A 110,421-nucleotide genomic window follows, 5' to 3' on the forward strand; every position below is an offset into this window, starting at 1 on the left:
AGAACGACGGCGGACGGATCGCCCCACCACCCAGCGACGGCGGCGCAGCGAGACGGTTGGGCGTGGACAGGCCGCAATCGGGGTCGGCTTCCTTGGCGATCTTGACCAGAACTTCGGTAATCTTGCCCGGGTCGATCTCACCGAAGTTGGGGAATGCACAGGCGTTCGGGTCAGCCGCATAGGCCTGACCCGAGAAGGTCTTGCCGACGATGCGGGGCGTCTGGCCCGAGCCATAAAGCGTGGCGCGGATCTGGTCTTCGAGCAGCGGGCGCTTTTCCTCGACCACGATGATCGAATCCAGCCCTTGGGCGAATTCCGTGATCACCTGCGGATCGAGAGGCCAGACCATGCCGACCTTGAGCCGCCGCACCGGCACGTTGCCGATCTTGCCATCCTGATACCCCAGCCCCGCGAGCGCTTGGCTCAGGTCTTGCCACGCCTTGCCGGCCGCGATGATCCCGATGCGGGCGTCCTCTGGCCCGTCCTGCGTGTTGAGGTTGTTGGCGCGGGCATAGGCCAGCACCTTGCGCAGCTTCACATCCCACAGAAGTTGCTCCTGAACCGGGATTGGCGTAAACGGTTTGATCGAGGTATCGGGGCCATCCATCTCAGGAATGACAATCTCGGGGCTGCCCGGCGAAACATAAACCGACCCGCCGCCTTCGACCACGTCAGTGACCAGCTTCATGCCGGTCAGCGTGCCGCTGTAACGGCTCATGGCGATGCCGTGCAGGCCCATGTCCAGAACATCCTGCACGTTGGCGGGCGCCAAGAGCGGGGCTCCGAGCGAGGCGAAGTTCAGGTCGGAATAGCAGGCCAATGTCGAGGACTTAGCCCCGTGGTCATCGCCCACAAGCAGCAGCGTGCCGCCCATGGGATTGGTGCCTGCCAGATTTGCATGACGCAGCGGGTCCATCGACCGGTCCATTCCCGGCGCCTTGCCGTACCAGATGGAAAACACCCCTTCGACCTTCGCGCCGGGGAATGTGCCCACCAATTGCGCGCCCCAGGTGGCAGTGGCCGCAAGGTCTTCATTCAAGCCCGGCTGGAAATGAATGTTATGCGCCTTCAGCTCCGCCTCGGCCTGCCACAGGTTCATGTCATAGGTGCCGACGGGCGAGCCGCGGTAGCCCGAGATATACCCTCCAGTGTTCAACCCCGCGGCCGCATCACGCTTGCGCTGCTGGATCGGCAACCGTACCAGAGCCTGCATTCCAGTCATGTAGACCCAGCCTTCCTCCTGTCGGAGACGATCATCGAGCGTCATCTCAAGGCGCTTCGTTGGCACGTGCTGGGTCATTGGAACACTCCGTCTTAAAGGGTCAGGCAAGCAGGTCCGAGGTTGCAATCGGGCGCAGATAGCGGGTCATCTGCATATTCGGCGTGGTGGAAAAATACGCGATCACGAGATCGCGGCCGGGCGAGACGTAGAGGCCCTGATCCATGAACCCGCCCTTGTAGAAGTCGCCATCGGGCCAGATGCAATCCCACTGCCGGGCGTTGCCAAGCATGCTATCGTCTCCGAAACGATCGGTGAAAACAGGGCCGTCATAGCCTTTCAGGAAAAAAGACTTGTCGCGGGTTCCGCACTGGATGCGGGCAAGCGTGGCCGCGCTGACCGCCTGTTTTGAGGAGATCATGCGCCAGCTTGGGCAGAACAGCATCCCGAACCGGGCCATATCGCGCAGCCGCGATGACACAAGCCCATGCGCTAGCGCCACCCCGTCGGGCGACTGGTGCACCTGAAGTGGCCCCTCGGCTGCGACATGGGTCCAGACAGTCTGCCGGAAAAGCTCGGCCCAGGGCAGCCCCGAGACGGCTTCGGCAAGGTAGACGAGCACTTGCGTACAAGGCGAGCCATATTCGAATTTCTCGCCCGCCGCACTCACGCGCTTGCTGGATTGAAGCACCTCGAGCAGAGTTTCGACCTTGCCGTTATGCGGCACACCGAACTCGGCCAGAAACGCACGGATGGCGTTTGAATACGGATCGGCACGCGTCTGATCGTTCTCCTCGCAGTCCATGCCCGGCGTCATGTCCATCACGTCGCGCACGGTGACGTCGCTCCAATCGGTATCGCGCAAGGCCGGGATGTAGGCGCCGATGCCTTTGGTCTCGTCGATCTGGCCGGCCTCGATCAGGTGCTCGATCAGCAGCCCGGCCATGGGTTTGGCGCAGGAGGCCCAGAGATGGGATTGTTCTGGGCTCAGGTCAGGATAGCTTTCGGCGACGATCTTGCCGTTCTTGATCACGACAATCGCGCGCGCACCACCCTGCGGGTGGGTCAGGAAATCCCGCAGCGGCAGATTGCCGAATTCGGTTTCGGCCGTGACATCCATGATGCCGGTGATCGGGGCGGCGTCGAGCGTGGCGGGGGTATGCGCGCTGGACACGACCGCGGTCGGCATGGTTTCCGAGATGCGCGTGCACCACCAGTGCGAAACCTCGCCGCATTCCAGCAGCTTCGGCACGCTGACTTGGGACCGCAGGCGATAGGTGCTATCGGCAGAGATGGTACGCATGAGTATTTCCTTTCCAAACAAGCCGGTCGGTCACAGCAATCCCAGCGAAAGCCGGGGGATGGCAGAGATGATGATCAGGCCCAGCAACAGGATCGCGATATAGGGCAGCACCGACATCACCAGCTCGTTGAACTTCTGTTTGAACGTCACCAGCGCGACCATCAGGTTCATGCCGACCGGCGGTGTGAGATAGCCGATTTCGAGATTGACGATCATGATGATCCCGAAATGAACCGGGTGAAAGCCATAGGCCTGCGCCACAGGCATCAGGATCGGGCCAAGGATCAGGATCGCCTCGTTCGTTGTCATGAATGCACCGACCGCCAGAAGCAGCAAGTTGATCACCACGAGGAAGGCGATCGGGTTGTCGATCCAGGCACTCACCAGGTCAACCATCTGGGCCGGAACGCGGTATTCCGTCAGCACGAGGTTGAGTGACAGGGCAACCGCGATCAGCGGGAACAGCGCACCGCCGAGTTTCGCCGTTTCGGTGACCACGTTGAAGTATTTCTTCAGCGTCATCTCGCGGTGGACGAAGAATTCGATCACCAGCGCATAGACCAGCGCGACAGCCGCGCTTTCGGTGGGCGAATAGTAGCCGGAATAGATACCGCCCAGCAGGATCACCGGAAAGAGCGCGGCCCAGATCCCTTCGCGCAACGCGATTCGCAACTCGCCCCAATCCATTTTTTGCGCGGGTTGGTGGCGGTTCGCCCAGATCGCGTAACCGGTCATCAACACGATCAGCACCATGCCCGGCATGATCCCAGCAAGGAACAGATCTACGATCGAGGTCTCGGTCACCAGGCCATAGAGGATCAGCGGGATCGAGGGCGGAATGATTATCCCGAGCGTGCCGCCCGAAACCACCGTTCCCAGCGCGAAGCGGTTCGTATACCCGGCTTCCTTCATGGCGGGATAAAGCACCGATCCCACCGCGATCATCGTCACGATGGAGGAGCCGGAAATCGCCGCGAACACCGCGCAGCTGATGATCGCCGCTACCCCCAGCCCGCCACGTGTCGGCGCGGTCATCGCCCTGACAATACGCACCAGCCGCCGCGCCGCGGTGCCCTCGGTCATGATCGCACCGCACAGCAGGAAGAGCGGGACGGAGAGGATCAGCTCCTTATTGAGCGAGGTCCACATGTCCTCTACGATGTAGTCGAGATAGCCATGCCCCCAGACCATGTGCACATAGGCAATCGCCGCAAGCAGGATAACGGTGAGGGGCTGGCGCACGACCAGCAGGGCCACAACCAAGCCGAGAAGAAGGATCGCGCTCATTCTGGCAACTCCTCGCGCTCAGGGGCGCTCTGCGGCCAGATCGCAAAGGCCAGATACCGCAGCCCGGCGGAGGCAAACCCGATGGGGATAGCGGTCTGGATGATCCAGACGGGCCAGTCGAGGCCGGGCATCACTGTGCCAATGGACCGCGATGAAATTACGAAAAGCGCGCCGTAATAGGCGGTTGCAAAGAACACAGCGGCGCTGACGAGGTTGCCAAGACGGTCAACCACAAGCCCCCAACTGGCCGGAATCCATTTGAACGCGATGCGCGGCACGATCTGCGCGCCGGTCGCAACGCTCACCCCAAGCCCTGCAAAAGCGGCGATGACCAACAGGAAAAGCGCCATCTTGCCCGCGCCGTAAACACCGGTGGCCCCCATCTCCAGTCCGAGCGACCGCCCAACCGGGCCGATAAACTCACGCCCAGCGACATCAGCGAAGATCAGGAGCCCAATCAGGCTGAAGGCGACAACGGCAATCCAGCGCTCCAGCAGGTGCCAGACATGTAGGCAGCGTGTGATATAAGCGGGTGAAGTGGGTCCGGTCATGAGGGGCTCCCGTCAAAAAGCGAGAGGCCGGGCATCACATCGGAAAACCCGGCCCTTTGCGAGGAAGGTTATGGCGCGCAGTTGGCCTTGCCTTCTTCGATTAGCTTCATGATCTGCTCGCCGTCTGCACCGTACTCGGCGGTCATTTCCGCCCAGAAAGGGGGCAGCTTGTCGCGGAAGCTCACGATTTCCTCATCGGTGACTTCGACGACCTGGCCGCCGCTCTCGATGTGCATCTGGCGCAGCACGTCCTCAAAGGCGAACACTTCGTCCATGATCTCCTTGGATGTGAACCGCTCAAGCGCGCGTTTCATCGCGGCCTGATCCTCTTCGCTCATGCGATCCATGACGCGCTGGCTCACCGCCCACATGCCGGGGCCGTTAGAATAGTTATACTCGGTCACAACCGGCGCGACCTTGTTCAGGCCCGACGGGATGTAGAAGGTATAGACGGTCGGGTACATGTCGATCAGGCCAGTGGACAGAGCCGAAGCCGCTTCGCCGGGCGAGACCGGCACTGGGTTGGCGCCCATCGCGCGCCAATAGGCCGAGTTGATCTTGTTAACCGAAATGCCAACCTTGAGCCCTTTAAGCTCGTCCGCGCTGCGCACCGGGCGATCGGCCGTGAACCAGCCATTGCCAACCTCAGCCCAGGAGCCAAAATACACGCCTTTAGAGCCGAGGCGCTCGCGGATTTCGTCCGTCAGGTAGTTGTCCTGCACGCAGGCGCGCTGATCGTTGCTGTCATAGAGGCCGTAAAGCTGCATCAACCCGATTTCCGGGGCTTGCTGCGCGCCGGCACTCACGGTGAAAAGACCCATATCGATCCGCCCACGCGCCAGCTGCGCCAGGGTGTCGTTCTCGGTGCCAAGCTGCGAGTTGAAGTAGGGCTCAACCTTGAGGCGCCCTTCGCTTTCTTCGGCAACCGCCTCGGCCAGCCGCTTGATCTGCGCGCCCCACGGAGTTTTCTCAGGAGCAACGGTCGCAAGCTTGAGAACAGTCTCGGCCTGGGCGCCGGAGGCAGTGGCCATCGCCATCAGCCCAACGACTGCAAGTGTTTTAAAGATTGCCATTTTTCTCCTCCTACTCATGGCAGTTCGTAATTGGACGCAGTATCAGCAGCTTTCACCATTCAGCCCACTTTACTTTTCTAATAATAACATTCAGGCTTTGAATAATTCGGGAATCTCGTTTGAGTACAGGAAGTTGGACCTGTTGTGGGATATTCGGAACGTGACGTCACAAGACGAAGCACTCAGCAGAGTAGTTGGAAAATGCAAAACCTGACGCAGCTCCATTATTTTTGGCTCGTCGCGCGAGAAGGCAGCTTTGCACGGGCTGCAGAACTGGCGCATATTTCTCAACCCGCTCTCAGCAATGCCATCAAAAGCCTTGAACGGCGCGTCGGGTTTGTGCTGTTCGAGCGATCTGAACGTCCGATCCGGCTGACACAAGAGGCGCGATCAATCCTGAGACAGGTCGAAGCGACACTACGCGAAGCGCATAACCTCGATCAAACGCTCGAGAACCTTTCCACCGGCGAATATGGCCATATCCGCGCAGGAATGACTGCGGTCTTTTCCACCGCTCTCGGCGGCCCGATACTGGCGGAGTGGCACAATGCGCACCCGAACGTCACGCTCGAGCTGATCATCGGGGAAACCCCGGAGCTGATCGGCGCGATGCGAGACAATACTCTCGATCTGATCGTCGGGGACACGCGCGATCTCCGGCACGACGTCGATGACCTGGGCATGACGGCGTTGCCTCCGATTCCCGGGGGCGCCTTTTGCCGCGCGGGCCATCCGATCCTGACCCTGCGCCACCCGACCGCCGCAGACCTCGCGCGCTATCGCTTTGCGGGAACGCATTTTCCCGATGCCATCGTTGGCGCACTCGCGCGTTTTCTAGGCCGCAAGGACGGTGATCTCAGTCCGGTCATCTCGATCGACAGTCACAATATCGCGGCCGTGCGCGATGCGGTTGCCGAAAGTGATCTGATCCTGTTGACAACGTCCGGGACGGTCCGCAATGCCTTGGCGCTTGGCGTGTTGCAGCAGATCCCGATCGATTTGGGAATTGATGGCAAATGGGCCGTCGCCAAACGCCGCGGGCGGGTGCTCCATTCGGCAACCGACACGTTGATCAACAAGATCGTCGAGATCGCGCGAAGAGAGCATGATCAGCGCCTCGCCCCCTATGTGCCGCAACTCGTTCCATCCAGACCCGGACCATAGCAGGTTTCGCCCCACGCACGGGCCGGATCGTCAGCGACCGGTTTTCTTGCCGCGTGACAGCATCCCGACCAGTGCGATTGCAGCGAGTTTCACGCTGCGATCACGCGCATCACAAAAGCGTGATGACCGAGTTGGGCTCTTCGCCGCCATCGAAGCGAATGCGGCATCTTCGCTAGGCCAGTAGCACCGCCCTGGCGTTGTCAGGCGGTTTCTAACGAGTCTCTGCAAGGACAGTGAGTGTCCTTTACACCGCACCGAGTTGGCGCCCCTCGGCCAGAGCGACGGCACCCTGCCTCACCCCACATTTCCAATCCGCCCCAGCAGGTTCCGTACACTGGACACATGCCACCGACCACCGCGCCTGGTCATCATGCCCCGCGTGGTCAGCTGCTCGGCGATCGCGCGAAGCGATGTGTACCCCTCCGCCCGGATGGCCTCGATAACCGGCGCAAGGGCCGCGGCATGCGCATCGGCATTTTGCGAGACGGTTTCCCTCAGCGCGCCCCCGCCCTTCCCGGCCCGCCTGAGCGCAGCGGCACCGTTTGGGTTGCCCAGCTTGACGCCCCGCGCCTTCGCAGCTGCCAGCGCCTCCTTCGTCCGCCTGGAGATCGCTTCCCGTTCCTGTTGGGCCACCAGCGCCATGATGCCAACAGTCAGGTCATTGGCCTCCGGCATGTCGCAGGCGACGAAGCGTACGCCGCTCGATTGCAGCGTCAGCAGGAAAGCTGCATTACGGCTCAGCCGATCCAGCTTGGCGATGACCAGCGTGGAGCCGGTCAGGCGAGCCAACGTCAGCGCGCGTTCCAGTTCCGGCCGATCATTCTTGCCACCGCTTTCGATCTCGGTGAAGCGGGCAAGAACCGCGGCGCCTCGTTCCTGTGCGAAGGCATCGATGGCGGCCCGCTGCGCGTCGAGCCCCAACCCCGACCGCCCCTGGCGCGCGGTCGAGACCCGCTCGTAGGTTACCAGTTTCAAGGATGGGGCAGCCTCTCTGACCATGTACAAACCTGCCTGACGTTGGATTGGCAGCTGTGTACATTGCTCAACGCACCTCGATAGGGAAGTCGATTGCGGTCAGAGATCTTCGTTTACGGTGATCGTGACCGGGTTGTCGCTGGGTTTATCTCTTTCCCGCGGCTGACCGCCCAACAGCGGCTTGTCGAACCGGTTGCCATCCTCATCCACGCCGACGATCACAACCTCGATCTTGTCCACCGGCGCGTGCTGCGCCCCAAGCGGCATATCAAGCCGGGTGCGCGCCACCGGCGTCAGACCGAGCTCCGTCATGTAGCGCCCCATGAGTTCCAGCTGCTTGTTGGCGACCGTCAGCCAGGGGGATTGCTGCACATAGCCGCTGGGCGTCTTCAGCAGGGTCGGTGTCCCGGCCAGCTTCTCCTCCGCCTCGACCCAGCGCGCCCAGGCCTGGCAATAGGCTGCCAGCGCAGCCCGATCCGCCAGCGACAGCAACCCGGCACGGTGCAGCGGTGTGGCAAGTCTGCGCCATTCCTTTTTCGCGGCATCGGACAGGTGATCCGGACAGCGCGGCAGGGCGCCGACCGCGGTATTTCTGAGCGTCCCGGCTCGCGGGACCGGCTTGCGGCCCCTACGGCTCATGGTCCACCGCCTCGCCTGCCCGCGCTTCGATCAGTTGGTGATCGGGCAGAAACAGGCGTAGCGGTCGGCATCGAGGCCAGCAAAGGCGATCTCCTCGAAACGGTCGATCACCTCCTGCTCCTGGTCTTCGGTCGGGGCGTCCTCGCGGGCAAAGCTGACGACGCCGGCGCAATAGGTCCATTTGTGCGGGCAGACATCAATCAGGTCGATCATGCTCTGGGGATCGCCGCGCACGACCTCCGGCAGAGGCGCGCGCGTCACGCTCATGGGCTGGCCCGAGGCGTCGCGGATCAGGTCGCGATTGTCGTCATAGGCAAGCACGGTGCGGGCGGTCAGGTATTCGACAGGCCCCGCGCCGCCGCCCTTGCCGTTGGGGAAGAACTTGATCAGCATCCGGGCGGCCTCCGGTGCTGGGCGATGATCTCCGCCAACCGCCGCTCGATGCCGACCAGCGCCGCCGCCACGCGCAGGGCCTCGACCTCGCGGGCCCGGCCCGCGCGGGTCGCCGTGTTGATCCACCGCGCGATCTGGTTGAGGTTCCCGCCGTAGCGGGACACAGCCAGCACGAGCGCGGGATCGACACGGGGCGCAGGCTTGCGCCGCTTCGGAGCCGCACCCGTGGCGAGCTGCCGAAGCATGGCGGACATGGACATCCCGCGATCCGCAGCCGCCTGCCGGATCAGCGCCTTTTCCTCGGAGGAGCAGTAGAAGAACACGGCTTCCTGCTTCTCCGAGGGGACTGCGCCCTGCGCGGTCCGGTTGGGGTTCGAAGGGGAGGCTTGCCGCCCCTCGCAAGGCCCCGGTTCGACGGTCGAAGACCTAGAACCGGGTCGCCTTGCTCTTTGCTCAGACTGCTTGATGTTCGAAGTCACCATGCCACCTCCGCACGGCGAAGCTCCGGTTCCGAAACCAGACCGCGCAACAGCAGCTCACCAGCCTGATTGCGCGAGATGTGCTGGCACATCCAATTGCGCTCGCGGACCCACCCGGCAAGCTGGCGAAAGTGCTTTCCCTCAAGTTCGGCGGCGTCGATCTGCGCTTCACGGGCCTCCTCGACAAATCGTTGCCAGCGGCTTTCCCGAAACCAGTTGTCGGAGAAGCAAACCTTCGAGCGGGTGTAGCCTTCGGTCTCGGTCGCATAGGCATTGACTGCGCAGATAAATTCCTCGGCGGTCGTGCCGTCCTCGATGGCCCGCTCGAATTGCTGCCGGCAGGTGGTCTTGTTCCGACGCCGATCCGGCGGATAGGCGGCCCATGCTTTCTCGAAATCCCGATCCTCCGCCTCGCGCGTGTCCGCGCGCGTAGGTGGTTTCTGGATGGTTTTAGGATGGTTTGGGGTCCGCTCTGGACCCGGTACCCCGTCCGGAGCGGACCCCGTTCCGGGGTCATGAGGAACCCCGTCCGCTGTGGGCCCCGTCGAAAACTCGGGTTCGTCGTCAGGTTCGGAGATCGTTTCCAGGGCGTTCACCACGCCCAGAACTATCCGGTAGATCACCGTATAGCCGTTCTTGCAGGGGCGCCGACCGGTCTCGACCAGAAGGCCCTCGCGCAAGAACTCGGTGATCGTCCGCTTGACGGTCGACTCGCCCAACTCAGTGTGGCGCTGGACGGTCCCCTTCGAACACCAGATCCCCGATCCATCGTCGCTGGCCTTGTCTGCCAGGAACATGATGATCTGCTTACGCACGGGGCTGCCGAACCTCCTCTCGGCGCAGAGGTTCGCTACCTTCCAGCTCATGACGTTCTACCGGGACGGGGCATCACGCTTTGGGCGCTGTCAGACTTTGGAATAGGGCTGTCGTACTCGTTTTTGTTTCTCATTTTGGCAAGCCTCTCCCATCAGCCCGCTTTACGCGCGCTGGCGACACCGTGAACGGTATCAGGTGCAGGGTTGAGTATTGGGGCGGCTTGGGCTTAGACTTCCGGTGCGCAAGAAATCAAAGCAAGGCTCCGCCCGATGCGGGGTTTTGCTTTTCTAGCCTAGGCCATATCGCCTGGAGAAACGCGGCTCTCTTCAACGTACGCGTTCAGATCAGCACCATGATATTTCACGCGCCGACCAAACTTCAGGAAGGGAGGCCCCACGCGACGATGCCTCCACTGCGCCCGTTTTGATCGAGGCGCAATCAGATCAAGTTCATCATCCGCATCGTCATACAGGCGATCTGCTTCAAATAGCTGCAATGACATCTAACCAACTCCGCTTTCTTTCGTTCATAGCTGGATAGTCGCACTGGATTCGTTTGGTTTGTATTGGGGAGCGCAAACCGCACTGTAAGCTATTGAAATATAATACCCAATGGCTGATCTGGCGCACGCATTCGAATGCGGCGCGTTTGCGTGAGTTGCTGCCAAAAATGTTGATTCCAGTGCTCAAAATCTTCGGGAAGAACCACAGGATTCTGCTCTTCCGGAAGGGCATCAGACCACGCATTATAATCTCGGTTTCGAAAATATACGTGCGCATATGGCAGCACACACTCGAAACGCTTAAACCTTTGTCTGAAACTATCATCCGAGAGAAAGCGATAGCCATCTGGCCACTCTGAGAAGTCTGGAATATCTGCTCCATTCGAGCGGCCCAGTTTAATTGCAGCTCGGCTACGTCCCAGGCTAACTCTTGCCTTCGCAATCGCAGCTTGCTTCGAACTCCCCAATACCATGTAGTCCAAAGCTCGTCCGAGCGGTATCAATTCGTTGTTGTGGACCTCTGGCCATTCCCTTCGAGCAGCCAAGTATTCTTGGCGGGCGTCATCAAATGCAACCACCATTCCTTGGTACGCAGCACGAGCCACAAGATTCAGTTTTCTACGGTGCTTCTGATGCCAACGAGTAATTTCTTCGGCTAGCGCGCCCTTATAGAGGCTATAGAAGCTTAGTTGGAACCGACTGGCCATCAGAAGGCACTCCACAGCAAGCCAGCGCGCCTCCGGCTCGAGAATGAACTGCCAGCCGCTAGTCTGTGCCTTTACGAACTTCATGCCGTCGTTCCCTCGCCAACGCAGAACTCCGACCATTGCCCCATCAACTCACGCCTCTTGAGCAACAATTCGCTTCGCGCATAGGCTCGCTCGACCTCTGACCCGACCTTGTGGCCCAAGCTCATTTCCGCGACTTCGCGCGGATGGTTCCCCACCTCGGAAGCCCAATCCCGAAACGCTGACCTGAACCCGTGTACGGTCACGCCCTCGATATTCATGCGCCGCAGCAGCATCAACATCGACATGTTCGAAAGCGGCTTGTGTCGACGCTGCCCCTCAAAGACACACTCCGCCCGAAGCGCCTTCAGTGGTTCGACAATTTCCAGCATCTGATCGGTAAGCGGAACACGGTGCTCGGTCCCCGTCTTGGTCCGATCTTCGGGAATCGTCCAGATCAGTTCATCGAAATCAAACTCCGTCCAGACAGCTTGCAGGACCTCGCTGGTTCGGCACCCGGTCAGGCACGTGAACATCAGAGCCTTTGCTGCCGTCCCGCTTTGTTGCGAGGGCTGCGCGTAGAATGCGGGCACATTCTGCCAGCGCATCGCGTTGTGGTGCTTCACCTTGGCCTTCACGCGCGGCAGCACACGGGCGTCCATCACGACCGTCACAGGGTTTTCACCCTCGCGGTAGCCACGAGACCGGGCCACATCCAGGACCGCCTTCATTCGCTGCGCCACCCTGCGCGCTGTTTCGTGCTTCTCGGTCCAGATCGGGGACAGCACCTGCAAGATTTCCGGCTGGTCGATGTCCGAGACGGGCATTCGGCCGATCTTGGGGAAAGCATAATCTGCAAGCGTATTGATCCACTGCTGACCGTGCTTCGGGTTCTTTCATGTCGGCAGGCGCTCGATGTGGACCTGTCGGGCAACCTCTTCGAAACAAGGCACGTCCTGGTCCTTGTGAAATTTTGGGTTGAGGCCCTGCTTGGCGAGGCGGCGATACTCCAGGGCGCGTTCGCGCGCCACGTTGAGCGTCACCACGTCAGCACCGCCGAGGCCAAAATCGGTGCGGAGCGGCTTTCCCTGCCGATTCCGCTGCCCCTTCACCGTGACGCGGACGATCCAGCGCCGCGCGCCGGATGGATCGACCACCAGATACAGCCCGTGGCCGTCGCCATGTCGGCCAGGGCCTAGCGTCCGGAGCAGATTCTTCGTCAGCTTTCCCGAGGTATAGGCCATAGAAAATACCACAGTTCGTACCACCAAATGAACAGAACCGAGCGCAATCGAAACGAAGCCAGTGAGAACAACGAACGAGAATAAGCACATAAGTCCATAGACTTAAACGCTACCAAGCGCCCCAAGGCCATTCAATGAAAATGGTAGGTGGCGGAGACGATGGGATTCGAACCCACGAGACCCTTCCGGGCCTACTCCCTTAGCAGGGGAGCGCCTTCGACCACTCGGCCACGTCTCCGCCGACGGGTTTATCCATCGTGCCCCGCAGGGACAAGCGGAAAATCGGAAATTTTGCAGCCCGTGTTGCGGGTCGCCCTGCGGCAGCCCGGCAGGGGCCGTTTCGAGGCGGGTTTCCCTCTGGCGGGCGCGTCGGATCGAGGATGGCGGCCGCCCTGCGGCAGCCGCCTCGGACGGGCGCAGAGAAGCCCGCCGGGAAGGATACCGGCCACGAAACCGCGCGGTTCCGGCCGGAGATCGCGCGGTTTGGCGCGATCAGGTGTTGAACAGGAAATGCATCACGTCGCCATCCCTGACGACATAGCCCTTGCCCTCGGCCCGCATCTTGCCGGCCTCCTTGGCGCCCTGTTCGCCGCCGCAGGCAATGAAATCGTCATAGGCGATGGTTTCGGCGCGGATGAAGCCCTTTTCGAAATCCCCGTGGATCACGCCCGCCGCCTGCGGCGCCGGTGTGCCCTGGCGGATGGTCCAGGCGCGGGCTTCTTTCGGGCCGACGGTGAAATAGGTTTCCAGGTGCAGCAGATCGTAGCCTGCACGGATCAGCCGGTCGAGCCCCGGCTCCTCCAGCCCCATCTCCTCAAGAAACATCGTTGCCTCGTCGTCATCCAACTGGCTGATCTCTTCCTCGATCCGGGCCGAGATGATGACATGCCCGTTGCCCTGCGCCGCGGCCATGTCGGCCACCGCGGCCGAATGGGCGTTGCCGGTGGCGGCGTCCTCTTCGGACACGTTGCAGACATAAAGCACGGGCTTGGTGGTCAGCAGTTGCAGCATCTTCCACGCCTTCGCATCCTCGTCGGCGACCTCGGACACGCGGGCGGGCTGGCCGTTTTCCAGCACCTCCTGCGCCATCGCCAGAAGGCGGTCCTGCTGCTGCGCTTCCTTGTCGTTGCCTTTCAGCTTGCGCACCAGGTTGGCGCGGCGTTTCTCGATCGATTCGAGATCGGCCAGCATCAGCTCGGTCTCGATCACCTCGGCATCGGCGACAGGATCGACCCGGCCTTCGACATGGGTGACATCGCCATCCTCGAAACAGCGCAGCACATGGGCAATGGCGTCGACCTCGCGGATATTGGCCAGGAACTGGTTGCCCAGCCCCTCACCCTTGCTGGCACCCTTCACCAGCCCGGCGATATCGACGAACGTCATGCGGGTGGGAATGATGCTGGCCGATTTGGCAACCTCGGCCAGCTTGTCCAGCCGCGCGTCGGGCACGTTCACCTCGCCCACGTTGGGCTCGATCGTGCAGAACGGAAAATTCGCCGCCTGCGCCGCCGCGGTTTTCGTCAGCGCGTTGAACAGGGTGGACTTGCCCACGTTGGGCAGGCCCACGATCCCCATCTTGAAACCCATTGCGGCCTCCGTGATCCAGTGTTGCCGCGCTTCTAGTGCGGGCACGCCACGGGTGCAAGGCAGCTTGGCGCGCGGCGCGGTGAGGCATTGATTTTCCCGCGCGCACACGGCACATGGGGCCGGACCAAGCAAAGGACACACCCCATGACCCGGATCGACGACACCTTCGCCAAGCTGCGCGCCGACGGCAAAAAGGCCTTCGTCGCCTATATCATGGGCGGCGACCCGGATTACGACCGCTCGCTTGCGGTGATGAAGGGGCTGCCGGGCGCGGGCGTCGACGTGATCGAGCTGGGGATGCCCTTTACCGATCCGATGGCCGACGGGCCCACGATCCAGCTGGCCGGGCAGCGCGCGCTGGAGGGCGGGCAGACCCTGCAAAAGACGCTGGATATGGTGACCGAGTTCCGCAAGGACGATCCCGACACGCCGATCGTGATGATGGGCTATTACAACCCGATCTATTCGCGCGGCGTCGACAGGTTCCTGGCCGATGCCACGGCTGCCGGTGTGGACGGGCTGATCGTGGTCGACCTGCCCCCCGAAGAGGATGAGGAGCTGTGCATCCCGGCAGCCAAGGCCGGGATCAACTTCATCCGCCTCGCCACCCCCACCACCGATGACAAGCGCCTGCCCAAGGTGCTGCAGAATACCAGCGGCTTCGTCTATTACGTGTCGATCACCGGCATCACCGGCGCGGCCGAGGCGCAGGCGGCGGATGTCGGCCCCGAGGTTTCCCGCATCAAGTCACAGACCGACCTGCCGGTCGTCGTGGGCTTCGGCATCAAGTCGCCCGGCGCGGCGCAGGCGATTGCCGGCGTGGCCGATGGCTGTGTCGTCGGTTCCGCCATCGTCACCGAAATCGCCAGCGGAAAGCCGGTCGATCAGGTGCTGGACTTCGTGCGCGGGCTGGCCGAAGGCGCGCACCGCGCCTGAGAACCGCTTACCCGGAACGGCAGCGCGGGCGGCCCTTCATTTTCAACCCGTCGCGCATGTTGAGCCCGAGCAGGGCGATATTCGTCGCCCCCGCCGCAAGTTCAAGCACCTGCACCGCGTAGAACATTCCGTCGAACTCGGCCTGACCGGCCTTGTGCGCAAGGTAAAGCGCCGCCGGAATCAGGATCAGGATGCCGTTTGCCGCGATGATCGGCATACGCCGGGCCTTGGCCGCCACAAGCCCGGCCGGACGCCCCCCGGCCAACGCAAAGCCCGATCCCCCGGCGGCTGCCAGCGCCGGAACCAGCAGGAAAAAGCCCCACGGAACGGATGTCTTGACCGCGATCACCGCCGCCTCGGACCCGAACAATTCGGAAATAACGGTCGAAACCCAGAAGATCAGGATCGTGAAAAGCGCAACCGCCCCTGCAACGGGATGAATGACTCTGATCATGGATCTCGGCCTCCATATGACATCATGATGACAACTTGTATGACGCCTATAAAGCAATTGACATCATAATGTCAATTGGGTGATATAGCGACAAATGACTGACACCGACGAAACAGACCGCAGCCCCGCCGGCGCCGCCCTGACCGATCTCATCCTGACGCTGTTCCGGGTGAACAACCTGACCCTGGCCTGGGGCGACAGGCTGGTGGCCCCTTTCGGGCTGACCAGCGCCCGCTGGCAGATCCTCGGTGCCATCGTGTACGCGGAACAGCCGCGGCCGGTGGCGTGGCTTGCCCGCGACCTCGGGGCCAACCGCCAGAACGTGCAGCGCATCGTGAACGACCTGCACAGGGAGGGACTTGTCGAATTCGCGCCCAACCCGCATCACCGGCGGGCGCAGCTTGTGATCCTGACGGAAAAGGGAAAGCGCGCCTATGTCGCCGCGTTGAACCGGTATTACCCCAAGGCGGATGCGCTGGCCGACGGCCTGTCAGAGGCCGAGATCAGGGCCGCCCACCGGGTCATGACCGTGCTGCGGGAGCGGCTTGAGCAGGAGGCCGGCAACGGCACCCCATAAGCGTTTCCGGGGTGGTCCGAAACCGGTGCCCCGGCGCGGACGGGCTTAGCCCGTCAGCCCCGCGCCCTCGTCCGCGCCCAGCATGATGTTGAGGTTCTGCACCGCCGCGCCCGAGGCGCCCTTGCCCAGGTTGTCGAGCGTCGCCAGCAGCACCACGCGGTCGCCCCCGGCGCTGGGGAACACCGTCAGCTCCATCCGGTTGGTGCCGTTCAGGCGCTGCGGATCGGCGCGCGGGCCGACCTGTTCGGGCGCCACCACCTGCACGAACCGCTGCCCGGCGTAATGCGCCTTCAGGCACTGTTCCAGATCGGCCGCGCTCTGCCCGGCGGGAAGGTGCATCGGGATCTGCACGATCATGCCCTGCGCGTATTTGCCAACCGACGGCACGAAGACCGGCGTGCGGGTCAGCCCAGAGGAGCGCATGATTTCCGGGATATGCTTGTGCTTGTGTTCCAGCCCATAGACGAAATGATCGGGCGCGCTGCCATCCTCGAACTCGGCGATCAGCGCCTTGCCGCCCCCGGTATAGCCCGAAACCGCGTTGATCGTGACCGGCGCATCCGCCGCCAGCAGCCCCGCCGACACCAGCGGCGCAAGCAGCGCGATCGAGCCGGTGGAATAGCAGCCCGGGTTGGTCACGTATTGCGCCTGCGCGATCCTGTCACGCTGGCCCGCGCCCAGTTCGGCAAAGCCGAAGGCCCAGTCGGGATTGACCCGGTGCGCGGTCGAGGCGTCGATGATCCGCGTGCCGTGGGGCCGCGCGATTTCGACCGCCTCGCGCGCGGCGTCATCGGGCAGACACAGGATGGCGATATCGGCGGCGGCAAAGGCCTCGGCCCGCGCGCCGGCATCCTTGCGCTGCGCATGCGGCACCTGCACCAGCGTGATGTCATCGCGCGCGGTCAGGCGCTCGCGGATCTGAAGACCCGTCGTTCCTGCCTCGCCATCGATGAACACTTTCCACGCCATTGCGGCCTCCTGTCAGAAAATCTGCGCCTGCCATACGCGCAGACGCGCGCCCGCGCAAGGGATCAGCCCAGGATCACGTCCAGCAGCATCATCAGGATCAGCCCCACGATCAGCCCGGTGGTGGCGCGGTTCTGGTGGCCGTAGCGGTGGGTTTCGGGAATGATCTCGTGGCTGATGATGTAAAGCATCGCACCGGCGGCGAAGGTCAGCCCGACGGGCAGCACGTAGACCGACACATGCACCAGCGCCACGCCCAGCAACCCGCCCACCGGCTCGACCAGCCCGGTCAGCAGCGCGATCAGGAAGGCGCGGCCCTTGCTGTATCCCTGCCCGCGCAGCGCCAGCGCCACGGCCAGCCCCTCGGGCGCGTTCTGCAGCCCGATACCGGTGGCCAGGCTCAGCCCGTTGGTGACGTTGCCGCCCCCGAAGCCGATACCGACGGCCATGCCTTCGGGGAAATTGTGGATGGTGATGGCGATCACGAACAGCCAGATCTTGGGCAGCGCACCGGGATCGGCGCCCTCTGGGCCGACGATGAAATGCTCGTGCGGCAGCGCATTGTTCAGCCACGCCACCATCGCGGCCCCCAGCGCGATGCCAAGGGCTGCCAGCAAGGCGGCGGCGGGCACCGTGCCGTACACCTCTTCCCCCGCCGCGATCCCCGGCAGGATCAGCGAAAAGAACGAGGCCGAGATCATGACCCCGGCGGCAAAGCCCAGCATCATGTCGTTGGTGCGCCGCGACACCTGCTGGCCGAACAGCACCGGGATCGCGCCCACCCCGGTCATCAGGCCCGCCACGAGGCTGGCGATGGTGCCGATCAGGATGATGCTCATCAGGCGGGCTTCCGCTTCAGGATATGGGTCGCGGTATAGCTCATCACCACCTCGCCCGACTGGTTCAGCACGTCATAGCGTATCTCTGTCCGCCCCCGGTCGGGGCGCGAGGCCGAGGGGATCGAAGCCACCACCTCGGCCCGCACGCGCAATGCGTCGCCCGGCCGCACCGGGTGGTGCCATCGCAGCTCGCGCATCCCCGGCGAGCCCATCGACGCCTCGTTCCAGACATCGGCCTCCATCGCCAGCTGAAAGGCGGTCAGCAGCGTCTGGAACCCGCTGGCGATGATCCCTCCATAGATCGACTGCGCCGCGGCCTCGGGGTCGGTGTGGAACGGCTGGTTATCGTATACGCGGGCGAAATCAACGATTTCCTCTTCGCTCAGGCTGCGGGTTGCCGTGTCGAACACATGGCCCACGGGCAGGTCGTCGAAAAACATCTTGGGTATTCCTTGTGATCTTGCCCCGACCATACGCGGATGCCCCGCCGCCGCAACCGGATTGCGAATTGCCGATTGTTTCGCCGGCGCGGGATCGGTAAGAAAAATTCACCAAAACAGGCACAGGGAGTCCGCCATGACCGTCATCACCTGCATCGACGATCTCAAGCAGATCTATCGCCGGCGGGCGCCCCGGATGTTCTATGACTATTGCGAATCCGGCAGCTGGACCGAACAGACCTTCCGCGAGAACACCAGCGATTTCGACCGGATTCGCCTGCGCCAGCGGGTGGCCGTCGATATGTCTGGCCGTTCCACCGCCACGCAGATGGTCGGGCAGGACGTCGCCATGCCGGTGGCGCTGGCCCCGGTGGGGCTGACCGGCATGCAGCACGCCGATGGCGAGATCAAGGCCGCCCGCGCGGCCGAGGCGTTCGGCGTTCCCTTCACGCTGTCCACCATGTCCATCAACTCGATCGAGGACGTGGCCGGCGCGACCTCCAGACCCTTCTGGTTCCAGCTTTACACGATGAAGGACCAGGGCTTCGTCAGTTCGCTGATCCAGCGCGCGAAGGATGCGAAATGCTCGGCGCTGGTGATCACGCTGGATCTGCAGATCCTCGGCCAGCGGCACCGGGATCTGAAGAACGGCCTGTCCGCCCCGCCCAAGCTGACGCTTTCCACGATGGCGAACCTGGCGACCAAGTGGCGCTGGGGCGCCGGGATGCTGGGCGCGTCACGCCGCCATTTCGGCAATATCGTGGGCCATGTGCAGGGCATCAGCGACGCCGCCGACCTGGGCGCATGGACGGCCGAACAGTTCGATCCGACGCTCGACTGGGACAAGATCGCGAAGATCAGGGAGGAATGGGGCGGCAAGGTGATCCTCAAGGGCATCATGGAGCCCGAGGACGCGCAGATGGCGCTGCAGGTGGGCGCCGATGCCATCGTGGTGTCGAACCACGGCGGGCGCCAGCTTGACGGCGCGCTCAGTTCGATCCGGGCGTTGCCTGCGATCCTCGACGCCGTGGGCGACAAGACCGAGGTGCATCTCGACAGCGGCATCCGTTCCGGGCAGGACGTGCTCAAGGCCGTGGCGATGGGGGCCAAGGGCACCTATATCGGCCGCGCCTTCGTCTACGGGCTGGGCGCGATGGGCGAGCAGGGCGTGACCCGCGCGCTTGAGGTGATCCACAGGGAAATGGATATCTCGATGGCGCTGTGCGGGCGCCGCCGGATCGACGAGCTGGGCCGCGACATCCTGAAGATCCCCGCCGATTTCGAAGGCCACTGGGCCAAGTAAGGCTGGTTCTGCGGCGGGGCGGGGTTAACCCGCCCTGCGCCGCTGAACGCACTCCGGTAGTGCTCCACAGTCTGAACGACACACCCCGCCCGGAACAGCCGCGCAGCGGCCCGGGCATCGCACGGCCGCCCCCCGGCCGGGCGATTGGCTGCCGCAAGTGCCACGGTCTGAGGGAGGATGTGGCTGGGCGATAAATTGCCAGTCACAAATGTCGGATCGCCCGACCGCGGCCGTGCGATACCCTCTGTTGCATTCCCACCGGCAAGGTCGGATCAACGCCCGACCCCGCCCGTTCCGCTCACCCCAGCACGGAGTGCACCGCCTTCGCGGTCTTGGCCACGACCTCGTCCGCCTCGGCCCGGGTCAGGCAAAAGGGCGGGGCAAAGCCCAGGATATCGCCCTGCGGCATGGCCCGCCCGATCACCCCCTGCTCCAGCAGCGCGGCGGCCACCTGCGGGCCCACCTTGTCGGCCGCGTCGAAGAACGCCCGCCCGTCGCGGTCCTTCACGAACTCGACAGCGCACAGCATCCCCTCGCCGCGGATATCGCCCACATTCGCATGATCCCCCAGCGCGTCCGCCATCGCGGCGTTCAGATAGGCGCCCACCTCGCCCGCGTTTTGCACAAGGTTCAGATCGTCGATCAGCTTCAGGTTGGCCACCCCCGCCGCCGCACCGACGGGATGCGCCGAATAGGTCCAGCCGTGGCCGATCGGGCCCAGCTCATCCGTGCCCTGTTCCAGCACCTTCCACACCTTGTCGCTGACGATCGAGCCCGACAGCGGCGCATAGGCGCTGGTCAGCCCCTTGGCGATGGTGATGATATCGGGCGTCATCCCGTAATGGTCCGACCCGAACATGCTGCCCAGCCGGCCGAACCCGGTCACCACCTCGTCGGCGATCAGCAGGATGTCGTGTTTGGCCAACACCTTCTGGATCGCCTCCCAATAGCCGGCGGGCGGCGGCACGATGCCGCCGGTGCCCAGCACCGGCTCGCCGATGAAGGCGGCGATGGTGTCGGCGCCCTCGGCCTCGATCAGTTCCTCCAGAGAGGCGACACACTGCGCCACGAACTGCGCCTCGGTCTGGGACAGGTCGTCGCGCCGGAAATAATAGGGCGCGTCGGTATGGATCACCTGCGCCAGCGGCAGGTCGAACTTCTTGTGAAACAGCTCCAGCCCGGTCAGCGAGCCGGTCACCAGCCCCGAGCCGTGATAGCCCCGCCAGCGGCTGATGATTTTTTTCTTTTCCGGGCGACCCAGCACGTTGTTGTAATACCAGACCAGCTTGACGTTGGTTTCGTTGGCATCCGATCCACCCAGCCCGAAATAGACCTTGCTCATGTTTTCGGGCGCGCGGTCCAGGATCATTTTGGCCAGCGTGATCGACGCCTCGGTGCCGTGGCCGACATAGGCGTGGTAATAGGCCAGTTCGCGGGCCTGATCGGCGATGGCTTCGGCGATCTCCTGGCGGCCATAGCCCACGTTCACGCAATAGAGCCCGGCAAAGGCGTCCAGCAGGCGGTTACCGTCCCGATCCTCGATATGGCAGCCCTGCCCGCCCGTCAGCACGCGCTGCGGCGCCTCGCCCCGCGCAAATTGCGCAAGATGGGTCGAGGGGTGGAAGAACGTGTCGCGGTCCCACTGCTCCAGTTGGTCGTTTCTCAGCATGTCGTTCCTTTCTGCATCTGCGGTGCCGCGCGGGTCAGGCCCAGTCGCGGCAGACGTATTTGATCTCGGTGAATTCCTCCAATCCCTGCCGCGCCCCTTCGCGGCCGAGACCGGATTGCTTCATGCCCCCGAACGGGATCGGCGCGCCGGTCACCTTGGTGCGGTTGACCGCGACCATGCCGAACTGCAACGCCCGGCTGACACGGTAGAGCCGGCGCGGGTCCTGCGTGTGGACATAGGCGACCAGCCCGTATTCGGTCGCGTTGGCGCGGGCGATCACCTCGTCCTCGGTATCGAAGGCGGCGATGGGTGCCACCGGGCCGAATGTTTCCTCGTGCATGATGGCGGCATCGGCGGGCACATCGGCCAGCACCGTCGGCTTGTAGAACAGCGGCCCGCGGGAATGCCTTTCGCCCCCGGTCAGCAGCCGCGCGCCCTTGTCCAGCGCGTCGCGCACGTGTTCTTCCTGCTTTCGCACCGCCTTTTCGTTCATCAGCGGGCCGATATCGGGATCGTCCATGCCGGTGCCGATGGTCAGCGCCTTCGTGGCCTCGGTGAAGCGGGCGCAGAATTCGTCATAGATCGGGCGTTCGACGAAAATGCGGTTGGCGCCCAGGCAATCCTGCCCGGTGGTGGCGAATTTCGCCTTGATCGTCTCGGCCACCGCGTTGTCCAGGTCCGCGCCCTTGAACACGATCACCGGCGCATGGCCGCCCAGTTCCATCACCAGCCGTTTCACCGTGTCCGCCGACTGCCGATAGAGCAGCCGCCCGATCTCGGTAGAGCCGGTGAATGACAGCGCCCGCACGCGGGCATCCTCGGTCCAGGGTTTGACCACCTCGGGCGCGTCGCCCGTCACCACGTTGAACACGCCCGCCGGCAGGCCCGCGCGCTCGGCCAGTTCGGCCAGCGCCAGCGCGCTATATGGCGTCTCGGCCGAAGGGTGCGCCACCACGGTGCAGCCCGCCGCCAGGGCCGCCGCGGCCTTGCGCGTCAGCATCGCGCTGGGAAAGTTCCACGGCGTGATCAGCGCCGCCACGCCCACCGGCTCGCGCCACAGCTCGACCTCGGCATCGGGCAGGTGGCTGGTGACGCCCTCGATATTCGGGCGGCGGGTTTCCTCGGCGTAGAACTCCACGAAACTCGCGGCATAGTCGATCTCGCCGCGCGCCTCGGAAATCGGCTTGCCCTGTTCCAGCACCATGATCCGCGCCAGGTCTTCCTTGTGCTGCATCATCAGGTCGTACCAGCGCCGCAACAGGGCGGCGCGATCCTGCGGCAGGCACACCGACCACGAGGCAAAGGCCGATTGCGCCGCATCGACCGCCTTGCGGCTTTCCGCGCCCGACAGCTTTGCCACCTCGCCCAGCCAGCCGCCATCGGCGGGGTTGGTCACGGCAAAGGTGGCGCGATCGGCATTGTCGACCCATTTGCCGCCGACATAGGAAAACTGCCGCACAAGGCGCGGATCGGCCAGGCCGGACAGCGGGGATTTCGGCAGGCTGTTATGCATCGACATCGGCATCCTCCTTTTTCGGGCTTTCCCGAAGGATGGACGCTTTGCGGCAACGGCGAGGCTGAATTTGCACCCCCTGTCAGAAGATTCCTCTGCCGTCCGGGCAATCGGCAGGCGATTTATCCTTCGCCGCCCAGGAGCACGTCGAAGGGTGGCGGCGCGCCGTCCTTGACCGTCTTGGTGACGATATAGGTGTAATAGCGCGCCAGCCCCACCCGCGCCTCGAGCAGGCTGTCGATCAGCCGCTGGTAGCTGTCGATATCCGGCGTCACCACCTGCATCAGGTAATCGAACCCGCCGCCCAGCGACCAGCAGGCGGTGATCTCGTCATGCAGCGCCACCGCCCTTTCGAAGGTCTGGAAATGCGCGGCGGTGTGCCCCTCAAGCTCGGCCGCGACGAACACCGTCACCGACGGGCCCAGCTTGCGCAGGTTGAACCGCGCGCCATAACCCGCGATCAGCCCCGCGCGCTCCAGCTTGCGCAGGCGTTCCCAGCAGGGGGTGGGCGACAGGCCCACGCGCTCGGCCAGCGCCGCCTTGGTGATCCGGCCATCCTGCGCCAGCACCCTGAGGATTTCGATATCGCGGGGGTCGAGCCGTGTCATGCCGCGCCTTATACCAGTTTGCACGCCCCGCGTAAGAGCACGCTTTGACAAGGCCACCGCGCCACGGCACTGTGCGCGCATCTTGTGAAAGGACGCGGTGCAATGCTGGTTTTCGTGGACGCCAATATCGTTTTGTTCGCGGTGCCGAAAACCGGGTCCACCGCCTATCACATGGCGCTGCGCGGCAAGGCCGATATCAGCCTTGCCAACAAGGCCGGGCTGAAACATATGACCGCGCGCAAATACGACCGCGATTTCGGCCCCTACCTTGCACAGGCCCACGGGCTGACGCCGGAACGCGTGGCGGTGATGCGCGACCCGCTGGAACAGCTGCGCAGCTGGTATCGCTACCGGCAGGACCCCAAACGCAAGGGCGCCGGCAACAGCGCCGCGGGGCTGTCATTCGACGATTTCGTGCTGGCCGCCATCGCCGACAAACCGCCGCCCTTCGCCCGCGTCGGCAGCCAGTTCGCCTTCGTCACCGACGACGCCGGACAGGTGCGCATCGACCACCTTTTCGCCTATGAAAAGCAACCCGTGTTCCGCCGCTTTCTCGAAGACAGGCTGGGCAAAAGCATCGACGCGAAGGAAAAGAACGTCTCGCCCCCAGCCCCCACGCCGCTCAGCGCCGGGGTCGAGGCACGGTTGCGCGCCGCCCGCGCCGACGATTTCACGCTGCACCAGGCGATCATGGATGCCGGCGGGCACCTCGTGACGCCGCTCGCATAGGCCCCGCCGTCGCGCCGATGTCGATTCGTGCTTTTCATTTCCCTCCCGCCCGGTATAACCTGCGCCCATGACCGATCAGGCCCATATCGTTTCGATTGCCCGCGCACCCCGCGCGGCGTGCCTGCCTGGCCTGCTTCTGCTAAGCCGCCTCTGAGCGTGCCGGCCCGGCGCGACCGCTCAGAGGATGCATGTTTCGCGCCATGACGCCTTAGCAGACACACAAATTCAAAGAGACCAGACATGACCCAAGCCATCGACAAAGATCGCGTCCTGATCTTCGACACCACCTTGCGCGACGGCGAGCAATCGCCCGGCGCCACGATGACCCACGAGGAAAAGCTGGAAATCGCCGAGCTGCTCGACGACATGGGCGTCGACATCATCGAAGCCGGCTTTCCCATCGCCTCCGAGGGGGATTTCAGGGCGGTCCGGGAAATCGCCGAACGCTCGAAAAACTCGGTGATCTGCGGCCTTGCCCGCGCGCAGCTTCCCGATATCGACCGCTGCTGGGAGGCCGTGAAACACGCCGGCAAGCCGCGCATCCACACCTTCATCGGCACCTCGCCGCTGCACCGCGCCATTCCCAACCTCACGATGGACGAAATGGCCGAACGTATCCACGAAACCGTGACCCATGCGCGCAACCTGTGCGACAACGTGCAGTGGTCGCCGATGGACGCCACGCGCACCGAATGGGATTACCTCTGCCGCGTGATCGGGATCGCGATCAGGGCCGGGGCCACCACGATCAACATCCCCGACACCGTGGGTTATACCGCCCCGGTCGAAAGCGCGGACCTGATCAGGCGGCTGATCGAAACCGTGCCCGGCGCCGACGAGGTGGTGTTCGCCACCCACTGCCATAACGACCTGGGCATGGCCACGGCCAACGCGCTGGCCGCCGTCGCGGGCGGCGCGCGGCAGATCGAATGCACGGTCAACGGGCTGGGCGAACGCGCCGGCAACACCGCGCTCGAGGAAGTGGTGATGGCGCTCAAGGTGCGCCACGACATCATGCCCTGGCATACCGGCGTCGACAGCTCCAAGATCATGAACATCTCGCGCCGCGTCTCGACCGCCAGCGGTTTCGCCGTGCAGTTCAACAAGGCCATCGTCGGCAAGAACGCCTTTGCCCACGAATCCGGCATCCACCAGGACGGGATGCTGAAGAATGCCGAAACCTTCGAAATCATGCGCCCGGCGGATGTGGGCCTTGCCGCCTCGTCGCTGCCCTTGGGCAAGCATTCGGGCCGCGCCGCGCTGCGTGCCAAGCTGCGCGATCTCGGCATCGACCTGGCCGACAACCAGCTCAAGGACGTGTTCGTGCGCTTCAAGGATCTCGCCGACCGCAAGAAAGAGGTCTATGACGAGGATATCCTGGCTCTCGTCCACGCGGGCGAGGACGCGGCCAACGACGCGCTGCAGATCAGGTCGCTGCGCGTCGCCTGCGGCACCGGCGGCCCGGCCGAGGCAACGCTGGTGATGGAGGTCGACGGGGTCGAGAAAACCGCCACCCAACAGGGCGACGGCCCGGTGGACGCGACCTTCAGGGCGGTGCGCGAACTGCACCCCAACAAGGCGCATCTGCAACTCTACCAGGTGCACGCCGTGACCGAAGGCACCGATGCGCAGGCCACCGTCAGCGTCCGGCTCGAGGAAGACGGCAACATCGCCACCGGCCAGTCGGCCGATACCGACACGGTGGTGGCGTCGGCCAAAGCCTATGTCAACGCGCTTAACCGCCTGCTGGTGCGCCGCGGCAAGACCGGTGAGGACCGCAAGGAAATCTCCTACCGCGACATGGGCTGACCTGCGCAGGAACGGGGGGGGCCTGACCAAGCGCCTCCCTGTTTCCTCTCTCCGGCAATATCCCGGGGCGTTTGAGGGGCAGAGCCCCTCAACACCGCGACGCGCCGAAGGCGCGGCGCAAGACCTGCATCGCGCGACAGCGCGATACCGCTCAGCCGCCGAAAAGCTGCGCCACCCTGTCCAGCTCCGCCTCCAGCCCCCAGGGGGCGTTGACCACGAACAGGCCCGAGCCCACCATCCGGTGCCCCGCGCGCACCGGCGGGAACCGGATTTCGTGGCGCAGCGCGCCGGGCAGGCCCTGGGCCTCCAGCGCGGCCAGCATCGGCACATGCGCGCCGCCGGTCAGGATCGGATACCACAGCGCGATCACACCCACGTTCCATTTCGCATGAAGCCCGGCAATCTCGCGCGGGATGCGGGCGTATTCGGCCTTCACCTCATAGCTGGGGTCGATCAGCATCAGCCCCCGGCGCGGGGTCGGCGGGCAGATCGACTGCGCCATCCCGAACCCGTCCTGCCGGTGCACCTTCAGCGGCGTGCCCTTCAGCGCCGCCACCAGCGCGGCATGTTCCTGCGGGTGCAACTCGGCCACGTGGCCCGCATCGCCCGCGCGCAGGAACCGCGCCGCGATCAGCGGCGAGCCGGGATAGGCCAGCGCGCCGTGGACCGCGCGGATTTCGTCCAGAACCGCGCGGTAGGGCGTGCCTGCCAGCGCCGCCGCGTCGGCCACCGCCCCGATCCCCGCCGCCGCCTCGCCGGTTTTCAGCGCCTCGGGCGCGTCCAGCCGGTAGAGCCCCCGCCCGCCATGGGTTTCGATATAGCTCAGCGGCTTGTCCTTGCGAGTCATATAGTCCAGCATCGCCGCCAGCGCGGCGTGCTTGTGCACATCCGCCGGGTTTCCCGCGTGATAGATATGTTGATAGGACAGCATGGCCCGCCATATCCCATGCCATGACGCCCGCCAAGCCCGATACCATGCCCCTGAACGACGAGATCACCGCCTGCCGCCTCTGCGCCGACCGCTTCGCCGCGACGCAGACCGCGCATGAACCGCGCCCGGTGGTCTGGTTCCGCCCCGGCGCGCGGCTGCTGATCGCCGGGCAGGCACCGGGGATGCGGGTGCACAAATCGGGCCGGCCGTTCGACGATCCCTCGGGCGACCGGCTGCGCGACTGGCTGGGCATGACGGCGGATGAATTCTATGACATGTCCCGCGTGGCGATCGTGCCGATGGCCTTTTGCTTTCCCGGCTACGACGCGAAAGGCAGCGACCTGCCGCCGCCGACGCTCTGCGCGCGCACATGGCACGCGCGCGTGATGGCCGCCCTGCCCGATATCCGCCTGACCGTGCTGGTGGGCGGGCACGCCCATCGCTGGCATCTGGGCCGGCGCGCGCCCGTCACCGAAACCGTGGCGGGCTGGCGCGACCATGCGCCCCGGCTTTTCCCCTTGCCGCACCCGTCCTGGCGCAATACCGCATGGCTGAAACGAAACCCCTGGTTCGAAACCGACCTGCTGCCGCCGCTGCGGGCCCAGGTGCGAAAGGTGCTCGATGACTGATATGCAAACCCCGCTCGACCGGGCCTTTCACGTGATGGAGGCCGCGCCCGAGGACGACCTTGCGCGCGCCCGCTATTACGAGGTGCTGGCCGATACCGAGCTGTTCCTCGTCCTGCGCGAGGAGCCGCAGGGCGATCAGGTCGCGCCCGACACCTTCGTACTGGGCGAACAGACATTCGTCGTCGCCTTCGATACCGAGGAACGGATGGCCCCCTTCACCGGCGGCCCCGCGCCTTATGCCGCGATCTCGGGGCGGGTGCTGGCGGGGATGCTGGCACCGCAGGGGATCGGGCTGGGCGTGAATCTCGAGGCCGGGCCGACATCCTTCCTGATCCCGGCCGAGGCGCTGCAATGGCTGGTCGACACGCTGGGCACCACCCCGCAAGAGGCGCAGGCCCGCGTCGTGGCGGTCCACGCGCCGGGGCGCCTGCCGCAACCCGTGCTGGACGCGCTGGCCGACCGGCTGACACGCGCGGCGGGGCTGGCGCAGGCGGCCTTCCTGGTCGAGGCCGAATACGACAGCGGCGCGCGGGCGCATATGCTGGCGATCCTCGGCGCCGGGGAACGCGCGCAGGCGCCGCTGGCGAAATCCGTGTCCGAGGCGCTGACCTTTTCGGGGGTCGAGGCCGGCGCGCTCGATGTCGTGTTCATCGACGCGGACGACCCGCGCCTTGCCGCCATCGGGTCATGCGGAATGCGGCTGGACATCCCGCCCGCGCCCGAGCCGCCAAAGGTCGAACGCATCGCCCCCGGCTCGGACCCCGACAAGCCGCCGATCCTGCGATAGGCCGGGTCGGCCCCTCAATACCCCGCTTCGCGGTCCACCAGGTGCAGGAACGGTTCGCCCGCTTCGCCGCGGCGGATGTTCTCGACGATCACGGCGGATGCCGTCGCGGGCCGGGTGGTCGAGGCGATATGCGGCGTCACCGTCACCTTTTCATGCGCCCAATAGGGATGCATCACCGGCAACGGCTCCTGCCGGAAGGTATCCAGCGTGGCCTGCGCGACATGCCCCGATTCCAGCGCCGCCAGCAGCGCGGTATCCTCGATCAGCGCGCCGCGTCCGGGGTTCAGGATCATCGCGCCCTCCGGCAGCATCGCCAGCGTGTCGGCGTTCAGGATATTTTCGGTCTGTGGCGTATGCGGCAGGAGAAGGATCACGATCTGCGCGGTCGACAGCGCCTGTTTCAGCCCGTCCTCGCCATGCAGGCAGGTGATGCCCGCGACCTGCTTTTGCGTCCTGCTCCAGCCTGTCACGGGGAAACCCAGCCCCGCCAGCGCCTGCCCGCAGGCCTGCCCCAGCGTGCCAAGGCCAAGGATCGTCACCGGGCGGTCCTGCGCCACCGGCGGGGTATAGCGGCGCCATTTGCCGTCCTGCCCGTGGATATGCAGGTCCATCCCCAGGTGCAGGCGCAGCGTGTGGCCGGTGACCCATTCCATCATGCCCTGCGTCAGCCCCGCCTCGTCCACCATGCGGCAAAGCGGCTGGGTCAGCGTCTTGTTGTCCACCACGTCCTCGACCCCGGCCCAGAGGTTCAGCACCGCCTTGCAGCGGGTATAGGGTGTGAAATCCTGCAACCCGGAATTCGGCGCATAGACGATGTAATCCACCTCGTCGGGCGGAAACTCGGTGCGCAGGTCGGCATCGACCCCGGCCTTTTCCAGCGCGGCATTCAACGGGGTTTCGTATTCCTCCCACTTCTCGGCGCGGGCGGCGAACAGGACGTTCACTGTCATATCTTACCTCGGTCTGTGGACATGGGCGCTCTGGACCAGGCCGAAGGCGGCCATCAGCACAAGCATCGCCGATCCGCCATAGCTGACCAGCGGCAGGGGCACGCCCACCACCGGCGCCAGCCCCATCACCATCGACATGTTGACCGCGAAGAACAGGAAAAAGGTCAGCGCGATGCCGAAGATCAGGAGCGACGAAAACCGGTCCTTGTTGTTCAGCGCCGAGATCACGCAGAAGACGATGATCAGCGCGTAAAGCAGCAGCAGCGACGCCGCGCCCACAAAGCCGAATTCCTCGGCCAGCGTGGTGAATATGAAATCGGTGTGCTTTTCGGGCAGGAAGTTCAGCCGGCTTTGCGTGCCCTGCATGAATCCCTTGCCGGCCCACCCGCCCGAGCCCAGCGCGATCTTGGACTGGGTGATGTGATAGCCCGCGTTCAGCGGGTCCTGGCTGGGGTCCAGGAAGGTGTCGATGCGGCGGTACTGGTAATCCTTCAGCAATTGCCACGACGTGCCGCGGGATTCGAACACCGCCGCGACCAGCCCGATCCCGGCGGCGATGACGGCCGCGAAATAGGCCCAGTGCACCCCCGCAAGGAACATCATCGCGCCCCCCCCCACGACCAGCAGCAACGAGGTGCCGAGATCGGGCTGCATCAGCACCAGCGCCGTGGGCAGCAGGATGAAGAACACCGGCAAGGCCACCCATAGCGGGTGCGAGACCTTCTTCATCGGCAGCCAGTCGTAATAGGCCGCGAGCAGCATCACCAGCGTGATCTTGGTCACCTCGGAGGGTTGCAGCCGGATGATCCCGAGGTCGATCCAGCGTTGCGCGCCCATCCCGACCGAGCCGAAGAACTCGACCCCGAAAAGCAGCAGGATCGACGCGCCATAGGCCACGGCGGCCACGTTGCGCCAGAACCAGATCGGCACCATCGCCACGATCACCATCAGCACGAAGCCGGCGGCAAAGCGTTTCATCTGCGGTTCGGCCCAGGGGCTGAACGATCCGCCCGCCACCGAATAGAGCATCAGGAACCCGACGCTGGCCACCGCCACCAGCAGCAGCGCGACGGGCCAGTTCAGGTACAGCAGCTTGCGCGGCCCCGCGGGGACGTATTTGACCGTGTATTCGAGATAGCTCATGCGCGGCCCTGCGCCTCTTTCTCGCGCGCCTCGCGTTCGCGGCGCAGCCGGTCCTGCAACGCCTTGATGCGGCTGCGATCCTTCGCTGGATAGGCATCGAGCGGCGGGTTGCCGTCATACAGCGCCTGCAAGGTCACGTCGCGCGCGATGGGCGCCGCGACGGCCGATCCGCCGCCGCCATGTTCGACCACCACCGACACCGCGATCCGCGGCGCATCGAAGGGCGCGAAATTCACGAACAGCGCATGGTCGCGCCGGTCCCAGGGCAGGTCCTCGTTCCGGGTGATGCCGCGGCGGCGTTCGTCGGCGGTGATGTTGCGCACCTGGCTGGTGCCGGTCTTGCCCGCCATGCGGAATTCGTCGGTCAGGATGCGGCTGGCATAGGCGGTGCCGCGGCGGTTGTTGCTGACCGAGAACATCGCCCGGCGCACCTGCCGCAGGTTGCCCGGGTCAAGGCCCATATCCTCGCCATGTCCGGTGGGCTGTTCCATCCCGTCCACCGATTTGATCAGCCGGGGCGTCACGCTGCGCCCGGTGGCGATCCGCGCGCTCATCACCGCCAGTTGCAGCGGCGAAGTCAGAACATAGCCCTGCCCGATCGAGGCGTTGACCGTGTCGCCGATCACCCAGTCCTGGCCGAAGCGTTCCATCTTCCACGCCTTCGTCGGCGCGACCCCGGCCTTGACAGACGACATCGGCACGTCGAAGGCGACGCCCAGCCCCAGCCGCCGCGCCATTTCCGAGATCTTCTCGATCCCGACCTTCAGCGCCAGGTCGTAGTAATAGACATCGCAGCTTTCCCGCAGCGAGCTTTCCAGGTCCATGCTGCCATGGCCGGCGCGTTTCCAGCAATGGAACCGGCGCCCGGCGACCTCCAGGTGGCCGGGGCAATAGACGGTCTCGTCGGCGGTGACGATCCCCGCCTCCAGCGCGGCCAGCGCCGTCACCATCTTGAAGGTCGAGCCCGGCGGATACAGCCCCTGCACCGTCTTGGGCACCAGCGGGCGGTACTCGTTCTCGGTCAGGGACGCGTAATCGCCCACGGAAATGCCGCGCACGAACAGGTTGGGGTCATAGCTGGGCGACGACGCCACCGCCAGCAGGTCGCCGGTTTCGCAATCCATGACCACCGCGGCAGCGCTTTGATTGCCAAGGCGGGCCTGCACGAATTCCTGCAGGTCGCTGTCCACGCTCAGTTGCAGGTTGCCCCCGGCATGGCCCTCCCGGCGGTCAAGCTCGCGCATCACCCGGCCGGCGGCGTTCACCTCGACGCGCTTGATGCCCGCCTTGCCACGCAACAGCTCTTCGGCCTCGGCCTCGACCCCGACCTTGCCGATCTGGAACCGCGGGATGCGCAGCAGCGGATCGGGGTCTTCGATGCGCGACAGGTCGAAATCGCTGACCGGGCCGACCCGGCCGACCACATGGGCGAAATCCGGGCCGCTGGGATAGTGGCGGCTGAGCCCGACCTCGGGCGTGACGCCGGGCAGCGCGGGGCCGTTCACCGCGACCCGAGATATCTCTTCCCAGCTGACCCGGTCGGCGATGGTGACCGGCGTGTCGCCGCGCAGCTTTTCCAGGTCGGCGCGCGCGCGCTCGATCTCTTCCGGGGTGATATCGACCAGCGCCGACAGCCGCCGCAGCACCAGTTCCATGTCGCCGGCATCCTCGCGCACCATCGTGATGCGGTAGGACGGCACGTTTTCCGCGATCACCGCGCCGTTGCGGTCGAAGATCTGGCCGCGCGCGGGCGGGATCAGACGGATGTTAATGCGGTTTTCCTCGGCCAGCAGCCGGAACTCGTCGGCCTGTTCGACCTGCAGGAACCGCATACGCAGCCCGAGCAGGCCGATGAACCCGGCCTGCAGCCCGCCCATCACCAGCGCCCGCCGCGTCAGGCGGCGCTGTCCGTCCTGGCTGTCCTTCGGATTGCGCCTCATAACCGATGCCCCAGCGTGTCCACCTCGCCGGGGGCGGATTTCCGCAGCCCCAGCACGGCATAGGATAGCAGAACCACCAGCGGATAGACCAGAATCGTGCCCAGCGCCTGAATCGCGGTCAGCGACAGCGGTGCCTGCGGGATCAGGAAGATCGCCGCCACCAGCCGGTAGGTCAGGGATACCCCCACTATGACGATCGCCACGCTCAGCCATTCCATCAGGAAGGGCTGGTCGCGCAGGCCGCGCATCTGCCGCTTGAGCAGCTCCGCCCCGCCAAGAACCAGCACCGCCAGCAGCCCCGGCGGGCGCTGGAACAGCAGGTCGGCCAGCAGAATCGCCAGCGCGATCGCCGGTGCGGGCACGTATTCCGGCCGCCGCACTGCCCAGGCAAAGCTCAGGCAGATCAGGTAATCGGGCGGCGCGAAACGGCGCGGCGTGAATTCCAGCGGCATGAGCTGGAGCAGGATGATGGCCAGCGCCAGGCCCAGATAGGCCGCGCGCATCGACCACAGCCGCAGGGGGGACTGGTCAATCATCGCCCGCCTCCTGACCGGCCAGCGGCGCGGCATTCGCCTCTTCCGCCGGGGCGGGGCCGGCAACGCCCGACATCGGCACCACCAGCGCGCCGGGGTCGCGCAGGGTTTCGGTGCCGGGGTTACGCAGCACGCGCAGGAATTCCAGCCGCTCGTAATCCGCCGCCAGCCGCACCCGCAGCCGCCCGCCCGGGTCCTCGGCCACCTGCCCGATCAGCAGCCCGGCGGGAAACACCCCGCCATCGCCCGCCGTCACCACCCGGTCGCCGGGCCGCACCACGTCGCGGTTTTCAAGGAACGAAACCGGCGGCGCCACCGTGTTGTCGCCCTGCACCAGCGCCCGCTGCCCCGAGGGCTGGATGATCGCGGGGATTCGGCTGGCGCTGTCGGTCAGCAGGATCACCCGCGCGGTGTTTTCCCCCACGCCCGAGATCCGCCCCACCAGCCCGATCCCGTCCATCGTGGCCCAGCCGTCGACGATGCCGTCGCGCGCGCCCACGTTCAGCAGCACCGACTGGCGGAAGGGCGATCCGCTGTCGGCCAGCACCACCCCCGTCACATGGGTCAGCCGCGGGTCCAGCCGCACCTTGTTCAGGTCCATCAGCCGGGCGTTTTCCTGCTCAAGCTGCAGCGCGGCCTCTTTCCACGCCTTCATCTGCTGCAATTCGCGGCGCAGTTCCTGGTTCTGCCCGACCACGCGCTGATAGCTCTGGAAGTCGCGGAACAGGTTTACCGTCGCGGTCAGCGGGGTCAGCATCCATTCGAAATTCGGCACCACCGCATCGGTGATCTGGGCGCGCATCCGCTCGACCCGCGGGCTGTCGATCCGCCATGCCAGGAACAGGCCGGCCAGACACAGGATCAGCACCCCCGTCAGCAGCCGCCGCAGGGGACCGACATAATCCTCGTCTTTGGTCCGTTCCTTTGCCAAGTTACCCCCTTGGTCAAAAGGTGGGCGCGTCAGCTGTCGTAGTCAATCGCGTGGCGCAGCTGCTTTTCGTATTCCAGCGCCTTTCCGGTGCCCAGAGCCACGCAATTCAGCGACTCGTCCGCGATCGACACCGCCAGCCCGGTCTGTTCGCGCAGCGCCAGGTCCAGATCGCCCAGTAATGCACCGCCCCCCGTCAGCATGACGCCGCGATCCACGATATCGGCCGCCAGGTCGGGCGGTGTCGCCTCCAGCGCGGTCATCACCGCCTCGCAGATCTGCTGCACCGGCTCGGCCAGCGCCTCGGCCACCTGGGCCTGGCTGATCTCGGTTTCCTTGGGCACGCCGTTCAGCAGGTCGCGGCCGCGAATCTGCATCGACGCGCCGCGCCCGTCATCGGGCATCCGCGCGGTGCCGATGCTGGTCTTGATCCGCTCGGCGGTGGATTCGCCCACCAGCAGGTTCTGCTGGCGCCGCAGGTAGTTGATGATCGCCTCATCCATGCGGTCGCCGCCCACCCGGACCGAGCGGGCATAGACGATATCGCCCAGCGACAGGACCGCCACCTCGGTCGTGCCGCCGCCGATATCCACCACCATCGAGCCGGTGGGATCGGTGATCGGCATCCCCGCCCCGATCGCCGCCGCGATGGGCTCGGCGATCAGCCCGGCACGCCGCGCGCCCGCCGACAGCACCGACTGCCGGATCGCGCGCTTCTCCACCGGCGTCGCGCCATGGGGCACGCAGACGATGATCTTGGGCTTGGAAAAGGTCGAGCGTTTGTGGACCTTGCGGATGAAATGCTTGATCATTTCCTCGGCCGTGTCGAAATCGGCGATCACGCCGTCGCGCATCGGCCGGATCGCCTCGATCGAGCCCGGGGTGCGGCCCAGCATCAGCTTGGCGTCCTCGCCCACGGCCAGCACCTTTTTCACACCGTCCTTGACGTGATAGGCCACCACCGACGGTTCCGACAGGATCACCCCCCGGCCCTTGACGTAGACAAGTGTATTCGCGGTGCCGAGGTCGATGGCCATGTCGGAGGAAAACAGGCCGGGCATCTTGTCGAAAATGGACATGGTTGGTCGGTGTCCCTGGTAGGCTGAGTGCCGTATAATTCGAAAAGGCCCGCGACTCTGCAAGCCCGGGCCGGGGCCCTTGTAACGGGCAAGTCAGTTCAGGAAAAGGCCCCCTTGCAGCGAAATCAGCGCCATTCCGCCACAGGCACGGCCCGCGCGCACCGGCCCGGCCGGCCGGATGACCACACGGACCCTGCCTGCCATGGTCGGCCGTCCCCGGGCCGGGTTTTCCGAATTGTCAACTTTCCCCGTGAATCCGCCTTACTTTTGCCCATAAAGGCTGTAATTCAAAAGCCCGGTCCGGCATAGTGCCGGCATCCATGGTCAATTCTGCGTTAACGCGTTCCCGGGTAAGAGGGACCAGGCGCATTCCGAGCAGCCGGAGCCCGAATGATCGAGTTCGACAATGTGAGTAAGTCCTTCTGGACGGGCACCCAGCGCAAGGTGATCCTCGACCGCGTGTCGTTCCGGGTGGACCTCGGCAACTCGCTCGGCATCCTCGCCCCCAACGGCACCGGCAAGACCACCCTCATCAACATGATGGCGGGGCTGGAAAAACCCGATGAGGGCCATATCCGCCGCGAAGCCAAGATCAGCTTTCCGCTGGGCTTCATGGGCGGTGTCGTCAACAAGATCTCGGCGGTGGAAAACAGCCGCTACATCGCCCGGCTCTACGGGCTCGACCCCGATTACGTCGAGGCGTTCTGCCGCTGGATGTGCAACCTGGGCGAATATTTCGAACAGCCGCTCGGCACCTATTCCTCGGGGATGCGGGCGCGGTTTTCCTTCGCGCTGATGCTGGCGCTCGATTTCGACATCTACCTGATCGACGAGGGCATGCCCGGCTCGACCGATGTCGAATTCAACCGCAAGGCCGGGGAAATCCTGCAGGAACGCCTGCGCACGACAACGGTGGTGATCGTGTCGCACCAGCCGCAGACCCTGGAAAAATTCGCCCGTTCGGCTGCCGTTCTGATGGGCGGCAAGCTATACATGTTCGACTCCTTGGAAGAAGCGAAACAGCTCTATGACTACGAAACCCAAGGCTAGGAAGTTCCGTATCCGCCGCAGCGGCCCCGACGCCATGGCCCCGCGACCGCACAATACCGCTGCGGCCCCGGACAAACCCGCGCAGGACGCCCCGCGCGAGGTGCCCCGGCCCGGCCCCGCAGCCGCCCCGCAGCCCGAACCCGCGCGCAGCGGGCAGGTCGCCTCGGCCCGCGAAACCGCCGTCGACGCCCGGATCGACGCGATCCGCCGCGAGGGGCTGACCGGCCGGCAGCTGCGCATGGCGCGGCGCGTGGCGCAGAAACACGGGTTGGCCCCCACCAGCGATTTCGACGCCGTGCGCCTGCTGCGCGAGGCCGGGATCGACCCGTTCCAGCGTTCGACGATGCTGGAACTTGTCGTGCCCGAGGGCGAACACGGCACCGGCGAGGGCGGGGTGCAGCCGATGAACGGATTGCAGATGGCGACCGCGAAGGTGCCGGCCGACCGCGTGCAACTGCCCCAGACCATGCCCGCCGGCGAAACCCTCCCCTCGACCGAGATCGCCCCGGCCGAACGCCGCGCCAGCGAGATCCGCAACATCCAGCGCGACATCGCCCGCCGCCGCCGCCGCAAGCTGGCGCTGCTGCTGACGCGGCTGTCCTTCTTCGTGCTCCTGCCGACGGTGATCTGCGGGTGGTATTTCTACACCATCGCCACGCCGATGTACGCCACCAAGTCCGAATTCCTGGTGATGCAGGCGGATTCGCAGGGCGGCAGCGGCCTTGGCGGGCTGCTCAGCGGCACGCAATTCGCCACCAACCAGGACAGCATCGCCACGCAATCCTACCTGCAATCGCGCGACGCGATGCAGCGCCTGAACACCGACATGGCCTTCAAGGCGCATTTCAGCCAGCAGTTCATCGACCCCGTGCAACGCCTGTCCGACGGCGCCAGCGACGAGGCCGCCTACAAGCTGTTCAAGAAGAACGTCAAGATCGGCTACGACCCGACCGAGGGCGTCATCCGCATGGAGGTCGTGGCCGCCGATCCGGCGGTTTCGGCCGATTTCTCGCACCACCTGATCGACTATGCCGAGGAACGCGTCGACCAGCTCAGCCGCGAAAAGCGCGAGGACCAGATGAAGGACGCGCGCCAGAGCCTGGAAACCGCCAAGCTGGAACGCCGCGAGGCGCAGGCGGCGCTGGTCGCCCTGCAGGAAAGCACGATCCTCGACCCCGAGGGCGAGATCGCCAGCATCCGCTCGCTTATCGGCACGCTCGAGGCGCAGCTTGTCGAGAAAAAGCTGGAACTGAACGGCCAGTTGACCAACACCCGCCCGAACCGTGCCAGGGTCGACAGCCTGCGCACCGAGATCACCCTGATCCAGGACGAGCTGGCCCAGCAGAACAGCCGCCTGACCGACGCCACCGAGGGCGAGAATTCGCTGGCGCAGAAGGCATCGGAAATCCAGATGGCGCAGGCCGACCTGGCCACCGCCGACCTGTTCCTGCAATCCGCGCTGCAGAACATGAAACAGACCGAGCTTGAGGCGAACCGCCAGGTGCGCTACCTCACCACCAGCGTGGAACCCGTGGCCCCGGACGCGCCGACCTATCCGCGCAAGTTCGAAAACACGATCCTGGCCTTCCTTATCTTCTCGGGAATTTACCTCATGGTCTCACTCACCGCCTCCATCCTGCGCGAACAGGTCTCAAGCTGATGCGCGTCGTCGAAATCGGAAAGCTCCGCGTTGCCAACGACGCCCCGCTGACGGTGATCGCCGGCCCCTGCCAGCTGGAAAGCGACGATCACGCCCAGATGATCGCCGGCACCATGAAAGAGGCCTGCGAAGCCGTCGGCGCGCAATTCATCTTCAAGGGCAGTTTCGACAAGGCCAACCGCACCTCGCTGTCGGGCAAGCGCGGGCTGGGGATGGACCAGGGCCTGTCGGTGCTGGCGGGCGTGAAATCCGCGCTCGATGTGCCCGTGCTGACCGATATCCACGAGATCGCCCAATGCGCCCCCGTGGCCGAAGTGGCCGATGTGCTGCAGATCCCCGCGTTCCTGTGCCGCCAGACCGACCTGTTGCTGGCCGCGGGCGAAACCGGCGCCGCGATCAACATCAAGAAGGGGCAGTTCCTTGCCCCCTGGGACATGGCCAATGTCGCCGACAAGGTCGCCAGCACCGGCAATCACCGCATCCTGCTGACCGAACGCGGCGTCAGCTTCGGTTACAACACGCTGGTGGCGGACATGCGCTCGCTGCCGCAGATGGCGCAGACCGGCTATCCGGTGGTGATGGACGCCACCCATGCCGTGCAACAGCCCGGCGGGCTTGGCGGCGCCTCGGGGGGCAAGCGCGAATTCGCCCCCGTCATGGCCCGCGCGGCGGTGGCCGTGGGCGTCGCGGCGGTGTTCATCGAAACCCACCAGGACCCCGACAACGCCCCCAGCGACGGGCCGAACATGATCCGCCTGCAGGACATGCCCGCGCTGCTGTCTGTGCTGATGGACATCGACCGGATCGCCAAATCCAACCCGATCATCCTCTGACGCGACCGCGAACAAGGCCCTTATTTCATGACCAGACCCTTGCCGAAATCCAAGCCCAACACATGGGAATTCCTGCGCGACCCGATGATCGCGCCCACCGGTTTCCGCGAATACGACGCGCGCTGGAAATACCCCGACGAGATCAACCTGCCCGGCATGACGGCGCTTGGCCTCGGGCTGGGCACGCAGATGCGCAAGCGCGGCATCGCCCCGGTGATCGCGGTCGGCAACGATTACCGCGACTATTCGCTGTCGATCAAGAACGCGCTGATCGTCGGGCTGATACAGGCCGGTATCCAGGTCAGGGATATCGGCCCCGCACTGTCGCCGATGGCCTATTTCGCACAGTTTCACCTGGACGTGCCCGCGGTGGCGATGGTCACGGCCAGCCACAACCCCAACGGCTGGACCGGGGTCAAGATGGGCTTTGACCGCCCGCTGACCCACGGCCCCGACGAGATGGCCGAGCTGCGCGACATCGTGCTGAACGGCGAAGGCCAGCCCGCCCCCGGCGGCGGTTACGAATTCGTCCACGGCGTGCGCGAGGCGTATCTCGACGACCTCGTGGGCGATTTCCGCATGTCACGCAAGCTGCGCGTGGTCTGCGCCACCGGCAACGGCACCGCCTCGGCCTTTGCGCCCGAGCTTTTCGAACGTATCGGGGTCGAGGTGATCCCCAGCCATAACGAGCTGGATTACACCTTTCCCAACTACAACCCCAACCCCGAAGCGATGGAAATGCTGCACGACATGGCCGCGACCGTCAAAGCCACAGGCGCCGATTTCGCCCTGGGCTTCGACGGCGACGGCGACCGCTGCGGCGTGGTCGATGACGAGGGCGAGGAGATATTCGCCGACAAGGTCGGCGTCATCATGGCGCGCGACCTGTCCAGGCTCTACCCCGGTTCGACCTTCGTGGCCGATGTGAAATCCACCGGGCTGTTCGCCAGCGATCCCGAGTTGCAAAAAAACGGCGTAAAGGCCGATTACTGGAAAACCGGGCACAGCCACATGAAACGCCGGGTCAAGGAAATCGGCGCGCTGGCGGGGTTCGAGAAATCCGGCCACTACTTCCTGGCCGAGCCGGTTGGCCGCGGCTACGATTGCGGGATGCGCGTCGCGGTCGAGATCTGCAAGCTGATGGACCGCAACCCGGACATGTCGATGTCGGACCTGCGCAAGGCGCTGCCGAGAACATGGTCGACACCCACCATGTCGCCCTATGCCGCCGATACCGAGAAATACGATATCCTCGACCGGCTGGTGCAGAAACTCGTCGCCAAGGCCGAGGCCGGCGACACCATCGCCGGACGCCCGATCAAGGAGGTCGTGACCGTCAACGGCGCGCGCGTGATCCTCGACAACGGCTCCTGGGGGCTGGTGCGGGCGTCGAGCAACACGCCCAACCTTGTGGTGGTCTGCGAAAGCAGCCAGTCCGGGGACGAGATGCGCGCGATCTTCCACGACATCGACGCGGTGATCCGCACCGAGCCCGGCGTGGGCGAATACGACCAGACGATCTGAGGCAAGGGCCGGAACATGATCTTTCTCTGGCTCGCGGTCACACTTGCGGCTTTGGCAACGGCCCTGATCAACCCGGTGATAGACGGTCAGCCCATGCAGATGCCCGCCCTGGGGATCGCCGCCATTGCCGCGCTTGCCTGGCTGTACTGCCTGCGGCGTCGCTTGCGCGGTCCTCGGACGGCCGGCAAAACGATCCTCATTGACGGCTCGAACGTCATGCACTGGAACGGAGGGAACCCGAATATCACGATCGTCCGCGACGTGGTGCAGGCGCTCGCAGCAAACGGACACGAGGTGGGGGTAATCTTTGATGCCAACGTCGGATACAAGCTTTCCGGTCGATACATGAACGATGCCACGCTGGCACGACACCTCAACCTCCCAACCAGGCATGTTCTGGTTTCGCCCAAGGGACAGCCAGCCGACGTTTTCCTTTTACAGGTCGCGCGGGACAGGAACGCGCCCATCGTCAGCAATGACCGCTTCCGCGATTGGCAGGACGATTTCCCGGAAATCGCGGAATACGGTCGCCTGATACATGGCGGCTATCGCGATGGCGCCCCGTATCTAAGGCCGGGCAAGGGCAAACCCGCCTGACAGCGCCGCCCCCTCACGCCGCGATCAGCCCGCGCCCCTTCAGCAGCGCCTCGACCCCCGGCAGACGGCCCCGGAACCGCTCGTACAGTTCCGCCGCCTCGACCGACCCGCCCCGCGACAGGATGTTATCCTCCAGCGCCTGCGCGGTGTCCGCATCAAAGGCATCGCCGGCTTCGCGGAACGCCTCGAACGCGTCGGCATCCATCACCTCGGACCACATGTAGGAATAATAGCCCGAGGAATAGCCGTCGCCGGAAAACACATGCGCGAAGTGCGGTGTCGCGTGGCGCATGGCGATGGCCCGCGGCATCCCGATTTCCTCAAGGATTTCAGCCTGTTTCTGCATCGGATCGGCCGGCGGATCGCCCAGGTGAAACTCCAGGTCCACCAGCGCCGAGGCGACATATTCGACGGTCTGGAACCCCTGGTCGAAATTCGCCGCCTCCAGCACCTTGTCCAGCATCGCCTGCGGCATCGGCTCGCCGGTTTCGGCGTGGGTTGCGAATTCGCGCAGCACCTCGGGCACCTCCAGCCAGTGTTCGTAAAGCTGGCTGGGCAGCTCCACGAAATCCCGCGCCACCGAGGTGCCCGAGATCGATTCATAGGTCACGTCCGACAACATCTGGTGCAGCGCATGGCCGAACTCGTGAAACAGCGTCCGCGCATCGTCATAGGACAAAAGCGCCGGATCGCCCTTGGCGAAATTGCACACGTTGATCACCACCGGCGCCTGGCCCTGCGGGAACCTCGCCTGCCCCCGCATGGCCGAACACCACGCGCCCGACCTCTTCGATCCGCGCGCAAAGTAATCGCCAATGAAAACAGCGACATGGGCACCATTGCGCGTCACCTCCCACGCCCGGCAATCGGGGTGGTAGAGCGGGATGTCCAGCGGCGCGAACGTCAGCCCGAACAGCCGGTTCGCGCAGGTGAATGCCGCCTCGATCATCCGGTCGAGCTGCAGGTAGGGCTTCAGCTCCGCCTCGTCCATGTCATGCTCGGCCCGGCGGCGACGGGCGGCGTAATAGTGCCAGTCCCACGGCTCCAGCGGGCCGGTCAGGCCGTCGGCGTGCAGCATCTCCTCCAGCACCTTCGCATCTGCCCCGGCCCGCGCCTTTGCCGGCTCCCAGACCGCCATCAGCAACTCGCGCACGGCAGAAGGCGTGCCCGCCATCTCGGTTTCCAGCTTGTAATCGGCAAAGCTGTCATAGCCCAGCAGCGCCGCGCGTTCCTTGCGCAGGGCCAGTATTTCCGCCGCAATCGCACGATTGTCGGTCTTGCCCCCGCGCGCCCCGCGCGAGGTGAAGGCCCGCCAGACCTTTTCGCGCAGCGCACGGCGGGGCGAGCTTTGCAGGAACGGCGTCGCCAGCGAACGCGAGGTGGTGATGACCGGCCCGTCCAGCCCCTTTTCGCGCCCCGCCTCGCGCGCCGCCGCGATCAGGAACGCGGGCAGCCCGTCCAGATCGGCCTCGGACAGTTCCATGAACCAGTCGCGTTCGTCCGCCAGCAGGTTCTGTGTGAACTCGGTGCCCAGCACCGCAAGGCGCGACTTGATCTCGGTCATCCGCGCGTCTTCTGCCCCGGTCAGCGCCGCGCCTGACCGCACGAAACCGCGCCGCGTCAGCATCAGCACACGCGCCTGTTCCGGCGTCAGGTCCAGCGTTTCGCGGTCCTGCCACAGCGTTTCGATCCGCCGGAACAGTGCCTTGTTGCCGGTGATCGCGGCGGAATGGGCGGCCAGCCGGGGCGAGAACGCGCGCTGCAACGCCTCGCGCGCCTCGTTGCTGTCGGCACCCGCCACGGTAAAGAACGTGCCCAGCACCCGGTCGAGCAGCTTGCCCGCCGCCTCCAGCGCCTCGATCGTGTTGGCGAATGTGGGCGGCTCGGGGGTGTCGGCGATGGCCGCGACCTCGCCCTCGTGCTCGGCCAGTGCGGCGTCGAAAGCGGGGGCGAAATCGGTATCCGCGATCCGGTCGAACGGCGCGATTTCAAAGGGCGTGTCCCAATCCTGCAAAAGCGGGTTCGTCATGTGCTCGTCTCCTCAACGGGGTGGCCGCAGACCGGGCAGTCCGGGCGTTTCTTCAATGTGATCCGCCGGGTATCGGCATAAAGCGCGTCATGGATCGTCATGGCGCCGCGCAGGGGCTCGCCCGCGCCGGTGATCAGCTTGACCGCCTCGCCCGCCATTATCGTGCCGATGATCCCCGGCAGCGGCGAAAACACCCCCGCCTCGGCGCAGGAGGGCGCAAGGCCCGGCGCGGGAGGATCGGGAAAGATGCAGCGATAGCAGGGGGTTCCGCGCGCGGTGTCGAACACGCTTACCTGCCCCTCCCATTGCGACAGCGCGCCCGATACCAGCGGCTTGCCCTGCGCATGGGCGACCTCGTTGGCAAGATAGCGGGTGTCGAAATTGTCGGTCCCGTCCAGGATCACGTCATAATCGGAAAACAGCCCGGCCGCGATGTCGGGCGTCAGCCGCCGGTGATAGGGGCGCAGGGTGACAAACGGGTTCAGCGCCCTGATCGCCACCTCGGCCGAGAACACCTTGGGCATCCCGATCCGGTCGTCGGTGTGGATGACCTGCCGCTGCAGGTTCGATCCCTCGACCACGTCATCGTCGATCACGCCGATGGTGCCCACGCCGCTCGCCGCCAGGTACATCAGCGCCGGGCTGCCCAGCCCGCCCGCGCCGATCACCAGCATGCGCGCCTCTTTCAGCTTGCGCTGGCCGGTGCCGCCGATCTCGCGCAGCACGATGTGGCGGGCGTATCGGTTGAGTTCGGTCGCGCTAAACGGCCCTTGCGCCGGTTCGGGCGATTGCGCACCGACCGCCCGCGCCCGCAGGTGGCGCAACCCCTGTCGATAGGCCAACACCAGCGCCACGCCACCGCCCAGCAGCAGCCAGGGTGCGGCGCTTTCACCGGTGGCCAGCCGCAGCGGGTTGCCCGCGGGCAAAAGCAGGTGCAGCAGCACCACGCCCAACCACAGCAGACCGATCATCGCCCAGCGCATCCGCCGGGGCGTGCCCAGCGCCATGCCGACGCCCCACAGCGCCGCCGCCAGGATCAGGACCAGCACCATCAGCCGCGCCCGGTCGACCCGAAGCCGCCCGCGCCGCGCGCGGTATCGTCCAGATCGCCCACCAGGTCGAACGCCGCCCGCAGCACCGGGGCCACGATCATCTGCGCGATGCGGTCGCCGTGGGCGATGTGAAACGCCTCCTGCCCCGCGTTCAGCACGATCACCCCCAGCGGCCCGCGATAATCGCTGTCGATGGTGCCGGGGCTGTTGGGCAGAGTAATCCCGTGTTTCAGCGCCAGGCCCGAGCGCGGCCTGACCTGCACCTCGTATCCCGCCGGGATCGCCAGCCGCAGCCCGGTCGGGATCAGCGCCCGCGCGCCGGGGGCAAGCGTCACGCCCGCGCGCGCGTCGGCGGGGAAATTCGCCCGCAGATCCGCCCCCGCGGCCCCGTCCGTTTCATAGGCGGGCAGCGGCAGGGTGCGGTCGGCCTCGGCGGTCCATGTCAGTTGCACGCTCACCATGTCCGCAACCATCCCTTCATCGTTCCGAAAATACTCTCGCCGAAGGCATCCGCCCTAACCATCCAGCGCCTCGGCGATGCGGCGGGCCAGCCGGTCGGCCACCTCTTGTTTGCCCATGCGCGGCCAGTCCTCGACCCCGTCCTCGCGGATGATATGCACGGTGTTTTCCGCACCGCCGAAGGTGCCGGTTCCGGGCGAGACATCGTTGGCCACGATCCAGTCGCAGCCCTTGCGCGCGCGTTTGGCGGTGGCATTGGCCACCACGTCGTCGGTTTCGGCGGCAAAGCCCACCACCAGCGGGGGGCGGCCCTTTTTCATCTGCGATATCGTCGCCAGGATGTCGGGGTTTTCGGCGAATGACAGCGTGGGCAGCGCGCCCTTTGTCTTTTTCATCTTGGATGCCGCCACCTCGGCCACGCGCCAGTCGGCGACGGCGGCGGCGCATATGACCGCGTCCGCCGGCAGCGCCGCCTGCACGGCGTCGAGCATCTGCTGCGCGGTGGTGATGCGCACCACCTCGACGCCCTCGGGCGGGGCGACCTGCGCGGGGCCGGTGACGAACACCACCTCGGCGCCAAGCCCGGCCAGCGCGCGGCCGATGGCGGCGCCCTGAGCCCCCGAGGAATGGTTCGAGATATAGCGCACCGGGTCGATCGGTTCGACCGTGGGCCCCGAGGTCACGACCACCCGCTTGCCCGCCAGCGGCCCCCGCCCCATCGCATCCTCGATGGCGGCGGCGATTTCCAGCGGTTCGGCCATCCGGCCGGGGCCGAACTCGCCACAGGCCATGTCGCCGTCGTTGGGCCCGACAAAGCGGATGCCATCGGTGCGCAGTTGCGCGACGTTGCGCTGCGTGGCGGGGTGTTCCCACATCCGCACGTTCATCGCCGGGGCGCACAGCACCGGGGTGTCGGTCGCCATCAGCAGGGTCGTCGCCAGGTCGGAGGCCAGCCCGCCCGCCATCCGGCCCAGCAGGTCGGCGGTTGCCGGGGCCACCACCACCAGGTCGGCCACGCGGCTGAGCTGGATATGGCCCATCTCGGCCTCTTTGGTCAGGTCGAACAGGTCGCCATGCACCTCTTCGCCCGCCAGCGCTGCGACCGACAGGGGCGTCACGAATTCGCCGGCCGCACGGGTCATGACCGGTGTGACCGATGCGCCGCGTTCCCGCAGGCGGCGGATCAGGTCGAGGCATTTATAGGCCGCGATCCCGCCGCCGATGATCAGTAGAATCCGTTTGTCGCCCAGCATGATCCCTCCGCCGATGGTTGCGCACCAGTGTTACGGGGCCAGCGGGGCAAACTCAATCCTTGGCGAAGGCGGCGCAGGGGTCTTCGCGTTCGGCCGGGGCGGCATCCACCACCTTGTCGAACGCGCCGGTCACCTGCCCGGCCTCGGACTGGCCCAGCGCGAACAGCGTCACATCGGGCCGCGCGGCGCGGATATAGACCGGCATCCCCCAATCCTTGCGCGCATGGCCGTTGCCGGTGATCACCACGACCGGGCCGCCGGTATCGTCCAGCGCGGTCAGCGCCGTGCGTGCCAGCACCGCGTCGCGCAGGCGCTGCAATCCGACCATCCGGGGCAGCATCTCGTCCGGCAGCGCGTCGCAATGGGCGGCGGCCTGGAATTCCAGCCGCGCCTCGAGCTGCGCCTGCGGCAGCGGATCGCTCAGGCCATAGCGGGCGGCGTCCTCGCCGAAGCTTTCGGCGATCCCGGTCCCGAACGCGGCGCGGGCGGCATCGCGCGGCACCGCGGCGCCATAGATCGCGGCCCGTGGCGCGGCGGCAAAGATCGGGTGATACATGGCGAAATCGGGCCAGCCCGACGCGGCCCAGCCAAGCGCCTGTTCCAGCGCCTGCGCATCGCCGCGCAGATCCGGCGTCGCAAGCGCGGCCTGATCGGGCGTCAGCATTTCGAACACGATGGCAGAGGGCGCCAGTTGCCCGGTCCACTCGGCCTGCACGGTGTGATGGGCGGGGTTGTCATGCACCTCGCCCAGGATCACGATTTGGGATGTTTCGGGCTCGGACGCGGCGGCGGCCGTGGCTAGAAACAGGAGGGAAAGAATCAACCTGTTCATGCCAGGAAGGAATGCACCTCTTTCGACTGGCTTTCCAGCTTTTTCCGCATCTTCTGAAAGGCCGCGGCCTCAAGCTGGCGCACGCGTTCCTTGGAAAGGCCCAGTTCGTTGCCCAGGCTTTCCAGCGTGCGCGGCTCGTCCCGGATCTTGCGTTCGGTCACGATGAACCGCTCACGCTCGTTCAGCGAGGACAGCGCATCGACCAGCCAGCCGCGCAGGGTTTCGGTGTCGTGCCCGGCCTCGACGATCTCGGAGGCATGTTCGCCCTCGTCCTCGATCGTGTCGATCCATTCGCGGCCCTCGTCCTCGGTCGATTGCGTGGCGTTGAGCGAGAAATCGCTGCCCGACAGCCGGCCCTCCATCATCTCGACATCGTGCAGCGGCACGCCGATCTCCATCGCGATGGCCTGCCGCATCTGGTGGCGGTCCAGATCCTCGCCACGGGCCAGCGCCTCGCGTTCAAGCCGGGCCTGAACCCGGCGCATGTTGAAGAAAAGCGACTTCTGGCTCGAGGTCGAGCCGGTGCGCACCATCGACCAGTTGCGCATCACGTAATCCTGGATCGACGCCTTGATCCACCACACGGCATAGGTGGAAAAGCGCACGCCGCGGTCGGGATCGAACTTGTCGGCGGCCTTCATCAGGCCCAGGCTGGCCTCCTGTATCAGGTCGCCCATCGGGGCGCCGTAGCGGCGGAATTTCGACGCCATCGAAATGGCCAGCCGCATATAGGCGGTGATCAGCCGGTGCAGCGCCTGTTCGTCGCGCCGGTCGCGCCAGGCATAGGCAAGCGCGCGTTCGGTTTCGGCATCCAGCAATTCGGCCTTCATCGCAACCCGCGACAGGGACATGTCCTGCGGTGCATCGAGTGCCATTTCAAACCCCCAGTCTGTTGAGGCGCCCCCATGGCGCCCTTCCTGCCGTTCCGCGTCGTGCCTTCCCTTGGCGCCTGGTCGGTGTTACGAGGCACAGCGTCTGCCGGATCACAAAAAGTCACATCTGCGATGCTTCCTTCCCTGACCCTCGTGCTTGGCGGTGCCGCTTCGGGCAAATCCTCGTATGCCGAGGGGCTGGCCGAAAGGGCATCGCAAACAAGGTTGTACCTTGCCACCGCGCAGGCCGGTGACGCCGAGATGGCGGGCAAGATCGCCGCGCACAGGGCGCGGCGCGGGGCCGGGTGGCGCACGGCCGAGGCCCCGTTCGATCCCGCCCCGGCGCTGGCCGACGCAAAAGGCGTGGTTCTGTTCGATTGTGCCACGATGTGGCTCAGCAATCACCTGCTGGCCGATCACGATGTCGGCACCGGCGGCGACCTGCTGATATCGGCGCTGGCCGCCTGCCCGGTTCCGGTGATCGTCGTCAGCAACGAGCTGGGCCTGTCGGTGGTGCCCGAAAACGCGCTGGCGCGGCGGTTCCGGCAGGCGCAGGGCGAGTTGAACCAGCGGCTTGCGGAACGGGCCGGGCTGGTGGTGTTCGTCGCCGCCGGGCTGCCACTGGCGCTGAAGGGCACCCTGCCATGAGCCGGGTCTTCTGGGTGCGCCACGGCCCGACCCATGCCCGGTCGATGGTGGGCTGGTCGGACCTGCCGGCGGACCTGTCCGACGCGGCGGCGCTGGACCGGCTGCACGCATTCCTGCCGCCCGGCGCGGTGGTGGTCTCGTCCGACCTGTCGCGCGCGGCCGATACCGCCGACGCCATCGCGCGCGGGCGGGCACGCCTGCCCCACGATGCCGACCTGCGCGAGATGCATTTCGGCGACTGGGAGCTCAAACGCTTTGACGAGGTCGAGGACCAGGCCCATATCCGCGCCTTCTGGGAACAGCCGGGCGACTTGCGCCCGCCCGGCGGCGAAAGCTGGCACGAGGTGACGGCACGGGTGGACCGGGCGGTGTCGCGGCTGATCGCGGCCCATCCGGGGCACGATATCGTGGCGGTGGCGCATTTCGGCGTGATCCTGACACAGCTGCAACAGGGCCTGCGCATCGGCGCCTACGAGGCGTTCGGCCACAGGATCGACAACCTGTCCGTCACCGAACTGACGCGGGCGGGCGATGGCTGGCAGGTGGGCCGCATCAATCACCGTCCGTGAAGCACCGGGTCACGAAAAGGCGTTAGGGTGCCGCGCGCACGCGCGGCTAAGCTGGCGCGAAACGGACAGGAGCCCCCATGACATACGATCTTTTCCTCGGCGACCGGATGTTTTCCAGCTGGTCGCTGCGCGGCTGGCTGATGCTGGAAAAATTCGGCCTGCCCCACCGGGTGCACATGGTGGGGCTTTACGACGGCACGATGGCGCAAGACCTGGCGGACCTTGCCCCGGCGCGGCTGGTGCCGGTGATGCGCGATGCCGAGGGTATCGTGGTGGGCGACAGCCTTGCCATGGCCGAAACGCTGGCCGAGCGTCACCCGCAGGCCGGGCTGTGGCCCACCGACCCGGCGGCACGGGCGCTGACGCGCTGGATGGTGGCGGAAATGCACTCGGGCTTCGGCGCGCTGCGGGGGGCCTGCCCGATGCAGTTGCGCGGGCAGTATCGCGGCTTCGTGCCATCGGACGCCGTGCGCGCCGACCTCGCCCGGATCGGCGAATTGTGGGCACTGGCCCGCGCGCGGCATGGGCAGGACGGGCCGTGGCTGTTCGGGGCCTATTCGCTGGCCGACGTGTTCTACGCCCCGGTCGCGGCGCGGATCGCCGGTTACGACCTGCCGGTGGACGAGGCCGCGGCAGGCTATGTGCGGGCGCATATGGCGGACCCCGCCTTTGTGCAATGGCGGGCCGCGGGGCTGGAGAAAACCTATGACCCGGTGCCCTACGACCTGCCGCTTGAGCTTGCCCCCTGGCCCGAGCCGCAAACCTGAAGGCCGGCCCGCGAAACGGCGCGGGCGTTAACCATTCCTAAACACAGGCGCGCTTAGCGTCGCGTCGGGGGCGTTAACCTTGATGCGGAGCGTATGCGGGGATGGTGGCACGGGCCTATACGGTGGCCTTCGAAGGGGTAAGCGCCCGCACGGTCGAGGTGCAATGCGCCGTCACACCCGGCCTGCCCGCCTTTTCCGTGGTCGGCCTGCCCGACAAGGCGGTAAGCGAGGCCCGCGACCGCGTGCGCACCGCGCTGAACGCGCTGGCCATCGCGCTGCCGTCGAAGCGGATCACCGTCAACCTGTCGCCCGCCGACCTGCCCAAGGAGGGCAGCCATTTCGACCTGCCCATCGCGCTGGCCCTGCTGGCCGCGCTGGAAATCATCCCCGCCGACGCCGCCGAAGGCACCACCGCGCTGGGCGAGCTGTCGCTCGACGGCGCGCTTGTCCCCGTGGTGGGCGCGCTGCCCGCCGCGATGGCCGCCGCCGAAGAGGGGCGTGTGCTGCTCTGCCCCGCCGCCTCGGGGGCCGAGGCGGCCTGGGTCGGGGCGGCGCAGGTGATCGCGGCGCCGACGCTGGCGGATGTGGTGCGCCACTATACCGGCCAGTCGCCCCTGCCCCCGGCAGACCCGGGCGAAGTGCTGGACGATACCGGCACCCGCTGCCTGCGCGACGTCAAAGGCCAGGAACGGGCCAAGCGCGCGCTGGAAATCGCCGCCGCCGGGCGCCATCACCTGATGATGGTGGGCACACCCGGATCGGGCAAATCCATGCTGGCCGCGCGCATCCCCGGCATCCTGCCGCCGCTGACCGCCGCCGAGGCGCTGGAAACCTCGATGGTGCATTCGCTGGCCGGACTGCTGGACGCGGGCGGCATTAACCGCACGCGGCCCTTCCGCGAACCGCACCACACCGCCTCGATGGCGGCCATCGTCGGCGGCGGGCGGCGGGCCGGTCCGGGGGAAATCAGCCTGGCGCATAACGGCGTGCTGTTCATGGACGAGTTTCCCGAATTCCCCCGCACCGTCCTGGAAACCCTGCGACAGCCGATCGAAACCGGCGAGGTCATGATCGCCCGCGCCAATGCCCATGTGAAATACCCCTGCCGCTTCATGCTGATCGCCGCTGCCAATCCCTGCAAATGCGGCTACCTCTCCGATCCGGGCCGCGCCTGCGCACGCGCCCCGGTTTGTGGCGAGGAATATATGGGCCGCATCTCGGGGCCGCTGATGGACCGGTTCGACCTGCGGGTCGAGGTGCCGCCGGTGGGCTTCACCGATCTCGACCTGCCGCCATCGGGCGACGGATCGGCGCAGGTCGCCACCCGCGTCGCGGCGGCGCGCGACCGGCAAATGGCCCGCGGCGGGCTGAATGCCGACCTGGAAGGCAGCGCGCTGGAAGAGATTGCAACACCCGATGCCGAGGGGCGGGCGCTGCTGATCCGCGTGGCCGAACGGTTCGGCCTGTCGGCCCGCGGCTTTCACCGGGTGCTTCGGGTGGCGCGCACCATCGCCGATCTCGACGCCAGCGACACGGTGCGCCACCCCCATGTGGCCGAGGCGGTCAGCTATCGCCTGGCGATGGCAGGCCAAGGTGGTGGCGGATGAAACCGGCGGTCTGGCCGATCGCCTGACGCGCCTCGGGGAACCAGCCGTCGAAGATATGCCAGACATGCGGGGCGTCGTCCCAGACCTCCAGCCGCACCTCGGCCCCCGCCGCGCGCAGCCTGTCCGCCATGCGCACCGCGTCATCGCGCAGGATCTCGGAGCCGGACACCTGCAGCAGAACCGGCGGGCACCCGGGGAAATCGGCGAACAGGGGCGAGGCGCGCGGATCGTCGGCGGGCGTGTCGCCCAGGATCATCCGCGCCAGCTCATGCACCCGCCCGGCGGGAAAAAAGTGATCGCGGCCTGCATTCTCGCGCACCGACTCGCCCGAGAATGTCTGGTCGCAGAACGGCGACCAGGCGAAAACGGCCGCCGGTGCCTGCCCGCGCCGGCAAAGCTGCGCCAGCAGGGCCAGCGCCATGCCGCCGCCCGCGCTGTCGCCGCCCAGCACGATATCGCCGGGGGCATATCCCATCGCCAGAAGATGCGCATGCGCGGCCCCGGCATCCGCCAATTGTGCGGGCACGGGATGCTCGGGCGCCAGCGCATAGGCCGGAACGAAGGCGCGCAGCCCGCTCATCCGGCACAGCCGCGCGACCAGGCGCTTATGCGTGCGCGGGCTGCCCGCAAGGTATCCGCCCCCGTGCAGGTAAAGCAGCACCTTGCCCGGCACCGGCCGCGCCCGCGCCGACACCCAGAGCGCGCGGCGCATCCGGCCGCCGCCGGCGGCATAACCGGCCGGGCGGTACAGCGCGAAAGGCACCTCGCGGAAAAAGAACCGCGCCGTCCGCTTGAGATACAGCCGCACCCGCCGGGGGTCCTGCGCGCGGGCACTGATCGCGCGCGCCATCGGGCGCATCGTGCCCGCGACAAGGCGCATCCGCAGGCTCATGCGCGGCGGGCCTCGATCGCCTCCCAGATCTTTTCGGCCACGTTGGTTCCGTCGAACCGCTCAAGCTCCTGGATGCCGGTGGGCGAGGTCACGTTGATCTCGGTCAGGTAGTCGCCGATCACGTCGATCCCGACGAAGACCTGCCCCTTTTCGCGCAGCAGCGGGCCGATCCGGTCGCAGATCTCGCGGTCGCGCGCGCTCAGCCCGATCTTTTCGGGCCGGCCGCCCACATGCATGTTCGATCGCGTCTCGCCAGCGGCGGGCACGCGGTTGATCGCACCCACCGGCTCGCCATCGACAAGGATCACGCGCTTGTCGCCGTTGCTGACGGCGGGCAGGTATTTCTGCACGATCAGCGGCTCGCGCGAAAAGCCGGTGAACAGCTCGTGCAGCGAGGCGAGGTTGCGGTCGGTCTCGGTCAGGCGAAACACACCGGCGCCGCCGTTGCCGTAAAGCGGCTTGAGGATCACGTCGCCATGCCGGTCCTTGAACCGGCGGATGGTGTCCAGATCGCGCGCGATGGTGGTCGGCGGGGTGAGGTCGGGGAAATCCAGCACCAGCAGCTTTTCGGGGTAATTGCGCACCCAGAACGGATCGTTCACCACCAGCGTTTTCGGGTGAATGCGCTGCAACAGATGCGTGGTGGTGATATAGAACATGTCGAAAGGCGGGTCCTGGCGCAGCCAGACCACGTCGAACTCCGACAGGTCCACCTCGGCCTCGTCGCCGAGGCTGAAATGATCGCCCACCTCGCGCCGCACCGTCAGCGGCCAGCCCCGCGCGGTGACCCGCCCTTCCTGGTAGGCGAGGTTGTCGGGCGTGTAGTAAAACAGCTCATGCCCGCGTTTCTGCGCCTCTTCGGCGATGCGGAAGGTGCTGTCGGCGTTGATGTCGATCGGACCGATCGGGTCCATCTGAAAGGCGATTTTCATGGGCCTCGCTCCGGTTGCGGCATGTCCTACATGGCGCAAGGGCGCGGCAGAGGCAAATCAGAATTCGCCGAACGCGTTTTCCAGAACCTCGATACGGCCCTGCCCGTCGACCATCGCCAGGTCGAACCGCATGTCCGAAAGCAACCCGTCGGGCTGTGTGCCCGCGAATTCCTGTGCGGCGGTGCAGATACGCCCGATCTGGCGGCGCGACAGGGCGGCGATCGCCCGGTCGAAACTGCCCGCCGATTTCACCTCGACAAAGACCAGCCCGGTTTCGTCGCGCAGGATCAGGTCGAGTTCGCCGCCCTTGCCGCGCCAGCGTTTCGCCAGCAGCCGCGCACCGGCCTGCGTGTATCTGTGCGCCACGCTGTCCTCGGCCGCGGCCCCGGCCAGCCAGGCCCGTTTGCCGCGCCGTTGCCGGGCGGCGACGGGGGTTGCGATTGCGGCCTGCGGATCGAAATGCCGTGTCATTCTCTGTCTCGCTCCAGTTTCAGGGCCATCTGGTAGATCTTGCGCCGCGGCAGGCCGGTTTCGGCGCTGACCGCATCCGCCGCATCCCTGACAGAGTGCTCCGAAAGCGCCCGGCGCAGCAACTGTTCTACGTCCTCATCCTTAACGTTTGGCGAATGCGCACGGTCTATCAGCACCACGATTTCGCCCCGCGGCGGATCGTCGGCGCAGCTTGCGGCCAGTTCCGCCAGCGTGCCGGCGCGCACCTCCTCGAATTTCTTGGTCAGCTCCCGGCAGAGCCGCGCCGCACGCGCCGGGCCCAGAACCTCGGCCGCATCGCGCAGCATCGCCGCCACCCGCTTGGGCGATTCGTAGAAAACCAGCGTCGCGGGCACGTCGCGCAGGGCCATCAGGGCGGTTTTCCGCTGCCCCTTGCTGCTGGGCAGGAAGCCCTCGAACAGAAACCTGTCGGTGGGCAGCCCGGCGATGCTGAGCGCGGTGATCGCCGCCACCGGGCCGGGCGCCGCGGTCACCGCCGCGTCCGCCTCGCGCGCGGCGCGCACCAGGTCGAAACCGGGGTCGGCGACCAGTGGCGTTCCGGCTTCCGAGGCATAGACCACCGCGCGCCCTTCCGCCAGCCAGCGCAGGATCTTCGGGCGCATCCTGGCGCCGTTATGTTCGTGATAGGCAACCATCGGCCGGTCGCCCAGCGGCACGCCGTGAATCTCCATCAGCTTGCGCAGGCTGCGGGTGTCCTCGGCCGCCAGCGCATCGGCCGAGGCAAGCAGGTCCAGCGCCCTTAACGTGATATCGCGCGCGTTGCCCAGCGGCGTCGCGATCAGGTAGAGCCCCGGTGCAAGTTCCCGCCGTTCCCAATTCTGCACTGGACCCATCCCCCGTGGCGTTTATTATCGCCCCGACACGATGGCGGCCCCGACGCCGCCCAGACCGAGGGAGCTTTGCCTTTCATGTTTGCTGTTTTGACACCCGCCCGCAAGGTGCTGTGGCGCCTCGCCGCGCTGTTTTCGATCCTTGCGCTTGCCGCCTGCCAGACCGTCGCACCGGGCGGCGGGCCGCGGGTCGACCCCGGGGCCGCGGTGCCGGTGGCGCTGCTGGTGCCGCGCGGCAGCGGCAATCCGGGCGACGACGTCCTGGCGCAATCGCTGGAGAACGCCGCGCGGCTGGCCATCGCGGATCTCGACGGCGTAGAGATCGACCTGCGCGTCTACAGCACCGCCGGCAATGCCGCGCAGGCCGAGCAATCGGCGCGGCAGGCGGTCGGCGACGGGGCCAAGATCATCCTCGGGCCGGTCTATGCCGAATCCGCCAATGCCGTCGCGGTGGCCGTGGCCCCGCGCAACGTGAACGTGCTGTCCTTTTCCAACAACACCACGATCGCCGGCGGCAATCTCTGGGTGCTGGGGCCGACCTTCCGCAACACCGCCAGCCGGCTGGTGAACTATGCCACCGCGCAGGGCAAATCGCGCATCCTCGTCGTGCATTCCAACGACGTGGCGGGCCAGCTCGGCAACCAGGCGATCCAGCAGGCGATCGCCGCCTCGGGTGCGACGCTGGCCGGCACGGTCTCGCACGAGTTCTCGCAGCAGGGCGTCGTCAGTGCGGTGTCGCAGATCGTGTCGACCGCGCGCGCCAACGCGGCGGATGCGCTGTTCATGACGGCGAATTCGGCCGGCGCGCTGCCGCTGCTCAGCCAGATGCTGCCCGAGGCCGGCCTGGGCCCCGACACGACGCAGTATATCGGCCTGTCGCGCTGGGACATCCCGCCGCAGACGATGGACCTGCCGGGGGTGCAGGACGGCTGGTTCGCGATTCCCGACCCGCAGATTTCCGCGACCTTCCGCAGCCGCTACCAGGCGGCGAACGGCACTGCGCCCCACCCGATCGGCGGGCTGGCCTATGACGGGATCGCGGCCATCGGCGCGCTGGTGAAGAACGGCCAGTCGAACGCGCTCAGCGGCACGGCGCTGACCCAGGCCGCGGGGTTCCAGGGCACCGGCGGCATCTTCCGCCTGCGCCCCGACGGCACCAACGAACGCGGCCTTGCCGTCGCCACGATCCGCAACAGACAGGTGGTTGTGATTGACCCTGCCCCAAGAGCATTCGGCGGCGCGGGCCTCTGAGCCGGCCCTGCCGTTTTCACCGGATGTCCTGCCCGCCCCCGCGGGTGATCTGATCTGCGCGCCCGAGGCGATCTTCGACGCGCCGCGGGTGATGCGCGCACTGGCCGCCGCGCTGGACGGCACCGCCCCCGAGGCGGTGCGCCCCGCCGTGGTGCCGGTGCTGCTGGCCGCGCTGAAGGACGGGCGCGAGGCGATCGCCGCCGGGCTGGCCGAACAGCCCTTCGCGGCCCGCCCCACCGTGCGCGCCTACAGCTGGCTGACCGACTGCATCATAACCTGCACCCTGCACCTGTCGATGGACGTGCTGCACCCGCTGTCGACCCCCACCCGGGGCGAGCGCCTGGCGCTGTTCGCCGTCGGTGGCTACGGCCGCGGCGAGATGGCGCCGCAATCGGATGTCGACCTGCTGTTCCTGACCCCGCACAAGATTACGCCCTGGGCCGAAAGCGTCATCGAAAGCATGCTCTACATCCTGTGGGATCTGCGACTCAAGGTCGGCCATTCCAGCCGTACGATCCGCGATTGCATCCGCCTGGGCAGCGACGATTTCACCATCCGCACCGCGCTGCTGGAACATCGCTGGCTGGGCGGCGACGCGCAACTGGCGCGCGACCTGGACAAGCGGCTGTGGGACGAACTGTTTTCCGGTTCGGCCTCGGATTTCATCGAGGCCAAGCTGGCCGAGCGCGACACCCGGCACCAGAAGCAGGGCGAACGCTACGTGGTCGAGCCCAACGTGAAGGAAGGCAAGGGCGGCCTGCGCGACCTGCAGACGCTCTACTGGATCGCGAAATACGTCCACCGCGTGCAGAAGGTCGAGGAGCTGGTCACGCTCAAGGTCTTTCGCCCCGAGGAATTCCAGACCTTCACCGACGCCGAAAATTTCCTCTGGGCGGTGCGCTGCCACCTGCACCTGATCACCCGCCGCCCGTCCGACCAGCTGACATTCGACCTGCAGGTCGAGGTCGCGGCGCGCATGGGCTATGAGGACAAGGGCGGGCGCCGCGCGGTGGAACATTTCATGCAGGACTATTTCCGCCAGGCCACCGCCGTGGGCGACCTGACCCGCATCTTCCTGACCAAGCTCGAAGCGACCCACACCAAAAGCGCGCCGCTGCTCGAACGCATCTTCCGCCGCCGCCGCAAGGTCAAGCCCGGATACGAGGTGGTGCATGGCCGCCTGGCCATCACCGACGACGCGGCGTTCCTGTCCGACAAGCTCAACCTGCTGCGGCTGTTCGAGGAAGGGTTGCGCACGGGAATGCTGATCCACCCGGACGCGATGCGGCTGGTCAAGGCGAACCTGCACCTGATCGACGACGAGATGCGCACCGACAAGGAGGCGCGGCGCATCTTCCTCGACCTGCTGCTGAAGCACGGCAACCCCGAACGCGCGCTGCGGCGGATGAACGAGCTGGGCGTGCTTGCGGCCTTCATCCCCGAATTCGCGCCCGTGGTGGCAATGATGCAGTTCAACATGTATCACAGCTACACGGTCGACGAGCACACGATCCAGTGCATCCGCGTGCTGTCCCAGATCGAACATGGCGAGCTGCAGGAGGAACTGCCGGTCGCCAGCGGCATCCTGAAGGACGGCGTCAATCGCCGCGTGCTCTATATCGCGCTGCTGCTGCACGATATCGGCAAGGGCCGGGACGAGGATCATTCGGTGCTCGGCGCGCAGATCGCGCGCAAGGTGGCGCCGCGTCTGGGGCTGAACCGCAGCGAATGCGACACGGTGGAATGGCTGGTGCGCTATCACCTGCTGATGTCGGACATGGCGCAGAAACGCGACCTCAGCGATCCCCGCACCCTGCGCGATTTTGCCAAGGCGGTGAAGACGCGCAAGCGGCTCGACCTGCTGACCGTGCTGACCGCCTGCGACATCCGCGGCGTCGGCCCCCACACCTGGAACAACTGGAAGGCGATGTTGCTGCGCCAGCTGCACCGCGAAACCGCCCGCGCGCTGAAACACGGTCTGGAAGAGGTCAACCGCGAGAACCGCGGCTCGCAGGCCCGCCGCGCCCTGCGCGACGCGCTGGCCGGTTGGGACGCCGCCGCGCTCAAGGCGGAAACCGCCCGGCACTACCCGCCCTACTGGCAGGGGCTCGACACCGCGACGCAGGTGGTCTTTGCCAACCTGCTGCGCGACCTGCCCGACAACGAGATTGCCATCGACCTGTCCGTCGACGACGACCGCGACGCCACCCGCGCCTGTTTCGCGCTGGCCGACCATCCCGGCATCTTCTCGCGGCTGGCCGGTGCGCTGGCGCTGGTCGGCGCCAACGTGGTCGATGCGCGCACCTATACCTCCAAGGACGGCTATGCCACGGCGGTGTTCTGGATACAGGACGGCGACGGCTCTCCCTACGAAGAGGAACGCCTGCCGCGCCTGCGCCAGATGATCCACAAGACGCTGAAGGGCGAGATCAAGGCCACCGAGGCGATCCGAAGCCGCGACAAGATCAAGAAACGCGAACGCGCCTTCCGCGTGCCCACCTCGATCACCTTCGACAACGAGGGGTCCGAGATCTACACCATCATCGAGGTCGACACCCGCGACCGCCCCGGCCTGCTGTTCGACCTGACGCGCACGCTGGCCAACAACAACGTCTATATCGCCTCGGCGGTGATCGCGACCTATGGCGAGCAGGTGGTCGATACCTTCTATGTCAAGGACATGTTCGGCCTGAAGTTCCACGCCCCCGCCAAGCAGAAAACCCTTGAAAAGAAACTCCGTGAAGCGATCGAGGCTGGCGCGCAAAGGGCGGTTTCGGGGCAATAAGGACTGCGCCACACTCCGTATCTCCGTGTCGATGGTCAGGGCATTTCCGGTTGAACGCGACAGAAGGGCATCGCACGGCCGCGGTCGGGCGACCCGACATTTGTGGCTGGCAATTTATCGTGCAGCCACATCCTCCCTCAAAGTGAAGTGCCTGCGGCAGCCAATCGCCCGGCCGGGGGGCGGCCGTGCGATGCCCGGGCCGCTTGCGCGGCTGTTCCGGGCGGGTGCATCACTGAAATGCCCGCATCGTCCCACATGGCCACCCCCCGGGCGCTGCCTGCCCGGACAAATCCGGTAACTCCCGACACTCCCGAAGGGCCAAAGGCCCACGAAGGGGCACCGCCCCTCCCCAGCAAAAACACCTGTTCCCGTCCCCCGCGATCCGCTAAGCCACGCATGGGCAAGGAACGCAAAAGGGCAGCCACGCCATGAAACCCATCCGCCTGATGCGCGGCTTTCTCACCGTCGGCTTCTGGACGCTGATGAGCCGCATCCTCGGCTTCGTGCGCGAGGTGCTGATCCTGGCCTATATCGGCCCCGGCCCGGTGATGGATGCCTTCGTCGCCGCGTTCCGGCTGCCCAACATGTTCCGCCGCTTCTTTGCCGAGGGTGCGTTCAACGCGGCCTTCGTGCCGATGTTTTCCAAGAAATACGAAGGCGACGAGGACGCGCAGCAATTCGCCCGCGACGCGTTCAACGGGCTGGGATTCGTCGTGCTGATCCTGACCGGTCTTGCCATGATCTTCATGCCCGCGCTGGTCTGGGCCACGGCCGAGGGGTTCGTGGGCGACGACCGGTTCGACCTGACCGTGGGATACGGGCGAATCGTGTTTCCCTACATCCTGTTCATGTCGCTGGCGGCGCTGTTTTCCGGCGTGCTGAACGCGACCGGGCGGTTCGCGGTGGCGGCGGCGGCGCCGCTGGTGCTCAACATCTTCGTGATCGTGGCGATGGTGGCGGGCGCACGGACGGGCGGGCCGGTGATCGGGTGGCTGCTCTGGGCGATCCCGGTATCGGGCGTGGCGCAGCTCATACTTGTCTGGCAGGCCGCCGCGCGCGCCGGGGTTTCGATCGTGCCGGGCCGCCCGCGCTGGACCCCGGACATGAAGCACATGATCGTCGTCGCGGTCCCCGCCGCACTGGCCTCGGGCGTGTTGCAGATCAACCTGCTGGTGGGGCAGCTCGTGGCCTCGAACACGCCCAACGCGCTCAGCTGGCTTTATGCCGCCGACCGGCTTTACCAGTTGCCGCTGGGCGTGGTGGGCATCGCCGTGGGGATCGTGCTGCTGCCCAGCCTGTCGCGGCACCTGAAAGCGGGCGATGCCGCCGGGTCGCGCAACGCGCTCAGCCGCGCGGGCGAGGTCAGCCTGGCGCTGACCCTTCCGGCGGCGGTGGCGCTGATGGTGATCCCGCTGCCGCTGGTCTCGGTGCTGTACGAACGCGGCCGCACCACCAGCGACGACAGCGCCGCCATTGCCGTGGCGGTGGCGATCTACGGGCTGGGCCTGCCCGCCTTCGTGATGCAGAAGGTGCTGCAACCGCTGTTCTTCGCGCGCGAGGATACGCGCACGCCGTTCCGCTACGCCGTCGTGGCGATGGTGGTGAACGCGGTGCTGGCCATCGGGCTGTCCTTCGTCATCGGCTGGATCGCCGCGGCCATCGCCGCCTCCGCCGCCGCCTGGGTGCAGACAACGATGCTGTGGCGCGGCACAAGGCCGATGGGCGAGGTCGCGCGCTTCGACGACCGGTTCCGCGACCGGCTGTGGCGGATCGTGCTGGCCAGCGCCCTGATGGGGGTGGTGCTGTGGGGTGCCATGCTGGTGCTCGGTCCGTTCCTCGGCACGCCGGGCTGGCGCTACCTGGCGCTGGTCGGGCTGATCGCGGCGGGGATCGTCAGCTATTTCACCATCGCGCAGGCGATCGGCGCGCTGCGATTGTCGGATTTCCGCCGGACCCTGCGCCGCGGGGACTGACGCGGGCCGGCACCCGCGCTATGCTGACCCTTCGCGCAACAGCCCGGATCGCCGGCCCATGACCAGACCCGAAACCCTGACACCGCTCATCACCGCGGCCCAGGCCTTTCCCGAGATGGAAAAGGTCGTTCTGGATGCACGCGACGAGGTGCTGGCCTCGTTCCGCATCTTCGATGCGCGCACCCCGCTGCACAGCGACGCGGCGCGCGATGCCGGGCTGAACAACTGGGCCGACCTGCTGGCGCACAAGGTCGCGCAGGGCGTGCGGCTGCGCCTGCTGATGGCCGATTTCGACCCGGTCTTTGCCGCCGACCTGCACCACGACGCCTGGGCCAGCGCGCAGGCGCTGTGCGAAACCCTGCAACAGGTGCCGGACTGCGACGCGCAGGTCCTGGTGGCCTGGCACGGGCAGGAGGTGGGGCCGTTCTGGAAACGCGTGCTGTCGGGACAGATCAGCGCCCGGCTGCACGACCTGCAACGGCAGCACGCGCCCACCGCCCCGCAACAGGCCGCGCTGGGCGGGCGCTGGACGGTGCGCCCGGTCTCGCTGCACCAGAAATTCCTGGTGGCCGACGGTCGGGCGGCGGTGATCGGCGGGCTGGACGTGAACCCGCGCCGCTGGGACGATCCCGATCACCGGCGCGACCCCGAAGACACCTGGCACGATATCAGCCTCCATGTGACCGGCCGCATCGCCGCCGATATCCGCGCCCATTTCGGCGCCTGCTGGAACGACGCCCTGAACGTGCCGGCGCAAAGCTTTGCCGACACCCCCGCGCGGATGGACGATACCCCGCCGCAACGCCGCAGCGGCGGGCCGCGCCTGCTGCGCACACGGTCGCGCCCGGCGGCGGGCGCGCTGCGTTTCGGCCCGGTGCCGGATATCCGCGAGCATGAGCAGCTCCACCTTGCCGCCTTCGCCAGCGCGCGCGACAGCATCTATATCGAAACCCAGTTCCTGCGGCACAAACCGCTGGCCCGTTCGCTGGCGCGGGCCGCCGCGCGGGCACCCGGCCTGCAACTGATCCTCGTCCTGCCGACCGAACCCGAAAGGGTGATCTTCGGCGGCGACGACGGCCTTGATGCGCGCCACGCACAGGCGTTGCAGATCGAATGCCTGTCGATGCTGCGCGCCGCCTTCGGCGACAGGCTGGCGGTGATCTCGCCGGTGCAGCCGCGCCCCGCCACGCCGGACCAGAACGGCAAACCCGTCGCCGGGGCGGGCATCGTCTACCTGCACGCCAAGGTCACGCTGGTGGACGACCGGTTCGGCATCGTCGGCTCGGCCAACCTGAACGGCCGCTCGATGCTGTGGGATACCGAAGCCTCGGTACTGTTCACCGATGGCGGCCGGATCGACGGGCTGCGCCGCGACCTTGCGGCGAAATGGTTACGCGGCTGGCTGCCCGACGGGGCCGATCCGCGCGCCGCAAGCCTGTGGAACGCGGCCGCGCGGGAAAACGCCGCGCGCGGCCCGGCCGACCGCGAAGGGTTCGTCATGCCCTACCCCGAGGCCCGCAACCGCCGCTTTTCCCGCCGCCTGCCGCTGCTGCCGGATGCACTGTTCTAGGATCACTCGTGCCGCAACCGCGCGCGCAGCCGCGCCCAGCCGCCCGGCGCCAGCACGATCGTCACGGCAAAGCCCGCGGCAAACCCCGCCAGATCGGCCAGCCAGGTGGCATCGGCCCCGAACAGCAGCCCGAACAGCAGCTTGATCCCCATCAGGAACCCGATCAGCGCAAAGGCGCGCCCGCCGCCTGATCCCTTGCTGACCAGCCGCACATACAGAAGATAGGTGAACGCCCCGATCAGCCCGTAAACGCCGGGAAACCCGCCCACCAGCCAGGGCTGCGACTGGATGAACAGCCCATGCGCCAGCGCACCGGCCAGCGTGCCGGCGACGAATACCGCCAGGATCGCCCATTGCGCCAGCACCTCGCCCACGAACTTGCCCATCGCCAGCAGCATCACGCCCACGAACAGCGCATGGGTGAACGTGCCGTGCACGAAGGCATAGGTTACGAACCGCATCAGGTGTTCGGGCGGGTAGCGGCCGTTTTCCAGCATCCAGCGGAACACGTCCGACGAAAACCCGTAATCCTGTATCGCCGCCACGCGCCAGCCCACCGCCTGCGCGCCGCCGGCCAACCCGTAGGCGCCCAGCGAAAACGCAGCCTCGATCCCCATGATCGCAAGGAACAGCGCGGTAACCACCGGCGGCAACGGGTTCAGCGGGCTGATATTCGGGTTCTGCATCGCGGACCTCTGCTTGACGCTCCTGTGGGGCATGGGTAAGCCACCCGCACCCATAAATCCAGACGGAGACCGGCCATGTCGGAGGCGATCGAGACGCAGACAGGCGCGAATGCGAAATTCAAACCGCGGGTATTTTCCGGCATCCAGCCCTCGGGCGGGCTGACGCTGGGCAATTACCTCGGCGCGATCAAGCGCTTCGTGGACATGCAGGAACAGGGGATCGAGACGATCTATTGCGTCGTCGACATGCACGCCATCACCGTCTGGCAAGACCCCGACGCGCTGCGCCGGCAGACGCGCGAGCTGGCCGCGGGCTACCTTGCCGCCGGGCTCGATCCGTCGAAATCCATCCTCTTCAACCAGAGCCAGGTCGCCGAACACGCGCAACTGGCCTGGATCTTCAACTGCGTCGCGCGGATGGGCTGGATGAACCGCATGACCCAGTGGAAGGACAAGGCCGGCAAGAACGCCGAAAAGGCCTCGCTCGGGCTGTTCGCCTACCCCTCGCTGATGGCCGCCGACATCCTGATCTACCACGCCACCCACGTGCCGGTGGGCGAGGACCAGAAACAGCATGTCGAGCTGACGCGCGACATCGCCGCCAAGTTCAACAACGATTACGGCACCGATTTCTTTCCGATGACCGAGCCGGTGATCGAAGGTGCCGCCACCCGCGTCATGAGCCTGCGCGACGGGTCCAAGAAGATGTCGAAATCCGACCCCTCGGACATGAGCCGCATCAACATGACCGACGACGCCGACGCCATCGCCAAAAAGATCCGCAAGGCCAAAACCGACCCCGAGCCGCTGCCGGAAACCATGGACGGGCTCGACGACCGGCCCGAGGCGCGCAACCTCGTGCGGATCTACGCCGCGCTGGCCGAAACCACGCCCCAGGCGGTGCTGGCGGACATGGGCGGCAGGCAGTTTTCCGAGTTCAAGCCCGCGCTCGTCGACCTTGCGGTGGACAGGCTGGCGCCGATCTCGCAGGAAATGGGCCGGCTGATGCAGGACCCGGCCGAGATCGACCGCATCCTTGCCGAAGGCGCCGCCCGCGCCCGCGCCATCGCCGCGCCGATCCTGCGCGACACCTATGACATCGTGGGCATGATCCGCGGCTGAAACCCGCTGTCATCAATCTGTCACGGGGGCGTCACGGAATCGATTCGTGGCGCCCCTAGCGTTTGGCCGTGGCTGAAAAGCCCGCATAGGCCGGTGCCTGTCCCCACTATCCCGCCCGGCTGCATATCACCGTCGCGGGCGCGTTTGCGCCCCCGTAACCGAACATTTCAGCAGTATCGCCCCCGGTGCAGCCCCTGCGCCGGGGGTTTTTCGGCGATAACCGGGCTTGCCCTGTGCACGTTCAGGGTGTTTTCTGGTCTGCATCCCTGCAAGGAAACGCCCGGATGCACTGGAAAAACCGAAAGACCCTGCTGTCCGAGGCGGTCGAGGACTGGACCGCCCGCGGCCTGCTGCGCCGGGGCGAGGCGCAGGCGCTGCAATCGGATATCGCCGCGCAGGGCGGCGACTGGGATTTCCGCGCGCTCATCATCGCCTTCGGGGTCATCTGCCTGGGGCTGGCCGCCATCACCTTCGTTGCCGCCAACTGGAACGGGATTCCGCGCCCGGGCAAGCTGGGCCTTGTCGCCGGCACGCTCTGGGCGGCCTGGGCCGGCACGGTCTGGGCCGGGTGGCGCGGCTCGCCCTGGTGGTACGAGGGGCTGGGCCTGCTGGCCTGCGCGCTGTTCGGCGCCGCGATCATGCTGGTGGCGCAGATCTACCACATCCAGGGCGAGCCGGTGGATGCCGTCTGGCTCTGGGCGGTGGGCACGCTGATCGCCGCGGCGCTGATGCGTGCGGCGATGCCGCTGGCGCTGGCGACGGGGCTGTTCTTCCTGTGGTTCACCCTGTCTCTGGAACGCGATTTCGCCACCGTCAACCTGATCTACCTGGGCTGGTGGGCGGCGGGCGCGCTGCTGGCCGTGCTGCTGCCCAGCCGCTTCTGCGGCCATGTCTCGGCGCTGGCGCTGCTGGGCTGGATCTCGATCTCGCTGGTGCAGGCCGATCTCATCCGGCTGCCCGCCATGCTGGCGGTGGGCGGCGCGCTGGTGGCCGTATCGCTCATGCTGATCTCGGCGGCGTCGAACCGCTGGCTGCGCGGCTTCGAAGGCGCGGCGCTGTTCTATGCGCTGGCGATGGCGGCGGGGCTGACGGTGCTGCTGCACCTCGCGGGCGCCGATTTCATCCTGCGCGACGACAGCGCGCCGGTGGGCCACCCGGTGCTGTTCGCGGCCCCGGTCGCCTGCCTTGTCGCGGCGCTCTGGGGTTACATGCAGGGGGTCGACACGCGCTATGACCTGTGGGTCACCGCGATCGCGGCCACGCTGTTCTCGGCCATCTTCACCGGGCAGTGGAGCCCGTGGCTGACCGCGGCCTTCACCCTCGGCCTGTTCCTGTGGATCGCGCGCATGGGCTGGCGGCTGTCGCTGCGCAGGCTGCGGGTGCTGGGGATCAGCGGCTTCGTGGTGATGCTGCTGATCGTCTATGCCGAAACGCTGGGCAGCCTGATGGGCACCGCCGGCTTCTACTTCGGCGCCGGGCTTTTGCTGCTGGCCGGCGCGCTGGCCGGGCCCCGGCTTTTGCGGCGGTGGGCACGGCCATGATCCGGCTGTCGCGCAAGCTGATCCTGCCCGCCGCGCTGCTGGCCGCGCTGGTCCAGACCGCCGCCGTCGGCAACATGGTGGTCGAGCGCAACACCCTTCTGCGCAACGGGCAGGAGGTGCGGCTGGAAACCGGCTTCATCGACCCGCGCGACATCTTCCGCGGCCATTACGTGACCCTGCGGCTTGAGATTTCGCAGATCCCGCACGACAGCGTCGAAACCCTGGGCGAGCCGGTGACCGGACAACCCGTCTGGATCGAGCTTGCACCGGGCGAGGGCGATTTCTGGCAACCCACCCGCCTGCACGCCACCCGGCCCGACACGCCCGGCGGGCCGCTGCTGCGCGGCGACCTGTCCGGCGATTACAGCGGAGCCTACGTGCTGCGCTATCCGGTGAACCGCTATTTCGCGCCAAAGCTGCGCGCAAAAGAGCTGGAGCAGTTCCGCCGCGACGACAAGCTGGGCGTGATCCTGGCGCTGGCCCCCGACGGCACGGCGGCGATCAAGGGCCTGACCGTGGCGGGCGAAACCGTCTACGTCGAACCGCTTTACTAGCCCGGCCCGCCTGATACAGTCCGCGCCGACACTGACAAGGGAATGACGACGATGGCAGCCGGCACCAATATCCGCACCTATTTCGAAGGCACCTGGCACGAAGGCGACGCCATGATCATCCGCGCCGCCGATCACGGCGCATGGCTGGGCTCGGGCGTATTCGACGGCGCGCGTTTCGTGAACGGGCTGGCGCCCGACCTCGACGCCCATTGCGCCCGCGTCAACCGCTCGGCCCGCGCGCTGGGGCTGACGCCCACCGTTTCGGCCGATGACATGGTACGGATCGTGTGGGACGGGCTGGCCGCCTATCCCAGGGACGCGGCGGTCTATATCCGCCCGATGTACTGGGGCATCGACGGCGACGTGACCGCCATCGTGCCCGGCGAGGACAAGACCGGCTTTGCCATCTGCCTCGAGGAAATCCCGATGGCCCCCGACACCGCCACCACCACGCTGGGCCGTACGCAGTTCCGCCGCCCCGTGCTGGAAAGCGCGGTGGTAAACGCCAAGGCGGGCTGCCTATACCCCAACAACGCGCGGATGCTGCGCGAGGTGCGCAGCCGCGGCTTCGGCAACGCGCTGGTGGCCGACGCGCTGGGCAACGTCGCCGAAAGCGCCACCGCCAACGTCTTCATGGTGCGCGACGGCGAGGTGTTCACCCCCATCGCCAACGGCACCTTCCTTGCCGGCATCACCCGCGCCCGCCACATGGTGAACATGCGCGGCGACGGCATGAAAGTGCACGAATGCGTGCTGGGCTTCGACGATTTCCTGACCGCGGACGAGGTGTTCCTGTCGGGCAACATGAACAAGGTGACGCCGGTCACCGCCTTCGAGGACACCCGGTACCAGGCCGGCCCCGTCGCCCGCCGCGTGCGCGAGCTGTACTGGGACTGGGCGCACAGCGCGGCGTGATCGCGCCGCCCGGGCAAGGCGGCGCTGCCGCCTCTTGGGCTCCGCCCGTTCGGGCCTTGAAACGTCCACCGGACGTTTCATCGCGCTATCGCGCGAACCGGCCCTCACCCCCCTGAGTATTTGAGGCAAGATGAAGCAGGGAACGTATCGCGGCGCGCATGCTGTTGCCACGCGCCTGTCGCTGCGCCATGATCGCCCAAGCTCAGGGGAGGGCCGCCAACGATGCGCAAGTTCATGGTCGTTCTGGATGACAGCCGCGAATGCCTCAACGCGATGCGGTTCGCGGCGATGCGCGCCGCGAAATCCGGCGGCGGGGTCGAGATCCTGTCGGTCATCCCGCCCGAGGAATTCAACCACTGGATCGGCGTCGGCGACATCATGCGCGAAGAGGCCCGCGAACGCATCCACGCCCATTTCGAGGTGTTCGCCAAATGGATGCGCGACAAGCAGAACGTCGACCCGAACCTGGTGATCCGCGAGGGCGAGCCGGTGAACGAGATCCTTGCCCAGATCCGCGAAGACCCCGAAATCGGCGTGCTGGTGCTGGGCGCGGGCACCGACAAGAAAGGCCCCGGCCCGCTGGTCAGCCAGCTCAGCCGGAACGCCGGCTCGCTGCCGGTTCCGATCACCATCGTGCCGGGCGACCTGTCCAAGGAACGGCTGGAAGCGATCACCTGACCGGGGCGGCGCACCCGGATTAGAATCATTCCAAACCTTGACTCCGGGCCCCGCCGGGCGCATATCGGGGGCATCCCGGCAAAAGGTGCAAATCCTATGTTCATTCAAACCGAATCCACCCCGAACCCCGCCACGCTGAAATTCCTGCCCGGCCAGTCGGTGCTGGAAACCGGCACCGCGGATTTCCCCGGCGCGGATGCCGCCGCCGCCTCGCCGCTGGCGCAGCGCATCTTCGCGGTCGCGGGCGTGTCCGGCGTGTTCTTCGGCACCGATTTCGTGACCGTGACCAAGGGCGACACGGTGGAATGGGACCACATCAAGCCCGCGATCCTGGGCGCGATCATGGAACATTACCAGTCCGGCCAGCCGGTCATGGCGGGCGAGGCACAGCCCGCCTCGGGCCATGCCGACCATGACGGCCCGGATTCCGAGGTGGTGGGCCAGATCAAGGAACTGCTGGATACCCGCGTGCGCCCCGCCGTCGCGCAGGATGGCGGCGACATCACCTTCCACGGCTTTGATCGCGGCGTCGTCTACCTGCACATGCAGGGGGCCTGCGCCGGCTGCCCGTCCTCGACCCTCACGCTGAAGATGGGGATCGAGAACCTGCTGCGCCACTACATCCCCGAAGTGACCGAGGTGCGGCCCGTTGCCGTCTGACCGACCGGTCCTGGGGTTCGATACATCGGCGGCGCATTGCGCCGCCGCTTTGCTGTCTGGCGGCCGGATCGTGGCACAAACCGCCGAAGAGATGGGGCGCGGACAGGCCGAACGGCTGTTCCCGCTGCTTGAAGAGCTGCTTGCCGGGGCCGGTATCGGCTGGCGCGACCTTGCCCGGATCGGCGTGGGCATCGGGCCGGGCAACTTCACCGGCATCCGAATCTCGGTCGCCGCTGCGCGCGGGCTGGCGCTGTCACTGGGCATCCCCGCCATCGGCGTCAGCAGTTTCGACGCGATCCGGCTCGACGCGCCGCAGGCCCGCGCCGCCGTGCCCGCCCCGCGCGACCAGGTCTACCTGCGCGCGCCCGGCACCGCCCCGGTGCTGATCCCGCTGGCCGAGGCCGGGACCGGGCTGACATTTCCCCCCGCCCCGGCGGACCTGGCCGCGCGCATCGCCCGCGCCGCCGCGACCGCGCCGCCCGATGCGCCCCCGCCGGCCCCCCTCTATATCCGCGCCGCCGACGCGGCCCCGGCGCGCGACACGCCGCCGGTGATCCTCGATGACGCCTGAAACGCTGGCCCGGCTCCACGCCGCTGCCTTCACCCACCCGCGACCGTGGAGCGCGCAGGAATTCGCCAGCCTGCTCGACAGCCCCCATGTCTTTGCCGTGGGCGACACGCGCGCCTTCGCGCTCGGCCGCGTCATCGCGGACGAGGCCGAGTTGCTGACCATCGCCACCGATCCCGCGCACCGCCTGCAGGGGCTGGGCCGCGCCACCCTCACCGCCTTCCACGACGCGGCGCGCGCCCGTGGCGCCACATCGGCCCATCTCGAGGTCGCCGCCGACAATACAGCCGCGAACGCGCTCTATGCCGCCGCCGGATACGCGCGGACCGGCCTGCGCCCGGGCTATTACAACCGCCCCGGCGCGCGCCCTGTCGATGCGCTTCTGCTGACACGCGCGCTGCCCTGATCCTTCATCGTTCGGAAAATACTCAATCCGCCCGCTGACCCTTGGTCAGCCGCCCCGGGGGCAAGGCGCGGCCGAGATTCCTGTTGACCCTTCGCACCCGTCCCGGCCTTAATCGGGGCCGGAACCGCCTGACCGGGCGCGCGCCCCGCGCCCCTTCAACCAACTGGGAGATTCACATGACAATCATGAAAACCATTCTCGGCGCCGCCGCGTCCGTGGCGCTCGCCTCCGGTGCCGCTCTGGCCGATCCGGCGCTGATTTTCGACCTTGGCGGGAAATTCGACAAAAGCTTCAACGAGGCGGCGTTCAACGGCGCGCAACGCTGGGCCGAGGAAACCGGCGGCAGCTTCAACGAGATCGAACTGCAATCCGAGGCCCAGCGCGAACAGGCCCTGCGCCGCTTTGCCGAGGCCGGGTTCAACCCGGTCATCACGATGGGCTTTGCCATGGCCGACCCGCTCAGCACCGTGGCGCCCGACTATCCCGACACCAAGTTCGCGGTGGTCGACGTGACATGGCTCGACGTGCCCAACGTGCGCCAGATCGGCTTTGCCGAGCATGAGGGCTCGTACCTCGTGGGGATGCTGGCGGCGATGGCGTCGGAAACCGGCACGGTCGGTTTCGTCGGCGGCATGGACGTGCCGCTGATTCGCCATTTCGGCTGCGGATACGCGCAGGGTGCGAAGGCGGTGAACCCGGATATCAACATCGTGGCCAACATGACCGGCACCACCCCCGCGGCGTGGAACGACCCGGTCAAGGGCTCGGAGCTGACCAAGGCGCAGATCAGCCAGGGCGCCGACGTGGTCTATGCCGCGGCCGGGGGCACCGGCGTGGGCGTGCTGCAAACCGCCGCCGACGAGGGCATCCTGTCGATCGGCGTGGACAGCAACCAGAACCACCTGCATCCGGGCAAGGTGCTGACCTCGATGCTCAAGCGCGTCGATGTCGCCGTGTATGAGGCGATGAAGGCGGGCGAAGACCTGGAAACCGGCGTCTTCACGCTGGGCCTTGCCGAAAACGGCGTGGGCTATGCGCTGGATGAAAACAACGCCTCGCTCATCACCGACGAGATGAAGGCCGCGGTGGACGACGCCCGCCAGAAGATCATCGACGGCGAGATTAACGTGGTCAGCTATTACGAGAACGACAGCTGCCCGGCGCTGACCTTCTGAGCCTGACGCGGGCCGGGCACGCCCCGGCCCGCCAGCACGCCTGTCGGCCCCGTCCGGGGGCCTTTCCCGCAGGGAAAGCCCGCAAGGGCCGATGGGCGCCACCGGCAGGGAGCATTCGATGACCACCGCACCGGCGATCGAACTCAGGGGCATCTCCAAGGCCTTCGGCCCCGTGCAGGCCAACAAGGATATCTCGATCCTTGTCGAACGCGGCACGATCCATGGCATCATCGGCGAAAACGGCGCGGGCAAATCCACGCTGATGTCGATCCTCTACGGCTTCTACAAGGCCGACGCGGGCGAGATCTTCATCGGCGGGCAAAAGACCGAGATACCCGACAGCCAGGCCGCGATTGCCGCCGGGATCGGCATGGTGTTCCAGCATTTCAAGCTGGTGGAAAACTTCACCGTCCTCGAAAACGTCGTGCTGGGGGCCGAGGATGGCCGCCTGCTGCGCCCCAGCCTGGCCACGGCACGGGCCGAGCTCAAGGCGCTGGCCAGCGATTACGGGCTCAACGTCGATCCCGACGCGGTGATCGCGGATATCGGTGTGGGCCAGCAGCAGCGCGTGGAAATCCTCAAGGCGCTTTACCGGCAGGCCGATATCCTGATCCTCGACGAACCCACCGGCGTGCTGACCCCGGCCGAGGCCGACCAGCTGTTCCGCATCCTCGGGCGGCTCAAGGCCGAGGGCAAGACCATCGTCCTGATCACCCACAAGCTGCGCGAGATCATGGAGATCACCGACACCGTGTCCGTGATGCGCCGGGGCGAGATGACCGCCACCGTCAGGACCGCCGAAACCTCGCCCACCGAACTGGCCGAACTGATGGTCGGCCGCAAGGTGCTGCTGCGCGTCGACAAGACACCGGCGCAACCGGGGGCGCCGATCCTCGAAATCGAAAACCTGTCCGTCACCGACAGCGCCGGGGTGCAGCGGCTTCGGGGCGTGTCGCTGAACGTGCGCGCGGGCGAAATCCTCGGGCTGGCGGGGGTGGCGGGCAACGGCCAGTCCGAACTGCTCGAAGTGCTGGGCGGGATGCGCACGGCCACCGGCCGCATCACCATGAACGGCCAGCCCATCGACCTGGGCGGGCGGCATTCCGACGGCCAGTCGCGCCGCGCGCGCGGCATCGGCCACGTCCCCGAGGACCGCCAGCGCGAGGGGCTGATCATGCCCTATTCCGCCTGGGAAAACAGCGTATTCGGCTATCACCACGACCCGCGCTGGCAGAACGGCCCGCTGATGGACAATGCCGGGATCGAGGCCGCGGCGCAGGACCAGATGGATCGCTTCGACGTGCGCCCCCCGAACCCGCGGCTGGCGGCGCGGAATTTCTCGGGCGGCAACCAGCAAAAGATCGTCGTGGCGCGCGAAATCGACCGCAACCCCGACCTGCTGCTGATCGGCCAGCCCACACGCGGCGTCGATATCGGCGCCATCGAATTCATCCACAAGCAGATCATCGCGCTCCGCGACCAGGGCAAGGCGATCCTGCTGGTGTCGGTCGAACTCGACGAGATCCTGTCGCTGGCCGACCGCGTGGCGGTGATGTTCGACGGGCAGATCATGGGCGAAGGCCCCGCCGGCAGCGCCACGCAGGTCGGGCTGGGCTGCCTGATGGCGGGGCTGGGCGGCGACGACACCCGCGACATGTCCGGCTGGACGATATCGGATGCCGCCATCATCGAGGAAGGCACGCCCGACGTGTCCCGGATCGAGGCGCAACTGGCCGAAAAACACGCCGACGCCAGCAAGGAGGTCTGAGACATGGACAGAATGCCGCCCTGGGCCGACGCGCTGCTGGTGCCACTGATCTCGCTGGTGCTGGCCGCGATCCTGTCGGCGCTGGTCATCATCGGCATCGGCGAAGACCCGGTTGCCGCCGTGACGCTGATGGTCAAGGGCGCGCTCGGCTCGACCTATGGCTGGGGTTACACGCTTTACTACGCGACGAATTTCATCTTCACCGGCCTGGCCGTGGCGGTGGCCTTTCACGCCCGCATGTTCAATATCGGCGGCGAGGGGCAGGCGATGCTGGGCGGGCTGGGCGTGGCGCTCGTCTGCCTCTACCTGCCGCTGCCGCACTGGACGCTGGCGCTGGTCGCGGCCACGCTGGGCGCGGCGATCTTCGGTGCCGCCTGGGCCTGTGTCCCGGCGGTGCTGCAGGCACGGCGCGGCAGCCATATCGTGATCACCACGATCATGTTCAACTTCATCGCCGCCGCGCTGCTGAACTACATGCTGGTCAACCTGCTGCGCCCCAAGGGCGCGATGGACCCGGCCACCGCGAAATTCCCCGCCGCCACCAACCTGCCCACGCTGCACGACATGCTGACCCCCATCGGCCTGAATTTCTCGAAAGCGGCGCCCGCCAATGTCACGCTGGTGATCGCACTGCTGGCCTGCCTTGCGGTCTGGCTGTTGATCTGGCGCACGCGGCTGGGATACGAGATCCGCGCCTTCGGCCATTCGGAAACCGCCGCCCGCTATGCCGGGATCAGCCCCACGCGCATCACCGTGGTGGCGATGCTGATTTCCGGCGGGCTGGCCGGGTTGATGGCGCTCAACACCACCATGGGCGAGGCCGAGCGGCTGGTGCTCAACTCGGTCGAAGGCGCCGGTTTCATCGGCATCGCCGTGGCGCTGATGGGCCGCAGTCACCCGCTGGGCGTGCTGATGGCCGCGGTGCTGTTCGGGTTCCTCTACCAGGGCGGGGCCGAGCTTGCGCTCTGGACGAATATCCCGCGCGAACTGATCGTGGTGATCCAGGCGCTGGTGATCCTGTTCACCGGCGCGCTCGACAACATGGTGCGGATGCCGCTGGAACGGCTGTTCCTGTCGCGCCGCCGGAAAGAGGGCTGACAGATGGATTTCGCCACCGCCCTGCAGATCCTCGACTCCACCGTGCGGCTCTCGACGCCGCTGCTGCTGGCCTGCCTTGCGGGGCTGTTTTCCGAACGCGCGGGCATCTTCGATATCGGGCTTGAGGGCAAGATGCTGATGGCCGCGTTCTTTTCCGCCGCCGTGGCCTTTGTCACCGGCTCGGTCTGGCTGGGGATGCTGGCGGGCATCGCCTCGTCGATGGCCCTGTCGGCGCTGCACGGTCTGGCCTCGATCACCTTTCGCGGCAACCAGCTGATTTCCGGCGTGGCGATCAACTTCCTCGCCGCCGGGCTGACGGTGCTGATCGCGCAGGACTGGTTTTCCCAGGGTGGGCGCACCCCCTCGCTGATCGGGCAGGCCCGGTTCGAGCCGCTGACCCTGCCGCTGGCCGACACCCTGCAAACCGTGCCCATCCTCGGGCCCCTCTATCACGAGCTGATCTCGGGCCACACGCTGCCGGTCTATTTCGCCTTCCTCTGCGTGCCCGCGACATGGTGGATACTCTACCGCACGCGGTTCGGCCTGCGCCTGCGCGCCGTGGGCGAAAACCCCGCCGCCGTGGACACCGCGGGCATCTCGGTGATCGGGCTGCGCTATGCCGCCGTGGCGATCTGCGGGCTGCTTTGCGGGATCGCGGGCGCCTACCTGGCCACCGCCTTGCAGGCCGGGTTCATCAAGGACATGACCGCCGGGCGCGGCTATATCGCGCTGGCCGCGCTGATCTTCGCCAAGTGGCGGCCGTGGTACGCGCTGATGTCCTGCCTGCTTTTCGGCTTCCTGCAGGCGGTCGCCCTGCGCTACCAGAATATCGACCTCGGGCCCGTCACCCTGCCGGTGCAGTTCATGGACGCCCTGCCCTATATCCTGACCGTGGTGATCCTGGCAGGCTTCGTCGGCCGCGCCATCCCGCCCCGCGCGGGCGGTGAGCCCTATGTCAAGGAACGCTGACACCATCGGTCCAAATCCGGCCATGGCATAAGGCCAAACCGGCCTTTTCCACCGACCCGCCCCCATGCCGCGCTTGCAAAGCGCGGTGACCCGGCGCTAGGAACAGTTATGCAGATCTACCTCCCCATAGCCGAGGTTTCGGTCAACGCCTTCCTCCTTCTGGGGCTGGGCGGACTTGTGGGGATCCTGTCCGGCATGTTCGGGGTCGGCGGCGGCTTCCTTCTGACGCCGCTCCTGTTTTTCGTCGGCATCCCCCCGACGGTCGCCGTGGCGACCGGGGCGAACCAGATCGTCGCCTCGTCCTTTTCCGGCGTGCTGGCGCATCTGCGGCGCAAGACGGTAGACCTGCGAATGGGCACGGTCCTGCTGGCGGGCGGCCTTGTCGGGGCCGCCATCGGGGTCGTGGTGTTCAACTACCTGAAATCTCTTGGCCAGGTCGATCTGCTGGTCACGCTGTGCTATGTCCTGTTCCTGGGCATCGTCGGCGCGCTGATGTTCGTCGAAAGCCTGCGCGCCATCCGCCGCAGCCGTGCCGCGGGCGGGGTTCCCGCGCCGAAACGGCGGCAGCGCAACTGGGTGCATACCATGCCCTTCAAGATGCGGTTCCGCACCTCGGGGCTTTATATCTCGGTCATTCCGCCGCTGATCGTCAGCATCCTCGTGGGTGTCCTGGTGGCGATCATGGGCGTCGGCGGCGGCTTCATCATGGTGCCGGCGATGATCTACATCCTCGGGATGCCGACCAAGGTCGTCGTGGGCACATCGCTGTTCCAGATCATCTTCGTCACCGGGTTCACCACGCTGCTGCACGCGACGACGAATTACACCGTCGACATGGTGCTGGCCGTGCTGCTGCTGATCGGCGGGGTGATCGGCGCCCAGATCGGCACCGGCATCGGCGTCAGGATGAAGGCCGAACAACTGCGCGTCCTGCTGGCGCTGCTGGTTCTGGCCGTGTGCGGCAAGCTGGCGCTCGACCTGTTGCTGCAACCGTCCGAGCTGTACTCGATCGGTCCGACGGGGGGGCGGTGATGCGCATTCTGGTGGCCCTCCTCCTGCTTTGCACCACGCTGCCGCTGCCGCTCCGCGCGGAAGAGGTCGTTCTGGGCCTCAGCCGCAACCGTGTTGCGATCACGACGAATTTCGACGGCTCGGAAATCCTGATCTTCGGCGCGGTCAAACGCGAAGAGCCGTTGCAGGCCGAACCGCTCGAGGTGGTGGTCACCGTGGCCGGACCCTCCGAACACGTCACCGTGCGGCGCAAGGACCGCCGGGCAGGCATCTGGCTCAATAGCGCCGCGGTCGAGATCGACGCCGCGCCGTCCTTTTACGCGGTCGCCACCTCGGCCCCGATGCGCGACGCGCTGCTTGCCATCGAGGACCTGCGCCACCGGGTCAGCATCCCCCGCGCCATCCGCTCGGTCGGCGCCCCGGCCGAGGTGGGCGACGCGCAGCTTTTCACCCGGGCCCTGATCCGCATCCGCGAGGAGTCCGGGCTGTACCAGACGCTCGAAGGCGCGGTGCAGTTCCGCGAGCAGACCCTGTTCAACGCCTCCATCGCCCTGCCCGCCAACCTGACCGAAGGCGCCTATGCCACCCGCATCTTCCTGACCCGCGGCGGCGAGGTGGTCGCGCAATACGAAACCGTGATCGAGGTCGACAAGGTCGGGCTGGAACGCTTCCTCTACACCCTGTCGCGCGAACAGCCGCTGATCTACGGCCTGCTCTCGCTCGCCATTGCGATCCTCGCAGGCTGGGGCGCCTCGGCCGCCTTCAGGCTGCTGCGGCAAAGCTGATCGATGCACCCCGCCCGGAACAGCCGCGCAGCGGCCCGGCCATGCGATGCCCTTTGTCGCGAACCACTCGAACAGCGAAAGCCGCGCGGTTTCGGGCAGGAACCGCGCGGAGTTTGCATATTTATACGCCTGTAAAATATATCATCCGCGCCCGATATAGGGCATCTTCGTCGCCATGATCGTCATGAACTGCACATTCGCCTCGGGGCCCAGCTCGGCCATCTGGCGCACCGCCCGCGACACATCGGCTACGTCCATCACCGGCGGCGCATTGTCGGGATCGCGGTCGATCAGATCCTGCAAAAGCTGCGTATGCGCGTTGCCGATGTCGATCTGTCCGCAAGCGATATCGAACGCCCGCCCGTCCAGGGACAGCGTTTTCGTCAACCCGGTGATCGCGTGTTTTGTCGTTGTATAACAAACCGATAGCTCACGCGGAACGTGGGCGCTGATCGAGCCGTTATTGATGATCCGCCCGCCCTGCGGCACCTGCCCGCGCATCTGGCGAAACGCGGCGCGGGCGCACAGGAACATGCCGTGCAGGTTCACATCCACCACCTGCCGCCACTCGTCGAAATCCAGCTCGTCGATGGTGGCGGGGCGGCCGAACATGCCGGCATTGTTGAACAGAACGTCCAGCCGCCCGGCCTGCCGAACGAACGTATCGAACGCGGCGTCAACGGCTGCGGGATCGGTCACGTCACATGGCAAAACATGAGCGTTTTCATGCCCTTGCGCCACATCTTCCAGCTTGTCGGCACGGCGCGCGATCAACCCGACGCGCCACCCCGCCTGCAGGAATTCGCGCGCGCAATCCGCGCCGATCCCGGCGCTGGCGCCGGTTATGATAATGGATTTCATGTCTCTGCCTCCAATGTCAGCGGCGCGGGCTGCGCGGCCGTGCGCAAATCGTCGATCTGCAGCGGATAGCTGGGCTTTTTCAAACGGTTACGCACCACCCAATAAAGCCGCTCCTGCGCCCTTGTGACCGCCACATAGGCCAGCCTTTTCCACAATGGCTGCCCCGCCTCGGTCCGGCCCATGCGCGCGGCGGCCCACAGATCGGGCGCAAAGACCTGCACGTTTTCCCACTGGCTGCCCTGCGCCTTGTGGATCGTCACCGCCGCCCCATGCAGAAAGGTCGCGCCCATATTGGCCGCGAAGGGGATAAACGGTTCTTCTTCATCGGGTTTTTCGATCTTCACGATGCTTGCGGCGCTCACCTGCGGTTCCTCGGCGCCGATCACGTGCAGGCGCGAAAACCCCGGCTTGCGGCCGGGCCCGAGATAGATCACCTGCGCCCCCTTGATCAGCCCGCGCGCCTCGAGGTCCAGCCGTTTCTTGCGGTGCTTCAACGGCAGTTCGATACCGTCGCAGATCAGCGGCTCACCGGGCAAAAGCGCGTCTTCCGGCGCATCGTGCACGGCGCGAAAGGCGTTGATCAGGCGGATGCGCGTGGCGTTGCGCCAGACCAGCACGGGGCTGCGCGCCATCAGGTCGACCTCGACCCGCTCGGCCCAGACGACGCGATCGTCCGCGCGCGCCTTTTGCTGGATCAGCGCCTCGAAATCATCGAAACTGAGGTCGGGATCGCCCAGCGCATGGGCGATATCGAGGATCGGGTTATCGGCGTCCTGGCGGTGGATGCGGTGCAGCTCCAGCCTGGCGGGCGCGGGCAATTGTTCGAACACCATGCCCCCCGGCGCGTTCACGGGCGCAAGCTGCGCGGGATCGCCGAACAGGATCAGGGTCGGAAAAATCTCTTTCAGATCATCGAATTGCTTTTCATCCAGCATCGAGGATTCGTCGATGAACCCGATATCCAGCGGCTCTTCGCGGCGCTTCCAGCCGGTGATGAAATCGCTGCCGCGCAGCCCGGCGGCGGCCAGCGCGCCGGGCACCGATTTCTGCGCCTGGTAAAAGGCCCAGGCGCGGTCCAGCGCCTGCTCGGTCAGCCCCTCGATCTCGGGCTTTTCGCCGTTGCCGGTCAGCCATTCGGCGATGCGCTCGTATTCGGGGTCGTAGACCGGGGTATAGAGGATGCGGTGAATCGTCGTTGCCGGCACCCCGCGCATCCGCAGCACACTGGCCGCCTTGTTGGTGGGGGCAAGGACGGCCAGCGTGCGCCTGTCCTTGCGCCGACGCCCCTCGTAATCGCCCGAGATCGTGTCGACGCCCGCCGCCTCAAGCGCCTTGACCAGTTCTGCCAGCAGCAGCGTCTTACCCGATCCGGCCTTGCCCAGAACGGCCATCACCCGCGTCTTGCCCTCGGCGCGTGGGGTCAGGCTGGCGTCTTCCAGATCGACGCCCACGCCGCGCAGCCCTTCGGCGATGCGGTCAAAGGCTTCGGCCTGATCGTCGGAGAATGTGATCGCGGGCAATGTCATGGCCAGACCCTATACCGGCCAATTCCCAAGGGCCATCCCGCAAAGAAAAACCCGCGCCCCCATGCAGAGGCGCGGGCCGGATCACTTCGGAGCAAGCATTATTTCTTGCCAGCTTCCAGCACGTCCTCGACCGTGCGCAGCCCGGTTTTGGGCGCCTGCACCAGCACGGCCATGTTGCCGGGCTTGTGCTCGTTCTTCAGCATCTTCATATGCGCCGCGGGGATTTCATTCCACGGGAACACCTCGGACATGCAGGGATCGAGGCGGCGCTCGATCATCAGGCGGTTGGCCGATGCGGCCTGCTTGAGGTTGGCGAAATGCGAGCCCTGAAGGCGCTTCTGGTGCATCCACATGTAACGCACGTCGAAGGTGCAGTTGAACCCGCTGGTCCCGGCGCAGATCACCACCATGCCGCCCTTTTTCACCACCAGCGACGACACCGGGAATGTCGCCTCGCCCGGGTGTTCGAACACCATGTCCACGCTCACGCCCTTGCCCGTGATGTCCCAGATCGCCTTGCCGAATTTACGCGCCTCTTTCAGCCACTCGTTATATTCGGGCGAATTCACCTTGGGCAGCTGGCCCCAGCAGTTGAATTCCTTGCGGTTGATGACACCCTTGGCGCCCTGGTCCATCACGAACTGTCGCTTGCTTTCGTCCGAGATCACGCCGATCGCATTCGCGCCCACGGTGTTCGCTAGCTGGATCGCGTAAGAGCCCAGACCGCCCGACGCACCCCAGACCAGCACGTTCTGCCCGGGCTTGAGCTCGTGCGGGTGGTGGCCGAACAGCATCCGGTAGGCGGTGGCCAGCGTCAGCGTGTAGCAGGCGCTTTCTTCCCATGTCAGGTGTTTGGGGCGCGGCATAAGCTGCTGGGCCTGCACACGGGTGAACTGCGAGAACGACCCATCGTTGGTCTCATAGCCCCAGATGCGCTGCGTCGGGCTGAACATCGGGTCGCCGCCGTTGCATTCCTCGTCGTCGCCATCGTCCTGGTTGCAGTGCACCACGACCTCGTCGCCCACTTTCCAGGTTTTCACCTTGTCGCCGACCTTCCAGACGATGCCCGCCGCGTCCGACCCGGCGATGTGATAGGGCTGCTTGTGGCCGTCGAAGGGGCTGACCGGCTGGCCGAGACCGGCCCAGACGCCATTATAATTCACGCCCGCCGCCATCACGAGAACCAGCACCTCGTGGCTGTCGATCTCCCAGGTATCGACCACCTCCTGCTGGAACGATTTGTCGGGTTCGCCATGCCGTTCGCGGCGGATGGCCCATGCGTACATCTTCCTGGGCACATAACCCAGCGGGGGCATTTCGCCGATTTCGTAAAGATCCTTTTCAGGTGCGTCGTAGGGGGCAATCCCCGTGTCGGTGTCCAGCGACATTCTGAGCCTCCAAGAACTGAATTGCCGCATTGCAGAATCGCGGCGTCTGACCCAAGGGGATAAAGATGGGCGCGCAACAATGCAATTGCGTTATGGTGGTTTTTGAAATTTTATAACCTCGCAGATGCAGAAATTCGCGCTGCATCCGCACTGTCCGCGGGCAAATGGTGGCGGATCGACGCCGCATAGAACGCGATTGTCGGCTTTTCGGCCTCGGGCACCTCGATCGCGTCGCCGGACTCCTGCACGATATGGCGCCTGCGCAGCTCCTGCAGGCCCTCGCGCGTCAGGGCATCGGCGTCCTGCGCGGGGCGGTTCTGCACCGGCAGCGCGGCGATCAGCCCGGCAACCGCGCCGGGAAGCGCCGCCCCGGGCAGCCGCCCCCCGGCCCGCTGCAGCGCCAGCGCCACCAGCGGCACCGGCAGCACCGGCATCTCGTCGGCGATGCGATCCATCAACCCTGTCGCCAGCGCCTCGACATCGCCTGAAAACCCGTTGAGCGACAGCGGCATCCCGAACCGCACGCCGGCCCGGCCGAACCGGCAATACCGTCCGCGCAGCCGCAGCCAGGCCATGCGCAGGACAAAGCGCAGCACCGCACCGATCCGGGCGCGAAAGCGGCGGGTGCCCTCGGCCGCGGCGGCGATCAGCACGCGATCCTCCAGCACGCGGTCATAGTTCAGGGCGACCGGCACGAACACCACGTCGCGCGCATCCGGCGGCCGGTCTTCGGCAAGATATTTCAGGATACCGTGGCGCGGCGGCGCCAGCGCGCCGGTCAGGCTCAGCCCGCCTTCGGGGAATACCGCCTGCGCCACACCGCCATCGGTGGCCAGCCGCACATAGCGCGCCAGAACCTTGCGATACAGGTCTCCACGGCTTTTGCGGCGGATGAAATAGGCACCCATCGCCCGGATCAGCCGCGACAGCGGCCAGACCCGCGCCCATTCCCCCACCGCATAGGCCAGCGCCGAACGATCCGCGGCAAGGTAGGTGACCAGCACGTAATCCATGTTCGAACGGTGGTTCATCACGTAGACGACCGTGGCCTGCGGGTCGATCGCGGCCACCGCCGCCTCGTCCCGGTGATCCAGCCGCACATCGTAAAGCGCGTGCGACAGCCAGCGCGCAAGCCGCGTCGCCACCCCGAAATAGAGCGAGGCGGAAAACCCCGGCACGATCTCGCGGGCATAGCGGCGGGCGGTTTCGAAGGCGACGTTTTCGGGCACGCCCTCTTCACCGGCATGGGCCACGATGGCGCGGGTCACCTCGGGGTCGTAGATCAGGCGCTGGATCATGTCGTGCCGCCGCGCCAGCTTGAAGGGCTGGATCGGGCGTTCCAGCCGCTTGTTCAGTTCCGCGACCGCACGCTCCAGCCGGCGGCGAAAGAACCAGCGCACCGACGGGAACAGGAAATGCGAGGCAAAGGTGACGGCGGCAAAGGCCACCAATAACACCAGTGCCCAGACGGGCATTTCCACGGTTTGAAACATGGGCGCAGAATGACCGGGTTCCGACGCGGCGTAAATGCCGTCATGCCGCAACGCAGCGAATTGACCTTGGCACAAAATTCCGGTCTATTACGTGCTGACGCAATAATATTGCCCAACCGATTCATCGCCGGAGGCCCCGATGACCGAGACGCAGAAAGACCGCCCGTGGCTTATTCGCACCTATGCCGGCCATTCCACGGCAAAGGCGTCGAACGCGCTGTATCGCAGCAACCTGTCGCGGGGACAGACCGGGCTGTCGGTGGCGTTCGATCTGCCCACGCAGACGGGCTATGACAGCGATCACGTCCTGGCGCGCGGCGAGGTCGGCAAGGTCGGTGTGCCGGTCAGCCACCTGGGCGACATGCGCACCCTGTTCGATCAGATTCCGCTGGAACAGATGAACACCTCGATGACGATCAACGCGACCGCGCCGTGGCTGCTGGCGCTTTATATCGCGGTGGCCGAGGAACAGGGCGCGGACGTGACGAAACTGCAGGGCACGGTGCAGAACGACCTGATCAAGGAATACCTGTCGCGCGGCACCTATATCTGCCCGCCGAAACCGTCGCTGAAACTGATCGGGGACGTGGCCGAATACTGCTATACCAACGTGCCGAAATGGAACCCGATGAACGTGTGTTCCTATCACCTGCAAGAGGCGGGCGCGACGCCCGAACAGGAACTGGCCTTTGCGCTGGCCACCGCCACCGCCGTCCTGGACGAGCTGAAACCCCGCGTCCCGGCCGAAGATTTCCCCGCGCTGGCCGGGCGCATCAGTTTCTTCGTGAACGCGGGCATCCGTTTCGTCACCGAGATGTGCAAGATGCGCGCCTTTGTCGACCTGTGGGACGAGTTGCTGGAAACCCGTTACGGCGTGGACAACCCGAAATTCCGCCGCTTCCGCTACGGTGTGCAGGTCAACAGCCTCGGCCTGACCGAACAGCAGCCGGAAAACAACGTCTACCGCATCCTGATCGAGATGCTGGCGGTGACGCTGTCGAAAAACGCCCGCGCCCGCGCGGTGCAGCTGCCCGCATGGAACGAGGCGCTCGGCCTGCCCCGCCCGTGGGACCAGCAATGGTCGATGCGGATGCAGCAGATCCTGGCCTATGAAACCGACCTTCTGGAATTCGACGACCTGTTCGACGGCAACCCGGCGGTCGACGCCAAGGTCGAAGCCCTGAAAGATGGCGCGCGCCACGAGCTTGCCAATATCGACGGCATGGGCGGCGCGGTCGAGGCCATCGACTACATGAAGGCGCGGCTGGTGGACAGCAATGCCGACCGCCTGAACCGGATCGAGGACGGCGAAACCGTCGTGGTGGGCGTCAACCGCTTTACCGAGGGCGAACCCAGCCCGCTGACATCCGGCGATGGCGGCATCATGGTGGTCGACCCCGCGGTGGAACAGGACCAGATCGACCGCCTGAACGCCTGGCGGGCCGACCGCGACGCCGATGCGGTGGCCGCCGCGCTGGCCGACCTGCGCGCCGCCGCCGCCGGGGGGCGCAATGTCATGCCGGCCTCGATCGCCTGCGCAAAGGCCGGGGTCACCACCGGCGAATGGGCGGCGCAGATGCGCGCCGTGCATGGTGAATATCGCGGCCCCACCGGCGTGTCGAAATCGGTCAGCAACAAGACCGAGGGGCTGGACGATATCCGCGACGCGGTGGACGCGGTCAGCGACCGGCTGGGTCGGCGGCTGAAATTCCTGGTCGGCAAGCCGGGACTGGACGGCCATTCCAACGGCGCCGAGCAGATCGCCTTCCGCGCACGCGATTGCGGGATGGATATCGACTATGAGGGCATCCGCCTGACGCCCGAACAGATCGTGACCGCCGCGCAGGACACGCAGGCGCATGTGGTGGGCCTGTCGATCCTGTCGGGCAGCCACATCCCGCTGGTCGAGGATCTGATCGACCGGATGCGCGCGGCGGGGCTGGGCCACGTGCCGGTGATCGTCGGCGGCATCATCCCCGAGGAAGACGCCAGGCGCCTGCGCGCGATGGGCGTGGCGCGGGTCTATACGCCCAAGGATTTCAGCCTGAATACCATCATGATGGATATCGTCACGCTGGCCGATCCAAGGGAAATCGCGGCCGAATAAAGCGCGTAACAAATGGAAAAGGGCAGGCCAAAAGCCTGCCCTTTCGCGTGCCGGATATCTACCGCCCCGTCTTCGAGCGGTATTCGGCCACGATCCGCGAGTTCAGCGCATCGTCTTCGCGCGCGGCCTGCCCGATGGCCAGGTATTCCGCCGGGGTCATGCCCTGCACGTCTTCGACGGCCTTCCTTGCCTCGGCATTGGCCTCGTTCATCAGGTCCTGGCGGGCGTTCTGATCCGCGGCCGCCTCGATCTGCGGGTCGTAGATGCCGCGCACCTCTTCGACCGCGATGGCGGCCTGGACGAAGGCATCCACCTGCGCATCGGTCACTTCCTCGGCGGCGATGGCGGGCTCTTGCGCCTGCTGTGTCTGCTGTGTCTGCTGCGCCTGCTGTGCGGCAACCGGCGCGGCAAGGCCCAGGGCGATGGCGGACAGGGTTGCGGTCAGTTTCGGTGTAAAGGTCAAAACGTTCCTCCATTCTCGGTTTTGCGATCGGTTTTCCGTGCGATCCCCTCCGAGGTGGCCATCGGCGCGCGGCAGGTCAAAAAGGCCGGCAAGAAAATGCCGGCACCGCCGGGCATGGACGCCGCGCCGGTTTGCGCGCAGACTGCGCCCAACCACAAACAACGGACCCTGCCATGACCCTGACCATCCGCCCCCTGACCCAAGACGACGAGGCCGAGTGGCGCCGCCTCTGGACGGCCTATCTGGAGTTCTACGAAGCCACCGTCGCCGAAGAGGTCTATGCCACCACCTTCGACCGCCTGCTCGACCCCGGCCGCCCGCAACAGAACGGGCTGATCGCCCTGCAGGACGGCCGCGCGGTGGGGCTGGTGCATTACATCTTTCACCCGCATAACTGGCGGATCGAGGATGTGTGCTATCTCCAGGATCTTTATGCCGACCCGGAGGTGCGCGGCACCGGCATCGGCCGCGCCCTGATCGAGGCGGTCTATGACGCGGCGGACGGGAACGGCACGCCCGCCGTCTACTGGATGACGCAGGATTTCAACGAAACCGCGCGCCGGCTGTATGACCGGATCGCGCAGGTCACACCCTTCATCAAGTATCAGCGCTAAGGCGCCGCCACGGCCTTGCCCGCCCGGCCCGCGCGGCTATGCTGCTTTCGACGTCATCGAGGGGAGCGTATCATGACCATCCATATCGGGGCCAAACCGGGCGAGATCGCGGAAACCGTGCTGATGCCGGGCGATCCGCTGCGCGCGAAATGGGCGGCCGAGACCTTCCTGGAGGATGCGAAATGCGTCAACCAGGTGCGCGGGATGCTGGGGTTCACCGGCACCTGGCGCGGGCATCGGGTGACGATCCACGGCTCGGGGATGGGAATGCCCTCGCTGTCGATCTATGCCAACGAGCTGATCCGCGATTACGGCGCGCAAACGCTGATCCGCATCGGGTCGTGTGGGGCGATGCAGCAACATGTGCGACTGCGCAACCTGATCCTGGCGATGACCGCGAGTTCGGTTTCGACCCCCTCGACGGGTATCTTCCGCGAGCTGAACTTTGCCCCCTGCGCCGACTGGGGCCTGCTGCGCGCCGCCGTTACGGCAGCCGAGGCGCGCGGGATCGCGCCGCATGTGGGCGGCATCTATTCCGCCGACGTGTTCTATGACGAACGCCCCGACCTGAACGAGATGATGACCCGCCACGGCATCCTTGGCGTCGAGATGGAGGCGGCCGAGCTTTACAACCTTGCCGCCCGCCACAACATCCGCGCGCTGGCGGTGCTGACGGTGTCCGACCACCTGCTGACGCATGAGGCGCTGCCCGCCGGGGACCGCGAACGCAGCTTTGGCGAAATGGTGGAAATCGCGCTGGCCGCGGCCTTTCCCGGAGAGGTATGACCATGCTGGAAAAACGCCAATGGGTGCCCGCGGCGGTCGAAAGCTACGTGCAGGGCATCGCGGCCGAAACCGCGCAGTCCTCCAGCGCCGACATCGCCACCCGGATCGAGGCGCTGGCGCAGGAAAACCGCGAGATACACGAGCGCGACTGCTTCAACCTCAACCCCGCCACCAACGTGATGAACCCGCGCGCCGAGGCGTTGCTGGCCTCTGGCATCGGCACGCGGCCCTCGCTTGGCTATCCCGGCGACAAGTACGAGATGGGGCTGGAAGCCATCGAAAGGATCGAAGTGATCGCCGCCGAACTGGCCGCCGAAACCTTCGGCGCGAAATACGCCGAGATCCGCGTGCCCTCGGGCGCGATCGCCAATCTTTACGGCTTCATGGCGCTGGCGAAACCGGGCGATGCGATCATCGCGCCGCCCGCGTCGGTGGGCGGGCATGTCACGCATCACGATCCCGGCTGTGCCGGGCTTTACGGGCTGGATATCCACCCCGCCCCGGTCGACAGCGATGGCTATACCGTCGATCTGAACGCGCTGGTGGCACTGGCCCAAAAGGTCCGGCCAAGCCTGATCACCATCGGCGGGTCGCTGAACCTGTTTCCGCATCCGGTGGCCGAGATCCGGGCCATCGCCGACCGGGTGGGCGCGCATGTGCTGTTCGACGCGGCGCATCAATGCGGGATCATCGCGGGTCACGCATGGCCCAACCCGCTGGATCACGGCGCGCATCTGATGACGATGAGCACCTATAAATCGCTGGGCGGCCCGCCCTCGGGGCTGATCGTGACGAATGATGCCGCGATTGCCGAGCGGCTGGATAGCATCGCCTTTCCCGGCATGACCGCGAATTTCGACGCGGCGAAAGCAGCCGCGCTGGCGATGTCGCTGCTGGACTGGCGCGATTTCGGCAAGCCCTACGCCGCCGAAATGGTGCGTCTGGCCCGCGCGCTGGCCACAGCCCTTGCGGACGAGGGGGTGCCGGTCTTCGCGGCAGAGCGCGGCGCCTCCACCAGCCACCAGTTCGCGGTTCTGGCCGAGGGGTTCGGCGGCGGGCAGGCGGCGTCGAAAACGCTGCGCAAGGCGGGGTTCCTGGCCTGCGGGATCGGGCTGCCCGTGCCCGAGGTGCCGGGCGACATGAACGGGCTGCGCATCGGCACGCCCGAGCTGGTGCGCTGGGGCATGACGGCCGAGGATGCACCGCGGCTGGCACGGCTTGTCGCGGCGGCGCTGCGCGCGAACGACCCGGCCGCGCTGGCGCCCGAGGTGGCGGAGTGGCGGCGCAGCTTCGACCGGCTGCATTTCCTGCACGGGTAACGCGGCGGGCGTTCAGCGCCCGTGGCTGCGGTCGTAGCCGTTGACCGGCGGCGGGGTCCAGCCATCCAGCGCGCCTTCGGCGGGCGCGAAAACCTCGACCAGCAGCGGATGGCAGGCGGCGGTGTCCGAGGAATGTTCCGACGAACAATCCCCGCCCGGACAGGCGCTGAGCGCGCCCAGCAGGTCGATCTCGGCAAAGAACTCCAGGTAATCGCCGGGGCGCACGGGGCTGGCCTTCATGAAATACTGCCCCGTGTCGCGGGTAAAGCCGGTGCACATGAAGACATTGAGCACGTCATGCACATGGGGTTCGGCCTGCGACAGCGGCAGCCCGGTCTCATCGGCCAGCGCGCGGGTCAGGTTGGAATGGCAGCAATGGTGGTATTGCGTGCCCGACAGCAGGTTGCCGGTATAGGGATCGCAGCGCGTCCCGATCACGTCATGCACCGACCCGCCATATTCGTCCTTGCCATACCAGCCCAGCGTATCATGAGTGATCGTCGCCATCGGGCGCAGGGTGGGAAAGGACGACCACATGCGATGGCCCGCGGTCAGATGCGTGCCATGCAGCGCGCGGGTCTTGCCGGAATAGAACCGTTCCGACAGGTCATGCGCGTTCCACAGGTTCAGATCGCCGACCTGCGGGCCCTGAACGCTGGAAATGCGAAAGAAATGCCCGGCGGGCACCCGGAATGTCGCGGCCTCGCGCGCGGGGACGGTGGTTTCGCCGGTCTTGCCCGCGCTGTCCCGCGCGCGGCGATAGAGCGCAAGATCGGGCCGCGGCAGCGTGTCGGTGGGGTAGCAGATCACCGGCGGGATGGCGCGGCGCGCGGCGGCGTCGGCGGGTTCGGTCATGGCGGGCATCCTTGTTGATCGGGGCCGAGGGTTGCCCAGATCGCCGCGATGCGCAAGCCGTCCGCTCACAGGTGAAACCGCGCGGTTTCGGGGGAAAACCGCGCGGTTCTGTCGGGCGCGATGCGCCGTTCAGATCACCACGACATCCAGCGGCGGGAAGCCGTTGAAGCCGACCGATGCATAGGTCGAGGTATAGGCCCCGCAGTTTCGGATCACGATCCGGTCGCCCGCCGCCAGCCCGATGGGCAGGTCCACGGGGCGTTTCTCATACAGCACGTCGGCGCTGTCGCAGGACGGGCCGGCCAGGATGCAGGGCGCGGTCGGTTCGCCGTCATGCGGGGTCAGGAAGTTATAGCGGATCGCCTCGCCCTCGGTTTCGGCAAGCCCCGAGAAACGGCCGATATCGAGATAGACCCAGCGGTTCAGGTCCATGTCGGATTTGCGCGACACCAGCAGCACCTCGGCGGCAATCGCACCGGCCTCGGCCACAAGGCCACGGCCCGGTTCGGCCATGACATGCGGCACGTCGCCGAACCGCTCGGCCACCAGGTGCATGACGCGGGCGGCATAAAGCTCGGGCGCATCCACGGCCTCGCCATAGAACGCGGGGAAACCGCCACCGATGTTCAGCAGGTTCAGGTCATGACCGGCCTCGCGCGCGGCGTGCCAGACGGCGGCGACCTGGTCCAGAACCGGCGCCCACATGTCGGCGCGGCGGGTTTGAGAGCCGACATGGAACGACAGGCCCACGGGGCGCAGGCCCAGACGGGTGGCCAGTGCCATCAGGTCCGGCGCCTTGTCGGGGGCGCAGCCGAACTTGCGCGACAGCGGCCAGTCGGCCTGGCTGTTCATGACCAGCATTCGGATATAGACGCGGGCGCGCGGGGCGTGGCGGGCGATCTTTTCCAGCTCTTCCTCGGCGTCGGCGGCAAACAGGGTAATGCCGCGCTCATGCGCCCAGGCGATGTCGGCGGCGCGCTTGATCGTGTTGCCAAAGCTGATGCGCCCGGGCGTGGCGCCTGCGGCGAGGCACATTTCGATCTCGGCGCGGCTGGCGGCGTCAAAGCCGGAGCCAGCCTGCGCCAGCCCTTCCAGCAGCTCGGGCGCGGGGTTGGCCTTGACCGCATAGTGGATATGGGCGCGGCCCAGCCCCTGCGACAGCGCGGCATAGCGGCGGATCACGGCATCGCGGTCGATCACCAGCGTCGGGCGATCGAAGCGGTGGGACAGGATATGCGCCTCGGCGCGGGACAGGGATGCGTCAAGGACGGGCACGGGCCCGGTTACAAAAGCGTTCATGGTCATCTCCGTTCAGACCGGTGGCCCGGTAAGGCCAAGTTCCAAGGGAGACGTTACCGTCGCTGCTGTAACCGTAGGGGCGTGACCCCTTTCGACAGAGGCGCGTGCGTTGGCGTCCTGATCGCGCATATGGGGCAAAGCCATGAGTCGATCAAGCGGGAATTTTCAGTGCGGTAAAAATTTTTCGTAGGCGGGCTCAGCCCTTGTGACGCAGGCATATCTTTGGCGGCTTGCCGTTCGGTGTGACCGTTTCAGCCCCGCAGGCGGCGCAGCGCCAGAACGGGCCATCGGCGTGGCGATATTCGCGCCAGCGGCATTCGCGCGTGGCGCGGTTCGACAGGATCGCCACGCCGATCAGCGCAAGGATGATCAGGACCGGATAGAGCATCAGACCGCGCGGCCCGCAGCCCGGCCGGAAAAGATGCAACCGCCCAGGAATGTGCCCTCAAGCGCGTTGTAGCCGTGATAGCCACCGCCGCCGAATCCCGCGACCTCGCCCGCCGCGAAAAGCCCGTCAAAGGGCGTGCCATCGGGGCGCAGCACCCGGGAGTGAAGGTCGGTATGCAGCCCGCCCAGCGATTTGCGCGTCAGGATGTTCAGCCGCACGGCGATCAGCGGGCCGTTGGCGGGATCGAGGATCTTGTGCGGTTTGGCGGTGCGAATGAAGCGGTCGCCACGATAGGCGCGGGCCTGGCGGATCGCGATCACCTGCGCATCCTTGGCGAAGGGGTTGTCGATCTGCGCGTCGCGCGCGGCGATCTGGGCACGGATATGGCCGGGATCGAGCGGCGCATGGGGTGTCAGCGCGTTCATGCCCTGCACCAGCGTTTCCAGATCGGCGGCGACGACGAAATCCTCACCCTTGTCCTTGAACGCCTCGACCGCCGCTGTGGCCCCCTTGCCCAGCCGTTCCTTGAGCACCTGCGACCAGCGCCCCGACACGAGATCAGGGTTCTGTTCGCTGCCCGACAGGGCGAATTCCTTTTCGATGATCTTTTGCGTCAGCACGAACCAGCTGTGATCGTGGCCGGTGGACAGGATGCGTTTCAGCGTCGCCAGCGTGTCGAAGCCCGGCAGGCAGGGCGGTTCCATCCGCTGCCCCAGCGCATCCAGCCAGACCGAGGACGGGCCGGGCAGGATGCGGATGCCGTGGTTGGGCCAGATCGGTTCCCAGTTCTTCAGCCCCTCGCAGTAATGCCACATGCGATCCTCGTTGATGGCGTCGGCACCGGCGGCTTTGGCCACGCGGGCCATCTGCCCGTCGACGTAATCGGGCACGCCCGACACCATCGTGGCAGGGGCCGGGCCCAGCCTGCCCGCGGGCCATTGCGCGCGCACCTGCGCATGGTCGCCGCCGATCCCGCCGGTGGTCAGGATCACCGTGTCGCCCGCGATTTCGAAAGGGCCGGTGACGGTGCGGTTGGTCGATGCGCCGCGGCGGGCATCATCCCCGGCCAGCACATCGCCGGTAATGCCGGTCACGCGCCCGCCCGTGACGCTCAACCCCGTTACCTTGTGGCGAAAGCGGAATTCCAGACGCCCCGCAGCCTCGGCGGCAAGCGCCAGCCGCACGAAGGGGGCGACGATCCCCTCACCGGCGCCCCATGTGATGTGAAAGCGCGGCACCGAATTGCCATGCCCGTCGGCCAGCGCACCGCCGCGTTCGGCCCAGCCGACGACGGGAAACCAGCGCATCCCGATTTCGGCCAGCTCTGCCCGCATCGGGCCGGCGGCATAGTCCAGATACCCCTCGGCCCAGGCGCGGGGATTGGCATCCTCGGGCCGGTCGAACCCGGCGCTGCCCATCCAGTCCTGCAAGGCAAGGGCGTGGCTGTCGCGGATACCCATGCGGCGCTGTTCGGGCGTGTCGACCATGAACAGGCCGCCCAGCGACCAGAACGCCTGCCCGCCCAGCGATTGCCGGCCTTCCTGATCCACCATGACGACATGGCGACCGCGCTTTACCGCCTCATGCGCGGCGGCGAGACCCGCCAGCCCTGCGCCTACGATGATGACATCGGCCATGTTCGCCCCTTCCCTTTTCGGGGAATGCTAGGGCCGAAGGCCGTATCGACGCAACGCCGCGTTGCGGGCGACGTCAGGGAAAGCGGCGATCAGGCCGCTTTCACGTATTCGAAATAGCTGTCGTCCTGCACGGGTGCGGCCTGTGCCTGGCGCGGCGCGTCGTCGTAATAGGCATAGGCCTGCTCCAGCGCGGCAAGGGCTGCCTTGGCGTCGGCTCTGGTTTTGGCTTGCGTGCTCATTGGGGTTGTCCTTTCCTTGAGACATCCCCTCCCTGCCGCAGAAGATGGCACCGCCCGCGCGGGTTGACATCGCACAATCCGAAATGCCCGCCATGCGTTTTCTGCAAAACAAGGGGCAGCCCCGCCTATGCGCGCGCCATCACCTCGACCGACAGCACGGTGGGCAGGTGGCGCAGGATCTCGTCCCAGCTTTCGCCGCCGTCGCGGCTTTGAAAGACCGAGCCGGAGTTGGTGCCGAAATAGAGCGCCGGGTTTTTGCCCGCCTCGATGGCCATCGCCTGGCGCAGCACGGTGAAAAAGCAATCGCGCGCGGGCAGGCCCGACTGGTGTTTTTCCCAGCTTTCGCCGCCATCGGTGGATTTCCAGACCGCGGCCGAGCCATCGGGCGGAAAGCGGCCCGCCATGTCGCCGTTCAGCGGGAACACCCAGATTGTTTCGGGATCGTGCGGATGCACGGCGATGGGAAAGCCGAAGGTCGAGGGCAGCCCGTGGGTGATGTCGTCCCAGTGGCGGCCACCGTCGCGGGACCGCCATGTGCCGTGGTGGTTCTGCTGGTAGAGCGTGCCATCGGGCGCGCGCTGCATGTTGTGGACGCAATGGCCGATTTCGCCGTTGCAGGGCGCGGCGGGGTGATCGTGGGGGGATTGCGCCTGCGCGTTGGTCAGGCGGTTGCGCCTGGCCCAGCTTTTGCCGCCATCCTCGGACGCGAAAACCCCGGCGGCCGAAATCGCCAGCCACAGTTTTGCCGGATCGCCAGGATCGGTCAGGACGGTGTGCAGCGTCAGGCCCGCCGCGCCGGGGTTCCAGGCCTCGCGCTCAGGAAAGTCAGCCAGCGCTGCGTTGCGGGCCCATGTTTCGCCCGCATCATGGCTGACATAGAGATTGCCGGGTTTCGCCCCCGCATAGAGCGCGCCCTGCGCGGGGCGGATCGACCAGATCGAGTGGATGTCCTTGCCGAAGGGCAGGTCTGTCTTTTCCCAGCCGATCATGGCGGCGAAATCGGGATCGTTCTCGGCCCAGTCGTCCATCATCCCCGAGGACAGCCGGGCGAGGTGCCAGCCCTGCCCGCCATCCGCGCTGCGCCAGACGCCCGCGCCGGTGAAATCGTCGCCGCCGCCCGCCCATATATGGCCGCTGGCCGGGTCGCCGTTGACGTGGTTGATCGTCCAGCCGTCGCAATGCGGGCCGGTGATGCGCCAATCCGCGCCATCGCCGGACGTGGCCAGAAAGGCGCCCTTGGTGGTGCCGAGCATGAGGGTGGTGATCATCGCGCGATCCTCCTTCAGGGCGAGGATAGCACGACCTGGGGAGTCCCGGCCAACAATGCCGGGGCGCGCGGCGGGCCGGGGCAAAGCCCGGCCCGGGGCCGGTCAGACGGCGCGTTCGACCATCATCTTCTTGATCTCTGCAATCGCCTTGGCCGGGTTCAGGCCCTTGGGGCAGGTCTTGGTGCAGTTCATGATGGTGTGGCAACGGTAGAGCTTGAAGGGATCTTCGAGCTGATCCAGACGCTCGCCCGTAGCCTCGTCGCGGCTGTCGATGATCCAGCGATAGGCGTGCAGCAGCGCGGCCGGGCCGAGGTAACGGTCGCCGTTCCACCAATAGCTCGGGCAGGCGGTCGAGCAGGAGGCGCACATCACGCATTCATAAAGCCCGTCGAGTTTCTTGCGATCCTCGATCGACTGCCTCCACTCTTTCGCGGGGCGGTTCGTCTTGGTCTCCAGCCAGGGCATGATGCTGGCGTGCTGGGCGTAGAAATGCGTCAGGTCCGGGATCAGGTCCTTGACCACCGGCATGTGCGGCAGCGGATAGATCTTCACGTCGCCCTTGATCTCGTCCAGCCCGTAGATGCAGGCCAGCGTGTTGATCCCGTCGATATTCATCGCGCAGGAGCCACAGATGCCTTCGCGGCAGGACCGGCGGAAGGTCAGCGTCGGGTCGATCTCGTTCTTGATCTTGATCAGCGCGTCCAGAACCATCGGGCCGCACTTGTCCATGTCCAGGAAATAGGTGTCGACCCGGGGGTTTTCGCCATCGTCGGGGTTCCAGCGGTAGATGCTGAATTTCCGCACGTTGGTGGCGCCTTCGGGCTTGGGCCATGTCTTGCCCACGCGGATGCGCGAATTCTTGGGGAGTGTGAATTGAACCATTTTCTTCTCCTCCGGTCAGCCGGCCAGAACAGTCAGGCTGTTCCCGGCGATGCATTGGACGGATTGCGGGCGCTGGGCGATGTCCAGCACGGTTTCGACAGTGGATTGCGTAACGCCGGTGACCGAGGCCCCGGCGATGCGCAGGATTTCATTGGCCGAGGCCGCGTCGATCACGCAATCGGTGACGGGTGCGGCGTTCACGCCCGGAAAGCGGTTGGCGACAATGCCGTTCACCACGCCCTTGGCCTGATCGCGGGCGATGGTGTCGGCGGCCTGGCTGGTCATCTGGCAACCGGCAAGGGCCATCATCGCGGCGGATATGACGAACCCGCGCCGCATCAGTAATGCGTGCCCACGCAATATTTCGATCCGCCGACCATCACCGAGGATCGCGGCGGGCAGCCCGGGGTTCCCGCCATGCCGAAATACTGCCGGGTCAGCTCGGCCTCGGCACGGGCGCGGGCACCCTCGGGGTCGGGATAGCCCGCCGCCCCGGCGGCAAGGCGATCCGCCGCGCAATCGTTGACCTGGGCGACCTGCGCCGCGGAAAGCTGCGTGTCGGATTTCAGGCGCACCATGACCGCACCGCCACGGTATTCCGAATGATAGGTCGATCGCGTGCCCTGCGGCGCAGTGCCGAACAGGTCGATCCGGCAGGCGCGCAGGGCAGCGCGCTGTGCCTCGGCCGAGCGGCCGGCATTCAGGCCACCCGGACCTTCGGTCAGCACGCAGCCGGACACCAGCCCCGCCAGCGCAATCGCGGCTGCGGCGCGCGCGATCATCAGAACGTCCTCGCCTTCGGTGCGATTGTCTTCAACGCGATCCCGCCTTCCTTTTCGGTGGTCAGCGGGTCGGTGATCACGTCACGATAGGTCAGCGCGACCTTGTTGCCGTCGACATGCGCGATGGAATGCACGCGCCATTTCTTGTCGTCGCGTTCGGGGTGATCCTCGTGCGCATGGGCACCGCGGGATTCCTTGCGCGCCTCGGCACCGGTGATGGTGGCCAGCGCGTTGGGCATCAGGTTGGTCAGTTCCAGCGTCTCCATCAGGTCGCTGTTCCAGATCAGGCTGCGGTCGGTGACCTTGAGGTCATCGAGCTTGGCGGCGATGGCCGTCATCTTGTCCACACCCTGTTTCAGGGTTTCCGAGGTGCGGAACACGGCGGCATCTTCTTGCATGGTGCGCTGCATTTCCAGCCGCAGCTCGGCGGTGGGGGTGCCACCGTCGGCGTTGCGCAGCCCGTCGAACCGGTCGAACGCGGCGGCAATCGACGCCTGGTTCAGCACCGGGTTGGGCGCGTCGCGATCGACCACCTTGCCGGCGCGGATCGCGGCGGCGCGACCGAACACCACAAGGTCGATCAGGCTGTTGGACCCAAGGCGGTTGGCCCCGTGCACCGAGGCGCAGCCCGCCTCGCCCACGGCCATCAGGCCGGGCACGATGGCGTTATGGTCGTCCTTCGTCGGGTTGATCACCTCGCCCCAGTAATTCGTCGGGATGCCGCCCATGTTGTAATGCACGGTGGGCAGAACCGGGATCGGTTCCTTGGTCACGTCGACACCGGCAAAGATCTTGGCGGATTCGCTGATCCCCGGCAGGCGCTCGGCCAGCGCCTCTTTCGGCAGGTGGCTGAGGTTGAGGTGGATGTGATCGCCATATTCGCCGACGCCGCGGCCTTCGCGGATTTCCATCGTCATCGAGCGGCTGACATAGTCGCGCGGCGCCAGATCCTTGTATTGCGGCGCGTAGCGTTCCATGAACCGCTCGCCCTCGGAGTTGGTGAGATACCCGCCCTCGCCGCGCGCGCCCTCGGTGATCAGGCAGCCCGAGCCGTAGATGCCGGTGGGGTGGAACTGCACGAATTCCATGTCCTGCAGGGCCAGCCCCGCGCGCGCCACCATGCCGCCGCCGTCGCCGGTACAGGTATGGGCGCTGGTCGCACTGAAATAGGCGCGTCCGTAGCCGCCGGTGGCCAGCACGACCATCTTGGCGTTGAAGACATGCATCGTCCCATCGTCCAGCTTCCAGCAGACGACGCCCTGGCATTGGCCGTCATCCGACATGATCAGGTCGATGGCGAAATACTCGATATAGAATTCGGCGTTGTTCTTGAGGCTCTGGCCATAAAGCGTGTGCAGGATGGCGTGGCCGGTGCGGTCGGCGGCGGCGCAGGTGCGCTGCACCGGCGGGCCTTCGCCGAACTCGGTGGTGTGGCCGCCGAACGGGCGCTGATAGATCTTGCCCTCCTCGGTGCGGCTGAAGGGCACGCCGTAATGTTCCAGCTCGTACACCGCCTTGGGCGCCTCGCGCGCAAGGTATTCCATCGCGTCGGTATCGCCCAGCCAGTCCGAGCCTTTCACCGTGTCGTACATGTGCCATTGCCAGTGGTCGGGCCCCATGTTCGACAGCGACGCGGCGATGCCGCCCTGCGCGGCGACGGTATGCGACCGGGTCGGGAAAACCTTGGTGACGCAGGCCGTGCGCAGGCCCTGTTCGGCCATGCCCAGCGTCGCGCGCAGGCCGGCACCGCCGGCCCCGACGACCACGACGTCATATTCATGCGTCTCGTATTCGTAAGCAGCCATCTTCGTTCAGTCTCCGGTCTTAAAGCGCGAGTTTGGCAATGGCGAAAAGCCCCGTCGCCATCGCGGCATAGGACAGGCAGGCCAGCAGGATCAGGGCGATTTTCTGGCCGGTGCCGTGAACATAATCCTCGATCATGACCTGCGCGCCATCGTTGAAGTGTTTCCAGCCGACGATAAAGGTCAGCGCCGCGACCAGCGCGGGGAACGGCCGGGCGAAATAGGCGGTCACCTCTTCGTAGGTGCCGCCCAGCGCGGGGCCGAAGGTGAAGACGAACAGTGGCACCAGGATCAGCAGGGCCACGGACGACACCTTCATCGCCCAGAAATGGTGAACGCCGGACTTGGCCGAGCCAAGGCCCGTGGCGCGTTTGCGGTCTGTCAGATAACGCATCGCGGCCTCCTTACACGATCAGCAGGGTCAGGACGGTCAGCACGACCGATCCGATGAGGCAGCCCCAGCCCAGCTTTTCGGCAAGGCCAAGTTCCAGCATCATCGCGTTGTCCCAGATCAGGTGCCGGATACCCGCAAGCGTGTGATACCACAGGCCCAGCACCGACAGCGTCAGAACAAGATCGCCGAACCAGCTTGTGACAAAGCCGTTCGCCACGGCGAAATATTCCGGCCCGCTGGAGGCGGCGAGGAACCACCACACGATCATGAGCCCCGCCACCACCAGCGCGTTGCCGGTGATCCGCGTCAGGATCGACGTGAGGGACGTGATCTGCGGGCGGTAAATGGAAAGGTGAGGTGAAAGCGGGCGGTTGCCCCTGTTTACATCAGCCATTGGTCATCCCTTGGTGCTTTGCACACGGCGGTATACCCGGTGTCGCGCTGTTTTGTGCATCCTTTTCGCGCCCATGTCACGCGCGCACAAGCCTGATATTGCGATAAAACCGCGCATTTTGTCACAAAGCCCGATTTTTGTGATCACATGCGCGGCAGGTGTGATCACAACAATCGGAAATCTCAGGACGGAACGAATCCCAGTGCTTCGAGCGCGCGCCGCGCGCGGTCTTTCTGGGTGGGTTCCCCCGTGAGGACACGGATGTTGAGATCGTGCACCAGCATGCTCAGCCGCTTGTCGCGCCGCAGATCGGCGATCATGGGCGCCACCGCGTCCCGCGGTGCATTCAGGATGTCGTCCAGTGACGGAATCGGAACCAACTGGTCCATTGGGCAGCCTCCACGCATGATTCCCGTCCTCCCCTACAGGGAGTGTAAAGATTTCGTGAAGGTCGGCACAAGCTTTCAGTGGCCGGGCCCTGCATTGGCTGCCGGGCTCAGACCGGCATCAGCGCCCAGTAATCGAGATCCAGAAGCACGCCGGGCAGGTATTTGCCATCGTCGCCCTTCAGCGCCCCCACCGAGCCGTCCGAGGTGGCGACCAGCCGCAACCGGATCGCGCCGACACCCGGAACCGGGGTTTCGGCCTTGTCCAGAACCTCGGACCAGGCCCTGACCGTCAGCCCGCTGAAACAGGGATTGGCATGGGCGCCGCCGTTCAGCCCCACGATCATCTGCGCATTGGCCAGCCCGTTGAAGGACAGCGCCCGCGCCATCGAGATCACGTGCCCGCCATAGATCAGCCGCTGGCCATCGGGGCGGAAGGTGGCATCGAAATGCACCTTGGCGGTGTTCTGCCACAGGCGGGTGGCCATCATGTGCTCGGCCTCTTCGATGGTCACGCCATCGACATGGTCGATCTGTTCGCCCACCTGGTAATCGCCCCAGCGATGCGGCTCGCCCGCAAGGGTGAAATCGTAATTGGTGAAATCCAGCCCCTCGGGGATCGCCAGGTCATCGACCGACAGAACCTTTTTCAACTCGGGCACCACGGCATCCGGCGCCGGCGCGTCAAGGTCGTTCTTGCGCACCATCACCCAGCGCACGTAGTCCATCACGGTCTCGTCGCGCTGGTTCGTGCCGCGCGTGCGCACGTAGACCACCCCGGTCTTGCCGTTCGAGTTCTGTTTCAGCCCGATCACCTCGGAACCGGAGCGCAGCGTATCGCCCGGATAAACCGGCTTCAGCCAGCGGCCTTCGGCATAGCCCAGGTTCGCCACCGCGTTCAGCGACACGTCGGGCACCGTCTTGCCGAAGACCACGTGGAACGCCGCCAGATCGTCCAGCGGGCTTTGCGGCAACCCGCAGCCGCGCGCGAATTCGTCCGAGGAGTAAAGCGCGTGACGCGCCGGATAGAGCGCGTGATAAAGCGCGCGCTCGCCCTGCCCCACGGTGCGCGGCACCGCGTGGTCGATCACCTGACCGAGTTTGTAATCCTCGAAAAAGCGGCCCGGGTTGGTCTTGGCCATGTCCTACTGCTCTCCAAGCTTGATATCGGGGGAATAGGTGCCGGGGGCCTCTTTCACCACGGCCTGCCCGCAGCGCATCACGCCGTTGGCCGCGTCGAACGCATAGGTCGGATCGCCGTGCAGCTCCCACCCCTTGTTCAGGGCGTCGGTGACCTTGTGGCAAAAGGCCGAAGTGTCGTCGGCGGTCAGAAAACGGTAAAGTTTCATGGCACTACCCCGGAAATGGCGAGACGCCGAGCATCAGGTGAATGCCCGCGATGATGGCAAAGCCCACGACAGAGGCGACCACAAGGATCACATCCCGCTTGGGCTCACCCGGTTGCGGCGGCACCCAGGGCTCGGACCGGTTGATCAGGATCACTTGGACCACCGCCCAGACCAGCAGCCCGCCGAACAGCACGATCGAGGCCAGGTCGCCGTTCACCAGCAGGTGCGCCACCGCCCATATCTTGACCGAGGCCAGCATCGGATGCCGGAACCGCGCCCTGAGCCTGCCCCTGGAATGGGACATTGCGAAAAAGAACACCGCGAACAGCATCAGCAGGTTGTTGAGATGCGTCGTCCAGCCGGGCGGCGTCCAGACCGGGACGAACTCGGCCTGCCGGTAGCCGACGATCATCAGCGCCAGCCCCACAAGGATCGCCAGCGCGACCACGCCCTTGCCGGCATCCCCCATAGAGGCGCGGGTGTCCGACGCCACGCGCTTGAAGAAATGCGCCGCGATCCACAGGATCAGGCCGAGTATCATAAGGGTCATGTCACGCTCCGCTTAGAGGGAGGCGATGGAGGATGCCATCGCCAGAATCTTCTTGGCGGTCTCAACATGCAGGTTTTCGACGATTTTGCCATCCACCACGGCCACGCCCTGCCCCGAGCGTTCGACCTCTTCGAAGGCGTCGATCTGGCGGCGGGCCAGGTCGATCTCGGCCTCGGAGGGCGAGAAGCATTCGTTGGTCACATCGACCTGCGCGGGATGGATCAGCGTCTTGCCGTCGAACCCGAGGTCGCGGCCCTGTTCGCATTCGGCGCGCAACCCGTCCTCGTCCTTGAACTGGTTGTAAACGCCGTCGATGGCGATCACGCCATAGGCGCGGGCGGCCAGCAGCATCTGTTGCAGCGCCGCCATCATCGGCAGGCGGTCGGCGCGGAACCGGCAGTTCAGTTCCTTCGCCAGATCGTTGGTGCCCGCGACAAAGCCGCTCAGTTGCGGATGCGCGGCGATTTCGGCGGCGTTCATCACGCCCAGCGGCGTTTCGATCATCGCCCAGATCGGCCGGCCATTGCCCAGCAGATCGGCCAGCGCCTGCACGTCGGCGGCGGAATTGACCTTGGGCAGCAGGAAGGCGTCGCAATCGGCATCCTTCAGCGCGGCAACATCGCCCGCGCCCCATTCGGTATCCAGACCGTTGATGCGGATGATCCGCGCCCGCGCACCATAGCCGCCCTGTTGCAGCGCGGCGGCCAGCGTGGCACGCGCTTCGGCCTTGGCGTCGGGTGTCACGGCATCCTCAAGGTCAAAGATGATCGCATCGACGGGCAGGCCGCGGGCCTTGTCCAGCGCGCGCTCTTTCGAGCCGGGGATATAGAGAACCGAGCGATAGGGGCGAACGGTGCTGTCCATGAGTCTCTCCCGTAACAAAGTTGCGCGGGACTTGGCATTTTTTTGCACAAATGTTCAAGCAGTTTCTCGCCGCGATGCAGCACCCCGTTGCGGAACGCCGCGTTAACCCGCCGTTCACCGCTTTCACGCCACGGTTCCGGGCATTGCCGACAGCGCGGAAAGGACCCGGGATGATCGCACGACTTGCCACCGCACTGACCCTGACCTGCGCCCTTTGTGCGCCCGTGCGTGCACAAGGATCGAATTGCGCGCCGCGCGAAACCGTGCTGCACCGGCTGGCCGACCGCTATGGCGAAACGCGGCGGTCCGTGGGGCTGGGCACCGACAACACGGTGATCGAGGTGTTTGCCGCCAATAGCGGAAGCTGGACCATCACCGTCACCACCGCGCAGGGCGTCACCTGCCTGATCGCCAGCGGACAGGCGTTCGAGGCGCTGGCCGACACGCTGCCGGAACCGGGCGACGACGCCTGATCAGGTCAGCCCGTCCCAGATCAGCTTCGTCCCCGTCACCCCCAGCAGCACATAGGTCAGCGCGAAAAAGGCGCGTTCCGGCACGATGCGGTGCGCCCGCACGCCCAGCCACGCCCCCAGCAGCGCGAAGGGCGCAAGCAAAAGGTCGGCCAGGACTGTCTGTGCGGTAAAAATCCCCAGAAAGGCATATGGCACGAATTTCACGATATTGATGACCCAGAACACGATCACCGTGGTCGCCTGGAACGTGGTCTTGTCCAGCCGCCGCGACAGCAGCCAGACTGCCGCCGGCGGCCCGCCCGCGTGGCTGACGAAACTGGTGAACCCCGCCACCGCGCCGACCAGCCCGCCGGCCCAGGGCGGCAGGCCGGTCGACGGCGCCGGGATGATCCGGGCCCGTTGGGCCATCTGCCACGCGACGAACCCCACGGAAATCGCCCCGATCAGCACCCGGAACACATCGGCATCCGCCACCTGGTAAAGCCACGCGCCCAGCACCACGCCCGGCACGCCCCCCGCGATCAGCAGCTTTGCGTCGGGCCAGCTCCAGCGTTTCCAGTAGGGGCGCAGGGTGCTGACATCTATCAGCATCAGAAGCGGCAGCATGATGCCCAGCGCCTGCCCCGGCTCCAGCACAAGCGCCAGAATCGAGGCGGCGGCAAAGGCCGCGCCCGACCCGAAACCGCCCTTGGATATGCCCGCGAAGGTCACGGCAGGCGCGGCGATTGCGAAAAATGACCAGCCCGGTTCCAGCGCGCGCCCCTGCGTTAAGCCCCTTGTTCCAGCGATCTTTACGGGGTTTTTCCCTGCGCGAACAGCCCCGGCGCGGGGGATGCCGCATCGCGGCGGCCTTGCGCGCGCGGCAATAAGCGACTACGCCATGCGCGAAATTCAACACGGACCGGAGACTAATCATGGCCAGACCCAAGATCGCCCTCATCGGTGCGGGACAGATCGGTGGCACGCTTGCCCACCTTGCCGCAATGAAGGAACTGGGTGACGTCGTTCTTTTCGACATCGCCGAGGGCACCCCGGAAGGCAAGGCGCTCGACATCGCTGAATCGGGCCCCTCGGAAGGGTTCGACGCGCGGCTGAAGGGCACGCAGGATTACGCCGACATCGCCGGCGCCGATGTCTGCATCGTCACCGCCGGCGTCCCCCGCAAACCGGGGATGAGCCGCGACGACCTGCTGGGCATCAACCTGAAAGTCATGAAATCGGTGGGCGAGGGCATCGCCGCCAACGCGCCCGACGCCTTCGTGATCTGCATCACCAACCCGCTGGACGCGATGGTGTGGGCACTGCGCGAATTCTCGGGCCTGCCCCATGAAAAGGTCTGCGGCATGGCCGGCGTTCTGGACAGCGCCCGCTTCCGCCACTTCCTGAGCGTGGAATTCGACGTGTCGATGAAGGACGTGACCGCCTTCGTTCTGGGCGGACATGGCGACACGATGGTGCCGCTGACCCGCTATTCGACCGTCGGCGGCATCCCCCTGCCCGACCTGGTGGATATGGGCTGGACCACGCAGGACAAGCTGGACGCCATCGTGCAGCGCACCCGCGACGGCGGCGCCGAGATCGTCGGCCTGCTGAAAACCGGCTCGGCCTTCTACGCGCCGGCCACCAGCGCCATCGAAATGGCCGAAGCCTACCTGAAAGACCAGAAGCGCCTGCTGCCCTGTGCGGCCTATGTCGATGGCGCGCTTGGCCTGAAAGGGATGTATGTGGGCGTGCCCACCATCATCGGCGCCGGCGGTATCGAACGTGTCGTCGATATCAAGCTGAACAAGGACGAGCAGGCGATGTTCGACAAGTCGGTCGAGGCGGTGAACGGTCTGGTCGCGGCCTGCAAGGGCATCGACAGCAGCCTCGCCTGAGACTGACACGAGGGACGGATGACAGGCCCCGCGGTACTGCCGCGGGGCCTTTTTCTTTGCGGCGGCCACATCTTCCGCCTCATGCATACGGCAGCATACATGCCGCGCGATTCTTTCCGCACCGGCCAGCCGCATTTGTGATCACACGATTTCTGGCTGTGATCACAAAACGTCGAAAAAGCGCCGGATTTCCCGCCCGGCAAGAGAATTCAGTTAAACATGGCGCAAGCTTGTGCCACTACGGCTATCAATCGACAGCCAAGACGGGACAGCTTCATGAATATCCATGAATATCAGGCGAAGGCGCTTCTTCGCTCTTACGGCGCCCCGGTTTCGGACGGCCGCGCCGTCATGAAAGCCGAGGATGCCAAGACCGCAGCCGGTGAGCTTGACGGCCCCCTGTGGGTGGTCAAGGCGCAGATCCACGCCGGCGGCCGCGGCAAAGGCCACTTCAAAGAGGCCGAAGCCGGCGAAAAGGGCGGTGTGCGCCTGGCCAAATCGGTCGAGGAAGCGGCGGAAGAAGCCAAGAAGATGCTGGGCAAGACGCTGGTGACCCACCAGACCGGTCCCGCGGGCAAGCAGGTCAACCGCATCTATATCGAGGACGGCTCGGATATCGAGCGTGAACTGTACCTCGCCCTGCTGGTCGACCGCCAGACCAGCCGCATCTCTTTCGTCTGCTCGACCGAGGGCGGCATGGATATCGAAGAGGTCGCCGCCGAAACCCCCGAAAAGATCCTGTCGTTCAGCGTCGATCCCGCCACCGGCTATCAGCCGTTCCACGGCCGCCGCATCGCCTTTGCGCTGGGACTGGAAGGCGCGCAGGTCAAGCAATGCGTCAAGCTGATGGGCATCCTCTATACCGCCTTCGTCGAGAAGGACATGGAGATGCTGGAAATCAACCCGCTGATCGTCATGACCAATGGCGAGCTTAAGGTGCTGGACGCCAAGCTGGGGTTCGACGGCAACGCGCTCTATCGCCAGCCCGACGTGTCCAACCTGCGCGACGAGACCGAGGAAGACCCCAAGGAACTGCAGGCCAGCAAGTATGACCTGAACTACATCGCGCTGGACGGTGAAATCGGCTGCATGGTGAACGGCGCGGGCCTTGCCATGGCGACGATGGACATCATCAAGCTTTACGGCGCAGAGCCGGCCAACTTCCTCGACGTGGGCGGCGGCGCCACCAAGGAAAAGGTGACCGAGGCGTTCAAGATCATCACCTCGGACCCGAACGTGAAGGGTATCCTGGTCAACATCTTCGGCGGCATCATGCGCTGCGACGTGATCGCCGAGGGCGTCGTGGCCGCCGTGAAAGAAGTGGGCCTGAAGGTGCCACTGGTCGTCCGGCTGGAAGGCACGAATGTCGACAAGGGCAAGGATATCATCAACAATTCCGGCCTCGACGTGATCGCCGCCGACGACCTGAAGGACGGCGCGCAGAAGATCGTGAAGGCGGTGAAAGGGTAAGCGGCAAATGGCTCCGGCGGCGTACATCCTGTGCCATGCCCCGGCGCTTGCCGGGTTCCGGCCGATGGCACGGCGCCGGTCCCGTCGCGGCACCGCCCGCGTGCCGGCGCTGCTGGCGGCCGCCTTCGCGGCGCTGCTCCCGCCCGCCCCGGTGATGGCGCAAAGTTTTGACGAGGCGGTGCGCAGCAACCTGACCCTCGCGGTCGAACTGTGCGTGCACGACATCCTCGGCACGCAGCCGGGCCTCACGGGGTTCCGCGCCGCGGGCTTCGCCTACCGGATGGACGGGCAGCCGGGCCAGGATGTCTATCACCGCTTCCACGCGCCTGCCGATACCGTCTCGGCCGAGATCTACGAGGGGCAGATGGCACCGCATTGCGCGGTCCGCACCGCCCATCTGGGGCTGGGCGAGGCCATCGCGCTGGTCAACACCCTTCTGCACGAGCGGTTTCCCGGCAAGTTCCGCTTTGCCGGCGACGCGCAGAACCCCTGCCGGGGCTTTGTCGAAACCGCCGGCCGCGCGTTGCCGGTCGAGGTGCTGTTCGGCAGCGCGAACGATTCCGCGGGCTGCGTCGAGGACGGCACCACCCGCATCACCATCGCGCAGTTCGTCTGACCGGAGGAGAACCAGTTATGCACCGTTTCCCCGCCTGTATCGCCGCCGCCGCGCTGGCCCTTGCCGCCGCCCTGCCGCAAGCGACATCCGCGCAATCCCCGCAAGAGGCCGCGGCGCAGAACATGCAGCTTGCCGCCGAGATCTGCCTGCGCAACTACCGCGACCCCGGCGCGACCGAACCGCAATTCCGCGAGGCGGGATTTCAGGTCGGCCCCGGCATGGATGCGGGCAGTTTCGAATTTTCCGCCCCCGGTGGCGTGATGGGCATCGCCGCACCCGCACAGGGGCGCAGCTATTGCACGGTCATGTCCGAACAGGTGCCCCTTGCCACGGCCGAGGCGATCGGCCGCGCACTGGGCGAGCGGCTTTTCCCCGGCAACGTCACCGCGGGATCGCCGGAACAGCAGGCGGGCAGCCCCGTGCCGCCCTGCGGCGGGCTGTCGATCTTTGCACCGCAGCGCCTGATCCGCATCACCTATGCCCAGGCCGGAAATTCCGGCGAATGTATCAACGATGGCACCAGCGCCATCATCATCAATATGTAAGACAAGGGACAGAAATGGCCGTACTCATCGACGAAAACACCAAGGTCATCTGCCAGGGCTTCACCGGCAGCCAGGGCACCTTCCACTCCGAGCAGGCCATCGCCTACGGCACAAAGATGGTCGGCGGCGTGACCCCCGGCAAGGGCGGCCAGACCCATCTGGACCTGCCCGTATTCGACAGCGTGCACGAGGCAAAGCACGCGACCGAGGCGAACGCCACGGTGATCTATGTGCCGCCGCCCTTCGCCGCCGACTCGATCCTCGAGGCGATCGACGCCGAAATGGAGCTGATCGTCTGCATCACCGAGGGCATTCCCGTGCTCGACATGATGAAGGTCAAGCGCGCACTGGAAGGCAGCAAATCCACCCTGATCGGCCCGAACTGCCCCGGTGTCATCACGCCAGACGCGTGCAAGATCGGCATCATGCCCGGCCATATCCACAAGCGCGGCAAGGTCGGCGTGGTCAGCCGCTCGGGCACGCTGACCTACGAGGCGGTCAAGCAGACCACCGACGTGGGCCTGGGCCAGTCGACCTGCGTCGGCATCGGTGGCGACCCGATCAAGGGGACCGAACATATCGACGTGCTGGAATGGTTCCTGGCCGATGACGAGACCGAAAGCATCATCATGATCGGCGAGATCGGCGGATCGGCCGAGGAAGAGGCCGCCGCCTTCCTGGCCTCCGAAAGGAAAAAGGGCCGCTGGAAACCCACCGCCGGCTTCATCGCCGGGCGCACCGCGCCTCCGGGCCGCCGCATGGGCCACGCGGGCGCCATCGTCGCCGGCGGCAAGGGCGGCGCCGAGGACAAGATCGAGGCGATGAAATCCGCCGGGATCGTCGTCGCCGACAGCCCCGCCACGCTGGGCGAGGCGGTGCTGGAAGCGATCAACAAGGGGTAACCCCCGCGTCGAAGAAAATGGCGCAGGCCGGGTATCGCACCCGGCCCGCCCCGAACGGGAAAAAAGCATCACGACGGATACCCGCCCCCCGGATATCTCTCCTGCTGCTTCAGGATCGGTCAGAAAGGACGCGCAACATGACGGATCAAAGCCCTAACGACGTTTTCCACGCCTCCTCTTTCATGCAGGGGCACAACGCGGAATATCTCGAACAGATATATGCCCGTTACGCCAATGATCCGGCCTCGGTCGACGAAAGCTGGGCCGAATTCTTCCGCCAGCTGGGCGACGCCGAACTGGACGTCAAGAAAGAGGCCCAGGGCCCAAGCTGGGCGCGCACCGACTGGCCACCCAGCCCGGTCGACGACCTGACCGCCGCACTGACCGGCGAATGGCCCGCGGCGGCCGCCGAGATGAAGGGCGCGGGCGACAAGATCAGGGCAAAGGCGCAGGAAAAGGGCGTCGAGGTCACCGATGACGCGATCAAGCGCGCGGTGCTCGATTCCGTGCGCGCGCTGATGCTGATCCGCGCCTACCGTATCCGCGGCCACCTCGCCGCCGATCTCGACCCGCTGAACATGCGCGACGAGACCAACCACCCCGAGCTCGATCCGAAATCCTACGGCTTTTCCGAGGCCGACATGGACCGGCCGATTTTCCTCGACAACGTGCTGGGGCTGCAGGTCGCGCCGATGCGGCAGATCGTCGACATCGTCAAGCGCACCTATTGCGGCACCTTCGCGCTGCAATACATGCACATCTCGGACCCGGAACAGGCCGGCTGGCTGAAGGAACGGATCGAGGGCTTCGGCAAGGAAATCCAGTTCACCCGCGAGGGCCGCAAGGCCATCCTGAACAAGCTGGTCGAGGCCGAGGGCTTCGAGAAATTCCTGCATGTCAAATACATGGGCACCAAGCGGTTCGGCCTTGATGGCGGCGAGGCGCTGATCCCCGCGATGGAACAGATCATCAAGCGCGGCGGCAGCCTGGGCGTCAAGGAAATCGTCATCGGGATGCCCCACCGTGGCCGCCTGTCGGTTCTGGCCAACGTGATGGGCAAACCCTATCGCGCGATCTTCAACGAATTCCAGGGCGGCAGCTTCAAGCCCGAGGACGTGGATGGCTCGGGCGACGTGAAATACCACCTCGGCGCCTCGTCCGACCGTGAATTCGACGGCAACGAGGTGCACCTGTCGCTCACCGCGAACCCCAGCCACCTCGAGGCGGTGAACCCCGTCGTGCTGGGCAAGGCCCGCGCCAAGCAGGACCAGATGAACGATCCGAAGCGCACCGGCGTCCTGCCCGTGCTGCTGCATGGCGACGCGGCCTTTGCCGGCCAGGGCGTCGTGGCGGAATGTTTCGGCCTGTCGGGCCTGCGCGGCCACCGCACCGGCGGCACGATCCATATCGTGGTGAACAACCAGATCGGCTTTACCACCGCGCCGCATTTCAGCCGCTCGTCGCCCTACCCGACCGATATCGCGCTGATGGTCGAGGCACCGATCTTCCACGTCAACGGCGACGACCCCGAGGCGGTGGTCCACGCCGCCAAGGTGGCGACCGAGTTCCGGCAGAAATTCCACAAGGACGTGGTCATCGACATGTTCTGCTATCGCCGCTTCGGCCATAACGAAGGCGACGAGCCGATGTTCACTAATCCCTTGATGTATAAAAAGATCAAGGGCCACAAGACGACCCTTGCGCTTTATACCGACCGGCTGGTGCAGGACGGACTGATCCCCGAGGGCGAGATCGAGGACATGAAGGCCGCCTTCCAGGCGCACCTGAACGAAGAGTTCGAATCCGGCAAGGATTTCAAACCCAACAAGGCCGACTGGCTGGATGGCCGCTGGAGCCACCTGGACCGCCAGAAACAGGGCAAGTACCAGCGCGGCAAGACCGCGATCAAGCCCGAGACGCTGCAACAGATCGGCCGTGCGCTGACCACCCCGCCCGAGGGCTTTGCCGTGCACAAGACGGTGCAGCGCCTGCTGGATTCGCGCGCGCAGATGTTCGAAACCGGCGAGGGTTTCGACTGGGCCACCGGCGAGGCGCTGGCCTTCGGCAGCCTGCTGACCGAGGGGTACCCGGTGCGCCTGTCCGGCCAGGACAGCACGCGCGGGACCTTCAGCCAGCGCCATTCCGGCCTGATCAACCAGGACACCGAGGAACGCTATTACCCGCTGAACCACATTCGCGACGGCCAGGCCCATTACGAGGTCATCGACTCGATGCTGTCGGAATACGCGGTTCTGGGCTTCGAATACGGCTATTCGCTGGCCGAACCCAACGCCCTGACCCTGTGGGAGGCGCAGTTCGGCGATTTTGCCAACGGCGCGCAGATCATGTTCGACCAGTTCGTAAGCTCGGGCGAATCCAAGTGGCTGCGCATGTCGGGCCTCGTCTGCCTGCTGCCCCACGGCTACGAGGGGCAGGGCCCCGAACACAGCTCGGCCCGGCTGGAACGGTTCCTGCAGATGTGCGGACAGGATAACTGGATCGTGGCGAACTGCTCCACGCCCGCCAACTATTTCCACATCCTGCGCCGCCAGCTGCACCGCAGCTTCCGCAAACCGCTGATCCTGATGACGCCGAAATCGCTGCTGCGTCACAAGATGGCGGTGTCGAAGGCCGATGAATTCACCACCGGCTCGTCCTTCCACCGGGTGCTGTGGGACGACGCGCAATACGGCAACTCGGAAACCAGGCTGCTGGCCGACGACAAGATCCGGCGCGTGGTCATGTGTTCCGGCAAGGTCTATTACGACCTGCTGGAAGAACGCGACGCACGCGGCCTCGACGATGTCTATATCCTGCGGATCGAACAGTTCTATCCCTTCCCCGCGCAGGCGCTGGTGAAAGAGCTGGAACGCTTCAAGCAGGCCGAGATGGTCTGGTGCCAGGAAGAGCCCAAGAACCAGGGCGCCTGGAGCTTCATCGAACCGAATATCGAATGGGTGCTGGGCCGCATCAAGGCCAGGCACGGGCGGCCGCTCTATGCCGGCCGCCCCGCCAGCGCCTCGCCCGCGACGGGCCTGGCCCGCGCGCACAAGGAACAACAACAGGCGCTCGTGGACGAGGCGCTGACCATCAAAGGGAAATGATCAGAATGACGACAGAAGTCCGCGTTCCCACCCTGGGCGAATCCGTGACCGAAGCGACGGTCGCCACATGGTTCAAGAAACCCGGCGACAGCGTCGCCGCCGATGAAATGCTGTGCGAGCTGGAAACCGACAAGGTCACCGTCGAGGTGCCCAGCCCCGCCGCCGGAGTGCTGGCCGATATCGTCGCGCAAGAGGGCGAAACCGTCGGCGTCGACGCCCTGCTGGCCAATATCGCCGAAGCGGGCGATGCCGGCGCCACGACCGTCGAAGAGCGTCCTTCGCAGAAAAAGCAGGACACCGCCGCCGGAGAGAAAGCTGCCGCAAGCGGTGGCAAGGAGGTCAAGGTCATGGTCCCCTCGCTGGGCGAATCCGTGACCGAGGCGACCGTCAGCACCTGGTTCAAGAAGGAAGGCGACAGCGTCGCGCAGGATGAAATGCTGTGCGAGCTGGAAACCGACAAGGTCTCGGTCGAGGTGCCCGCGCCCGCCTCGGGCACGCTGACGAAAATCGTCGCGGGCGAAGGCACCACCGTGGATGCCAGCGCCCAGCTTGCGGTGATCGCCTCCGGCGACGCGCCCGCAGCCGCCGCGCCGGCCGATCAGGGCACGGCCCCGCAGGCCGCCACCGCAGCCACCGGCGCCCGCGATGTCGAAGACGCCCCCAGCGCGAAAAAGGCGATGGCCGAGGCCGGGATCGACCGCGACGCGGTGCAGGGTTCGGGCCGCGACGGCCGCGTGATGAAAGAGGACGTGGCAAAGGCCCTGTCGGCCGCCACCGCCCCGGCGCCGCAGGCCGCGGCCCCCGCGCAGGCCCCCCGCGCCCCCGTCGCAGCCGAGGACGCCGCGCGCGAGGAACGGGTCAAGATGACCCGCCTGCGCCAGACCATCGCCCGCCGCCTCAAGGACGCACAGAACGCCGCCGCGATCCTGACCACCTATAACGAGGTCGACATGACCGAGGTCATGGCCCTGCGCAACGAATACAAAGAGCTTTTCGAGAAAAAGCACGGTGCGCGCCTGGGTTTCATGTCCTTCTTCACCAAGGCATGCTGCCATGCCCTGAAAGAGGTGCCCGAGGTCAACGCCGAGATCGACGGCACCGACATCGTGTACAAGAACTTCGTGCATATGGGCATCGCCGCCGGGACGCCGCAGGGCCTGGTGGTGCCGGTGATCCGCGACGCCGACCAGAAAAGCTTTGCCGACCTGGAAAAGGAAATCGCCGAAAAGGGCCGCCGCGCCCGCGACGGCAAGCTCAGCATGGCGGAAATGCAGGGCGGCACCTTCACCATCTCGAACGGTGGCGTCTACGGCTCGCTGATGTCCTCGCCGATCCTGAACCCGCCGCAATCGGGCATCCTCGGGATGCACAAGATCCAGGACCGCCCGATGGTCATCAACGGCGAGATCAGGATTCGCCCGATGATGTATCTCGCGCTCAGCTACGATCACCGCATCGTCGACGGCAAGGGCGCGGTCACCTTCCTCGTCCGCGTCAAGGAGGCGCTCGAAGACCCGCGCCGCCTGTTGATGGATCTCTAGGACATATGGGGCGGGCCCTATCGCCCGCCCCTGCTCGACCTTGGCAGCCCCCATGACCCATCCCCGCACCGCCCTCGCCGCCTGTATGCGCAACGAAGGCATCTTCGTGCTGGAATGGCTCGCCTGGCATTCCCTGCTGGGGTTCGACCGCATCTTCGTCGTGACGAATGACTGCACCGACGGGTCCGACGCGCTGCTCGGCCACCTCGCCGCGCGTGGCCTTCTCACCCATATCCGGCAGGACGTGCCCGCAAACTGCGCCCCGCAGGATGCCGGGATGGATCACGTGCTGACCGCCTGCCGCGCGGCCGGGATCACCCATGTCCTGCATATCGACAGCGACGAATTCCTGCTGCTCGACGGCACGCTTGCCGATCTGCACGCCCGCACCGGCGAAGCCGACGTGGTGCCGATCCCGTGGCGCATGTTCGGCGACAGCGGCGTGACCGGCTGGTCCCCCGGCGATCTCGTGACCGAACGCAACACCTACGCCGAGCCCGCGCCGGAGCCCGGCGTGACCAAGTTCAAATGCCTGTTCCGCGTGGCCAGCTTCGCCCGCGCCACCGATCACAACCCGCAGGCCCCGCTGGTGGACGACCCGCAGGTACGCACGCCCGATGGCGTGCCGCTGTCCAATGCCACGCTGGCACAGGCCAAATCCAGCCGCTTCCGCCCGCATGACCTGGCCTGCGCCACCACCACCGCGCGGCTGAACCACTATGCCATCCGCTCCGAGGACGTGTTCCTGATGAAGAACGACCGCGGCGACGGGCAGGGCAAGACGGGCGAGACGAAATACCATCTCGGCTCGAACTGGCACCGCACCGCCAACCGCAACGACGTGCGCGACGACAGCATGGCACCGCACCTGCCCGCGATCCGCGCGCGCCTGTCCGACTGGCGCGCCGACGCCGAAACCGCCCGGCTGGAACGCGCCTGCAAGGACTGGTTCACCGCCCGCCGCGCGCAGCTGCTGACACCGCAAACCCGCGCGCTCTGGACGCGCCGAAAGGGGGCCGCATGACCGCCGAACTGACCGCTCTCACCCTTGCCGCGCTGTTGCAGATGCTGCAATTCGTGGCCTATTCCA

General features: G+C 66.2%; 112 protein-coding genes, 1 tRNA gene and 1 pseudogene (2 of these 114 running past the window's edge). 49 read left to right on the forward strand and 65 right to left on the reverse strand.

Annotated elements, in window-relative coordinates; all coding sequences use genetic code 11:
- The 5 genes from F3H87_RS11660 to F3H87_RS11680 form a co-directional block, all read right to left on the reverse strand.
- Nucleotides 1-1,300, reverse strand: the 5' end (the start) of a protein-coding gene (locus tag F3H87_RS11660; RefSeq protein ID WP_149788551.1) for an indolepyruvate ferredoxin oxidoreductase family protein. The gene continues 2,162 nt to the left of window position 1, outside the view; the window shows 1,300 of its 3,462 coding nt (coding positions 1-1,300); the start codon lies at nt 1,298-1,300; its stop codon lies beyond the left edge, outside the window.
- 22 nt (nt 1,301-1,322) lie between these two features.
- On the reverse strand, nt 1,323-2,522 hold the full coding sequence (locus F3H87_RS11665; RefSeq protein ID WP_149788550.1) for a serine hydrolase domain-containing protein: 1,200 nt from the start codon (nt 2,520-2,522) through the stop codon (nt 1,323-1,325).
- Nucleotides 2,523-2,552: 30 nt separating this feature from the next.
- Entirely contained in the window at nt 2,553-3,809 is a 1,257-nt protein-coding gene (locus F3H87_RS11670) for a TRAP transporter large permease (RefSeq protein WP_149788549.1), read from the reverse strand.
- The gene (locus F3H87_RS11675; RefSeq protein WP_149788548.1) at nt 3,806-4,360 is read right to left on the reverse strand and encodes a TRAP transporter small permease; all 555 of its coding nucleotides are present in this window, start codon (nt 4,358-4,360) and stop codon (nt 3,806-3,808) included. Before F3H87_RS11675 ends, F3H87_RS11670 begins: the two co-directional genes overlap by 4 nt.
- A gap of 68 nt (nt 4,361-4,428) precedes the next feature.
- A complete protein-coding gene (locus F3H87_RS11680) occupies nt 4,429-5,433 on the reverse strand; it encodes a TRAP transporter substrate-binding protein (RefSeq protein ID WP_188129213.1) in 1,005 nt (334 codons plus the stop codon).
- 201 nt (nt 5,434-5,634) lie between these two features.
- Between F3H87_RS11680 and F3H87_RS11685 the strand changes: the two genes are divergently transcribed.
- Entirely contained in the window at nt 5,635-6,597 is a 963-nt protein-coding gene (locus tag F3H87_RS11685) for a LysR family transcriptional regulator (RefSeq protein ID WP_149788546.1), read from the forward strand.
- A 294-nt stretch (nt 6,598-6,891) separates the two neighbouring features.
- Here F3H87_RS11685 and F3H87_RS11690 read toward each other — a convergent pair whose 3' ends face one another.
- From F3H87_RS11690 to ychF, 12 genes and pseudogenes are all read right to left on the reverse strand, one after another.
- Nucleotides 6,892-7,572 carry a recombinase family protein gene (locus tag F3H87_RS11690; protein ID WP_223228044.1) on the reverse strand — a complete coding sequence of 227 codons (681 nt, stop codon included), beginning with the start codon at nt 7,570-7,572 and terminating at the stop codon, nt 6,892-6,894.
- 99 nt (nt 7,573-7,671) lie between these two features.
- Nucleotides 7,672-8,211, reverse strand: coding sequence for a phage terminase small subunit P27 family (locus F3H87_RS11695; protein ID WP_149788544.1), 540 nt, complete (start codon nt 8,209-8,211; stop codon nt 7,672-7,674).
- 30 nt (nt 8,212-8,241) lie between these two features.
- Nucleotides 8,242-8,604, reverse strand: a complete 363-nt coding sequence (locus F3H87_RS11700; RefSeq protein ID WP_188129212.1) for a hypothetical protein — start codon at nt 8,602-8,604, stop codon at nt 8,242-8,244.
- On the reverse strand, nt 8,598-8,927 hold the full coding sequence (locus F3H87_RS11705; RefSeq protein WP_149788543.1) for a plasmid mobilization protein: 330 nt from the start codon (nt 8,925-8,927) through the stop codon (nt 8,598-8,600). Before F3H87_RS11705 ends, F3H87_RS11700 begins: the two co-directional genes overlap by 7 nt.
- A 152-nt stretch (nt 8,928-9,079) precedes the next feature.
- Complete coding sequence (locus F3H87_RS11710; RefSeq protein ID WP_149788542.1) at nt 9,080-9,949, reverse strand: hypothetical protein; 870 nt, start codon at nt 9,947-9,949, stop codon at nt 9,080-9,082.
- Nucleotides 9,950-10,191: 242 nt separating this feature from the next.
- Complete coding sequence (locus tag F3H87_RS11715) at nt 10,192-10,401, reverse strand: MerR family transcriptional regulator (protein WP_149788541.1); 210 nt, start codon at nt 10,399-10,401, stop codon at nt 10,192-10,194.
- An 89-nt stretch (nt 10,402-10,490) separates the two neighbouring features.
- Nucleotides 10,491-11,192, reverse strand: a complete 702-nt coding sequence (locus F3H87_RS11720) for a hypothetical protein (protein WP_149788540.1) — start codon at nt 11,190-11,192, stop codon at nt 10,491-10,493.
- A complete protein-coding gene (locus F3H87_RS21970) occupies nt 11,189-11,791 on the reverse strand; it encodes a tyrosine-type recombinase/integrase (RefSeq protein ID WP_394852167.1) in 603 nt (200 codons plus the stop codon). The genes F3H87_RS11720 and F3H87_RS21970 overlap by 4 nt, the downstream gene beginning before the upstream one ends.
- A gap of 21 nt (nt 11,792-11,812) precedes the next feature.
- Nucleotides 11,813-12,010, reverse strand: a pseudogene (locus tag F3H87_RS22165) (phage integrase central domain-containing protein); the annotation flags it as partial.
- Nucleotides 12,011-12,025: 15 nt separating this feature from the next.
- Nucleotides 12,026-12,373, reverse strand: a complete 348-nt coding sequence (locus F3H87_RS21975) for an Arm DNA-binding domain-containing protein (protein WP_223228046.1) — start codon at nt 12,371-12,373, stop codon at nt 12,026-12,028.
- A 148-nt stretch (nt 12,374-12,521) separates the two neighbouring features.
- Nucleotides 12,522-12,611 (reverse strand) — tRNA-Ser (locus tag F3H87_RS11730).
- A 254-nt stretch (nt 12,612-12,865) separates the two neighbouring features.
- Complete coding sequence (ychF, locus tag F3H87_RS11735) at nt 12,866-13,963, reverse strand: redox-regulated ATPase YchF (RefSeq protein ID WP_149788539.1); 1,098 nt, start codon at nt 13,961-13,963, stop codon at nt 12,866-12,868.
- Nucleotides 13,964-14,107: 144 nt separating this feature from the next.
- Between ychF and trpA the strand changes: the two genes are divergently transcribed.
- Nucleotides 14,108-14,899, forward strand: coding sequence for a tryptophan synthase subunit alpha (gene trpA / locus F3H87_RS11740; RefSeq protein ID WP_149788538.1), 792 nt, complete (start codon nt 14,108-14,110; stop codon nt 14,897-14,899).
- Nucleotides 14,900-14,906: 7 nt separating this feature from the next.
- On the opposite strand, the gene F3H87_RS11745 is transcribed toward trpA, so the two are convergent.
- Nucleotides 14,907-15,353, reverse strand: a complete 447-nt coding sequence (locus F3H87_RS11745) for a hypothetical protein (protein WP_149788537.1) — start codon at nt 15,351-15,353, stop codon at nt 14,907-14,909.
- Nucleotides 15,354-15,447: 94 nt separating this feature from the next.
- Between F3H87_RS11745 and F3H87_RS11750 the strand changes: the two genes are divergently transcribed.
- The gene (locus F3H87_RS11750; protein WP_149788536.1) at nt 15,448-15,930 is read left to right on the forward strand and encodes a MarR family winged helix-turn-helix transcriptional regulator; all 483 of its coding nucleotides are present in this window, start codon (nt 15,448-15,450) and stop codon (nt 15,928-15,930) included.
- Between the two features lie 45 nt (nt 15,931-15,975).
- On the opposite strand, the gene argC is transcribed toward F3H87_RS11750, so the two are convergent.
- The 3 genes from argC to F3H87_RS11765 all read right to left on the reverse strand — a co-directional run bounded on the left by argC (nt 15,976) and on the right by F3H87_RS11765 (nt 18,175).
- Nucleotides 15,976-16,899, reverse strand: coding sequence for an N-acetyl-gamma-glutamyl-phosphate reductase (argC, locus tag F3H87_RS11755; protein ID WP_149788535.1), 924 nt, complete (start codon nt 16,897-16,899; stop codon nt 15,976-15,978).
- Between the two features lie 62 nt (nt 16,900-16,961).
- Nucleotides 16,962-17,735 (reverse strand): ZIP family metal transporter, encoded by a 774-nt coding sequence (locus F3H87_RS11760; protein WP_149788534.1) that lies wholly within the window; start codon nt 17,733-17,735, stop codon nt 16,962-16,964.
- Nucleotides 17,735-18,175 (reverse strand): MaoC family dehydratase, encoded by a 441-nt coding sequence (locus tag F3H87_RS11765; RefSeq protein WP_149788533.1) that lies wholly within the window; start codon nt 18,173-18,175, stop codon nt 17,735-17,737. Before F3H87_RS11765 ends, F3H87_RS11760 begins: the two co-directional genes overlap by 1 nt.
- 136 nt (nt 18,176-18,311) lie before the next feature.
- On the opposite strand from F3H87_RS11765, the gene F3H87_RS11770 reads away from it, so the two are divergent.
- Complete coding sequence (locus tag F3H87_RS11770; protein WP_149788532.1) at nt 18,312-19,478, forward strand: alpha-hydroxy acid oxidase; 1,167 nt, start codon at nt 18,312-18,314, stop codon at nt 19,476-19,478.
- Between the two features lie 298 nt (nt 19,479-19,776).
- Here the strand turns inward: F3H87_RS11770 and F3H87_RS11775 are convergent, their stop codons facing one another.
- The 3 genes from F3H87_RS11775 to F3H87_RS11785 form a co-directional block, all read right to left on the reverse strand.
- The gene (locus F3H87_RS11775) at nt 19,777-21,147 is read right to left on the reverse strand and encodes an aspartate aminotransferase family protein (protein ID WP_149788531.1); all 1,371 of its coding nucleotides are present in this window, start codon (nt 21,145-21,147) and stop codon (nt 19,777-19,779) included.
- A gap of 34 nt (nt 21,148-21,181) precedes the next feature.
- On the reverse strand, nt 21,182-22,666 hold the full coding sequence (locus tag F3H87_RS11780) for an NAD-dependent succinate-semialdehyde dehydrogenase (RefSeq protein WP_223228047.1): 1,485 nt from the start codon (nt 22,664-22,666) through the stop codon (nt 21,182-21,184).
- A gap of 116 nt (nt 22,667-22,782) precedes the next feature.
- Nucleotides 22,783-23,268: an Lrp/AsnC family transcriptional regulator gene (locus tag F3H87_RS11785; RefSeq protein ID WP_149788530.1), complete on the reverse strand. Its 486-nt coding sequence runs from the start codon at nt 23,266-23,268 to the stop codon at nt 22,783-22,785.
- A 102-nt stretch (nt 23,269-23,370) separates the two neighbouring features.
- Between F3H87_RS11785 and F3H87_RS11790 the strand changes: the two genes are divergently transcribed.
- Both F3H87_RS11790 and F3H87_RS11795 read left to right on the forward strand, forming a co-directional pair.
- Nucleotides 23,371-23,997, forward strand: a complete 627-nt coding sequence (locus tag F3H87_RS11790) for a sulfotransferase family protein (protein WP_149788529.1) — start codon at nt 23,371-23,373, stop codon at nt 23,995-23,997.
- A gap of 240 nt (nt 23,998-24,237) precedes the next feature.
- Nucleotides 24,238-25,806 carry a 2-isopropylmalate synthase gene (locus tag F3H87_RS11795; protein WP_149788528.1) on the forward strand — a complete coding sequence of 523 codons (1,569 nt, stop codon included), beginning with the start codon at nt 24,238-24,240 and terminating at the stop codon, nt 25,804-25,806.
- Between the two features lie 151 nt (nt 25,807-25,957).
- Here the strand turns inward: F3H87_RS11795 and F3H87_RS11800 are convergent, their stop codons facing one another.
- Complete coding sequence (locus F3H87_RS11800) at nt 25,958-26,737, reverse strand: 23S rRNA (adenine(2030)-N(6))-methyltransferase RlmJ (RefSeq protein WP_149788527.1); 780 nt, start codon at nt 26,735-26,737, stop codon at nt 25,958-25,960.
- Between the two features lie 20 nt (nt 26,738-26,757).
- Between F3H87_RS11800 and F3H87_RS11805 the strand changes: the two genes are divergently transcribed.
- The gene (locus F3H87_RS11805; RefSeq protein ID WP_223228048.1) at nt 26,758-27,366 is read left to right on the forward strand and encodes a uracil-DNA glycosylase family protein; all 609 of its coding nucleotides are present in this window, start codon (nt 26,758-26,760) and stop codon (nt 27,364-27,366) included.
- Complete coding sequence (locus F3H87_RS11810; protein ID WP_149788526.1) at nt 27,359-28,153, forward strand: SseB family protein; 795 nt, start codon at nt 27,359-27,361, stop codon at nt 28,151-28,153. The genes F3H87_RS11805 and F3H87_RS11810 overlap by 8 nt, the downstream gene beginning before the upstream one ends.
- 14 nt (nt 28,154-28,167) lie before the next feature.
- On the opposite strand, the gene F3H87_RS11815 is transcribed toward F3H87_RS11810, so the two are convergent.
- From F3H87_RS11815 to F3H87_RS11840, 6 genes are read right to left on the reverse strand one after another with little or no spacing between them, the layout of a single operon-like run.
- Nucleotides 28,168-29,103 (reverse strand): 2-hydroxyacid dehydrogenase, encoded by a 936-nt coding sequence (locus F3H87_RS11815; protein WP_149788525.1) that lies wholly within the window; start codon nt 29,101-29,103, stop codon nt 28,168-28,170.
- 3 nt (nt 29,104-29,106) lie between these two features.
- Nucleotides 29,107-30,246, reverse strand: coding sequence for a rod shape-determining protein RodA (gene rodA, locus F3H87_RS11820; protein ID WP_149788524.1), 1,140 nt, complete (start codon nt 30,244-30,246; stop codon nt 29,107-29,109).
- Entirely contained in the window at nt 30,243-32,186 is a 1,944-nt protein-coding gene (gene mrdA / locus F3H87_RS11825) for a penicillin-binding protein 2 (protein ID WP_149788523.1), read from the reverse strand. Before mrdA ends, rodA begins: the two co-directional genes overlap by 4 nt.
- Nucleotides 32,183-32,722, reverse strand: a complete 540-nt coding sequence (locus F3H87_RS11830) for a rod shape-determining protein MreD (protein ID WP_149788522.1) — start codon at nt 32,720-32,722, stop codon at nt 32,183-32,185. The genes mrdA and F3H87_RS11830 overlap by 4 nt, the downstream gene beginning before the upstream one ends.
- Nucleotides 32,715-33,650 carry a rod shape-determining protein MreC gene (gene mreC / locus F3H87_RS11835; RefSeq protein WP_149788521.1) on the reverse strand — a complete coding sequence of 312 codons (936 nt, stop codon included), beginning with the start codon at nt 33,648-33,650 and terminating at the stop codon, nt 32,715-32,717. The genes F3H87_RS11830 and mreC overlap by 8 nt, the downstream gene beginning before the upstream one ends.
- Nucleotides 33,651-33,679: 29 nt before the next feature.
- Nucleotides 33,680-34,726, reverse strand: a complete 1,047-nt coding sequence (locus tag F3H87_RS11840) for a rod shape-determining protein (RefSeq protein ID WP_149788520.1) — start codon at nt 34,724-34,726, stop codon at nt 33,680-33,682.
- A 390-nt stretch (nt 34,727-35,116) separates the two neighbouring features.
- Here F3H87_RS11840 and F3H87_RS11845 point away from each other — a divergent pair, with 390 nt between their 5' ends.
- The 5 genes from F3H87_RS11845 to F3H87_RS11865 are packed head-to-tail and all read left to right on the forward strand — an operon-like array spanning nt 35,117 to nt 40,390.
- The gene (locus F3H87_RS11845; protein ID WP_149788519.1) at nt 35,117-35,776 is read left to right on the forward strand and encodes an ABC transporter ATP-binding protein; all 660 of its coding nucleotides are present in this window, start codon (nt 35,117-35,119) and stop codon (nt 35,774-35,776) included.
- Complete coding sequence (locus F3H87_RS11850; protein ID WP_149788518.1) at nt 35,754-37,436, forward strand: capsule biosynthesis protein; 1,683 nt, start codon at nt 35,754-35,756, stop codon at nt 37,434-37,436. The genes F3H87_RS11845 and F3H87_RS11850 overlap by 23 nt, the downstream gene beginning before the upstream one ends.
- The gene (kdsA, locus tag F3H87_RS11855) at nt 37,436-38,269 is read left to right on the forward strand and encodes a 3-deoxy-8-phosphooctulonate synthase (RefSeq protein WP_149788517.1); all 834 of its coding nucleotides are present in this window, start codon (nt 37,436-37,438) and stop codon (nt 38,267-38,269) included. Before F3H87_RS11850 ends, kdsA begins: the two co-directional genes overlap by 1 nt.
- 27 nt (nt 38,270-38,296) lie before the next feature.
- Nucleotides 38,297-39,793 carry a phosphomannomutase/phosphoglucomutase gene (locus F3H87_RS11860; protein WP_149788516.1) on the forward strand — a complete coding sequence of 499 codons (1,497 nt, stop codon included), beginning with the start codon at nt 38,297-38,299 and terminating at the stop codon, nt 39,791-39,793.
- A gap of 15 nt (nt 39,794-39,808) precedes the next feature.
- Nucleotides 39,809-40,390 (forward strand): NYN domain-containing protein, encoded by a 582-nt coding sequence (locus F3H87_RS11865; protein ID WP_223228049.1) that lies wholly within the window; start codon nt 39,809-39,811, stop codon nt 40,388-40,390.
- Nucleotides 40,391-40,403: 13 nt separating this feature from the next.
- On the opposite strand, the gene F3H87_RS11870 is transcribed toward F3H87_RS11865, so the two are convergent.
- The 6 genes from F3H87_RS11870 to F3H87_RS11895 are packed head-to-tail and all read right to left on the reverse strand — an operon-like array spanning nt 40,404 to nt 46,890.
- On the reverse strand, nt 40,404-42,419 hold the full coding sequence (locus tag F3H87_RS11870) for a M3 family metallopeptidase (protein ID WP_149788515.1): 2,016 nt from the start codon (nt 42,417-42,419) through the stop codon (nt 40,404-40,406).
- Nucleotides 42,416-43,471: a HesA/MoeB/ThiF family protein gene (locus F3H87_RS11875; RefSeq protein ID WP_149788514.1), complete on the reverse strand. Its 1,056-nt coding sequence runs from the start codon at nt 43,469-43,471 to the stop codon at nt 42,416-42,418. The genes F3H87_RS11870 and F3H87_RS11875 overlap by 4 nt, the downstream gene beginning before the upstream one ends.
- The gene (gene dut / locus F3H87_RS11880) at nt 43,471-43,944 is read right to left on the reverse strand and encodes a dUTP diphosphatase (RefSeq protein ID WP_394852165.1); all 474 of its coding nucleotides are present in this window, start codon (nt 43,942-43,944) and stop codon (nt 43,471-43,473) included. The genes F3H87_RS11875 and dut overlap by 1 nt, the downstream gene beginning before the upstream one ends.
- Before the next feature lie 42 nt (nt 43,945-43,986).
- Entirely contained in the window at nt 43,987-45,183 is a 1,197-nt protein-coding gene (coaBC, locus tag F3H87_RS11885) for a bifunctional phosphopantothenoylcysteine decarboxylase/phosphopantothenate--cysteine ligase CoaBC (protein WP_149788513.1), read from the reverse strand.
- A gap of 52 nt (nt 45,184-45,235) precedes the next feature.
- Complete coding sequence (locus tag F3H87_RS11890) at nt 45,236-46,015, reverse strand: ChaN family lipoprotein (RefSeq protein WP_149788512.1); 780 nt, start codon at nt 46,013-46,015, stop codon at nt 45,236-45,238.
- Nucleotides 46,012-46,890: an RNA polymerase factor sigma-32 gene (locus tag F3H87_RS11895; RefSeq protein ID WP_149788511.1), complete on the reverse strand. Its 879-nt coding sequence runs from the start codon at nt 46,888-46,890 to the stop codon at nt 46,012-46,014. The genes F3H87_RS11890 and F3H87_RS11895 overlap by 4 nt, the downstream gene beginning before the upstream one ends.
- Before the next feature lie 129 nt (nt 46,891-47,019).
- Between F3H87_RS11895 and cobU the strand changes: the two genes are divergently transcribed.
- The 4 genes from cobU (at nt 47,020) to F3H87_RS11915 (ending at nt 50,478) form a co-directional block, all read left to right on the forward strand.
- On the forward strand, nt 47,020-47,535 hold the full coding sequence (cobU, locus tag F3H87_RS11900; protein WP_149788510.1) for a bifunctional adenosylcobinamide kinase/adenosylcobinamide-phosphate guanylyltransferase: 516 nt from the start codon (nt 47,020-47,022) through the stop codon (nt 47,533-47,535).
- On the forward strand, nt 47,532-48,104 hold the full coding sequence (locus F3H87_RS11905) for a histidine phosphatase family protein (protein WP_149788509.1): 573 nt from the start codon (nt 47,532-47,534) through the stop codon (nt 48,102-48,104). Before cobU ends, F3H87_RS11905 begins: the two co-directional genes overlap by 4 nt.
- 77 nt (nt 48,105-48,181) lie before the next feature.
- Nucleotides 48,182-48,871, forward strand: coding sequence for a glutathione S-transferase (locus F3H87_RS11910; protein WP_149788508.1), 690 nt, complete (start codon nt 48,182-48,184; stop codon nt 48,869-48,871).
- A gap of 101 nt (nt 48,872-48,972) precedes the next feature.
- A complete protein-coding gene (locus F3H87_RS11915) occupies nt 48,973-50,478 on the forward strand; it encodes a YifB family Mg chelatase-like AAA ATPase (RefSeq protein ID WP_149788507.1) in 1,506 nt (501 codons plus the stop codon).
- Here the strand turns inward: F3H87_RS11915 and F3H87_RS11920 are convergent.
- From F3H87_RS11920 to rsmI, 4 genes are read right to left on the reverse strand one after another with little or no spacing between them, the layout of a single operon-like run.
- Complete coding sequence (locus tag F3H87_RS11920; protein WP_223228050.1) at nt 50,435-51,370, reverse strand: alpha/beta hydrolase; 936 nt, start codon at nt 51,368-51,370, stop codon at nt 50,435-50,437. The genes F3H87_RS11915 and F3H87_RS11920 overlap by 44 nt on opposite strands.
- Nucleotides 51,367-52,302, reverse strand: coding sequence for a glutathione synthase (gene gshB, locus F3H87_RS11925; protein WP_149788506.1), 936 nt, complete (start codon nt 52,300-52,302; stop codon nt 51,367-51,369). The genes F3H87_RS11920 and gshB overlap by 4 nt, the downstream gene beginning before the upstream one ends.
- A gap of 57 nt (nt 52,303-52,359) precedes the next feature.
- Nucleotides 52,360-52,773 carry a YraN family protein gene (locus F3H87_RS11930; protein WP_149788505.1) on the reverse strand — a complete coding sequence of 138 codons (414 nt, stop codon included), beginning with the start codon at nt 52,771-52,773 and terminating at the stop codon, nt 52,360-52,362.
- The gene (gene rsmI, locus F3H87_RS11935) at nt 52,770-53,645 is read right to left on the reverse strand and encodes a 16S rRNA (cytidine(1402)-2'-O)-methyltransferase (protein ID WP_149788504.1); all 876 of its coding nucleotides are present in this window, start codon (nt 53,643-53,645) and stop codon (nt 52,770-52,772) included. Before rsmI ends, F3H87_RS11930 begins: the two co-directional genes overlap by 4 nt.
- A gap of 75 nt (nt 53,646-53,720) precedes the next feature.
- On the opposite strand from rsmI, the gene F3H87_RS11940 reads away from it, so the two are divergent.
- The 4 genes from F3H87_RS11940 (at nt 53,721) to F3H87_RS11955 (ending at nt 61,221) form a co-directional block, all read left to right on the forward strand.
- Nucleotides 53,721-54,893 carry a penicillin-binding protein activator gene (locus F3H87_RS11940; RefSeq protein WP_149788503.1) on the forward strand — a complete coding sequence of 391 codons (1,173 nt, stop codon included), beginning with the start codon at nt 53,721-53,723 and terminating at the stop codon, nt 54,891-54,893.
- Nucleotides 54,853-57,678 (forward strand): [protein-PII] uridylyltransferase, encoded by a 2,826-nt coding sequence (locus F3H87_RS11945; RefSeq protein ID WP_149788502.1) that lies wholly within the window; start codon nt 54,853-54,855, stop codon nt 57,676-57,678. The genes F3H87_RS11940 and F3H87_RS11945 overlap by 41 nt, the downstream gene beginning before the upstream one ends.
- A gap of 428 nt (nt 57,679-58,106) precedes the next feature.
- Entirely contained in the window at nt 58,107-59,651 is a 1,545-nt protein-coding gene (gene murJ / locus F3H87_RS11950; protein ID WP_149788501.1) for a murein biosynthesis integral membrane protein MurJ, read from the forward strand.
- 58 nt (nt 59,652-59,709) lie between these two features.
- Nucleotides 59,710-61,221: a phospholipase D family protein gene (locus F3H87_RS11955; protein WP_149788500.1), complete on the forward strand. Its 1,512-nt coding sequence runs from the start codon at nt 59,710-59,712 to the stop codon at nt 61,219-61,221.
- 2 nt (nt 61,222-61,223) lie between these two features.
- Here F3H87_RS11955 and F3H87_RS11960 read toward each other — a convergent pair whose 3' ends face one another.
- Complete coding sequence (locus tag F3H87_RS11960; protein WP_149788499.1) at nt 61,224-61,907, reverse strand: rhomboid family intramembrane serine protease; 684 nt, start codon at nt 61,905-61,907, stop codon at nt 61,224-61,226.
- Between the two features lie 75 nt (nt 61,908-61,982).
- On the opposite strand from F3H87_RS11960, the gene trpS reads away from it, so the two are divergent.
- The 14 genes from trpS to F3H87_RS12030 all read left to right on the forward strand — a co-directional run bounded on the left by trpS (nt 61,983) and on the right by F3H87_RS12030 (nt 75,157).
- Nucleotides 61,983-63,029 carry a tryptophan--tRNA ligase gene (gene trpS, locus F3H87_RS11965; RefSeq protein WP_149788498.1) on the forward strand — a complete coding sequence of 349 codons (1,047 nt, stop codon included), beginning with the start codon at nt 61,983-61,985 and terminating at the stop codon, nt 63,027-63,029.
- 284 nt (nt 63,030-63,313) lie between these two features.
- The gene (locus F3H87_RS11970) at nt 63,314-64,570 is read left to right on the forward strand and encodes a DUF2157 domain-containing protein (protein WP_149788497.1); all 1,257 of its coding nucleotides are present in this window, start codon (nt 63,314-63,316) and stop codon (nt 64,568-64,570) included.
- On the forward strand, nt 64,567-65,124 hold the full coding sequence (locus F3H87_RS11975) for a GDYXXLXY domain-containing protein (RefSeq protein WP_149788496.1): 558 nt from the start codon (nt 64,567-64,569) through the stop codon (nt 65,122-65,124). The genes F3H87_RS11970 and F3H87_RS11975 overlap by 4 nt, the downstream gene beginning before the upstream one ends.
- Nucleotides 65,125-65,175: 51 nt before the next feature.
- Nucleotides 65,176-66,039 (forward strand): branched-chain amino acid aminotransferase, encoded by an 864-nt coding sequence (locus F3H87_RS11980; protein ID WP_149788603.1) that lies wholly within the window; start codon nt 65,176-65,178, stop codon nt 66,037-66,039.
- A gap of 222 nt (nt 66,040-66,261) precedes the next feature.
- Nucleotides 66,262-66,717: a universal stress protein gene (locus F3H87_RS11985; protein WP_149788495.1), complete on the forward strand. Its 456-nt coding sequence runs from the start codon at nt 66,262-66,264 to the stop codon at nt 66,715-66,717.
- Nucleotides 66,718-66,813: 96 nt separating this feature from the next.
- Nucleotides 66,814-67,377, forward strand: coding sequence for a NifU family protein (locus F3H87_RS11990; protein WP_149788494.1), 564 nt, complete (start codon nt 66,814-66,816; stop codon nt 67,375-67,377).
- A complete protein-coding gene (gene tsaB / locus F3H87_RS11995) occupies nt 67,367-67,948 on the forward strand; it encodes a tRNA (adenosine(37)-N6)-threonylcarbamoyltransferase complex dimerization subunit type 1 TsaB (RefSeq protein WP_149788493.1) in 582 nt (193 codons plus the stop codon). Before F3H87_RS11990 ends, tsaB begins: the two co-directional genes overlap by 11 nt.
- On the forward strand, nt 67,938-68,351 hold the full coding sequence (locus F3H87_RS12000; RefSeq protein WP_149788492.1) for a GNAT family N-acetyltransferase: 414 nt from the start codon (nt 67,938-67,940) through the stop codon (nt 68,349-68,351). The genes tsaB and F3H87_RS12000 overlap by 11 nt, the downstream gene beginning before the upstream one ends.
- A 176-nt stretch (nt 68,352-68,527) precedes the next feature.
- The gene (locus F3H87_RS12005) at nt 68,528-69,526 is read left to right on the forward strand and encodes a BMP family lipoprotein (protein WP_149788491.1); all 999 of its coding nucleotides are present in this window, start codon (nt 68,528-68,530) and stop codon (nt 69,524-69,526) included.
- Nucleotides 69,527-69,644: 118 nt separating this feature from the next.
- On the forward strand, nt 69,645-71,294 hold the full coding sequence (locus tag F3H87_RS12010; RefSeq protein WP_149788490.1) for an ABC transporter ATP-binding protein: 1,650 nt from the start codon (nt 69,645-69,647) through the stop codon (nt 71,292-71,294).
- 3 nt (nt 71,295-71,297) lie between these two features.
- Nucleotides 71,298-72,392 (forward strand): ABC transporter permease, encoded by a 1,095-nt coding sequence (locus tag F3H87_RS12015; RefSeq protein ID WP_149788489.1) that lies wholly within the window; start codon nt 71,298-71,300, stop codon nt 72,390-72,392.
- A 3-nt stretch (nt 72,393-72,395) separates the two neighbouring features.
- Nucleotides 72,396-73,361, forward strand: a complete 966-nt coding sequence (locus F3H87_RS12020) for an ABC transporter permease (protein WP_149788488.1) — start codon at nt 72,396-72,398, stop codon at nt 73,359-73,361.
- A gap of 108 nt (nt 73,362-73,469) precedes the next feature.
- Nucleotides 73,470-74,393 (forward strand): sulfite exporter TauE/SafE family protein, encoded by a 924-nt coding sequence (locus F3H87_RS12025; protein WP_149788487.1) that lies wholly within the window; start codon nt 73,470-73,472, stop codon nt 74,391-74,393.
- Nucleotides 74,393-75,157, forward strand: a complete 765-nt coding sequence (locus F3H87_RS12030; RefSeq protein ID WP_149788486.1) for a TIGR02186 family protein — start codon at nt 74,393-74,395, stop codon at nt 75,155-75,157. The genes F3H87_RS12025 and F3H87_RS12030 overlap by 1 nt, the downstream gene beginning before the upstream one ends.
- Before the next feature lie 141 nt (nt 75,158-75,298).
- Here F3H87_RS12030 and F3H87_RS12035 read toward each other — a convergent pair whose 3' ends face one another.
- The 4 genes from F3H87_RS12035 to F3H87_RS12050 form a co-directional block, all read right to left on the reverse strand.
- The gene (locus F3H87_RS12035; RefSeq protein ID WP_149788485.1) at nt 75,299-76,018 is read right to left on the reverse strand and encodes an SDR family oxidoreductase; all 720 of its coding nucleotides are present in this window, start codon (nt 76,016-76,018) and stop codon (nt 75,299-75,301) included.
- Nucleotides 76,015-77,544 carry an ATP-dependent DNA helicase gene (locus F3H87_RS12040; protein ID WP_149788484.1) on the reverse strand — a complete coding sequence of 510 codons (1,530 nt, stop codon included), beginning with the start codon at nt 77,542-77,544 and terminating at the stop codon, nt 76,015-76,017. The genes F3H87_RS12035 and F3H87_RS12040 overlap by 4 nt, the downstream gene beginning before the upstream one ends.
- 98 nt (nt 77,545-77,642) lie before the next feature.
- Entirely contained in the window at nt 77,643-78,932 is a 1,290-nt protein-coding gene (gene ccrA, locus F3H87_RS12045) for a crotonyl-CoA carboxylase/reductase (protein WP_149788483.1), read from the reverse strand.
- A gap of 110 nt (nt 78,933-79,042) precedes the next feature.
- Nucleotides 79,043-80,425 carry a 1-acyl-sn-glycerol-3-phosphate acyltransferase gene (locus F3H87_RS12050; RefSeq protein ID WP_149788482.1) on the reverse strand — a complete coding sequence of 461 codons (1,383 nt, stop codon included), beginning with the start codon at nt 80,423-80,425 and terminating at the stop codon, nt 79,043-79,045.
- 139 nt (nt 80,426-80,564) lie between these two features.
- Between F3H87_RS12050 and F3H87_RS12055 the strand changes: the two genes are divergently transcribed.
- A complete protein-coding gene (locus F3H87_RS12055) occupies nt 80,565-82,532 on the forward strand; it encodes a protein meaA (RefSeq protein ID WP_149788481.1) in 1,968 nt (655 codons plus the stop codon).
- 58 nt (nt 82,533-82,590) lie between these two features.
- Here F3H87_RS12055 and F3H87_RS12060 read toward each other — a convergent pair whose 3' ends face one another.
- Nucleotides 82,591-82,995 carry a DUF4168 domain-containing protein gene (locus F3H87_RS12060; protein WP_188129211.1) on the reverse strand — a complete coding sequence of 135 codons (405 nt, stop codon included), beginning with the start codon at nt 82,993-82,995 and terminating at the stop codon, nt 82,591-82,593.
- A 173-nt stretch (nt 82,996-83,168) separates the two neighbouring features.
- Between F3H87_RS12060 and F3H87_RS12065 the strand changes: the two genes are divergently transcribed.
- The 3 genes from F3H87_RS12065 to F3H87_RS12075 all read left to right on the forward strand — a co-directional run bounded on the left by F3H87_RS12065 (nt 83,169) and on the right by F3H87_RS12075 (nt 85,714).
- A complete protein-coding gene (locus tag F3H87_RS12065) occupies nt 83,169-83,609 on the forward strand; it encodes a GNAT family N-acetyltransferase (RefSeq protein ID WP_149788479.1) in 441 nt (146 codons plus the stop codon).
- Between the two features lie 72 nt (nt 83,610-83,681).
- A complete protein-coding gene (deoD, locus tag F3H87_RS12070) occupies nt 83,682-84,395 on the forward strand; it encodes a purine-nucleoside phosphorylase (RefSeq protein ID WP_149788478.1) in 714 nt (237 codons plus the stop codon).
- Nucleotides 84,392-85,714 carry a serine hydroxymethyltransferase gene (locus F3H87_RS12075; RefSeq protein ID WP_149788477.1) on the forward strand — a complete coding sequence of 441 codons (1,323 nt, stop codon included), beginning with the start codon at nt 84,392-84,394 and terminating at the stop codon, nt 85,712-85,714. The genes deoD and F3H87_RS12075 overlap by 4 nt, the downstream gene beginning before the upstream one ends.
- 12 nt (nt 85,715-85,726) lie before the next feature.
- On the opposite strand, the gene F3H87_RS12080 is transcribed toward F3H87_RS12075, so the two are convergent.
- The 17 genes from F3H87_RS12080 to F3H87_RS12155 all read right to left on the reverse strand — a co-directional run bounded on the left by F3H87_RS12080 (nt 85,727) and on the right by F3H87_RS12155 (nt 98,803).
- Nucleotides 85,727-86,569, reverse strand: coding sequence for an urea carboxylase-associated family protein (locus F3H87_RS12080; protein ID WP_149788476.1), 843 nt, complete (start codon nt 86,567-86,569; stop codon nt 85,727-85,729).
- Nucleotides 86,570-86,698: 129 nt separating this feature from the next.
- Nucleotides 86,699-87,868 (reverse strand): type III PLP-dependent enzyme, encoded by a 1,170-nt coding sequence (locus tag F3H87_RS12085; RefSeq protein WP_394852164.1) that lies wholly within the window; start codon nt 87,866-87,868, stop codon nt 86,699-86,701.
- 196 nt (nt 87,869-88,064) lie between these two features.
- A complete protein-coding gene (locus F3H87_RS12090; protein WP_149788474.1) occupies nt 88,065-88,256 on the reverse strand; it encodes a hypothetical protein in 192 nt (63 codons plus the stop codon).
- Nucleotides 88,256-89,893 carry an FAD-binding dehydrogenase gene (locus tag F3H87_RS12095; protein ID WP_149788473.1) on the reverse strand — a complete coding sequence of 546 codons (1,638 nt, stop codon included), beginning with the start codon at nt 89,891-89,893 and terminating at the stop codon, nt 88,256-88,258. The genes F3H87_RS12090 and F3H87_RS12095 overlap by 1 nt, the downstream gene beginning before the upstream one ends.
- 89 nt (nt 89,894-89,982) lie before the next feature.
- Nucleotides 89,983-90,132, reverse strand: a complete 150-nt coding sequence (locus F3H87_RS21820; RefSeq protein WP_188129210.1) for a hypothetical protein — start codon at nt 90,130-90,132, stop codon at nt 89,983-89,985.
- 125 nt (nt 90,133-90,257) lie between these two features.
- The gene (locus tag F3H87_RS12100) at nt 90,258-91,400 is read right to left on the reverse strand and encodes a WD40/YVTN/BNR-like repeat-containing protein (protein WP_149788472.1); all 1,143 of its coding nucleotides are present in this window, start codon (nt 91,398-91,400) and stop codon (nt 90,258-90,260) included.
- 102 nt (nt 91,401-91,502) lie between these two features.
- A complete protein-coding gene (locus F3H87_RS12105) occupies nt 91,503-92,282 on the reverse strand; it encodes a succinate dehydrogenase iron-sulfur subunit (RefSeq protein WP_149788471.1) in 780 nt (259 codons plus the stop codon).
- A gap of 15 nt (nt 92,283-92,297) precedes the next feature.
- Nucleotides 92,298-92,621 carry a succinate dehydrogenase gene (locus F3H87_RS12110; protein ID WP_149788470.1) on the reverse strand — a complete coding sequence of 108 codons (324 nt, stop codon included), beginning with the start codon at nt 92,619-92,621 and terminating at the stop codon, nt 92,298-92,300.
- Nucleotides 92,621-93,064 carry a hypothetical protein gene (locus F3H87_RS12115; RefSeq protein ID WP_149788469.1) on the reverse strand — a complete coding sequence of 148 codons (444 nt, stop codon included), beginning with the start codon at nt 93,062-93,064 and terminating at the stop codon, nt 92,621-92,623. The genes F3H87_RS12110 and F3H87_RS12115 overlap by 1 nt, the downstream gene beginning before the upstream one ends.
- On the reverse strand, nt 93,064-94,869 hold the full coding sequence (gene sdhA, locus F3H87_RS12120; protein WP_149788468.1) for a succinate dehydrogenase flavoprotein subunit: 1,806 nt from the start codon (nt 94,867-94,869) through the stop codon (nt 93,064-93,066). Before sdhA ends, F3H87_RS12115 begins: the two co-directional genes overlap by 1 nt.
- Nucleotides 94,870-94,888: 19 nt before the next feature.
- Nucleotides 94,889-95,260, reverse strand: coding sequence for a succinate dehydrogenase, hydrophobic membrane anchor protein (gene sdhD, locus F3H87_RS12125; protein WP_149788467.1), 372 nt, complete (start codon nt 95,258-95,260; stop codon nt 94,889-94,891).
- Nucleotides 95,261-95,270: 10 nt separating this feature from the next.
- On the reverse strand, nt 95,271-95,654 hold the full coding sequence (sdhC, locus tag F3H87_RS12130; RefSeq protein ID WP_149788466.1) for a succinate dehydrogenase, cytochrome b556 subunit: 384 nt from the start codon (nt 95,652-95,654) through the stop codon (nt 95,271-95,273).
- Nucleotides 95,655-95,836: 182 nt separating this feature from the next.
- Complete coding sequence (locus F3H87_RS12135; protein WP_149788465.1) at nt 95,837-96,043, reverse strand: hypothetical protein; 207 nt, start codon at nt 96,041-96,043, stop codon at nt 95,837-95,839.
- Between the two features lie 107 nt (nt 96,044-96,150).
- Nucleotides 96,151-97,182, reverse strand: coding sequence for a MaoC family dehydratase (locus tag F3H87_RS12140; protein ID WP_149788464.1), 1,032 nt, complete (start codon nt 97,180-97,182; stop codon nt 96,151-96,153).
- Nucleotides 97,183-97,185: 3 nt separating this feature from the next.
- On the reverse strand, nt 97,186-97,389 hold the full coding sequence (locus tag F3H87_RS12145; protein WP_149788463.1) for a DUF1737 domain-containing protein: 204 nt from the start codon (nt 97,387-97,389) through the stop codon (nt 97,186-97,188).
- A 4-nt stretch (nt 97,390-97,393) separates the two neighbouring features.
- Nucleotides 97,394-97,939 (reverse strand): NnrU family protein, encoded by a 546-nt coding sequence (locus F3H87_RS12150; protein ID WP_149788462.1) that lies wholly within the window; start codon nt 97,937-97,939, stop codon nt 97,394-97,396.
- Between the two features lie 12 nt (nt 97,940-97,951).
- Entirely contained in the window at nt 97,952-98,803 is an 852-nt protein-coding gene (locus F3H87_RS12155; RefSeq protein WP_149788459.1) for an HpcH/HpaI aldolase/citrate lyase family protein, read from the reverse strand.
- A gap of 170 nt (nt 98,804-98,973) precedes the next feature.
- On the opposite strand from F3H87_RS12155, the gene F3H87_RS12160 reads away from it, so the two are divergent.
- Complete coding sequence (locus F3H87_RS12160) at nt 98,974-99,276, forward strand: hypothetical protein (protein ID WP_149788458.1); 303 nt, start codon at nt 98,974-98,976, stop codon at nt 99,274-99,276.
- Here F3H87_RS12160 and F3H87_RS12165 read toward each other — a convergent pair whose 3' ends face one another.
- Nucleotides 99,277-99,987 carry a sulfite exporter TauE/SafE family protein gene (locus tag F3H87_RS12165; RefSeq protein WP_262974982.1) on the reverse strand — a complete coding sequence of 237 codons (711 nt, stop codon included), beginning with the start codon at nt 99,985-99,987 and terminating at the stop codon, nt 99,277-99,279. It abuts the gene before it with no gap.
- 203 nt (nt 99,988-100,190) lie between these two features.
- Here F3H87_RS12165 and mdh point away from each other — a divergent pair, with 203 nt between their 5' ends.
- From mdh to F3H87_RS12210, 9 genes are all read left to right on the forward strand, one after another.
- Nucleotides 100,191-101,153 (forward strand): malate dehydrogenase, encoded by a 963-nt coding sequence (mdh, locus tag F3H87_RS12170; RefSeq protein ID WP_149788456.1) that lies wholly within the window; start codon nt 100,191-100,193, stop codon nt 101,151-101,153.
- Between the two features lie 276 nt (nt 101,154-101,429).
- A complete protein-coding gene (gene sucC / locus F3H87_RS12175; RefSeq protein ID WP_149788455.1) occupies nt 101,430-102,623 on the forward strand; it encodes an ADP-forming succinate--CoA ligase subunit beta in 1,194 nt (397 codons plus the stop codon).
- A gap of 7 nt (nt 102,624-102,630) precedes the next feature.
- Nucleotides 102,631-103,239 (forward strand): hypothetical protein, encoded by a 609-nt coding sequence (locus tag F3H87_RS12180; protein WP_149788454.1) that lies wholly within the window; start codon nt 102,631-102,633, stop codon nt 103,237-103,239.
- Nucleotides 103,240-103,256: 17 nt separating this feature from the next.
- The gene (locus tag F3H87_RS12185) at nt 103,257-103,784 is read left to right on the forward strand and encodes a hypothetical protein (RefSeq protein ID WP_149788453.1); all 528 of its coding nucleotides are present in this window, start codon (nt 103,257-103,259) and stop codon (nt 103,782-103,784) included.
- A gap of 14 nt (nt 103,785-103,798) precedes the next feature.
- Complete coding sequence (gene sucD / locus F3H87_RS12190; RefSeq protein WP_149788452.1) at nt 103,799-104,686, forward strand: succinate--CoA ligase subunit alpha; 888 nt, start codon at nt 103,799-103,801, stop codon at nt 104,684-104,686.
- 137 nt (nt 104,687-104,823) lie between these two features.
- Nucleotides 104,824-107,790: a 2-oxoglutarate dehydrogenase E1 component gene (locus F3H87_RS12195; protein WP_149788451.1), complete on the forward strand. Its 2,967-nt coding sequence runs from the start codon at nt 104,824-104,826 to the stop codon at nt 107,788-107,790.
- 5 nt (nt 107,791-107,795) lie between these two features.
- Nucleotides 107,796-109,331 carry a 2-oxoglutarate dehydrogenase complex dihydrolipoyllysine-residue succinyltransferase gene (gene odhB / locus F3H87_RS12200; RefSeq protein ID WP_149788450.1) on the forward strand — a complete coding sequence of 512 codons (1,536 nt, stop codon included), beginning with the start codon at nt 107,796-107,798 and terminating at the stop codon, nt 109,329-109,331.
- Between the two features lie 52 nt (nt 109,332-109,383).
- Nucleotides 109,384-110,355, forward strand: a complete 972-nt coding sequence (locus tag F3H87_RS12205; RefSeq protein ID WP_149788449.1) for a glycosyltransferase family 2 protein — start codon at nt 109,384-109,386, stop codon at nt 110,353-110,355.
- A protein-coding gene (locus F3H87_RS12210; RefSeq protein WP_149788448.1) for an MAPEG family protein crosses the window boundary here: on the forward strand, nt 110,352-110,421 show its 5' end (the start). Its footprint extends 320 nt past the window's final position; 70 of the gene's 390 nt are visible here — the first part of the coding sequence; its start codon is at nt 110,352-110,354; its stop codon lies off the right edge, out of view. The genes F3H87_RS12205 and F3H87_RS12210 overlap by 4 nt, the downstream gene beginning before the upstream one ends.

The organism is Lutimaribacter pacificus (assembly GCF_900142185.1).
Taxonomy (GTDB): Bacteria; Pseudomonadota; Alphaproteobacteria; order Rhodobacterales; family Rhodobacteraceae; genus Lutimaribacter; species Lutimaribacter pacificus.

What these genes read in the sequence shown, in the direction of transcription:
- F3H87_RS12020 (WP_149788488.1), top strand. Translation starts at nt 72,396, where the DNA reads ATGGATTTCGCCACCGCCCTGCAGATCCTCGACTCCACCGTGCGGCTC.
- ccrA (WP_149788483.1), bottom strand. Translation starts at nt 78,932, where the DNA reads ATGTCGCTGGACACCGACACGGGGATTGCCCCCTACGACGCACCTGAA.
- F3H87_RS11970 (WP_149788497.1), top strand. Translation starts at nt 63,314, where the DNA reads ATGCACTGGAAAAACCGAAAGACCCTGCTGTCCGAGGCGGTCGAGGAC.
- F3H87_RS11810 (WP_149788526.1), top strand. Translation starts at nt 27,359, where the DNA reads ATGACTGATATGCAAACCCCGCTCGACCGGGCCTTTCACGTGATGGAG.
- F3H87_RS12055 (WP_149788481.1), top strand. Translation starts at nt 80,565, where the DNA reads ATGACCGAGACGCAGAAAGACCGCCCGTGGCTTATTCGCACCTATGCC.
- F3H87_RS12000 (WP_149788492.1), top strand. Translation starts at nt 67,938, where the DNA reads ATGACGCCTGAAACGCTGGCCCGGCTCCACGCCGCTGCCTTCACCCAC.
- F3H87_RS12115 (WP_149788469.1), bottom strand. Translation starts at nt 93,064, where the DNA reads ATGATCGCGCGCGCCGCAGCCGCGATTGCGCTGGCGGGGCTGGTGTCC.
- F3H87_RS11920 (WP_223228050.1), bottom strand. Translation starts at nt 51,370, where the DNA reads ATGAGCCTGCGGATGCGCCTTGTCGCGGGCACGATGCGCCCGATGGCG.
- F3H87_RS11665 (WP_149788550.1), bottom strand. Translation starts at nt 2,522, where the DNA reads ATGCGTACCATCTCTGCCGATAGCACCTATCGCCTGCGGTCCCAAGTC.
- argC (WP_149788535.1), bottom strand. Translation starts at nt 16,899, where the DNA reads ATGGCGTGGAAAGTGTTCATCGATGGCGAGGCAGGAACGACGGGTCTT.
- F3H87_RS21975 (WP_223228046.1), bottom strand. Translation starts at nt 12,373, where the DNA reads ATGGCCTATACCTCGGGAAAGCTGACGAAGAATCTGCTCCGGACGCTA.
- F3H87_RS12145 (WP_149788463.1), bottom strand. Translation starts at nt 97,389, where the DNA reads ATGAAACTTTACCGTTTTCTGACCGCCGACGACACTTCGGCCTTTTGC.
- F3H87_RS11715 (WP_149788541.1), bottom strand. Translation starts at nt 10,401, where the DNA reads ATGTCATTGCAGCTATTTGAAGCAGATCGCCTGTATGACGATGCGGAT.
- F3H87_RS21970 (WP_394852167.1), bottom strand. Translation starts at nt 11,791, where the DNA reads ATGGACGCCCGTGTGCTGCCGCGCGTGAAGGCCAAGGTGAAGCACCAC.
- F3H87_RS11675 (WP_149788548.1), bottom strand. Translation starts at nt 4,360, where the DNA reads ATGACCGGACCCACTTCACCCGCTTATATCACACGCTGCCTACATGTC.
- mdh (WP_149788456.1), top strand. Translation starts at nt 100,191, where the DNA reads ATGGCCAGACCCAAGATCGCCCTCATCGGTGCGGGACAGATCGGTGGC.
- F3H87_RS11790 (WP_149788529.1), top strand. Translation starts at nt 23,371, where the DNA reads ATGCTGGTTTTCGTGGACGCCAATATCGTTTTGTTCGCGGTGCCGAAA.
- F3H87_RS11840 (WP_149788520.1), bottom strand. Translation starts at nt 34,726, where the DNA reads ATGTCCATTTTCGACAAGATGCCCGGCCTGTTTTCCTCCGACATGGCC.
- F3H87_RS12110 (WP_149788470.1), bottom strand. Translation starts at nt 92,621, where the DNA reads ATGCGGCGCGGGTTCGTCATATCCGCCGCGATGATGGCCCTTGCCGGT.
- F3H87_RS11710 (WP_149788542.1), bottom strand. Translation starts at nt 9,949, where the DNA reads ATGAGCTGGAAGGTAGCGAACCTCTGCGCCGAGAGGAGGTTCGGCAGC.
- F3H87_RS11830 (WP_149788522.1), bottom strand. Translation starts at nt 32,722, where the DNA reads ATGATTGACCAGTCCCCCCTGCGGCTGTGGTCGATGCGCGCGGCCTAT.
- F3H87_RS11940 (WP_149788503.1), top strand. Translation starts at nt 53,721, where the DNA reads ATGTTTGCTGTTTTGACACCCGCCCGCAAGGTGCTGTGGCGCCTCGCC.
- dut (WP_394852165.1), bottom strand. Translation starts at nt 43,944, where the DNA reads ATGGTTGCGGACATGGTGAGCGTGCAACTGACATGGACCGCCGAGGCC.
- sucD (WP_149788452.1), top strand. Translation starts at nt 103,799, where the DNA reads ATGGCCGTACTCATCGACGAAAACACCAAGGTCATCTGCCAGGGCTTC.
- F3H87_RS11800 (WP_149788527.1), bottom strand. Translation starts at nt 26,737, where the DNA reads ATGCTGTCCTATCAACATATCTATCACGCGGGAAACCCGGCGGATGTG.
- F3H87_RS12040 (WP_149788484.1), bottom strand. Translation starts at nt 77,544, where the DNA reads ATGACATTGCCCGCGATCACATTCTCCGACGATCAGGCCGAAGCCTTT.
- sdhC (WP_149788466.1), bottom strand. Translation starts at nt 95,654, where the DNA reads ATGGCTGATGTAAACAGGGGCAACCGCCCGCTTTCACCTCACCTTTCC.
- F3H87_RS11780 (WP_223228047.1), bottom strand. Translation starts at nt 22,666, where the DNA reads ATGTCGATGCATAACAGCCTGCCGAAATCCCCGCTGTCCGGCCTGGCC.
- F3H87_RS12095 (WP_149788473.1), bottom strand. Translation starts at nt 89,893, where the DNA reads ATGGCCGATGTCATCATCGTAGGCGCAGGGCTGGCGGGTCTCGCCGCC.
- F3H87_RS12050 (WP_149788482.1), bottom strand. Translation starts at nt 80,425, where the DNA reads ATGTTTCAAACCGTGGAAATGCCCGTCTGGGCACTGGTGTTATTGGTG.
- F3H87_RS12185 (WP_149788453.1), top strand. Translation starts at nt 103,257, where the DNA reads ATGCACCGTTTCCCCGCCTGTATCGCCGCCGCCGCGCTGGCCCTTGCC.
- rodA (WP_149788524.1), bottom strand. Translation starts at nt 30,246, where the DNA reads ATGAGCTATCTCGAATACACGGTCAAATACGTCCCCGCGGGGCCGCGC.
- F3H87_RS11990 (WP_149788494.1), top strand. Translation starts at nt 66,814, where the DNA reads ATGTTCATTCAAACCGAATCCACCCCGAACCCCGCCACGCTGAAATTC.
- F3H87_RS12205 (WP_149788449.1), top strand. Translation starts at nt 109,384, where the DNA reads ATGACCCATCCCCGCACCGCCCTCGCCGCCTGTATGCGCAACGAAGGC.
- F3H87_RS12155 (WP_149788459.1), bottom strand. Translation starts at nt 98,803, where the DNA reads ATGGACAGCACCGTTCGCCCCTATCGCTCGGTTCTCTATATCCCCGGC.
- F3H87_RS12010 (WP_149788490.1), top strand. Translation starts at nt 69,645, where the DNA reads ATGACCACCGCACCGGCGATCGAACTCAGGGGCATCTCCAAGGCCTTC.
- F3H87_RS11955 (WP_149788500.1), top strand. Translation starts at nt 59,710, where the DNA reads ATGACCAGACCCGAAACCCTGACACCGCTCATCACCGCGGCCCAGGCC.
- F3H87_RS11845 (WP_149788519.1), top strand. Translation starts at nt 35,117, where the DNA reads ATGATCGAGTTCGACAATGTGAGTAAGTCCTTCTGGACGGGCACCCAG.
- F3H87_RS12195 (WP_149788451.1), top strand. Translation starts at nt 104,824, where the DNA reads ATGACGGATCAAAGCCCTAACGACGTTTTCCACGCCTCCTCTTTCATG.
- F3H87_RS21820 (WP_188129210.1), bottom strand. Translation starts at nt 90,132, where the DNA reads ATGAGCACGCAAGCCAAAACCAGAGCCGACGCCAAGGCAGCCCTTGCC.
- F3H87_RS11700 (WP_188129212.1), bottom strand. Translation starts at nt 8,604, where the DNA reads ATGCTGATCAAGTTCTTCCCCAACGGCAAGGGCGGCGGCGCGGGGCCT.
- F3H87_RS12160 (WP_149788458.1), top strand. Translation starts at nt 98,974, where the DNA reads ATGATCGCACGACTTGCCACCGCACTGACCCTGACCTGCGCCCTTTGT.
- F3H87_RS11895 (WP_149788511.1), bottom strand. Translation starts at nt 46,890, where the DNA reads ATGGCACTCGATGCACCGCAGGACATGTCCCTGTCGCGGGTTGCGATG.
- F3H87_RS11850 (WP_149788518.1), top strand. Translation starts at nt 35,754, where the DNA reads ATGACTACGAAACCCAAGGCTAGGAAGTTCCGTATCCGCCGCAGCGGC.
- F3H87_RS11685 (WP_149788546.1), top strand. Translation starts at nt 5,635, where the DNA reads ATGCAAAACCTGACGCAGCTCCATTATTTTTGGCTCGTCGCGCGAGAA.
- F3H87_RS12140 (WP_149788464.1), bottom strand. Translation starts at nt 97,182, where the DNA reads ATGGCCAAGACCAACCCGGGCCGCTTTTTCGAGGATTACAAACTCGGT.
- sdhD (WP_149788467.1), bottom strand. Translation starts at nt 95,260, where the DNA reads ATGCGTTATCTGACAGACCGCAAACGCGCCACGGGCCTTGGCTCGGCC.
- F3H87_RS11870 (WP_149788515.1), bottom strand. Translation starts at nt 42,419, where the DNA reads ATGACGAACCCGCTTTTGCAGGATTGGGACACGCCCTTTGAAATCGCG.
- F3H87_RS11680 (WP_188129213.1), bottom strand. Translation starts at nt 5,433, where the DNA reads ATGGCAATCTTTAAAACACTTGCAGTCGTTGGGCTGATGGCGATGGCC.
- F3H87_RS11745 (WP_149788537.1), bottom strand. Translation starts at nt 15,353, where the DNA reads ATGATCAGAGTCATTCATCCCGTTGCAGGGGCGGTTGCGCTTTTCACG.
- ychF (WP_149788539.1), bottom strand. Translation starts at nt 13,963, where the DNA reads ATGGGTTTCAAGATGGGGATCGTGGGCCTGCCCAACGTGGGCAAGTCC.
- trpS (WP_149788498.1), top strand. Translation starts at nt 61,983, where the DNA reads ATGTCGGAGGCGATCGAGACGCAGACAGGCGCGAATGCGAAATTCAAA.
- kdsA (WP_149788517.1), top strand. Translation starts at nt 37,436, where the DNA reads ATGCGCGTCGTCGAAATCGGAAAGCTCCGCGTTGCCAACGACGCCCCG.
- rsmI (WP_149788504.1), bottom strand. Translation starts at nt 53,645, where the DNA reads ATGGGTCCAGTGCAGAATTGGGAACGGCGGGAACTTGCACCGGGGCTC.
- trpA (WP_149788538.1), top strand. Translation starts at nt 14,108, where the DNA reads ATGACCCGGATCGACGACACCTTCGCCAAGCTGCGCGCCGACGGCAAA.
- sdhA (WP_149788468.1), bottom strand. Translation starts at nt 94,869, where the DNA reads ATGGCTGCTTACGAATACGAGACGCATGAATATGACGTCGTGGTCGTC.
- F3H87_RS11910 (WP_149788508.1), top strand. Translation starts at nt 48,182, where the DNA reads ATGACATACGATCTTTTCCTCGGCGACCGGATGTTTTCCAGCTGGTCG.
- F3H87_RS11765 (WP_149788533.1), bottom strand. Translation starts at nt 18,175, where the DNA reads ATGTTTTTCGACGACCTGCCCGTGGGCCATGTGTTCGACACGGCAACC.
- F3H87_RS11865 (WP_223228049.1), top strand. Translation starts at nt 39,809, where the DNA reads ATGATCTTTCTCTGGCTCGCGGTCACACTTGCGGCTTTGGCAACGGCC.
- murJ (WP_149788501.1), top strand. Translation starts at nt 58,107, where the DNA reads ATGAAACCCATCCGCCTGATGCGCGGCTTTCTCACCGTCGGCTTCTGG.
- F3H87_RS12090 (WP_149788474.1), bottom strand. Translation starts at nt 88,256, where the DNA reads ATGCTCTATCCGGTCCTGATCATCCTTGCGCTGATCGGCGTGGCGATC.
- F3H87_RS12035 (WP_149788485.1), bottom strand. Translation starts at nt 76,018, where the DNA reads ATGAAATCCATTATCATAACCGGCGCCAGCGCCGGGATCGGCGCGGAT.
- mrdA (WP_149788523.1), bottom strand. Translation starts at nt 32,186, where the DNA reads ATGAGGCGCAATCCGAAGGACAGCCAGGACGGACAGCGCCGCCTGACG.
- F3H87_RS11980 (WP_149788603.1), top strand. Translation starts at nt 65,176, where the DNA reads ATGGCAGCCGGCACCAATATCCGCACCTATTTCGAAGGCACCTGGCAC.
- F3H87_RS11770 (WP_149788532.1), top strand. Translation starts at nt 18,312, where the DNA reads ATGACCGTCATCACCTGCATCGACGATCTCAAGCAGATCTATCGCCGG.
- gshB (WP_149788506.1), bottom strand. Translation starts at nt 52,302, where the DNA reads ATGAAAATCGCCTTTCAGATGGACCCGATCGGTCCGATCGACATCAAC.
- F3H87_RS11930 (WP_149788505.1), bottom strand. Translation starts at nt 52,773, where the DNA reads ATGACACGGCATTTCGATCCGCAGGCCGCAATCGCAACCCCCGTCGCC.
- F3H87_RS12065 (WP_149788479.1), top strand. Translation starts at nt 83,169, where the DNA reads ATGACCCTGACCATCCGCCCCCTGACCCAAGACGACGAGGCCGAGTGG.
- F3H87_RS11905 (WP_149788509.1), top strand. Translation starts at nt 47,532, where the DNA reads ATGAGCCGGGTCTTCTGGGTGCGCCACGGCCCGACCCATGCCCGGTCG.
- F3H87_RS12135 (WP_149788465.1), bottom strand. Translation starts at nt 96,043, where the DNA reads ATGGACCAGTTGGTTCCGATTCCGTCACTGGACGACATCCTGAATGCA.
- F3H87_RS11695 (WP_149788544.1), bottom strand. Translation starts at nt 8,211, where the DNA reads ATGAGCCGTAGGGGCCGCAAGCCGGTCCCGCGAGCCGGGACGCTCAGA.
- F3H87_RS12180 (WP_149788454.1), top strand. Translation starts at nt 102,631, where the DNA reads ATGGCTCCGGCGGCGTACATCCTGTGCCATGCCCCGGCGCTTGCCGGG.
- F3H87_RS12100 (WP_149788472.1), bottom strand. Translation starts at nt 91,400, where the DNA reads ATGATCACCACCCTCATGCTCGGCACCACCAAGGGCGCCTTTCTGGCC.
- F3H87_RS11875 (WP_149788514.1), bottom strand. Translation starts at nt 43,471, where the DNA reads ATGGTGCTGGTCCTGATCCTGGCGGCGGCGCTGTGGGGCGTCGGCATG.
- F3H87_RS11960 (WP_149788499.1), bottom strand. Translation starts at nt 61,907, where the DNA reads ATGCAGAACCCGAATATCAGCCCGCTGAACCCGTTGCCGCCGGTGGTT.
- F3H87_RS11815 (WP_149788525.1), bottom strand. Translation starts at nt 29,103, where the DNA reads ATGACAGTGAACGTCCTGTTCGCCGCCCGCGCCGAGAAGTGGGAGGAA.
- F3H87_RS11720 (WP_149788540.1), bottom strand. Translation starts at nt 11,192, where the DNA reads ATGAAGTTCGTAAAGGCACAGACTAGCGGCTGGCAGTTCATTCTCGAG.
- F3H87_RS11915 (WP_149788507.1), top strand. Translation starts at nt 48,973, where the DNA reads ATGGTGGCACGGGCCTATACGGTGGCCTTCGAAGGGGTAAGCGCCCGC.
- F3H87_RS11860 (WP_149788516.1), top strand. Translation starts at nt 38,297, where the DNA reads ATGACCAGACCCTTGCCGAAATCCAAGCCCAACACATGGGAATTCCTG.
- deoD (WP_149788478.1), top strand. Translation starts at nt 83,682, where the DNA reads ATGACCATCCATATCGGGGCCAAACCGGGCGAGATCGCGGAAACCGTG.
- F3H87_RS11805 (WP_223228048.1), top strand. Translation starts at nt 26,758, where the DNA reads ATGACGCCCGCCAAGCCCGATACCATGCCCCTGAACGACGAGATCACC.
- F3H87_RS11670 (WP_149788549.1), bottom strand. Translation starts at nt 3,809, where the DNA reads ATGAGCGCGATCCTTCTTCTCGGCTTGGTTGTGGCCCTGCTGGTCGTG.
- F3H87_RS11890 (WP_149788512.1), bottom strand. Translation starts at nt 46,015, where the DNA reads ATGAACAGGTTGATTCTTTCCCTCCTGTTTCTAGCCACGGCCGCCGCC.
- F3H87_RS12075 (WP_149788477.1), top strand. Translation starts at nt 84,392, where the DNA reads ATGACCATGCTGGAAAAACGCCAATGGGTGCCCGCGGCGGTCGAAAGC.
- coaBC (WP_149788513.1), bottom strand. Translation starts at nt 45,183, where the DNA reads ATGCTGGGCGACAAACGGATTCTACTGATCATCGGCGGCGGGATCGCG.
- F3H87_RS11760 (WP_149788534.1), bottom strand. Translation starts at nt 17,735, where the DNA reads ATGAGCATCATCCTGATCGGCACCATCGCCAGCCTCGTGGCGGGCCTG.
- F3H87_RS12150 (WP_149788462.1), bottom strand. Translation starts at nt 97,939, where the DNA reads ATGACCCTTATGATACTCGGCCTGATCCTGTGGATCGCGGCGCATTTC.
- F3H87_RS11985 (WP_149788495.1), top strand. Translation starts at nt 66,262, where the DNA reads ATGCGCAAGTTCATGGTCGTTCTGGATGACAGCCGCGAATGCCTCAAC.
- cobU (WP_149788510.1), top strand. Translation starts at nt 47,020, where the DNA reads ATGCTTCCTTCCCTGACCCTCGTGCTTGGCGGTGCCGCTTCGGGCAAA.
- F3H87_RS12025 (WP_149788487.1), top strand. Translation starts at nt 73,470, where the DNA reads ATGCAGATCTACCTCCCCATAGCCGAGGTTTCGGTCAACGCCTTCCTC.
- F3H87_RS12080 (WP_149788476.1), bottom strand. Translation starts at nt 86,569, where the DNA reads ATGACCGAACCCGCCGACGCCGCCGCGCGCCGCGCCATCCCGCCGGTG.
- F3H87_RS12085 (WP_394852164.1), bottom strand. Translation starts at nt 87,868, where the DNA reads ATGAACGCTTTTGTAACCGGGCCCGTGCCCGTCCTTGACGCATCCCTG.
- F3H87_RS11975 (WP_149788496.1), top strand. Translation starts at nt 64,567, where the DNA reads ATGATCCGGCTGTCGCGCAAGCTGATCCTGCCCGCCGCGCTGCTGGCC.
- F3H87_RS11795 (WP_149788528.1), top strand. Translation starts at nt 24,238, where the DNA reads ATGACCCAAGCCATCGACAAAGATCGCGTCCTGATCTTCGACACCACC.
- F3H87_RS12005 (WP_149788491.1), top strand. Translation starts at nt 68,528, where the DNA reads ATGACAATCATGAAAACCATTCTCGGCGCCGCCGCGTCCGTGGCGCTC.
- F3H87_RS11775 (WP_149788531.1), bottom strand. Translation starts at nt 21,147, where the DNA reads ATGCTGAGAAACGACCAACTGGAGCAGTGGGACCGCGACACGTTCTTC.
- odhB (WP_149788450.1), top strand. Translation starts at nt 107,796, where the DNA reads ATGACGACAGAAGTCCGCGTTCCCACCCTGGGCGAATCCGTGACCGAA.
- F3H87_RS11785 (WP_149788530.1), bottom strand. Translation starts at nt 23,268, where the DNA reads ATGACACGGCTCGACCCCCGCGATATCGAAATCCTCAGGGTGCTGGCG.
- F3H87_RS12105 (WP_149788471.1), bottom strand. Translation starts at nt 92,282, where the DNA reads ATGGTTCAATTCACACTCCCCAAGAATTCGCGCATCCGCGTGGGCAAG.
- F3H87_RS12015 (WP_149788489.1), top strand. Translation starts at nt 71,298, where the DNA reads ATGGACAGAATGCCGCCCTGGGCCGACGCGCTGCTGGTGCCACTGATC.
- sucC (WP_149788455.1), top strand. Translation starts at nt 101,430, where the DNA reads ATGAATATCCATGAATATCAGGCGAAGGCGCTTCTTCGCTCTTACGGC.
- F3H87_RS11750 (WP_149788536.1), top strand. Translation starts at nt 15,448, where the DNA reads ATGACTGACACCGACGAAACAGACCGCAGCCCCGCCGGCGCCGCCCTG.
- F3H87_RS12030 (WP_149788486.1), top strand. Translation starts at nt 74,393, where the DNA reads ATGCGCATTCTGGTGGCCCTCCTCCTGCTTTGCACCACGCTGCCGCTG.